Source organism: Bradyrhizobium sp. BRP20, from assembly GCF_020194215.1.
GTDB lineage: Bacteria > Pseudomonadota > Alphaproteobacteria > Rhizobiales > Xanthobacteraceae > Bradyrhizobium > Bradyrhizobium yuanmingense.
Genome location: NZ_JADYVY010000006.1, coordinates 340545 through 429050 on the forward strand (window position 1 = coordinate 340545; position 88506 = coordinate 429050).

The 88506-nt window shown below is 65.0% G+C and carries 85 protein-coding genes, 1 tRNA gene and 1 pseudogene (1 of these 87 cut by a window edge); 37 read left to right on the forward strand and 50 right to left on the reverse strand.

Features of this window, described 5'->3' with window-relative positions; genetic code table 11:
• Positions 1 to 929, reverse strand: the 5' portion of a protein-coding gene (locus I6F33_RS17305; RefSeq protein ID WP_036028214.1) for an aminotransferase class V-fold PLP-dependent enzyme. It extends 250 nt beyond the left edge of the window; only the first 929 of its 1179 coding nucleotides appear in the window; the start codon lies at positions 927 to 929; its stop codon lies off the left edge, out of view.
• 148 nt (positions 930 to 1077) lie between these two features.
• On the opposite strand from I6F33_RS17305, the gene I6F33_RS17310 reads away from it, so the two are divergent.
• Positions 1078 to 1551, forward strand: coding sequence for a VOC family protein (locus I6F33_RS17310; RefSeq protein WP_008547150.1), 474 nt, complete (start codon positions 1078 to 1080; stop codon positions 1549 to 1551).
• Positions 1552 to 1563: 12 nt separating this feature from the next.
• On the opposite strand, the gene I6F33_RS17315 is transcribed toward I6F33_RS17310, so the two are convergent.
• The 6 genes from I6F33_RS17315 to I6F33_RS17340 all read right to left on the reverse strand — a co-directional run bounded on the left by I6F33_RS17315 (position 1564) and on the right by I6F33_RS17340 (position 7350).
• Positions 1564 to 2115 carry a CAP domain-containing protein gene (locus tag I6F33_RS17315; RefSeq protein ID WP_036028219.1) on the reverse strand — a complete coding sequence of 184 codons (552 nt, stop codon included), beginning with the start codon at positions 2113 to 2115 and terminating at the stop codon, positions 1564 to 1566.
• Positions 2116 to 2210: 95 nt separating this feature from the next.
• Positions 2211 to 3305, reverse strand: a complete 1095-nt coding sequence (locus I6F33_RS17320; RefSeq protein ID WP_109145786.1) for a serine/threonine protein kinase — start codon at positions 3303 to 3305, stop codon at positions 2211 to 2213.
• A 7-nt stretch (positions 3306 to 3312) separates the two neighbouring features.
• The gene (gene trmFO / locus I6F33_RS17325) at positions 3313 to 4740 is read right to left on the reverse strand and encodes a methylenetetrahydrofolate--tRNA-(uracil(54)-C(5))-methyltransferase (FADH(2)-oxidizing) TrmFO (protein WP_225143464.1); all 1428 of its coding nucleotides are present in this window, start codon (positions 4738 to 4740) and stop codon (positions 3313 to 3315) included.
• Positions 4741 to 4865: 125 nt separating this feature from the next.
• Positions 4866 to 5018 (reverse strand): DUF1127 domain-containing protein, encoded by a 153-nt coding sequence (locus I6F33_RS17330; RefSeq protein ID WP_007590701.1) that lies wholly within the window; start codon positions 5016 to 5018, stop codon positions 4866 to 4868.
• Positions 5019 to 5497: 479 nt separating this feature from the next.
• Positions 5498 to 6322: a lytic murein transglycosylase gene (locus tag I6F33_RS17335; protein ID WP_036012731.1), complete on the reverse strand. Its 825-nt coding sequence runs from the start codon at positions 6320 to 6322 to the stop codon at positions 5498 to 5500.
• Positions 6323 to 6441: 119 nt separating this feature from the next.
• Positions 6442 to 7350: a DUF2189 domain-containing protein gene (locus tag I6F33_RS17340; RefSeq protein WP_225112474.1), complete on the reverse strand. Its 909-nt coding sequence runs from the start codon at positions 7348 to 7350 to the stop codon at positions 6442 to 6444.
• Positions 7351 to 7689: 339 nt separating this feature from the next.
• Here I6F33_RS17340 and I6F33_RS17345 point away from each other — a divergent pair, with 339 nt between their 5' ends.
• Positions 7690 to 8088: a DUF3597 domain-containing protein gene (locus I6F33_RS17345; RefSeq protein WP_225143465.1), complete on the forward strand. Its 399-nt coding sequence runs from the start codon at positions 7690 to 7692 to the stop codon at positions 8086 to 8088.
• Between the two features lie 54 nt (positions 8089 to 8142).
• Here the strand turns inward: I6F33_RS17345 and I6F33_RS17350 are convergent, their stop codons facing one another.
• The gene (locus I6F33_RS17350) at positions 8143 to 8418 is read right to left on the reverse strand and encodes a GNAT family N-acetyltransferase (protein WP_036044205.1); all 276 of its coding nucleotides are present in this window, start codon (positions 8416 to 8418) and stop codon (positions 8143 to 8145) included.
• 276 nt (positions 8419 to 8694) lie between these two features.
• Here I6F33_RS17350 and I6F33_RS17355 point away from each other — a divergent pair, with 276 nt between their 5' ends.
• Complete coding sequence (locus I6F33_RS17355) at positions 8695 to 9135, forward strand: SPW repeat protein (protein WP_346657207.1); 441 nt, start codon at positions 8695 to 8697, stop codon at positions 9133 to 9135.
• A 48-nt stretch (positions 9136 to 9183) separates the two neighbouring features.
• Here the strand turns inward: I6F33_RS17355 and I6F33_RS17360 are convergent, their stop codons facing one another.
• Both I6F33_RS17360 and I6F33_RS17365 read right to left on the reverse strand, forming a co-directional pair.
• Positions 9184 to 9459: a GNAT family N-acetyltransferase gene (locus I6F33_RS17360; RefSeq protein WP_036028195.1), complete on the reverse strand. Its 276-nt coding sequence runs from the start codon at positions 9457 to 9459 to the stop codon at positions 9184 to 9186.
• A gap of 83 nt (positions 9460 to 9542) precedes the next feature.
• Entirely contained in the window at positions 9543 to 9902 is a 360-nt protein-coding gene (locus I6F33_RS17365) for a hypothetical protein (RefSeq protein ID WP_109143671.1), read from the reverse strand.
• A gap of 94 nt (positions 9903 to 9996) precedes the next feature.
• Between I6F33_RS17365 and I6F33_RS17370 the strand changes: the two genes are divergently transcribed.
• The 6 genes from I6F33_RS17370 (at position 9997) to I6F33_RS17395 (ending at position 16479) form a co-directional block, all read left to right on the forward strand.
• Positions 9997 to 10491 (forward strand): hypothetical protein, encoded by a 495-nt coding sequence (locus I6F33_RS17370; RefSeq protein WP_225143467.1) that lies wholly within the window; start codon positions 9997 to 9999, stop codon positions 10489 to 10491.
• Positions 10492 to 10596: 105 nt separating this feature from the next.
• Complete coding sequence (locus tag I6F33_RS17375; RefSeq protein ID WP_036012717.1) at positions 10597 to 12198, forward strand: acyl-CoA synthetase; 1602 nt, start codon at positions 10597 to 10599, stop codon at positions 12196 to 12198.
• A 9-nt stretch (positions 12199 to 12207) separates the two neighbouring features.
• Positions 12208 to 13068: a DUF296 domain-containing protein gene (locus tag I6F33_RS17380; RefSeq protein WP_225143469.1), complete on the forward strand. Its 861-nt coding sequence runs from the start codon at positions 12208 to 12210 to the stop codon at positions 13066 to 13068.
• Positions 13069 to 13164: 96 nt separating this feature from the next.
• On the forward strand, positions 13165 to 13932 hold the full coding sequence (locus I6F33_RS17385; protein WP_225143470.1) for an AAA family ATPase: 768 nt from the start codon (positions 13165 to 13167) through the stop codon (positions 13930 to 13932).
• Between the two features lie 1027 nt (positions 13933 to 14959).
• Positions 14960 to 15523 (forward strand): SRPBCC family protein, encoded by a 564-nt coding sequence (locus I6F33_RS17390; protein ID WP_225143472.1) that lies wholly within the window; start codon positions 14960 to 14962, stop codon positions 15521 to 15523.
• Between the two features lie 2 nt (positions 15524 to 15525).
• Complete coding sequence (locus I6F33_RS17395) at positions 15526 to 16479, forward strand: cytochrome D1 domain-containing protein (RefSeq protein ID WP_109143677.1); 954 nt, start codon at positions 15526 to 15528, stop codon at positions 16477 to 16479.
• A 63-nt stretch (positions 16480 to 16542) separates the two neighbouring features.
• Here I6F33_RS17395 and I6F33_RS17400 read toward each other — a convergent pair whose 3' ends face one another.
• Both I6F33_RS17400 and I6F33_RS17405 read right to left on the reverse strand, forming a co-directional pair.
• Positions 16543 to 17358, reverse strand: coding sequence for a DUF3313 domain-containing protein (locus tag I6F33_RS17400; protein ID WP_346657208.1), 816 nt, complete (start codon positions 17356 to 17358; stop codon positions 16543 to 16545).
• A gap of 29 nt (positions 17359 to 17387) precedes the next feature.
• Entirely contained in the window at positions 17388 to 18494 is a 1107-nt protein-coding gene (locus I6F33_RS17405; protein ID WP_225143477.1) for an acetylhydrolase, read from the reverse strand.
• A gap of 105 nt (positions 18495 to 18599) precedes the next feature.
• On the opposite strand from I6F33_RS17405, the gene I6F33_RS17410 reads away from it, so the two are divergent.
• Positions 18600 to 19244 carry a TetR/AcrR family transcriptional regulator gene (locus I6F33_RS17410; RefSeq protein WP_036028176.1) on the forward strand — a complete coding sequence of 215 codons (645 nt, stop codon included), beginning with the start codon at positions 18600 to 18602 and terminating at the stop codon, positions 19242 to 19244.
• 53 nt (positions 19245 to 19297) lie between these two features.
• Here the strand turns inward: I6F33_RS17410 and I6F33_RS17415 are convergent, their stop codons facing one another.
• Together I6F33_RS17415 and I6F33_RS17420 are read right to left on the reverse strand one after the other, a co-directional pair.
• Positions 19298 to 19945: an HAD-IA family hydrolase gene (locus I6F33_RS17415; RefSeq protein ID WP_036012680.1), complete on the reverse strand. Its 648-nt coding sequence runs from the start codon at positions 19943 to 19945 to the stop codon at positions 19298 to 19300.
• Positions 19946 to 20107: 162 nt separating this feature from the next.
• Complete coding sequence (locus I6F33_RS17420; RefSeq protein WP_225143479.1) at positions 20108 to 20377, reverse strand: hypothetical protein; 270 nt, start codon at positions 20375 to 20377, stop codon at positions 20108 to 20110.
• Between the two features lie 127 nt (positions 20378 to 20504).
• On the opposite strand from I6F33_RS17420, the gene I6F33_RS17425 reads away from it, so the two are divergent.
• Complete coding sequence (locus I6F33_RS17425; RefSeq protein ID WP_036028168.1) at positions 20505 to 21041, forward strand: RNA 2'-phosphotransferase; 537 nt, start codon at positions 20505 to 20507, stop codon at positions 21039 to 21041.
• Between the two features lies 1 nt (position 21042).
• On the opposite strand, the gene I6F33_RS17430 is transcribed toward I6F33_RS17425, so the two are convergent.
• From I6F33_RS17430 to I6F33_RS17450, 5 genes are all read right to left on the reverse strand, one after another.
• Entirely contained in the window at positions 21043 to 21612 is a 570-nt protein-coding gene (locus I6F33_RS17430) for a DinB family protein (protein ID WP_225143481.1), read from the reverse strand.
• An 82-nt stretch (positions 21613 to 21694) separates the two neighbouring features.
• Positions 21695 to 24676 carry an excinuclease ABC subunit UvrA gene (gene uvrA, locus I6F33_RS17435; RefSeq protein ID WP_225143483.1) on the reverse strand — a complete coding sequence of 994 codons (2982 nt, stop codon included), beginning with the start codon at positions 24674 to 24676 and terminating at the stop codon, positions 21695 to 21697.
• A gap of 277 nt (positions 24677 to 24953) precedes the next feature.
• Positions 24954 to 25709, reverse strand: a complete 756-nt coding sequence (locus I6F33_RS17440) for an outer membrane protein (protein ID WP_225143524.1) — start codon at positions 25707 to 25709, stop codon at positions 24954 to 24956.
• A gap of 219 nt (positions 25710 to 25928) precedes the next feature.
• Positions 25929 to 26618, reverse strand: a complete 690-nt coding sequence (locus tag I6F33_RS17445; RefSeq protein ID WP_057029259.1) for an outer membrane protein — start codon at positions 26616 to 26618, stop codon at positions 25929 to 25931.
• 238 nt (positions 26619 to 26856) lie between these two features.
• The gene (locus tag I6F33_RS17450) at positions 26857 to 27639 is read right to left on the reverse strand and encodes an outer membrane protein (protein WP_225143485.1); all 783 of its coding nucleotides are present in this window, start codon (positions 27637 to 27639) and stop codon (positions 26857 to 26859) included.
• A 448-nt stretch (positions 27640 to 28087) separates the two neighbouring features.
• Here I6F33_RS17450 and I6F33_RS17455 point away from each other — a divergent pair, with 448 nt between their 5' ends.
• The gene (locus I6F33_RS17455; RefSeq protein ID WP_025036423.1) at positions 28088 to 28582 is read left to right on the forward strand and encodes a single-stranded DNA-binding protein; all 495 of its coding nucleotides are present in this window, start codon (positions 28088 to 28090) and stop codon (positions 28580 to 28582) included.
• A gap of 17 nt (positions 28583 to 28599) precedes the next feature.
• Here I6F33_RS17455 and I6F33_RS17460 read toward each other — a convergent pair whose 3' ends face one another.
• Positions 28600 to 28929, reverse strand: a complete 330-nt coding sequence (locus I6F33_RS17460) for a low molecular weight protein tyrosine phosphatase family protein (RefSeq protein ID WP_036028161.1) — start codon at positions 28927 to 28929, stop codon at positions 28600 to 28602.
• 163 nt (positions 28930 to 29092) lie between these two features.
• Between I6F33_RS17460 and I6F33_RS17465 the strand changes: the two genes are divergently transcribed.
• Both I6F33_RS17465 and gyrA read left to right on the forward strand, forming a co-directional pair.
• Positions 29093 to 29491 (forward strand): DUF2306 domain-containing protein, encoded by a 399-nt coding sequence (locus tag I6F33_RS17465; protein WP_225133670.1) that lies wholly within the window; start codon positions 29093 to 29095, stop codon positions 29489 to 29491.
• Positions 29492 to 29660: 169 nt separating this feature from the next.
• Positions 29661 to 32393, forward strand: a complete 2733-nt coding sequence (gene gyrA / locus I6F33_RS17470; protein WP_225143486.1) for a DNA gyrase subunit A — start codon at positions 29661 to 29663, stop codon at positions 32391 to 32393.
• 180 nt (positions 32394 to 32573) lie between these two features.
• Here gyrA and I6F33_RS17475 read toward each other — a convergent pair whose 3' ends face one another.
• Positions 32574 to 32831 carry a hypothetical protein gene (locus tag I6F33_RS17475; protein ID WP_036012649.1) on the reverse strand — a complete coding sequence of 86 codons (258 nt, stop codon included), beginning with the start codon at positions 32829 to 32831 and terminating at the stop codon, positions 32574 to 32576.
• Positions 32832 to 33098: 267 nt separating this feature from the next.
• Between I6F33_RS17475 and coaD the strand changes: the two genes are divergently transcribed.
• The 5 genes from coaD to queA all read left to right on the forward strand — a co-directional run bounded on the left by coaD (position 33099) and on the right by queA (position 36309).
• On the forward strand, positions 33099 to 33593 hold the full coding sequence (coaD, locus tag I6F33_RS17480; protein ID WP_036012646.1) for a pantetheine-phosphate adenylyltransferase: 495 nt from the start codon (positions 33099 to 33101) through the stop codon (positions 33591 to 33593).
• Between the two features lie 39 nt (positions 33594 to 33632).
• Positions 33633 to 34196, forward strand: a complete 564-nt coding sequence (locus I6F33_RS17485; RefSeq protein WP_036012644.1) for a peptidylprolyl isomerase — start codon at positions 33633 to 33635, stop codon at positions 34194 to 34196.
• 8 nt (positions 34197 to 34204) lie between these two features.
• A complete protein-coding gene (locus tag I6F33_RS17490; protein ID WP_225112461.1) occupies positions 34205 to 34630 on the forward strand; it encodes a hypothetical protein in 426 nt (141 codons plus the stop codon).
• Positions 34627 to 35091: a peptidylprolyl isomerase gene (locus tag I6F33_RS17495; RefSeq protein WP_225112460.1), complete on the forward strand. Its 465-nt coding sequence runs from the start codon at positions 34627 to 34629 to the stop codon at positions 35089 to 35091. The genes I6F33_RS17490 and I6F33_RS17495 overlap by 4 nt, the downstream gene beginning before the upstream one ends.
• A gap of 144 nt (positions 35092 to 35235) precedes the next feature.
• Complete coding sequence (gene queA / locus I6F33_RS17500) at positions 35236 to 36309, forward strand: tRNA preQ1(34) S-adenosylmethionine ribosyltransferase-isomerase QueA (RefSeq protein WP_225143488.1); 1074 nt, start codon at positions 35236 to 35238, stop codon at positions 36307 to 36309.
• A 121-nt stretch (positions 36310 to 36430) separates the two neighbouring features.
• On the opposite strand, the gene I6F33_RS17505 is transcribed toward queA, so the two are convergent.
• The 4 genes from I6F33_RS17505 to I6F33_RS17520 form a co-directional block, all read right to left on the reverse strand.
• A complete protein-coding gene (locus I6F33_RS17505; RefSeq protein WP_225112459.1) occupies positions 36431 to 37456 on the reverse strand; it encodes an aspartate-semialdehyde dehydrogenase in 1026 nt (341 codons plus the stop codon).
• Positions 37457 to 37714: 258 nt separating this feature from the next.
• Positions 37715 to 38317 carry a PepSY domain-containing protein gene (locus tag I6F33_RS17510; RefSeq protein ID WP_225112458.1) on the reverse strand — a complete coding sequence of 201 codons (603 nt, stop codon included), beginning with the start codon at positions 38315 to 38317 and terminating at the stop codon, positions 37715 to 37717.
• Between the two features lie 253 nt (positions 38318 to 38570).
• Positions 38571 to 39317 (reverse strand): TetR/AcrR family transcriptional regulator, encoded by a 747-nt coding sequence (locus I6F33_RS17515; RefSeq protein ID WP_036012628.1) that lies wholly within the window; start codon positions 39315 to 39317, stop codon positions 38571 to 38573.
• A 135-nt stretch (positions 39318 to 39452) separates the two neighbouring features.
• The gene (locus I6F33_RS17520; protein WP_225112457.1) at positions 39453 to 40637 is read right to left on the reverse strand and encodes a patatin-like phospholipase family protein; all 1185 of its coding nucleotides are present in this window, start codon (positions 40635 to 40637) and stop codon (positions 39453 to 39455) included.
• A gap of 216 nt (positions 40638 to 40853) precedes the next feature.
• Between I6F33_RS17520 and tgt the strand changes: the two genes are divergently transcribed.
• Complete coding sequence (tgt, locus tag I6F33_RS17525) at positions 40854 to 41999, forward strand: tRNA guanosine(34) transglycosylase Tgt (protein WP_036012616.1); 1146 nt, start codon at positions 40854 to 40856, stop codon at positions 41997 to 41999.
• A gap of 15 nt (positions 42000 to 42014) precedes the next feature.
• On the opposite strand, the gene I6F33_RS17530 is transcribed toward tgt, so the two are convergent.
• Positions 42015 to 42233: a hypothetical protein gene (locus I6F33_RS17530; protein WP_036012613.1), complete on the reverse strand. Its 219-nt coding sequence runs from the start codon at positions 42231 to 42233 to the stop codon at positions 42015 to 42017.
• A gap of 222 nt (positions 42234 to 42455) precedes the next feature.
• Here I6F33_RS17530 and cysK point away from each other — a divergent pair, with 222 nt between their 5' ends.
• Entirely contained in the window at positions 42456 to 43433 is a 978-nt protein-coding gene (gene cysK, locus I6F33_RS17535) for a cysteine synthase A (protein WP_225143490.1), read from the forward strand.
• 3 nt (positions 43434 to 43436) lie between these two features.
• The gene (locus I6F33_RS17540) at positions 43437 to 43676 is read left to right on the forward strand and encodes a BrnA antitoxin family protein (protein ID WP_036012607.1); all 240 of its coding nucleotides are present in this window, start codon (positions 43437 to 43439) and stop codon (positions 43674 to 43676) included.
• A gap of 191 nt (positions 43677 to 43867) precedes the next feature.
• Here the strand turns inward: I6F33_RS17540 and I6F33_RS17545 are convergent, their stop codons facing one another.
• Entirely contained in the window at positions 43868 to 45301 is a 1434-nt protein-coding gene (locus I6F33_RS17545) for a caspase family protein (protein WP_225143492.1), read from the reverse strand.
• 201 nt (positions 45302 to 45502) lie between these two features.
• Positions 45503 to 46378 (reverse strand): DMT family transporter, encoded by an 876-nt coding sequence (locus I6F33_RS17550; RefSeq protein WP_225143527.1) that lies wholly within the window; start codon positions 46376 to 46378, stop codon positions 45503 to 45505.
• Between the two features lie 153 nt (positions 46379 to 46531).
• Between I6F33_RS17550 and I6F33_RS17555 the strand changes: the two genes are divergently transcribed.
• Positions 46532 to 46930 (forward strand): RidA family protein, encoded by a 399-nt coding sequence (locus tag I6F33_RS17555; protein ID WP_225143494.1) that lies wholly within the window; start codon positions 46532 to 46534, stop codon positions 46928 to 46930.
• A 51-nt stretch (positions 46931 to 46981) separates the two neighbouring features.
• Here I6F33_RS17555 and I6F33_RS17560 read toward each other — a convergent pair whose 3' ends face one another.
• The 3 genes from I6F33_RS17560 to I6F33_RS17570 all read right to left on the reverse strand — a co-directional run bounded on the left by I6F33_RS17560 (position 46982) and on the right by I6F33_RS17570 (position 48650).
• Positions 46982 to 47527, reverse strand: coding sequence for a hypothetical protein (locus I6F33_RS17560; protein WP_225143496.1), 546 nt, complete (start codon positions 47525 to 47527; stop codon positions 46982 to 46984).
• A complete protein-coding gene (locus I6F33_RS17565; protein WP_036012597.1) occupies positions 47472 to 47822 on the reverse strand; it encodes a hypothetical protein in 351 nt (116 codons plus the stop codon). The genes I6F33_RS17560 and I6F33_RS17565 overlap by 56 nt, the downstream gene beginning before the upstream one ends.
• Positions 47823 to 48062: 240 nt before the next feature.
• Positions 48063 to 48650 carry a formyltransferase family protein gene (locus I6F33_RS17570; RefSeq protein WP_036012580.1) on the reverse strand — a complete coding sequence of 196 codons (588 nt, stop codon included), beginning with the start codon at positions 48648 to 48650 and terminating at the stop codon, positions 48063 to 48065.
• A gap of 637 nt (positions 48651 to 49287) precedes the next feature.
• On the opposite strand from I6F33_RS17570, the gene I6F33_RS17575 reads away from it, so the two are divergent.
• Positions 49288 to 49503 (forward strand): hypothetical protein, encoded by a 216-nt coding sequence (locus I6F33_RS17575; RefSeq protein WP_036012594.1) that lies wholly within the window; start codon positions 49288 to 49290, stop codon positions 49501 to 49503.
• Between the two features lie 590 nt (positions 49504 to 50093).
• Here the strand turns inward: I6F33_RS17575 and I6F33_RS17580 are convergent.
• Together I6F33_RS17580 and I6F33_RS17585 are read right to left on the reverse strand one after the other, a co-directional pair.
• Positions 50094 to 50396 carry a hypothetical protein gene (locus tag I6F33_RS17580; protein WP_027575377.1) on the reverse strand — a complete coding sequence of 101 codons (303 nt, stop codon included), beginning with the start codon at positions 50394 to 50396 and terminating at the stop codon, positions 50094 to 50096.
• 102 nt (positions 50397 to 50498) lie between these two features.
• Entirely contained in the window at positions 50499 to 50726 is a 228-nt protein-coding gene (locus I6F33_RS17585) for a hypothetical protein (RefSeq protein WP_057029249.1), read from the reverse strand.
• Positions 50727 to 50946: 220 nt separating this feature from the next.
• Here I6F33_RS17585 and I6F33_RS17590 point away from each other — a divergent pair, with 220 nt between their 5' ends.
• Both I6F33_RS17590 and I6F33_RS17595 read left to right on the forward strand, forming a co-directional pair.
• A complete protein-coding gene (locus I6F33_RS17590) occupies positions 50947 to 52032 on the forward strand; it encodes an AI-2E family transporter (RefSeq protein ID WP_036012571.1) in 1086 nt (361 codons plus the stop codon).
• Between the two features lie 134 nt (positions 52033 to 52166).
• Entirely contained in the window at positions 52167 to 52559 is a 393-nt protein-coding gene (locus tag I6F33_RS17595; RefSeq protein ID WP_157286040.1) for an NUDIX hydrolase, read from the forward strand.
• Between the two features lie 4 nt (positions 52560 to 52563).
• Here I6F33_RS17595 and I6F33_RS17600 read toward each other — a convergent pair whose 3' ends face one another.
• Positions 52564 to 52848: a hypothetical protein gene (locus tag I6F33_RS17600; protein WP_036028134.1), complete on the reverse strand. Its 285-nt coding sequence runs from the start codon at positions 52846 to 52848 to the stop codon at positions 52564 to 52566.
• Positions 52849 to 53348: 500 nt separating this feature from the next.
• Between I6F33_RS17600 and I6F33_RS17605 the strand changes: the two genes are divergently transcribed.
• Complete coding sequence (locus I6F33_RS17605; RefSeq protein ID WP_225125346.1) at positions 53349 to 56447, forward strand: DEAD/DEAH box helicase; 3099 nt, start codon at positions 53349 to 53351, stop codon at positions 56445 to 56447.
• A 1271-nt stretch (positions 56448 to 57718) separates the two neighbouring features.
• Positions 57719 to 58390 (forward strand): hypothetical protein, encoded by a 672-nt coding sequence (locus I6F33_RS17610; RefSeq protein WP_225143498.1) that lies wholly within the window; start codon positions 57719 to 57721, stop codon positions 58388 to 58390.
• Positions 58391 to 58403: 13 nt separating this feature from the next.
• Here the strand turns inward: I6F33_RS17610 and I6F33_RS17615 are convergent, their stop codons facing one another.
• From I6F33_RS17615 to I6F33_RS17645, 7 genes are all read right to left on the reverse strand, one after another.
• Positions 58404 to 58574 (reverse strand): hypothetical protein, encoded by a 171-nt coding sequence (locus I6F33_RS17615; protein WP_193374992.1) that lies wholly within the window; start codon positions 58572 to 58574, stop codon positions 58404 to 58406.
• 324 nt (positions 58575 to 58898) lie between these two features.
• Entirely contained in the window at positions 58899 to 59057 is a 159-nt protein-coding gene (locus I6F33_RS17620) for a hypothetical protein (RefSeq protein WP_164936882.1), read from the reverse strand.
• Between the two features lie 1852 nt (positions 59058 to 60909).
• Positions 60910 to 61122 carry a hypothetical protein gene (locus tag I6F33_RS17625; protein WP_036028129.1) on the reverse strand — a complete coding sequence of 71 codons (213 nt, stop codon included), beginning with the start codon at positions 61120 to 61122 and terminating at the stop codon, positions 60910 to 60912.
• Between the two features lie 95 nt (positions 61123 to 61217).
• Entirely contained in the window at positions 61218 to 61565 is a 348-nt protein-coding gene (locus tag I6F33_RS17630; protein ID WP_036012559.1) for a response regulator, read from the reverse strand.
• Between the two features lie 1190 nt (positions 61566 to 62755).
• Positions 62756 to 62831: transfer RNA gene (locus I6F33_RS17635), tRNA-Lys, on the reverse strand.
• 315 nt (positions 62832 to 63146) lie between these two features.
• Positions 63147 to 65810, reverse strand: coding sequence for a glycosyltransferase (locus tag I6F33_RS17640; protein WP_109143693.1), 2664 nt, complete (start codon positions 65808 to 65810; stop codon positions 63147 to 63149).
• Positions 65811 to 66041: 231 nt separating this feature from the next.
• Positions 66042 to 66629 (reverse strand): hypothetical protein, encoded by a 588-nt coding sequence (locus I6F33_RS17645; RefSeq protein WP_036012549.1) that lies wholly within the window; start codon positions 66627 to 66629, stop codon positions 66042 to 66044.
• Between the two features lie 328 nt (positions 66630 to 66957).
• On the opposite strand from I6F33_RS17645, the gene I6F33_RS17650 reads away from it, so the two are divergent.
• Positions 66958 to 68517: a beta-(1-6) glucans synthase gene (locus tag I6F33_RS17650; RefSeq protein WP_225139965.1), complete on the forward strand. Its 1560-nt coding sequence runs from the start codon at positions 66958 to 66960 to the stop codon at positions 68515 to 68517.
• On the opposite strand, the gene I6F33_RS17655 is transcribed toward I6F33_RS17650, so the two are convergent.
• Positions 68477 to 68857 (reverse strand): hypothetical protein, encoded by a 381-nt coding sequence (locus I6F33_RS17655; protein WP_036012544.1) that lies wholly within the window; start codon positions 68855 to 68857, stop codon positions 68477 to 68479. The genes I6F33_RS17650 and I6F33_RS17655 overlap by 41 nt on opposite strands.
• Positions 68858 to 68998: 141 nt before the next feature.
• On the opposite strand from I6F33_RS17655, the gene I6F33_RS17660 reads away from it, so the two are divergent.
• Complete coding sequence (locus I6F33_RS17660) at positions 68999 to 69145, forward strand: hypothetical protein (protein WP_156447140.1); 147 nt, start codon at positions 68999 to 69001, stop codon at positions 69143 to 69145.
• A gap of 33 nt (positions 69146 to 69178) precedes the next feature.
• On the opposite strand, the gene I6F33_RS17665 is transcribed toward I6F33_RS17660, so the two are convergent.
• From I6F33_RS17665 to I6F33_RS17675, 3 genes are all read right to left on the reverse strand, one after another.
• On the reverse strand, positions 69179 to 69334 hold the full coding sequence (locus I6F33_RS17665; protein WP_157786023.1) for a hypothetical protein: 156 nt from the start codon (positions 69332 to 69334) through the stop codon (positions 69179 to 69181).
• 117 nt (positions 69335 to 69451) lie between these two features.
• Positions 69452 to 69892 carry an MgtC/SapB family protein gene (locus I6F33_RS17670; protein WP_036012541.1) on the reverse strand — a complete coding sequence of 147 codons (441 nt, stop codon included), beginning with the start codon at positions 69890 to 69892 and terminating at the stop codon, positions 69452 to 69454.
• 133 nt (positions 69893 to 70025) lie between these two features.
• Entirely contained in the window at positions 70026 to 71381 is a 1356-nt protein-coding gene (locus tag I6F33_RS17675) for a hypothetical protein (protein WP_225143500.1), read from the reverse strand.
• A gap of 174 nt (positions 71382 to 71555) precedes the next feature.
• On the opposite strand from I6F33_RS17675, the gene glmU reads away from it, so the two are divergent.
• A complete protein-coding gene (gene glmU / locus I6F33_RS17680) occupies positions 71556 to 72911 on the forward strand; it encodes a bifunctional UDP-N-acetylglucosamine diphosphorylase/glucosamine-1-phosphate N-acetyltransferase GlmU (RefSeq protein WP_225143502.1) in 1356 nt (451 codons plus the stop codon).
• 6 nt (positions 72912 to 72917) lie between these two features.
• On the opposite strand, the gene I6F33_RS17685 is transcribed toward glmU, so the two are convergent.
• Positions 72918 to 73136, reverse strand: a complete 219-nt coding sequence (locus I6F33_RS17685; RefSeq protein WP_036012532.1) for a hypothetical protein — start codon at positions 73134 to 73136, stop codon at positions 72918 to 72920.
• A 221-nt stretch (positions 73137 to 73357) separates the two neighbouring features.
• Here I6F33_RS17685 and glmS point away from each other — a divergent pair, with 221 nt between their 5' ends.
• The 3 genes from glmS to I6F33_RS17700 all read left to right on the forward strand — a co-directional run bounded on the left by glmS (position 73358) and on the right by I6F33_RS17700 (position 76999).
• Positions 73358 to 75184, forward strand: coding sequence for a glutamine--fructose-6-phosphate transaminase (isomerizing) (gene glmS, locus I6F33_RS17690; RefSeq protein WP_036039717.1), 1827 nt, complete (start codon positions 73358 to 73360; stop codon positions 75182 to 75184).
• Between the two features lie 83 nt (positions 75185 to 75267).
• Positions 75268 to 76038 (forward strand): DUF502 domain-containing protein, encoded by a 771-nt coding sequence (locus tag I6F33_RS17695; RefSeq protein ID WP_036012517.1) that lies wholly within the window; start codon positions 75268 to 75270, stop codon positions 76036 to 76038.
• 103 nt (positions 76039 to 76141) lie between these two features.
• Positions 76142 to 76999, forward strand: coding sequence for an NAD(P)-dependent oxidoreductase (locus tag I6F33_RS17700; RefSeq protein ID WP_225139961.1), 858 nt, complete (start codon positions 76142 to 76144; stop codon positions 76997 to 76999).
• A 160-nt stretch (positions 77000 to 77159) separates the two neighbouring features.
• Here I6F33_RS17700 and recG read toward each other — a convergent pair whose 3' ends face one another.
• A complete protein-coding gene (gene recG / locus I6F33_RS17705) occupies positions 77160 to 79268 on the reverse strand; it encodes an ATP-dependent DNA helicase RecG (RefSeq protein ID WP_225143503.1) in 2109 nt (702 codons plus the stop codon).
• Between the two features lie 253 nt (positions 79269 to 79521).
• On the opposite strand from recG, the gene I6F33_RS17710 reads away from it, so the two are divergent.
• Complete coding sequence (locus tag I6F33_RS17710; protein ID WP_036028114.1) at positions 79522 to 79812, forward strand: succinate dehydrogenase assembly factor 2; 291 nt, start codon at positions 79522 to 79524, stop codon at positions 79810 to 79812.
• Entirely contained in the window at positions 79809 to 83327 is a 3519-nt protein-coding gene (mfd, locus tag I6F33_RS17715) for a transcription-repair coupling factor (RefSeq protein WP_225143505.1), read from the forward strand. The genes I6F33_RS17710 and mfd overlap by 4 nt, the downstream gene beginning before the upstream one ends.
• A gap of 132 nt (positions 83328 to 83459) precedes the next feature.
• Here mfd and I6F33_RS17720 read toward each other — a convergent pair whose 3' ends face one another.
• The 3 genes from I6F33_RS17720 to I6F33_RS17730 form a co-directional block, all read right to left on the reverse strand.
• Complete coding sequence (locus I6F33_RS17720; RefSeq protein WP_109143700.1) at positions 83460 to 84683, reverse strand: hypothetical protein; 1224 nt, start codon at positions 84681 to 84683, stop codon at positions 83460 to 83462.
• Between the two features lie 87 nt (positions 84684 to 84770).
• The gene (locus tag I6F33_RS17725) at positions 84771 to 86273 is read right to left on the reverse strand and encodes a class I adenylate-forming enzyme family protein (protein ID WP_225143507.1); all 1503 of its coding nucleotides are present in this window, start codon (positions 86271 to 86273) and stop codon (positions 84771 to 84773) included.
• A gap of 4 nt (positions 86274 to 86277) precedes the next feature.
• Complete coding sequence (locus I6F33_RS17730; protein WP_225143529.1) at positions 86278 to 88122, reverse strand: extracellular solute-binding protein; 1845 nt, start codon at positions 88120 to 88122, stop codon at positions 86278 to 86280.
• A 258-nt stretch (positions 88123 to 88380) separates the two neighbouring features.
• On the opposite strand from I6F33_RS17730, the pseudogene I6F33_RS17735 reads away from it, so the two are divergent.
• Positions 88381 to 88506 (forward strand): annotated as a pseudogene (locus tag I6F33_RS17735) (invasion associated locus B family protein); the annotation flags it as partial.

Sequence of the window (88506 nt, forward strand, 5' to 3'; positions counted from 1 at the left end):
GTGATGCCGCGAATGGAAGCGAGGCCGCTGCGAAGGCGGCCCGCGAGCAGCCGGCAGCGCTCCTCGATGGCATCCATGCCGATGTCGAGCGCATAATCGACGGCAGCGCCGAGCCCAAGCCGGGCGGCGTAATTATTCTCCCATGTCTCGAAGCGGCGGGCATCGTCGCGGAGCCGATATTCATCGCGCGAGACCCAGGGCGCTGCAAAATGGTCGATCATCGGTGGCTCGAGCTGCTGCAGGAGCGCCCCGCGCACATAGAGAAAGCCGGTACCACGCGGTCCCCGCAGGAATTTGCGTCCCGTGGCCGACAGCATGTCGCAGCCGATGGCCTCGACGTCGACCTCCATCTGGCCGACCGCCTGGCAGGCATCGAGCAGATAGGGGATGCCGTGTGCTCGCGCAATTCTGCCGATGGCCGCTGCGGGATTGGTCAGCCCGCCATTGGTCGGAACCCAGGTGATGGCGATCAGCTTCACGCGTTCGTCGATCATACGTTCGAGTGCGCCGACATCGAACTCGCCCGTCGCATCGCTCGGCACCACATCGATGACCGCGCCTGTGCGTTTGGCGGCCTGAAGAAACGCAACATAGTTGGCGGCGTACTCCGCTTCGGCCGTCAGGATCCGGTCGCCCTCTCGAAATGAAAGCGAATAGAACGCCATCTGCCAGGCAACCGTCGCGTTCTCCACCAGGGCGATTTCATCCGGCGATGCGTTCAGGAGCCGGGCCACTGAGCCGTAAACGGCTTCGAGCCGATCTGACGCGCGATCGGCTGCGGCATAGCCGCCGATCTCGCTCTCGAGATCGATATGTCCTTTCATCGCCGCGACGACGGGCGCGGGCATGAGAGCCGCACCGGCATTGTGGAGATACGCGAGCCGGGAGGCAGCAGGCGTGTCGGCACGTATCTGGTTGATGTCGATCACGTCAGAGCCTCCATCTTCAGGTTCCTCGTAGACACAATGACGCACGCGAGCAAGCTCGGGCAAACGACTGTTCCAGCTGGAGCATGCAGATCGGGATGCCTATGCTGATCGGAAGCGCAATCTGGCACGGAATCACAGGGAATACCCAATGGCAAAGAACACGATCTGCCTCTGGTACGACAAGGATGCTGAAGCCGCGGCCCGCTTCTATGCCGAGACGTTTCCCGACAGCGCGGTGAGTGCGGTCCATCGCGCGCCCAGCGACTATCCGTCCGGCAAGGCAGGCGATGTCCTGACCGTCGAGTTCACGGTAGCCGGCGTTGCCTGTCTCGGTCTCAATGGCGGACCCGTCTTCAAGCACAACGAGGCCTTCTCGTTCCAGATCGCCACCGACGATCAGGCGGAGACCGATCGCTACTGGAACGCCATCGTCGGCAATGGCGGGCAGGAGAGTGCGTGCGGCTGGTGCAAGGACAGATGGGGAGTCTCCTGGCAGATCACGCCGCGGGTGCTGACCGAGGCGCTGGCCGCCGGTGGCACGGAGGCCAAGCGCGCCTTCGATGCGATGATGGGGATGACGAAGATCGACGTCGCCGCGATCGAAGCCGCGCGCCGCGGCTGAGACGGTCGCGCCTCAGATGCAGAGGCCGAGCAGCTTTACGTGACAGTTGCCGGACTTCGGCTTGCTCGCGGGCGGTACCTCGCGCTTCACCGCGACGACGGGCTCCTTGTCCTTTTTCTTGCCTTTGCCCTTCTCGTAGTCGCCGGCGATGACCATGGCCCAATAGGTGCGCTTGCCACTCGCATTCTTGGCGCTGGCAATGCCGACGCGGGAGGCATTGTGCAGCAACAGGTTCTTGCGGTGCCCGGAGGAGTCGATCCACTGGCCCAGCGTCTTGTCGAAACTGTCGTAGCCGTAGGCGATGTTCTCTGCGGCGCGGCCCGCGCCGGCCGGTGCGACGCGGCGATTGAATGGGCCGAGTGTGTCGTGGCTGAGGTCGTCCTTCGCCGCCATCGCGCGGGCCTGATCCATGGCGATGCGATCGAGGGTGGCGTCGCGCACGACGCGGGCCTCACCATGCTTGAGACGGAAGCTGGAGATCAGCTCCGCCGGTGAGTCGGCCAGCGCAGGCGCCCCTGCCAGCAGCACAAGGCCGGCGATCGTTCCGCCAACCATACGATGCATCATCGTCCCCCGAGCGCCCATGATCTCTGCCAACCCTTCCTGATCCAAGCGCTTCTCGATCGCCATTGTGGAGGCTTCAAGGCGCAGATTCCGCGCTAGCTCGTCGGGAGCTTCGCCTCGAAATTGAAGCGGTCGCGCAGGTTCTTGCGCTGCTCCAGGATATCCTTGAGGAAGGCGCGATCCTGCTCGTTCTTCATCATCGGCTCGATCAGGTCGAGCTGGTTCATGGCGACCAGTTGCAGGACCTCGATGCGTGGCTTGCCGCTGGCGTTGCGTGGCAGGGCGTGCACGACCTGGATGTGCTCGGGCGGCTTCGGTCCCTTGGAGGCGGCAAGCTCGCTGCGGAGCTGGCCCTCGAGCGCGGCCTGATCGGCTTCGACGAAGGCGTAAAGCCCGACACCGGAGCGACGGTCGGCAAAGGCGACGATGGCGGCGTCGCGCACGGCGGGATTCCGGCGGATCAGCTCGGCCAGCACCGGCGCGTCGTTGACGAGCCGGCGGCCGCCGCCCTCGCGATCGGTGAAGTTGAACAGGCCGCGGGTGATGGCGCGATAGACCTTCTTGCCGGTGGCGAGCCACAGGCTCGCGGCGAACGACTTCCTCGCCAGGATCTTTCGCTCTCGCGGCGTCAGCGCCTCGGGCGCGTAGGAGCGCTTGTGCTTGAGCAGATGCCGGAGGTCCTCATAGGCGAGGATGCGATAGAGCCGGCCGCGGCGCTTGAAGCACGCGGCGAGCTGGAAGTCGGTGACATAGGCGCGGCCGTCGCGGCCGACAAGCCAGTTCTGCTCCTTGGCGAGATCGTTGTGGCAGATGCCGGCGCGGCGCAGCCGACGCAGTGCGGCCTTGGCGGAGCGGAAATAGGCGACATCGCCATGGGGCTTTGCCAGGTGCAGCGCGACGCCGTCGACGAAGCCGCGCACCAGAGCGCGGCGCCCGGCCCAGAGCAGCTCGGGGCCGACGTCGAGGCCTTTGGCCCGCACCAGGGCCTGCTTCTCGCGGGCGAACAGGTGGCGTGCCAGCAGAAACGACCACCATGGCACCTCGTCGAGCCGGCGCAGCACCGCGTCGATCTCGCCGCTTTCGCTGCGGAAACGGCCGCGCTCGACGGTCGAGAACACGTCGCGCTTGAGCATCACGCCTTCGGTCCAGCGCGCCGACAGCTCTGCCGCGTCGTCTTTGGGCAAGCTCATTGCAAACTCACGCGGCGGCGGCAATGCGCAGGTGATCGGCGATCCAGCGATCGAGATCGGCGAGCGCCCGTGCGCTCAGCGCCTGCTTCTTGGCCACCGTCTTCTCGTTGCCGCGCAGCCGCGTGCCGTCGGGCTTCTTCGTTGGCACGCTCGTGAGCGGTGGAAACAGGCCGAAATTGATGTTCATCGGCTGGAACGAGCGCGTGCCCGGCTCGATGGTCTCGATATGGCCGCCGGTGATGTGACCGAGCAGCGATCCCAGTGCGGTCGTAGCCGGCGGGCTGACAAGCGTCTCGCCGCGCGCTTCCGCGGCTGCATAGAGACCCGCGATCAAGCCGACGCTGGCGGATTCCACATAGCCTTCGCAGCCCGTCATCTGGCCGGCGAAGCGCAGCCGCGTCTGTGCGCGCAGCCGCAGCTGGCCGTCGAGCAGCTTCGGCGAGTTCAGGAAGGTGTTGCGATGCAGGCCGCCGAGGCGGGCGAATTCGGCGTTCTCCAACCCCGGAATGGTGCGGAAGATGCGCTGCTGCTCGCCATACTTCAGCTTGGTCTGGAAGCCGACGATGTTGTAGAGCGTGCCGAGCTTGTTGTCCTGGCGCAGTTGCACGATCGCGTACGGTTTCGTGGTGGGATCGTGCGGGTTGGTGAGGCCGACCGGCTTCATGGGACCATGGCGCAGCGTCTCGGGGCCACGTTCAGCCATCACCTCGATCGGCAGGCAGCCGTCGAAATAGGGCGTGTTGGTCTCCCATTCCTTGAACTCGGTCTTCTCGCCGGCGATCAGCGCGGCGACGAAGCCCTCATACTGCTCCTTGGTCATGGGGCAGTTGATGTAGTCGGCACCGTTGCCGCCGGGGCCGACCTTGTCGTAGCGCGATTGGAACCAGGCCACCGACATGTCGATGGATTCGCGGTGCACGATCGGCGCGATGGCGTCGAAGAAGGCGAGGGCGTTCTCGTCGGTCAGCTCGCGGATGGCGTCGGCCAGCGGCGCGGAGGTGAGGGGGCCGGTGGCGACGATGACGTTGCTCCACGCGGCCGGCGGCAGGCCCGCGATCTCGCCGCGCGCGATCTCGATCAGGGGATGATCGTTCAGCGCCTTGGTGACGGCCGCCGAGAAGCCGTCGCGATCGACCGCGAGTGCGCCGCCGGCGGGCACCTGGTTGGCGTCGGCCGCGCGCATGATCAGCGAGCCGAGGCGGCGCATCTCCGCATGCAGCAGGCCGACGGCGTTGTTGGCGGCATCATCCGAGCGGAACGAGTTGGAGCAGACGAGCTCGGCAAGTCCGTCGGTGCGGTGCGCCTCGGTCATGCGGGTCGGCCGCATCTCGTGCAGCACCACGGGCACGCCGGATTTCGCAATCTGCCAGGCAGCTTCCGAACCGGCGAGGCCGGCACCGATCACGTGGACGAGGTTGGATTGGGGTCCTGTCATGGGCGGACAGGTAGCGCTTTTCGGCGGAGAGTGGAATCGCCGAGATCGAGTTTTCTGCCACCAGATGCGACAACGCCCGCACGAGGCGGGCGCTATCGGTCCGTTCTAGTGAAGGGCTGAAGATATCAGCCCTGATACTGACCGGCGGCAACGCGCGGGATGTCCGAGCGATCGAGGCCGATATCGGCCAATTCGCGATCGCTGAGCTGGGACAGCTCGGCAACATTGCGCTGATAGTCCCGGAAGGCCTGGATCATGCGGATGAGCGAGAGCAGCATTGGTAGTCTCCTGTAGTTCGATTCAGCCTTTGCTTGAGGCCTCATCGTTGAAATGAATATAGATGAGAGTGGTGCAGTGCGAAAGTTCCGATGTTGCGATGCAGCTAAGCGCTATGCGCATGGCGTACGTAACGGATGATTAACCGGAAGGCGCTCCCGCCCAGAGCTTGGCCAAGGTCGTCCGGTGCCGGCGATAAGTGCCCGTGAAATAACGGGTTTATGTCAAAGATTGATCTGGGTCATCGCGGAAATAGGTTGCCTATAAGCGGCCAGCAAGTTCAACCCAGCAGCTTATAGACTCAAGTCATGGCTGCCTGATTCGCATAGGACGCGACGCTATTATATGAATATGGATTCACTTTAAGATCCATTGAAGACCGAAAATGCGCCCATGAGCGATGCGCTGGCGCCGCTACAGGCTAGGCCCGCTTGCCAGGGTTCGGCAGCGGCGATTCGGCGCGCTTCGGCTGGGCTGAGATCTAAGGGGCGCGTGCGAGCTGTGCGGCAAAATAGGCCACGGTCTTGGAGTAGACCTCGCTCTTGTTCCACTGCTTGAGCACCTCAAAGTTCGGGCTGCCCGGCTGCCAGTCCTTGCCCTTCTGCCAGCCATAGCCGACCAGATAATTGGCCGTGGAGGCGAGCACGTCGGGCACGTTATGCAGAAGATCGCGCTTGCCGTTGCCGTCGAAGTCGATGGCATATTTCATCCAGGATGACGGCATGAACTGGGTCTGGCCGAGCTCGCCGGCCCAGGCGCCTTTCATGTCGGCAGGCGCAAGATCGCCGCGCTGGACGATGCGCAACGCATCCAACAGCTCGGCGCGAAACTGCTCGGAGCGACGGCAATCGTAAGCGAGCGTTGCAAGCGAGCGGATCGTTGCAAACTTGCCGGTGTTGACGCCGAAATCGGTCTCCAGGCCCCAGATCGCGACCAGGACTTCGCCCGGCACGCCGTAAGCCTGCTCGATGCGCGACAGCACCGAGCCGTATTGCTTCATCCTGTTGGAGCCGCGCTCCAAGCGTGGCGGCACCATGCGGCCGGAGAACTCCTCGAAGCTCTGGGTGAAGACCTTTTGCGAGCGGTCGCGGTTGAGCACGCTCTGATCCAGTGTGACGCCGGCAAGCCCGGCAGTGATGGTCTGCTGCGAGATGCCCTTCGCCGCAGCGTCGGTTTTGAAATCAGCCAGCCAAGCGTCGAAATTGCCCGAGTCGCAGGCAACCGCGGCGGGCGCTGGCTGGACTGAGAGAAGGGACGCGGAGACGGCCAAGGCTGCGAGAGCAAGACGAGAAATCGTCGGAGTCATCAGATGAAATGGATTTCCGTGAATTGACCTGACCGGCAGCATAATCTCGGCTGTAACCGCGGCCAAAGCAAGGCGCGCGGCCCTGTCCGAACCGGCCAGGGCCGCACGTCACGAGATTGTCAGACGTCAGTCCGATTCCGCCACGGGAAAAGGTTGGCCGGGAAGTCGGCGGCCGGCTTGCGCGCCCGATGCGGCGGAGGGGGGACCGGACGTGCGCCCGGATCGGACGCGATCACCTTGCGGTAAAGGTGCCACGTGGCGTGCCCGAGCAGCGGGACCACAACGGCGAGGCCGAGGAAGGCCGGGATCGTGCCAAGCGCGAGCAGCACCGCCACGATCAGGCCCCAGGCCGCCATCGGCACCGGGTTTTTCGCGACCACGCGCAGCGAGGTGCTCATCGCCTCGAACGCACCGGCATGGCGGTCCAGCATCAAGGGGAACGACACGGCACTGAGACAGAGCGCGGCGAGCGCGAACAGGAATCCGGTGCCGCAGCCAACCACGATCAGCCACCAGCCTTGCTGTGTCGTCAGCACGCGCATCATGAAGTCCGAGAATCCGGTGACGCCCTCGTAGCCGAACGCCGCGATATAGATCGCCTGCGCGGTCGCCACCCAGGTGACGAACAGGGCGAGCAGCAACGTACCGAGGCCGAGCATCGCGCCGAATGACGGCGATCGCAGCACCTCCATGGCATCCCAGGCGCTGGCCGGTTCATAGCGCTCGCGCCGGCTGGAAAGCTCGTAGAGCCCGAGCGCAGCGAAGGGCCCGATCAGCGCGAAGCCCGCGGCGAGCGGAAACAGCAGCGGCAGCACCGAATAGCCCATCACCACACGGGCGAGCACGAGGCCGAGCACCGGGTAGATCACGCAGAGGATGATGGCGTGGCTCGGAACGGCCTTGAAATCCTCCCAGCCGCGCCTGAGCGCGTCGTGCAGATCGGACAATTGTATGGTTCGGATCACCGGTCCAGCCTCATCCGTGGGCTGGGCCATCGTGGGGACATTGCCCTGGTAGAGTGTGGCCATGGTCGCTAGCTCCCTTGCCAAGCGGCTGCATCCGGCGCCGGCAAACGGCGCAAGCGGCCGCCCATTCTCTTGAAATCCCACGATCCCGACCAGACGCGAATTCCGGATGGCATCGCGAGCTGAACGGCAAGCATACTCCCAAGTCCGAGTCCTGTCCCTCACGCTTGGGTGAAATTTCGATGCCGCGACGCAATCAATGCGGCGTCATTCTGTCGTCATTTCGCCGCAGATAAGCTGATGCTGCTGTCCGTTCGCGCAACTTCGCGGGCGCGGCGCACCAACTTCGTCTATAAGTGCCACGCAAGGCCCTTCCAACGGATTCCTTTTCGGGGAGCAGACATGAGCATTTTCGGGAAAATCATCAGCGCGATCTTCGGCGGCCAGCCGGCCTCCGCTGCGCTGGCCGGTGGCGCCGCTTCGCCGGGCGCCCCCGCAGGGTCGGCAAGTCCTTCGGCGCCGGCCGCCGCACCCATGGCTGCGGTCGACGTGGCGGCGATCGTCGACAAGGCGGCCGCCGCGCACAAGGGCGAGAAGCTGGAATGGCGTACCTCCATCGTCGACCTCATGAAGGCGCTCGACATCGATTCCAGCCTCGCTGCGCGCAAGGATCTCGCCAAGGAGCTGGGCTACAGCGGCGACATGAACGACTCGGCGAGCATGAACGTCTGGCTGCACAAGCAGGTGATGTCCAAGCTCGCCGCTAATGGCGGCAAGCTGCCGCCGGAGATCAAGCACTGACCGGACCTGGGGTAGTGCCTCAGGGGCCCGCGATCGCCGCGGGCCCTTTTGCATTCAGGCGACCAGATCCGCATCCTCCGGATGCCGATCGAGATAGTCGACGACGAAGCCGCAGCCGGCGATCACCTTCTTGCCGTCGCGCCGGATCAGGTCGAGCGCGCCCTTGACCAGCTCGGAGCCGATGCCGCGCCCGCGCAACGCGCGCGGCGTCTCGGTGTGGGTGATGATTACGGCCGACGGCGTCAGCCGGTAATTGGCGAAGGCGATGTCGTCGCCGACATCGAGCTCGAAGCGGCTCCTGTCCTTGTTGTCGCGTACCGAAGCCGCCATGCGGGGTCCCTCCGAACTGCAGGTGCCTCCTGATCTAGGAGGCTGACACGGCCCTTGCCAAGGTGAGACCAGGGGGAGATTGCGCAGATGAGATATCTGCAAATGCGCGCCGCCCTGACCGCACTGCGGTATGGCCATGGCGCCCGGCGAGCATGGTCCCGCGACTCCGCAAATAATTCCCGATACCGCTCTTGCAAGCCGGAGTTCGGTTCCCACGTCCTGGAAAGGACATACGCCCGAATGCGGCCGGCAGGGTCGCCAGATATTCGGAGTGTCATGATCGCCAGCCGCAGACGTATGCCTCTTTTGCAGGAGGGTACGATGTCGGATTCTGGTTTCTTGAAGACTCATCGAACGTGGGAAGACTGGTGTGGGATGCTGCTGGGCGCGTTGATCGTGGCCTCGCCGTGGTTCCCGATCCAGGATCAGGCGATCTCCGGTCACCAGACGGCCATCCTGAACACCGTTGCGATCGGTCTCGTCGTATTTGGCATCAGCCAGCTCGAATATGTCGCCTTGCAGCGCTGGCAGGAGGTGATGACGATCCTGGCCGGACTGTGGCTCATGGCCTCGCCATACGTGATCGGCTATTCCGGTGAGGGATTTCTCCGCATCTATCACACGACCCTCGGTGCGGTGGTGGTGCTGCTCGGCATTCTCCAGCTATGGCAGGACTGGGATATGAATGACCAGGACTTGCTCAAGCACGGACAATAGACCGTAAGTACGGCAGGCCCGCCGGCCACGAGCGGCGGGCCTGTGCACTCACCGTGTCACGAGATCCGCATAGTCCGGGTGCTTGTCGATCCACGCCTTCACGAACGGGCATTGCGGGATCAGCTTCAATCCGTCGGCGCGGACCTGGTCGAGCGCGCCTTGCACCAGCTTCGAGCCAATGCCCTTGCCGCCAAGCTCCTTCGGCACGTCGGTGTGCTCGAAGGTGATGACACCGCCGTCGAGCCGGTAGTGCTCGGTCGCAAGATGACCCTCCACGTCGAGCTCATAGCGGTGATGGGCCTTGTTGTTGATGACGTCGCTCATATCATTGCCTTGCAGCTGCCGGCCTCGCGCACGAGATCGTAACGCGCGGTCCGGCCGGGGTTTCCAATCCGAAGCTGTTCCGTTCAATCGGTCGCTTTGGCGAGCCTGGAATCTTCGGCTTGTGGCTGCGGGCGGAGGCAGCCCTGGCAGATGACCAGGGAGCGGCTGACCCTGGCGTCCTGTTCGGCCTCGATGCCATCCTGCGCCTGCCACCGTTCCTTCGAATGGGGCTGAGCGTCGGCTTGCAACCTGTTGCGCTCGGAGCGGCTGGAGGTTCGTGTCGGCTGCGAGGCGGCGCGGGGCCGGTTGGGATCCTCGCCGGCGCCATCCCAGGCATAACGCGCAGGCTTGACGGCGAGATCGGATGCCAGATGCGCTTGCGGAGTCGCGGCACATCCGGCGAGCGCCAGTGACAACAGAAGGAGGGCAGGCGCTTTGACCATGATGCGGCACTCTGTACGCGAGAACTGAGCGAGGTTGCGTCGATCATGTTTAAGATTTCCTGAACGATATCGTTTGTGGTTGCGACCAACACCAATGCGATATCTGATCCGCCTGCTCAGCTTGCTCGTGACCGGCGCGCGTGCCGACGACGCAAAGCCGTTCAATCCGGCCGATTATCCGCCCGGCGTGCAGAAGGCTGTGCGCTTTGCCAATGAGGAATGCGAGAGCCAGCAAGGCGGCGAGGTGACCTTCGCGCATGATACGGTGCGCAGGATCGACCTGACCGGCGATGGTCGTGAGGACTACATCGTCGATTTCCAGGACACCAAATGCGGCGATCGCGAGACGACCTATTGCGGAACCGGCGGTTGCGTTATGAAGATCCTGGTGACGCTGCCGGACGGCAATCTGCGCGAGGTGTTCGACGGCTACGTTCTTCGCTACAAGATCATGGCAGCGCCGGTGAAGCGCGGCGCCACGCGCACCATCCGCTTCGATCTGCATGGCAGTTTCTGCGGCGGCTTTGGTCCGCAAGCCTGCTGGAAGACCAAGGCCATCACGGCGACGCCTTTTGCGTTCAAGCAGTAGGCCAAGTCCGCGGCAGCCGGCCTTGCGGGGGCAACGGCGTTGGCGATAAATGGGCTGCAATGAACGGACGGCTTGCGTGCCGCCCGTCGTCCAAGAGGAAGCCCGATGCAGCCCCTGCGCATGTCCCGCCGCGTCATGAATCTCGCCTATATGCTCACCCAGAATGCGCGGCGGCATGGCGCGCGTCCCGGCTTCGTTTGGGGGGACAAGTCCTGGACCTGGCGCGAGATCGATGCGCAGGTCTCCGCCCTGGCCGCGGCGCTCGCCGCGCGGGGCATTGCCAAGGGCGACCGCATCCTCGTCCATGCCAAGAATGGCGATGAGATGTTTGTCTCGATGTTCGCCGCGTTTCGGCTCGGCGCGGTCTGGGTGCCCACCAATTTCCGTCTGATGCCTGATGAGGTCAGCTATCTCGCGCAGGCCTCCGGCGCCAAGGCGTTCCTGTGCCATGTCGATTTCCCCGAGCACGCCGCGGCGGTGAAGGACGGTGCGCTGGAGTTCACCTGGAGCGTCGACGGCAAGGCCGCGTTCGGCGAGCGCTCGGTGGCCGATGCGATCGCCTCGCACGCGGGCGCCGTTGTGGAGAATGTCGCCGTCGAGCATGACGATCCCTGCTGGTTCTTCTTCACCTCCGGCACCACTGGACGCTCCAAGGCGGCCGTGCTCACCCACGGCCAGATGGGATTCGTCGTTACCAATCATCTCGCCGATCTGACGCCCGGCACGACCGAGCAGGATGCCTCGCTGGTGGTGGCACCGTTGTCGCACGGCGCCGGCGTGCACCAATTGATGCAGACCGCGCGCGGCGCGCGCACCGTGCTGCTGCCGACCGAGAAATTCGACATCAACGAGGCGTTCCGCCTGATCGAGGCGCATCGCGTCAGCAATCTCTTCACCGTGCCGACCATCCTGAAGATGATGGTCGAGCATCCCGCCGCCGGCAAATACGACCATTCCTCGCTGCGCTACGTGATCTATGCGGGCGCGCCGATGTATCGCGAGGACCAGAAGGCGGCGTTGAAGAAGCTCGGCAAGGTGATCGTGCAGTATTTTGGCCTCGGTGAGGTCACCGGCAACATCACCGTGCTGCCGGCGGCGCTGCACGACCCGGAGGACGGCCCGCACGCCAGGATCGGCACCTGCGGCTTCGAGCGCACCGGCATGCAGGTGTCGATTCAGGACGATGAGGGCCGCGAGCTCAAAGCCAACCAGAGCGGTGAGATCTGCGTGATCGGGCCTGCCGTGTTCGCCGGCTATTACGACAACCCCGAAGCCAATGCGAAGGCGTTCCGCAATGGCTGGTTCCGCACCGGCGACCTCGGCCACATGGACGAGGAGGGTTTTGTGTACATCACAGGACGTGCGTCGGACATGTACATCTCCGGCGGCTCCAATATCTATCCGCGCGAGATCGAGGAGAAGATCCTGACCCATCCCGGGATCGGCGAGGTCGCCGTGCTCGGCGTGCCCGACGCGACCTGGGGCGAGGTCGGTGTCGCCGTCTGCGTTGTCCGAGAAGGCGCGAAGGCGGTGACCGAAGCGGAGATGGCGGCGTTCTTGTCGCCGAAAGTGCCGCGCTACAAGATGCCGAAGCGCTTCTTCTTCTGGGACGCGCTGCCGAAATCGGGCTACGGCAAGGTGCCGAAGCGCATGGTGCGCGACGAGCTCGAGGCGCGCGGGCTGCTCGACCTCGACAAGGCGAGCTGAGCGCACCAGATGCGAAGCATCAAGCAGCCGGGCGCGCCGCTTCCCGAACGCATTCAATGGGTGGAGGCGAGGGGACGCGCTTTCTCGTTCACACTTCAGGCCGGTCTGCCGCTGCTGGAGGCCGCGCGGCGCGGCTTTGCCGCGGAGGGCTTCGCCGGCGGCGTGCTGAATTTTCGCCATGGCGCGCTCGGGCCGTTCGCCTATGTCATGCCGGCGCTGTCGAAGACCGGTGAGAATGCGGCGTTCTACAGCGATACGTTCCGGCCCGCCGGCGTGACGCGTTTGAGGCTCGGCAGCATGACGCTCGGCACGCGCGACGGTGCGCCGTTCTTTCATTGCCACGGACTGTGGACGGAGGCTGACGGCAAGACGAGCGGCGGCCACATGATGCCGGACGAGACCGTCGTCGCCGAGCCGTTCGAGGTCGAGGCCTTCGGTCTGAACGGTGCGGTGTTCACGGCCGAGCCTGATGCGGAGACCAACTTCAAGCTGTTCGGACCGGTCGCGGCTGCAAGCACCGGCGTGCGCACGACGAGCCGCGCCTTCGCGCTCCGCCTGCGCCCGAACCAGGATTTTGCCGGCGCACTCGAAGCGTTCTGCCGCACGAACGGCATCGCCCGCGCGAAGATCCATGGCGGCGTCGGATCGACCATCGGCGCGCGCTTCAGCCATGGCGGCGTGACCGAGCCGTTTGCGACGGAGCTGGCGATTACGGCAGGGACAATCGCGCCCGGCGCCTCCGGCGCGCTGGAAGCTGCGCTCGATGTCGCCCTGATCGACTATACCGGCGGCGTTGCGGAGGGGCGTCTGATCCGTGGCGACAATCCGGTACTGATGACGATGGAGCTGGTGCTGGAGGCAGGGGACTAGCTCGCCAGCCGTAAGGGAGTGGGTGCAAGATAGCGCTTTTGCACTCCAAATGTTCCTGTTACGTTCCATCGCGGACGCGAGGAGCGGCGGGAAGTCATGGCACGAAGAGGCAATCGAACGATCAACCTGCCAGCGCCGTATCTGAAGCGGGTATGGCTCGATCCGTCGCAGGTTCGCGACCGCGAGGCCTATCCGTTCTGCTTGCCCATCTTCCCTGACGATTTCGAGCTTAGCTTCGACAGCCCCATCACGATCATCGTTGGAGAGAACGGTACCGGGAAATCGACCATCCTCGAAGGCATCGCAGCGCTCGCCGGCTATGACGATGCCGGCGGCGGCAAGGGCTACAGGCCGGTCGATCATTCCGAAGCGCGCGAGGAGATGGGCGGCCAGCTCTCCAAGGCGCTGCGCGCAAGCTGGCTGCCGAAGATCACCAACGGCTGGTTCTTTCGTGCGGAGAGCTTTTTCTCGGTCGCGCGATATCTGGACAAGGCTGCGCGCGACGCCGGCCAGGTCGGTCCCGATTTCTTGTCGCACTCCCATGGCGAAGGTTTTCTGCGCTTCTTCGAGGAGCGTTGCCAGCGCCAGGGCATCTTCATCTTCGACGAGCCGGAATCGGCGCTGTCGCCGGCGCGCCAGATCGATTTCCTCAAGCTACTGCGGCGCATGGAAGACTCCCGCATCTGCCAGGTCATCATGGCAACGCATTCGCCGATGCTCATGGCCTATCCCAACGCGCGGCTGCTGCGGCTCGGCAAATACGGCCTCGAGCCTGTCACGGTGGAGCAGACCGACCATTACCGGTTGATGCGTGAGTTTTGTGTCGATCCGCGCGGGTTCGTGGAGGCAACGCTGGGGGAGTAAGTGAGGGAATCCCCTAACACCAGCTCTCTCTGTCGTCGTTGCGAGCGCAGCGAAGCAATCCAGAATCTTTCCGCGGCAGCAGTCTGGATTGCTTCGCTGCGCTCGCAATGACGGAGTGTGGAGCAGCAGTGCGCCAACTCCCGTGTCCTGGTCAAGCTGCAACGCGTGAACGTTGCGGCGCGGAGCCGGGACCCAGGAGCCGCAGCATCGCGGATGCATGGGCCCCGGCTCTGCAGCGCACCGCCGAAGGTGCGCTGCGCTGCGTCCGGGGCACGAGAGCTCGAATTTATCTCGCATTGCTACCCGCATACGCGCGGCTTCACATCCTCGCGGCAGAGTCCGCCCGAGCTTTGCTGCATTCGTCACCCTCGAAAGTGCCGAGGGCGCAGGGAAGGCCGGGTGCCGGCCGGGCACCCACGGTCCACTGTGCGAAGCGTGTGCTTGAAAAAGCTGCACAGCGGCATACAGGTGAAGCCAAACATCCGGCCTTCCCTGCGCAGTGGGTTGACGGCTTATGTCGTGCTCTCCCCGGGGAGCGATGCACTATTGCCCCCGTCGCCTTGCGGATGACTGACGGTGCGGGCCCGGTCGGGCCGCAACGTCACCGCAAGCCTTGGCGCACAGACCCCGGGCGCCAGGACCACACGATTTTGCCGTACGCAGACTGCGCCCGTCGTGTGCGCGCCTCGCCTGCTCACGGAGTGATCCGCCCTGCAAACCGCTTGCGCGCGACGCTGCCTGCGTCCACCACCTCCCATCCCGCGTTCGTGACGATCGCGATGCGCCCCTCGGCCCGGGTTGAGGTGGCCGCAACATGCGATAATTCCGAATTCGCGTAAAGCGAATTATTCAGGCTTGGCCAGGTTGACCCCGGTCTGGTGTTTTGCCCGTCGACCAACCCAATCAATGGTGTGCATTGGCTTTGCCACCGCCGTGCCACGAACGGGTCTCCCCATGGCCCAAAAATGCGCTAGCATGACCTCAGCGCGCGTTCCAAGTCGCGCAGATTGAGAAACGAGGAAACGAGATGAGGATGAGAAGCGGACCGGCGATCGCCGGGGTGGCGGCGCTGGCGGTGGCGGGGATGGCTCTGATGACCGCCTTCGAGCCGGTCTGGGCCCATGGGCCGACGCGGCAGAAGGTGCGGGAATCCATCGAGATCAACGCGGCCCCCGCCAAGGTGTGGGCGGTGATCGGCCATTTTCAGGACATGAGCTGGCTTCAGCCGGTCACCAAGACCGAAGGCGAGAAGGGCAACGAGATCGGCGCGACGCGCAAGCTGACCCTGACGGGCGGCGGGACGGTCGAGGAGGAGCTCTACAAATACGAGCCCGACATGCAGAGCTATTCGTACCGGATCACCAAGGTCGACGTGAAGGTGCTGCCTGTGACCAATTATTCCTCGACCCTGACGGTCTCGCCCGCGCCTGATGGCAAGGCCAAGCTGGAATGGGCCGGCGCGTTCTATCGCGGCTATCCCAACAACGACCCGCCGCCGGAGCTGAGCGACGAGGCCGCGATCAAGGCCGTGAGCGGGCTGTACAAGGCCGCGCTCGAGGCGCTCAAGAAGAAGATCGAGAGCGGCAGCTGATCGTGCGGGCGCTGGTTCTGGCGGCGCTCGCCGCCAGCCTTTGTTACGCCGGCTTTGGAAGCGCGCGCGCCGACGAGGCGTTCGTCACCAACCAGCTTAGCGAAGATCTGATGGTGGTGGATCTCGCTGGCGCGCGCGGCGTTGCGACCATCCCAATCGGCGGCAAGCCGGCCGGCGTCGCCGTCAGCGCCGACGGGCGCTTTGCCTATGTCACGAGCCCGGATGCCAAGGCGGTGACGGTGGTCGACGCTGCCACGCGGCAGGTCGCCGGCCGCGTCGAGGTCGGCGGCGGGCCGCTCGGCATTGCCGTGGCGCCCGATGGCAAGACGGTCTATGTCGCCGATTGGTACGCGGCCGCGGTGCGGGTGATCGATACGGCCTCGCGCAGCGTTGTCGCCAGCATCGCGGTCGGCGCCTCGCCGTCGGGTCTTGCGGTGACGCCCGACGGCAAGCTGCTGCTCTCGGCGGACCGCGACGACGACAGCGTCTCGGTGGTGGAAACGGCAACGCGCCAACGCAAGGCCGTGATCAAGGTCGGCACCCGCCCGTTCGGCGTCACCATCGATGCCGAGGGCAAGCGCGCCTACACCGCCAATGTCGGCTCCGACGATGTCTCCGTGATCGATATCGCGGAAGGCCGCGAGATCGGCCGCGTGCCGGTCGGCATGCGCCCATATGCGGTGGCGCTGACGCTAGGCCGAGGCTTCGTCACCGACCAATATGGCGGCACCGTCAGCGTGTTCGACCTGGCGAGCCTCAAGCCGGTCAAGCGCATCCATGTCGGCGACTATCCCGAAGGCATTGCGGCGACTGCCGACGGCAAGCGCGTCATTGTCGCCTGCTGGGAAAGCAACACGCTAAGCATCATCGATGCGGCCGAGCTCAAGGTGATCGGCGAGATCAAGACCGGCGACGGCCCAAGGGCGTTCGGGGCGTTCCTGCGCAGGACGGAGTAGTTCGTCACAACCCGAGGCCGCTTGCTCCGGCCGGCCGAATTCAAGCGGCCATTCCGCCAGAGCTCAATTGACGTTCTGCGCTTCCAAGATCGTGTTCTCCGGCGCGCCTCGGTCGGTCCAGTCCGGCGGCAGCCCGATTCTTTCTCCGGCCAGGCCTGCCAATCCTGGCGCCCGGCCGAATGTTTCGCAGATCGCTTCCTTGGGCGCACCACCGAGAGAGGCGCTCAATCTGTCGACGGAAGGCGGCGCGGGGACCTTCCCGAACGGGCTCTCCGCGGCAACGAGAAACCTCCCGAAATCGCTTCCGAAAGCCTCGGCCAGATCATAGGCGTCGCCATCGCTCGATACACGCGGAGCGCTGGTGAAGGAGTTCGCTCCGCGCGCCCAGATCATGGCCGCTTGCTGATTGCCGCTGCGGTCGCGGGCCTCGGCCTCGACGGACAGGCTCCCCAGTCCGATCGGAAGGCGCGGCACCGGAATGGGCACGCCGGGAGAGACGATGGACGGCACGACGCTCGCGACCTTGGAGACGCCGGCTGCCGCCGCATCGGTCGGCGCAATCTGTGTGATGACGGCGCGAACATTCAAGTCCGCAGCCTCCGTGGGAGCTACGATCCGGAAGCGCTCGCTGAGCGCAAGACACATCGCTCTGTTGATTGCGTTCTTGATCAGCCTGCGCTGCTGCGGCGTGAACGGCTGGCTGGCTGCGGTCGCCGTGAACGCGGTCGGCTCGATGCGAGCGGTCTTCGCGGCGAGAACATCAGCCTTGCTGATCCGGAGCTGCGACTTGGTCAAGAGACCATCGGACGGCGTGAGATCGTCGTAGGAGGCCAGCGACCCCGCTCGTTCCAGCGGAGCCGCCGCGCAACCGGCGGCCATCGAGCTCAAGACCGCAACTGCGAGCCACCTCATGGCGAGGGAACGAGACCGGTCGCCACTCCCTGGGCCACGCGCCGGGACTGCGCGACGGGCAGGGGAGAAGGTGCGGCGCCCGGCGCCGAGGCGAGCATGGGCTGCCAGGTCACGTTCCAGCGCGCCAGCGTGGCACCGTTGCCATCGAAAACCAGGTCGAGAAAGGCCAGGGTGAGCTCGGCCGTCGCGAGCTTCACCTTCGGGTTGAGCGCCGGACCACCGGTGAACGAGCGATCGGTGAAGATGCTGTGCGAGCCGCCTTCGAACACGGCAAGCAGCTTGCGCGGTGTGGCAATGGCGTTGAAGACCTCCAGCCGGTCGGCAGCGGGTGAGTAATATCCGGGGATCTGGATGACGTCCTTCGTCGCCGTCACGTGCAGGGTTGGAACGGTGATCCTGCTCAACACCGAGGCAAGATCGGGTTCGCCATAGAATGGAGGGGCCGAAATGACGATGGCGGCGGCAAAGCGCGGGTCGCGCGCCTCGACCCACTTGCCGTCGCGCATCACGCGGGCGCCAACCGCAACAAGCGCCGTGTTCGCCCCATAGGAATGCCCCGCCGCCATGATGCGCCGGCGGTCTAGGTGGGCACCATGGGGACTCGACAGCATGCGATCCAGGGCAAAGCGCAGATCCAGGGCTCGCGCCAGCGCCTCGCTCTCGTGAGCGGCACGCTGCAGGCGGTCCACGACGGCGAGGGGATTGCCCGCCCAGAGCGAGGAATCGCTGCCCGCATGCTGAACATGCAGGCTGGCGACGCCGCGGGCCGACCAATATCGCCCCAGATAGCTGTAGCCCCGGCGAGAGCCGCCGAGCCCATGGGAGAACACGATGAGCGGCACGCGCGATCCCGGCGCAACATCCGCCGGCCAGTGCAGGCGCGCCGGAACGGGCCGCGAACGCGCCGGATCGACCCAGTCGAAGTCGACGACCGCGGGGGGCGCGGACTGCGCCCGGGCTGGAGGCGCGGCGAGCGTGGCCGTGACGGCGACCGCCAGCAGCGCGGCACCGAACCGCCGTCGGGTCAGGCTTGTCGCTCCGCTCGCACCGTCCGCGCCATTCGCGTGCGCGGATCGCACATGCTGAGAGGAAGTGTCGCTCAACCCGTTCACCATCAAGGCACCTTGTATGAAGTCGCACCGAGTGTAATCGACGTATTGCACTTAGTGTAATTTTGCAAACTGGTCGATTTCATGGCAAAACAGGTCATGAAAAGTTCATCCCGGAAGGAGGAAGGCCTGCGCGAGCGGAAGCGGCGCGAAACGCTGCATCGTATCGCCGAGCAGGGCCTTAAACTGTTTCTGACCAGGGGCTATGATGCCACCACGCTCGACGCGATCGCGGAGGCGGCGGGGATCTCGCGGCGGACGTTCTTCTACTACTTCAAGTCCAAGGAAGAGATCCTCCTGGCGTGGCAGGATGGTGGTTTCAGCGAGACCTTGCGTGCCGCCGTGCTCGAGCAAACGACCAAGCAGTCGCCGCTCGATGCCGCAAGGAACGGCCTGCTGGAGCTGACAGCCCGCTTCCCGGTCGATTACAAGCAAACAAAAGTGATCGAGCGCCTGATGTCCGCGAACGAGTCGCTTCGCATCCGGCAGCAGGCGAAATACGTCGAGAAGGAAGCTGCTGTGTTCGCGGCGCTGTCCCAGATGTGGCCGCAGCCGCATCGGCAGGCTGCGCTGCGCGTGGTCGCCATGATGTCGGTCGGAGCCTTGCGGCTTGCGATGGACAGTTGGAATCGCGACCAGGGCAAGCGGCCCTTGGCCGTCTACGTGAAAGAGGCTTTTGCGTGCCTGAACCGGGAGATCGGAGCGGGAGCCTCGCGCAAGGCTGCCGGTCGATCCGGCGAGTGAGTGAGGGCCGGCCCGGGCTCTCGATGGAAAAGCAATACGGCCGCGCGGTGGTGTTAAGCCCGCATCGGAGCTGTGACGCCGATCAGCGCCGGCGCGATGTCACGGATGTGCTCGAACACATGGTCGGGCCGAAGCGCCGTTAGCGCCGCCGGTGCCGCATAGCCCCAGCACACCGCGCCGCAGGCGATCCCGACCGCCCGCGCCGCGTCGATGTCGCGGACCTCGTCGCCGATCGAGATCACCCTGCTAGGCGCGACGCCGGCGCGGCGGATGACCCGGCGGAATTTCGCGGCCTTGCCGAACAGCGACGCTGCGCAGTCGAAATGCGAGAACAGCGCTGCGGCGTCCCCGAGCTTCTCGCGCGCATTGGCCTCGCTGTCGGACGTCACCAGCGCCAGCTGCACGCCGTTCTCGGCCAGCGTTCGCAGCATCGTCTCGACGTCTGCGAACAGCGAAATCTCGGAAGCCGCCTCCGCCTTCAGACGCCGCGCATGCCGCGCGATCGCCGGCAGCTTCCACATGGGCACTTCGAGCTTGGCGAGGATCTCGCGCGACGAGGCGTGGCGCAGCTCCTCGACATCCTCGTCCTTTACGCGGCGAAAGCCGAAGCGGTCCGCGACGTCGTTGATGGTGCGCAGGAACCACGGGAAGCTGTCGGCGAGGGTACCGTCGAGATCGAATATGGCGAGGGAATAGGGCATGAGGCCGGATTTTGAGCTCGCTGACAAGCGTGAGGTCGCCTGCTAATATTCGTGGAGTTCGAGGACAGCCATGCGACACGAGCGGATCGAAATCAACCCTGCGATCGGCCGTTACGTCGTGATCGACGAGGTTCGATTCCGATCTCGACCCCTGTAGCTCCCTCACCGCAACTTACGAACATCGACATTGATGTCGAGCTCGATCTTCGCCACGCAGGTCTGGGTGCTCCTATGCGAGCCGCCTTCATGCCGGCGGCCATCCCGCGCCCGGGCGCCACTGACATTGGCCAGCTTCAGGCAGCGCCATTGCGGCAGCGGCCTGCTGCTTTCGCCTGCAAACTGCCAGGCCAGCACGGCTTCGTCACCGGACTTGTCGGCGCCGATGATATTCGGACAGAGCTCGCGACGGCGACCCTCGTAGACGCAAGTCACCTGTTGCTCGGCGAGGATCGCGTTCCGAAATAGCGTATAGGTTCGACTGGCTCATTGCTCCCTCCAGATCGATCATCTGGCCTTGCCAACTACTTGAGTGTAGTGATGCGGGACTGGAAGGGTAACCATGCCGATCAATGACACCCAGCTCAGCAAATTTCTGAGCCTGGTCCTGCGCCACCAGCCGGAAACGATCGGGTTGGTGCTGGATTCGCACGGGTGGGCCAGCATCGACGACCTGATCGCCAAGGCAAATGCCGCCGGCACAAAGTTTGGCCGCGACGATCTGCTGCGCGTCGTCGCAGAGAGCGACAAGAAGCGTTTCTCGCTATCCCCTGGAACTGATCGCATTCGCGCCGCGCAAGGACATTCCGTCTCGGTTGAACTTGGCTTGGCGCCGCAGGAGCCGCCGTCGATCCTGTATCATGGCACGGCGACACGGTTTGTCGAGGCGATCCTGTCCGAGGGCCTGAAGCCGCAGGCGCGCCAGCAGGTGCATCTGTCCTCCGACGAGGCAACTGCGCAGCGTGTCGGTCAGCGCCACGGCAAGCCGCACATCTTCAAGGTCGATGCCGGCAGCATGCATGCCAAGGGATTCAAGTTTTTTCGCGCAGAGAACGGTGTGTGGCTGACCGACCATGTGCCGCCGGAGTTCCTGGCGTAGCTTACGTCCTGGATTTCCAAACGGTCTCCTCGGTCCAGCCGAGTTCGGCGAATTCGGCGGCTCGCAGCGGCGCTTCGCCTTCCGCGAAGAACTCGTCGAGCTGCGGGGGCGCGACATCCGTTTCGCACAGCATGGCATGCGCCTGTCCGCGATGATGAATTTGATGCTGGAAGAGATGCATGAGCAGCCGGTCGCAGCGCTCGGTTTGAACGCTCGTATCGCGGTTGATCCGGACGAAGGCGTCGAGCCGTTCAGTTGTCAGCGCATCGCAGATCGCAATCAGGCGGTTGTCCATTGCGGCCTGGGCAGCTTTGAGCTCGGCTAACGAGGGGTACGGCACCTCGTTCTTCCAGGCTGCCGGTCCGAGCCAGCCCCCTTCAAGCGCATCGATGTAGAAGAAGTCGATGATGTAGATGTGGTTCAGCGTACGCTGCAGGCTTGGAAAGAAGCCGGTGCGGGGGGCTTCGAATTCAGACTGGGATAGCGCAGCGCAGGCGGCGAGCAGGCGATGGTTCGCCCAAGCGTTGTTGTGGGCGAAGGCGCGGTAGGTTTGTACGAGTCCAGCGGACATGTCGGTTCTTTCCCGATCGAATAGTGGCTGATTACGCTCCGCTAATCCGCCCTACAGCCCTGTGGCTTCGATGCAGCGCAATCTACTCCGCCGCCTCGCTCGCCGCACGCCTCCGCTTCGGCTTCCGCGCCTTCTCCAGCACCGGGGCCAGGAATTTCCCCGTATAGCTCCGCGGCGCTTTCGCAATGTCTTCCGGGGGGCCCCAGGCGACGATCTCGCCGCCGCCGTCGCCGCCTTCGGGCCCCAAGTCGATAACCCAGTCGGCGGTCTTGATGACTTCGAGATTGTGCTCGATGACGACCACCGTGTTGCCTTGCGCGACCAGCTCGTGCAGCACCTCCAGCAGCTTCTTGACGTCGTGGAAGTGCAGGCCGGTGGTCGGCTCGTCCAGGATGTAGAGCGTGCGGCCGGTGGCGCGTTTTGACAATTCCTTTGCCAGCTTGACGCGCTGGGCTTCGCCGCCCGAGAGCGTCGTGGCCTGCTGGCCGACATGGATGTAGTCGAGGCCGACGCGGTGCAATGTCTGGAACGTCTCGCGCACGCGCGGCACCGCCTTGAAGAACTCGGCAGCTTCCTCGACAGTCATGTCGAGCACGTCGGCGATGCTCTTGCCCTTGAACAGCACCTCCAGCGTCTCGCGGTTGTAGCGCTTGCCCTTGCAGACGTCGCAGGTGACGTAGACGTCGGGCAGGAAGTGCATCTCGATCTTGATGACGCCGTCGCCCTGGCAGGCCTCGCAGCGGCCGCCCTTGACGTTGAAGGAGAAGCGGCCGGGCTCGTAGCCGCGCGCCTTCGCTTCTGGCAGGCCGGCGAACCATTCGCGGATCGGCGTGAACGCGCCGGTATAGGTCGCCGGATTCGAGCGCGGGGTGCGGCCGATCGGCGACTGGTCGATGTCGATGATCTTGTCGATGTGCTCGAGACCCTCGATGCGGTCGTGCGGCGCGGCGCCCTCGCTGGCGTTGTTGAGCTTGCGGGCGATGGCACGGTAGAGCGTGTCGATCAGCAGCGTCGACTTGCCGCCGCCGGAGACGCCGGTCACGCAGGTGAACAGGCCGAGCGGAATCTCCGCCGTGACGTTCTTGAGGTTATTGCCGCGCGCATTCACCACCTTGATGGTGCGGCGGTGATTCGGCGGACGCCGCTCCGGCACCTCGACCTCGAGCTCGCCGGTCAGGTACTTGCCGGTCAGCGATTTCGGGTTGCGCATGATCTCGGCGGGCGTGCCTTCGGCGACGATGTTGCCGCCATGCATGCCGGCGCCTGGGCCGATGTCGAGCACGTAGTCGGCAAGGCGGATGGCGTCCTCGTCATGCTCGACCACGACCACGGTGTTGCCGAGGTCGCGCAGCCGCTTCAGCGTATCGAGCAGGCGGGCGTTGTCGCGCTGGTGCAGGCCGATCGAAGGCTCGTCCAGCACGTAGAGCACGCCTGTGAGCCCCGAGCCGATCTGCGAGGCGAGGCGGATGCGCTGGCTCTCGCCGCCGGACAGCGTGCCGGAGGAGCGGGACAGCGTCAGATAATTGAGGCCGACGTCGAGCAGGAAGGTGAGGCGCTCGCGGATCTCCTTCAGGATGCGGCCCGCGATCTCGTTCTGCTGCGCGTTCAGCGCCTCCGGCACGGTCTCGAACCATGCGCCGGCGCCTTTCACGGACAGCTCCGAGATTTCGCCGATATGCTTGCCGCCGACCTTGACGCAGAGCGCCTCGGGCTTGAGCCGAAAGCCCTTGCAGCCCTCGCAGGGGACGTCGTGAAAATATTTCGCCAGCTCCTCGCGGGCCCACTCGCTCTCGGTCTCGCGGTAGCGGCGGTTGATGTTGGTGATGACGCCTTCGAACGGCTTCTTGGTGTCGTAGGAGCGCACCCCGTCCTCGTAGGAGAACTTGATCTCGTCCTCGCCCGAGCCGTAGAGAATCGCGTTTTGCGTCTTCTTCGGCAGATCCTTCCACTTGGTGTCGAGCGTGAACTTGTAGTGCTTGCCGAGCGCGGTCAGCGTCTGCACGTAATAGGGCGACGACGACTTGGCCCAGGGCGCGATCGCGCCCTTGCGCAGCGTCAGATCCTTCTCGGGGATGACGAGGTCTTCGTCGACATGCTGCTCGACGCCGAGGCCGCCGCAGGCGGGGCAGGCGCCGTAGGGATTGTTGAAGGAGAACAGGCGCGGCTCGATCTCGGGGATGGTGAAGCCGGAGACCGGGCAGGCGAACTTTTCCGAGAACAGGATGCGCTCGGGCCCGCTCTTGTCGTGGATTTTTGCGGTCTTCTTCTTTTCCTCCGCAGGCGCAGCCGCCGCGGGCGCATCGGCGAACTCGACGACGGCAAGGCCTTCGGCGAGCTTCAGCGCGGTCTCAAAGCTCTCGGCGAGGCGCTGGCCGATATCGGCACGCACCACGATGCGATCGACCACCACGTCGATGTCGTGCGGGAATTTCTTGTCGAGGCTAGGGGCTTCCGCCAGCTCATGGAAGGTGCCGTCGATCTTGACGCGCTGAAAGCCCTTCTTGAGCCATTCGGCGAGCTCCTTCCTGTACTCGCCCTTGCGGCCGCGCACGACGGGGGCGAGCAGATAGAGGCGGGTGCCCTCGGGCAACGCCAGCACGCGGTCGACCATCTGCGAGACGGTCTGGCTCTCGATCGGCAGGCCCGTGGCCGGCGAATAGGGCACGCCGACGCGGGCCCAGAGCAGGCGCATGTAGTCGTAGATCTCGGTGACGGTGCCGACGGTCGAGCGCGGGTTCTTCGACGTCGTCTTCTGCTCGATCGAGATCGCCGGCGACAGGCCGTCGATCTGGTCGACGTCGGGCTTCTGCATCATCTCCAGGAACTGGCGGGCATAGGCCGACAGCGATTCGACGTAGCGGCGCTGGCCCTCGGCATAGATGGTGTCGAAGGCGAGCGAGGATTTGCCGGAGCCGGATAGCCCGGTGAACACCACCAGCTTGTCGCGGGGAATCTCGACGTCGATATTCTTGAGGTTGTGCTCGCGCGCGCCGCGGATCGAAATTGCGCGCAGGCTGGAGCCCGCGTTCTGTTGTTGGCGCTTCGCCTTGATCACTTCATCCATCCGAGTTGCCCTCAAGGAAGCCCAAAGGTGCGCGATCGCGCCAACAAAAAAGGCGCGCTGCGCCCGGAACCGGGATCGGCGCCGATGGGTATGGCAGCGAACGTAGGAAGAACGGCGGCGGATTTCCAGTGGGACTTGCGAATCGTCAACGGATTGTTGGCGTGCTGGCGGGATCTGGCAGCAGGAACGCGCGGAACCGCTCGCGGAGCACCCAGCCAAAACAAAAAGGCCGGCGCGAGGCCGGCCTTTCGTGACGATGTGACCTCGGCAGGGAAGTTCAGTACTTCGCGACCACCGGGCCACCGAAGGTGTAGTTGAGTCGAACGGTAGCCATGTCCACGTCCTGCTTGATGCTGTCGGTGCGAGTGGTCACGCCGAGGAAGGTGAAGGTCTCGTTGTGCCTGCCCATGAACAGGTGGTTGTATTCGACAGCGAGCGACCAGTTCGGGGCGAAGCCGAATTCTATGCCGGTGCCGACGGTACCGCCCCAGCGCGTTTCGTTCGCGGTGTCGAGCGTAACGCCGCCAAAACTGCCAGTGTACTTGTTGTGAGTGACGGCAGCGCCGCCCTTCACGTACCAAAGCACGTTGTTCCAGGCATAGCCGACCTGGCCAGTGAAGAGGCCGATGGCGTCGATCCTGGTCTCGTTCACCAGCGGCGCGAGCGCGGCAGGCGAGCTGATGTTCGAACCCTTCAGGTCAGCCCAGTCGCCCTGGGCTTCGAGACCGAACACCCAGTTGGCGGACTGCCAGCGATAACCGATCTGGCCGCCGACGAGTGCGCCGGTCGCATTGTGACAACCTTCGGCCACCGCCGGAGCGACCACGAAGGGGCCGACACTGGTGAGATCCCAACAGTTGCGGCTCCAGCCACCGCCGGCGTTGGCGCCGAGGTAGAAACCGCTCCAGTTGTACACCGCGATCGGTGCCACCGGAGCCTTGGTGTAGGGGCGGGCCGCCAAATCGGCCGCCGAGGCCGGTGCCAACGCGCTGAGTGCGAACAAGCTGGCCGAAGCCAGCAAAAGCTTCTTCATATCCATTCCCCACTTCCATTTCTCATTCCGGTCTTCCGGAGAGCGGAAGAGCAGCGGACTTATGACCCAAGCAACGTCATTGCTTTTACACCATTTAAGCCAAAGGTTGTGTCGCCCAGCGGCCACACCCCTTCGAAAACGTGAGCAAACGGGCGGCCGCAACAAACAAAAAGGCCGGCGCGAGGCCGGCCTTTCGTGACGATGTGACGTCGGTCGTGATCAGTACTTCGCGACGACCGGGCCGCCGAAGTGATAGTTCACGCCGACCTGCACGGTGTGGAAGTTGAGCGTGCCGGTGGGCACGGCGCCCGAGAAGTAGGTCTCGCCGCCGAGGCTGCGATAGAGGTACTCGCCCTTGACCGACCAGTTCGGAGCGAAGAACGCCTCGACGCCAGCACCGACGGTCCAACCCGAGTGGAACTTGCTCTCGGAGATGGTCGCGCCGAGCGCGGTGAAGCTGAGCTTGTTGTCGATCCAAGCGTAACCACCGGTGCCGTAGAGCAGCACGTTGTTGACGGCCCAGCCGATGCGGCCACGCACGGTGCCCATCGCGTCGGTCTTCGAGCTTGCCGTCGCCGCAACCACGCCGACGCCCGGAACGAAAACGGCGCCAGTGGCCGAAGCGCTGACATCAGCCCACGCGCCGTCAGCCTCAATGCCGAACACGACGTTGCCGGTCTGCCAGTTGTAACCGGCGGTGCCGCCGACGAAGCCACCCTGCATCTTCGGGTCGCCCGACGAGGCTTCCCAGGCGCCGCCGCCGACGATACCGAGATAGAAGCCGGTCCAGTTGTAGACCGAGGCCACAGGCGCGGGGGCCTTGGTGTAGGGGCGGGCTGCCAGATCAGCAGCCGAAGCGGGGGCCGCAAGGGCGAATACACAGGCCGAAGCCAACAAAACCTTCTTCATTTTCAACTTAATCCCAGTCCCAGTTTCTGTTGTTGCCTTCCGTGGCGGAAGGGCAGCGGACTCAAACGGCCCAACTGACGCCGTCTTTACACCACCAAAGCCGCAAGTTGTGTCTCCGAAAAGCCACAACAGCGGAAAAGGTGATGGTTGCTGACTTATTTACATCCAGCCGTCGTGCTGCAAAAAAAAGGGCCGGCGCTGGGGCCGGCCCTTCGTTTCGCTCACGATAGGTGGGATATCAGTACCTCGCGACCAACGGGCCGCCGAAGCGATAATTCAGGCGGACTAGACCCATGTCGACGTCCTGACTGATGCGATCGCTCCCGAAGGCAACGCCCGCAGGCGTCGTGAAGGCGATCGTACGGTCGCCGAGGAAGATGTGGTTGTACTCGACGCCGAGCGTCCAGTTCGGAGCAAATCCGAATTCCAGGCCGGCGCCAACGGTGCCGCCCCAGCGGGTCTCGCGAGCCGACGCCAGCAGCGTGCCGGCGCCAGGCGTGCTAGGCGCGGCATAGACGTCGTACTTGTCCCCGACTACGGCGGCGCCGCCCTTCACATAGAGCAGCACGTTGTTCCAGGCATAACCGACCTGGCCCGTGATCAGGCCAAAAGCATCGATGTGAGAGCGGTTACGATCACCGGTGACCAAAGCGCTTCCAGGGAAGAGGAGGCTGACGTTGTCCCCCGAGAAGTCAGCCCAGTTGCCCTGGCCCTCGAGGCCGAACACCCAATTGGCCGACTGCCAGCGGTAGCCGATCTGACCACCGACCGTGCCGCCGGTCGCATCGTGACAGCCTTCAGCCACCAGAACGCCCGTGACCGGGGTCACGAAGTCCCAGCACTTGCGGCTCGTGCCGCCGCCGCCGTTGACGCCGATGTAGAAGCCGCTCCAGTCGTAAACCGCGGCGACCGCCGGGGCCGGAGCCTTGGTGTAGGGACGCGCAGCCATATCCGCCGCGCTTGCCGGAGCCGACAGCCCCAATGCCATTGCACTGATTACGCCGAAAAGAATCTTATTCATTGCAGTCTCCCCAAGTTTCGTCCGCTTCATGAAAGTCCCCGAAGCGGCTGATCAGACGCGACACCCATATGAATCAATTCCAAGGCAAAGGTAGCCTAAGGAAAGGGCAGAGTCCGTCTCCGGAATGCCACACTCGCGGATTGATTGAATGGGTTCCAACTTGATGAATGTTAAATGGTTTTTGCCATACTCGGGAACCCAAAAAGGTTCCATTCGAGGGCTGTCCTTTTTTGTGGCATGAGAGGACATGCGGGAAATTTCCGCTCGCTCGTGCCGAAGAACAAATCTGGAACAAACGTGCGCGCGATGCTATATGTGGGGATAACCTTGGGGGTGGCAGGCTGATCGGTGCCCGCAAGCGTATAGGGTCGCCCTAGCGGGCGCAGAGGAACGCGGGCAGCGGATTCGCCCTTTTGAAATTCAGTGGCATTCGGAGTGGAGAGCGGCGATGGCGGGAAGCGTCAACAAGGTCATTCTGGTTGGAAATCTCGGCAAGGATCCCGAAATCCGCCGCACCCAGGACGGGCGGCCGATCGCGAATTTGAGCATCGCGACCTCGGAGACCTGGCGCGACAAGAACACCGGCGAGCGCAAGGAGAAGACCGAGTGGCATCGCGTCGTGATCTTCTCTGAGCCGCTTTGCAAGATCGTCGAACAGTATCTGAAGAAGGGCGCAAAGGTTTACATCGAAGGCGCGCTCCAGACCCGCAAGTACACCGACCAGAGCGGCGTCGAGAAATACTCGACCGAGGTCGTGCTGCAGGGCTTCAACTCAACGCTGACGATGCTGGACGGCCGCGGTGGCGGCGGCGGAGGTGGCAGCTTCGGCGACGAGCCGGGCGGCGACTTCGGCTCCTCCGGACCCGTCAGCAGCGCGCCGCGCCGTCCCGTTGCCGCCGGCGGCGGCCGCAACAGCGACATGGACGACGATATCCCGTTCTAGGACTTGGGAAGAGGCGGCTAGTCTCGGCGCAGATAACGGCCAACTCGGTTTTCAAGGATCCGCACCAGGACAGGATCCATGAATTCATAGTCGTCCGGAATGTCGAGACAGATGACCCGCTTGTTGTTCAAGCTGGACCGGAATTTCCGGTTCAGCTTGGTCCGGTGGGTCTTTTCCATGACGAAGATGACGTCGGCCCATTCAATCTGCTCGGCGGACAGCAAGACGTCCGCGCCGTTCGAAATGCCGGCCGAGTCGGTCTCGATCCCGGGCCAGGTCGAAAACACCTGCTCGGCGGTAGGGCTGCGGAGGCGATTGGCGCTGCAGACGAAAAGGACGTTGGTCACTTTGCCGCTCTCGGAGACGATCGGTCAGGTATCGGCGGGATGATTGGTTAGTGCTTTTCGGGCGGGCTTCCGAGAGTTCCTGCTACATAAATACAGTTCTTTGGTCGACGGCTTTTCCGGCCTAAGCTTATGTGCGCCTCCGCCGGACACGAGGAAGCCCTGCATGAGCCTTGCGCCGCTGCTTGAGGCCGCGCCGGTGGTCCCGCTGCATGCCTTTGCCGCAATGGCCGCCCTTGTGCTTGGCCTCTTCCAGTTCTCCGCCCCCAAGGGCACGCTGCCGCACCGGACTATCGGCTGGATCTGGGTGGTCCTGATGGTGTTCGTGGCCGCCTCGTCGTTCTGGATCCACGAGATCCGTCTGGTCGGGCCGTTCAGCCCGATCCATTTCTTGTCGATCTTCACCCTGGCGGTGCTGCCGCTGGCGGTATGGCGTGCGCGCACCCATCGCGTCGCCGACCACCGGCGGATGATGATCTTCATCTTCTTCGGCGCCCTGGTGGTGGCGGGACTGTTCACGCTGGTGCCTGGGCGCATCATGCACCGGGTGACTTTCGGGGCGTGAGAGCCGGTTCCGCCCAGTCCGTTCCGGCCCCGTCCGCGGCCGTGGCGCGAAGGGCGTAAGTCTCTGGAAAAACAGTGGGAAAAAGCGCTTCCCCAGAGCTCGGCAAGGGTGGTTATCAGGGGTGTGATGCGCTATATGATTCCCAGACAAACCCTCACCGGATTCCCCCTTGGCTGACGACGATAACAAGCCCGGCGACCAGCCGGCGCACCCCTCGGACATTCGCCCCGTCTCCATCCTCGACGAGATGAAGAAGTCCTACCTCGATTACGCCATGAGCGTGATCGTGTCGCGCGCGCTGCCCGATGCGCGCGACGGCCTGAAGCCGGTGCATCGGCGCATCCTGTTCTCGATGAACGAGCAGGGCTTCACGCCCGACAAGAAGCACAAGAAGTCCGCCGGTATCGTCGGTGACGTCATGGGTAAATACCACCCTCATGGCGACCAGGCGATCTACGACGCGCTGGTGCGCATGGCGCAGGACTTCTCGATGCGCGAGTTGCTGGTGGACGGGCAGGGCAATTTCGGCTCGGTCGACGGCGACCCGGCGGCGGCCATGCGCTACACCGAGTCCCGCCTGACCAAGATCGCGCTGAAGCTGCTCGAGGACATCGACAGCGACACCGTCGACTTCCAGGACAATTACGACGGTTCCGAGAAGGAGCCGGTGGTCCTGCCGGCGCGGTTCCCGAACCTGCTGGTCAACGGCGCGGGCGGCATTGCCGTCGGCATGGCGACCAACATCCCGCCGCACAATCTCGGCGAGGTGATCGACGCCTGTATCGCGCTGATCGACAATCCCTCGCTGACCATCGACGAGCTCATCAACATCATTCCCGGCCCGGATTTCCCGACTGGCGGCATCATCCTTGGACGCCAGGGCATCCGCAGCGCCTACCATCTCGGCCGCGGCTCCATCGTGATGCGCGGCAAGGTCACGTTCGAGACCATTCGCAAGGATCGAGAGGCGATCGTCATCACCGAGATTCCGTATCAGGTGAACAAGGCGACGATGGTCGAGCGCATCGCCGAGCTCTACAAGGAAAAGAAGATCGAGGGCATCTCCGACCTGCGCGACGAGTCCGACCGCGAGGGCTATCGCGTCGTCATCGAGCTCAAGCGCGACGCCGTGCCCGACGTGGTACTGAACCAGCTCTACAAGTTCACCCCGCTGCAGACGAGCTTCGGCGTCAACGCGGTTGCGCTCGATTCCGGGCGTCCGCAGACGATGAACTTGAAGGATATGTTGACGATCTTCGTCGGCTTCCGCGAGCAGGTCGTTACCCGGCGCACCAAGTACAAGCTGCGCAAGGCGCGTGAGCGCGCCCATGAGCAGGTCGGCCTCGCCATCGCGGTCGCCAACATCGACGAGATCATCAAGGTGATCCGCACCTCGCCGACACCGGCGGCGGCCCGTGACACCCTGATGACGCGCGATTGGCCCGCGCGCGACGTCGAGGACATCATCACGCTGATCGATGACCCGCGTCACCGGATCAACGAGGACGGCACGATCCGCCTCTCGCTGGAGCAGGCGAGGGCGATCCTCGAATTGCGTCTCGCACGTCTCACCGCGCTCGGCCGCGACGAGATTGGCGGCGAGCTGTCGAAGCTCGCCGGGGAGATCGGCGACTATCTCGCGATCCTGCGCTCACGCGCGCGCATCCTGGACATCATCAAGACCGAGCTTGCCGAGGTAAAGGCCGAGTTCGCAACGCCGCGCCGCACCGTGATCATGGAGCAGGAGGGCGAGGTCGAGGACGAGGACCTGATCCAGCGCGAAGACATGGTCGTCACCGTCTCGCATGCGGGCTACGTCAAGCGCGTTCCGCTGTCGGCCTATCGGGCGCAGCGCCGCGGCGGCAAGGGCCGCTCCGGCATGCAGACCCGCGACGAGGATTTCGTCAGCCGGCTCTTCGTCGCCTCGACCCATACTCCGGTGCTGTTCTTCTCCTCGCGCGGCCAGGTCTACAAGGAAAAGGTCTGGCGGCTGCCGATGGCCGCGCCGAACGCGCGCGGCAAGGCCATGATCAACATCCTGCCGCTGGAGCAGGGCGAGCGCATCACCACCATCATGCCGCTGCCGGAGGATGAATCGACCTGGGGCCAGCTCGACGTGATGTTCGCGACCACGGGCGGCAACGTCCGGCGCAACAAGCTGTCCGACTTCGTCGACGTCCGCCGCTCCGGCATCATCGCCATGAAGCTCGACGACAACGAGGCGATCGTCGACGTGCAGATCTGCACCGAGCGCGACGACGTGCTGCTGACCGCTGCCGGCGGCCAGTGCATCCGCTTCCCCGTCACCGATGTGCGCGTATTCACCGGGCGCACCTCGATGGGCGTGCGCGGTATTGCGCTCGGCGAAGGCGACAAGGTGATTTCGCTGGCGATCCTGCGCCACGTCGACACCACCTCGGACGAGCGCTCGGCCTATTTGAAGATGCGCCGCGCGGTCGCGGGCGAAGCCGCCGCAGACGAGGCGCCGGCCGATGCCGAGGCCGAGGAGACCTCGGGCAGCTTCCAGCTCCCGCAGGAGCGCTATGTCGAGATGTCGGCGCAGGAGCAGGTCGTGCTGACCGTCTCCGTCAACGGCTACGGCAAGCGGACCTCGTCCTACGAGTACCGCACCACCGGCCGCGGCGGCAAAGGCATCGTCGCTATGAGCGTCAACCACCGCAACGGCAATCTCGTCGCCTCGTTCCCGGTGGAGGAGGCGGATCAAATCATGCTGGTCACCGACAAGGGCCAGCTGATCCGCTGCCCGGTCGAAGGCATCCGCATCGCCGGCCGCTCGACGCAAGGCGTGATCGTGTTCGACACCGCCGAGGACGAGCACGTGGTGTCAGTCGAGCACATCACGGAAGAGGCCGAGAACGGGAATGGAGCGAACGGGGAATAGAGGCTGGCGAATCGGGACTCATCCACCCGCCGTTCCTCGCAGCCGATAGTGCCCCCTGAACGAGATCGCGCCCGTCGGGCCATTCCGACGGGCGCGAGCGTCGCGTAGTCTGCGACGAGATGTCACAAAAATTCCTGGGGTCTTGAGGGACCCGCCCGACGCGAACCTGAACAGATCCGATTACGGCGTGCGGTTGGCGGTCACGAGGCGGGCCTCGCGGACGTTGGCCTTGGTGCCGGCGCTACGCAGGCAGGACGCTTCGAAGTTCGGCCAGGCCTGCTGCGAGCAGTCACGGCCGATGCTGCGGATGTCGAGCCGGTCGCTCTTGGCCAGCGGCTGCGGCACGCTGGCTTCGACCTTCGGGGCAAAGCCGGGCAGGAGGGTGAGGGCCGCGGCAACACACGCAGACAGAGCGATCGCTGAAATGGTCTTGATCATGACAGTCCCCTGTGATGCGGCCGCCTACGCCCAGTACGCGGCCCGTCATTCGTTGGCCGGATTAGTAACCATGGCCAGTTTCCGGACGTCTTCGCCGATGTGGGAAATGGTTTCGTTCGCGCTCCGTTTTGTTTCGTGGCCGCCCGAGGACGAAACAAACCGGCTGCCGCTGACGCCCAACGGGACATTTTCGGAGGGGCTGGACCGGAAACGGGCTAGGAACCTGCCCGGCTTGCCGGCCCGGGCGGGGCGCGGTAGGACGGGGCCATGCCGCGCATCGCCTTCTACCCAGGTTCCTTCGACCCCATCACCAACGGCCATCTGGACGTGGTCCGGCACAGCGTTTCCTTGTGCGACAGGCTCGTGGTCGCGATCGGGGTGCATCCCGGCAAGAAGCCGCTGTTCTCGACCGAGGAGCGCCTCAAGATGCTCGAGGAGGTCTGCGGTCCGATTGCGGCGCAGGCCGGCTGCGTGCTGGAGGCGACGACGTTCGACGATCTGTCGGTGACCGCGGCGCGCAAGCACGGCGCGACCATCATGATCCGGGGCCTGCGCGACGGCACCGACCTCGATTACGAGATGCAGCTCGCCGGCATGAACGAGGCCATGGCGCCGGAGGTGCATACGGTCTTCCTGCCGGCCTCTCCCATGGTCCGCCCGATCACCGCCACTTTGGTGCGCCAGATCGCCGGCATGGGCGGGGACGTCTCGGCCTTCGTCCCGCCGCAGGTCGCGGCACAGCTCAAGGCCAAATTCGCCTGAAAACGGCGCGCTTCCTCTTCTCTCTGATCCGGAGTTGTCATGATCCGAATTCTCGCAGTTCTTGCCGCGCTTCTGTTCGCGGCGCCGGCGGTGGCGCAGCAATTGCCGGCAAATCTCGACAAGGCCAACGCCATCGTCATCGACAGCACCAAGGGCCGCATCGTCATCAAGCTCAGGACCGACATCGCGCCCCAGCATGCCGAACGCATCAAGCAGCTGGCGCGCGAAGGCTTCTACAACAACGTGCCGTTCCACCGCGTCATGGACGGCTTCATGGCGCAGACCGGCGACGGCCAGAACGGCAACGGCACCGGCGGCTCGAAATACCCGAACCTGAAGCAGGAATTCTCCAAGGTGCATTTTGCCCGCGGCATCGTCGGCATGGCCCGGCGCGGCGACAGCGTCGACAGCGCCAACTCGCAGTTCTTCATCATGTTCGCCGACGGCGGCAGCCTCGACGGCCAGTACACCGTGATCGGCGAGGTGGTGCAGGGCATGGACGTCGTCGACAAGCTGAAGAAGGCGCCCCCCGGCTCGCCCGGCGGCTCCGTCACCGATCCCGACAAGATGGTGAAGGTGCAGGTCGCCTCAGACATCAAATAGGCGCGGCCATGGCGCGCCGCGGTGGCAGGCTCCTGCTGGTTGCCGCGGTGCTGTTGCTCGCCACCTCCCTTGCGGCCGTGGAGGCCGCCCAGGTCGACACGATCCAGGACATCTTCCGGCACCTGCGCACCTGCTGGAGACCGCCGTCGCCGGCGAGGGCCCGCCCACTCGACATCACCGTCCTGGTGAGCTTTAACCGGGCCGGAAACATTCTGGGCCATCCGAGGATTACCTATGAATCCGCGGAGGCCTCTGACAACGACCGGCTGCAATACCGGATCGCGGTGATGGAGGCGTTGCAACGCTGCACGCCGGTGCCATTTACCGATGCAATGGCCGGCGCCGCCGCGGGACGTCCATTCGCGATCCAGTTCCGCAGCCGCAAGACGTCACCCGACAAGACTTCACCCCCAACGCAAGAGAGACGAGCATGAGCGTCACCGAAAACACCCTGATCCTCGAGACCACGCAGGGCCCCGTCACCATCGAGATGCGCCCCGACCTCGCGCCCGGCCATGTCGCGCGTATCAAGGAGCTGGTCCGTGAGGGCTTCTACGACGGCATCGTATTTCACCGCGTGATCGAGGGCTTCATGGCGCAGACCGGCTGCCCGCACGGCACCGGCACCGGCGGCTCCGGCAAGAAGCTGAGGGCCGAGTTCAACAAGGAGCCGCATGTGCGCGGCACCGCCTCGATGGCCCGCGCCGCCAATCCCGATTCCGGCGACAGCCAGTTCTTCATCTGCTTCGACGACGCCCGCTTCCTCGACAACCAGTACACGGTGTGGGGCAAGGTCACCGAGGGCATGGAGAACGTCGACAAGATCAAGCGCGGCGAGCCGGTGCAGAACCCCGACAAGATCGTCAAGGCGCGGATGGCCGCAGACAAGGAATAGTCACTCGATCCTCATCCTGAGGAGCGCGGAACGCGCGTCTCGAAGGATGAAGGCCCCACTGCTGCAACCCGGCCTTCATGGTTCGAGACGGCGCTAAGCGCCTCCTCACCATGAGGGTCTGGCTGTGTCGTGCCAAGCCTGCTCATGCGCACCGATCTCTTCGATTTCGATCTGCCGCCCGAGCGCATCGCGCTGCGCCCGGCGAGCCCGCGCGATTCCGCGAGGATGCTGGTCGTCGAGAATGGCGCGCTGCGCGATCAGATCATTTCCGACCTGCCGCAATGGCTGAGGCCCGGCGACCAGCTCGTCGTCAACGACACCAAGGTGATTGCGGCGCAATTGAAGGGCCGCCGCATCGGCCGCGACACCGAGCCGAAGATCGAGGCGACGCTGATCAAGCGCCTCGACGGCTCGCGCTGGCAGGCGCTGGTGAAGCCGGCCAAGAAGCTCGCCCCCGGCGACCGCATCCGCTTCGGCAACGAAGGCAAGGTCTGCCTGCTCGGTCATCTCGACGCCGAGGTCGAGGCCAAGGGCACCGAGGGCGAGGTGACGCTGGCGTTCTCGTTCCACGGCCCGGCGCTGGACCAGGCCATCGCCGATCTCGGCAGCCCGCCGCTGCCGCCCTATATCGCCTCCAAGCGCACGCCAGACGATCAGGACCTCGCTGACTACCAGACCATGTTCGCGGCGAATGAAGGCGCAGTTGCAGCGCCGACCGCGGGGCTGCATTTCACGCCCGCGCTGGAGCAGGCGCTGCGCGACCGCTGCGTCGGCCTCAACCGCGTGACGCTGCATGTCGGGGCAGGGACGTTCCTGCCGGTGAAGGTCGACGACACCGAAGCCCACAAGATGCACGCCGAGTGGGGCACGATCTCGGCCGCAACGGCGCAGCGGCTCAACGCCGCGCGGGAGACCGGCGGCCGTATCGTTGCCGTCGGCACCACGTCATTGCGGCTGCTCGAAAGCGCCGCGAGCGAGGACGGCACGATCCGGCCATTCGCCGCCGAGACGTCGATCTTCATCACGCCCGGCTATCGCTTCCGCGCGATCGATATTCTGATGACGAATTTCCACCTTCCGAAGTCGACGCTGTTCATGCTGGTGTCGGCCTTCTCGGGGCTCGCGACGATGAAGCAGGCCTATGCGCACGCGATCACGCAGGGCTATCGCTTCTATTCGTATGGCGATGCGTGTTTGCTGTTTCGAGCGGTCCCGTAGGGTGGATTAGCCGTCAGGCGTAATCCACCGCTTCTGTTTCCGCGGATACGAAAGAGGTGGGTTACGCCCAGCGGCCGCGCTTCGCGCATCCGCTAGGCTAACCCACCCTACGCACCTCCCGTTACGCCATCACCTTCTGCGGCAACAGCTCGGCGATCTGCACGGCGTTCAGCGCCGCGCCCTTGAGCAGCTGGTCGGCTGCCACGAACATCGAGATCGAATGGCCGGTGGGGTCGCTGAGATCCTTGCGGATGCGGCCGACCAGGACGTCGTCCTGGCCCGAGGCGTCGATCGGCATCGGGAAGTAGTTCTTGGCGCGGTCGTCGACCACCTTGACGCCGGGCGCGCGCGCCATGATGGCACGGACCTGGTCCTCGCTGATCGGCTTCTCGCATTCGAAGGTGATGGCTTCGCAATGGGCGCGCAGCACCGGCACGCGCACGCAGGTGACGCCGACGGCGATGCTGTCGTCCTCGAAGATCTTGCGGGTCTCCTTGATGACCTTGGTCTCTTCGTCGTTGTAGCCGGTCTCGGGGTCGATGGCGGTGTTGTGGTTGAACAGGTTGAAGGCGTAGGGGTGTGGCATCACCTTCGGCGTATAGACCTGCCCGTTGAGGTTGGCGCGGGTGGATTCGACGAGCTCCTCCATCGCGGCGGCGCCGGCGCCGCTGGCCGCCTGATAGGTCGAGATGATCACGCGCTTGATGCGGTTCTGCTGGTGGATCGGCCACAGCGGCACCAGCGCGGTGATCGCGGCGCAGTTCGGGTTCGCAATGATGCCCTTGTGGTCGCGGATGCGGCTCGCGTTGATCTCGGGGATCACCAGCGGCACGTTTGGGTCCATGCGGAAGGCCGAGGAATTGTCGACCACGACGGCGCCGGCCTTCACCGCGATCGGTGCATACTTCCTGGAGATGCTGCCGCCGGCGGAGAACAGCGCGATGTCGACGCCGTCGAAGGAGCGCTCGGTCAACTCCTCGATGGCCACGCTCTGCCCGCGGAACGACACCGTCTTGCCGGCCGAGCGGGCGCTCGCCAGTGCCTTGAGCTTGCCGACGCGAAAGCCGCGCTTGTCCATGGTGGCGATGAATTCGGCGCCCACCGCACCGGTGACGCCGACAATCGCGACGACGGGATCGTTACTCACTTTGTCCTCCGTTGCATTGAGAATTTAGACAACAAAAAAGCCCCGGACCATCGAGGGCGGGGCTTGCCGTAGAGCTGATGCGTTTAAGTCGACGACCTACGCGCGCACGCCTCCCCGGGCCCCTTCGGCCGTGGTGGTTTTGGTCGTGCGTTTGGTGGTCGTGAACATGGCGGCGACTTATGCGGGAGAGTCTTGCGGCCGTCAATGGCTTTTCGGCCCGGCCGATGCCGGGGGCAGCCTGCCGCTATTTGGCACCCGCTATTTCCCCTTGGCGCCAGGCGGCTCCAGGGTGACCTCCTTGAGGTCGTCGCCGCTGACGACGACGATCGAGAAGTTCAGCCGGCCGCGCTCGCGGACCAGCCCGCCGCTGATGGCCTTGCCTGCGGCGGCGCGCTCGGCGACGCGTACGGCATCGGAGAGGCGGTGCCTGATCGCACCCAGCGCTGCGAGGTTGCTGCGGTCCTCGCGGTCGAGCTCGGTGAGGGGTAGGGCCGCTTCCCCGCCGACCAGTTCGCCGGTCGCAGCATTTATGGTGTGGCGCCAGATCCGGTCGTTGTGCAGTGTCTTCACGCGGTAGACCGGCACGCCCGAGCCGCCATCGAAGCTCACATCGGCGGTGGTGGCGCCGGCATGGCGGGCTTCGGCAATCGCCATGGCCTGGCTGATCGTGATCGAGGAGCCGCGGAATCGCTCTATTTCGCGGCTGACTGCCTGGCGGTCCGCTTCGGCATCACCATCTGTGTCGCTGTGAAGCGCGGTCGGCGTGCTCGCGGTCACGACAGCATGTGCCGGCGCAGCGATGAGCAACGCGGGCAATGCGATCGCAAGCAGGTGCGAGGTCCATCGTTGGGCAGTCGTCATGCTCGAAACCCTCGGCCAGCGAGTGTGCCGGATGATCGTAAAGAATTCGCGGCCGGCCTTGGGCATCGGCCGGCCGCGGAGCGCCGCGGCAGGCTGTACCCGCCGCGGCGATCGAAGCGGGTCCGGACCTCTTTGGGGCTGGTGAAAAAAGCGGCCCGAACCGACTGTAATGAAACCATACCGTATCGTTTTATTTCGGTCAATGACGCCGCATCGTCGCCGCCTGGGGAAAGCACGCAAGCTCACGGAATTGTCAGCGGGAGGAGCGGCGCCGTGGCGCGAGTTTCGAGGTGTCCTGGACGCGGTCGGCAGGTCCCAGCGCGCCGGCCAGGAACAGCTTGATCGCCGCGCGCATGCGCTTCTCGGCAGCCTTCAGCTCCAGCGCCGTTCCGAACGTCGCCATGCGGTGGGTGTGGCCGACGACGACGTCGAGGAACACCTCGGCTGCGATGGTGGTGTCGTCGACATCGAGCGCGCCTTGCGCGACCAGATGGTCGAAGAAGCGCGCCGTGGTGGCGACGGCCTTGAGCCAGCCTTCCTCCTTGCCGAGCTTGGCGACGTCGGGGAAGTTGATGGCCTGTGCCGTCATCATGCGGCTGAAGGCGACGGCATCCGGGCCGCAGGTGAAGGTCAGCATCTCGCGTCCGATCTCGACCAGCCGCTGCTCGACCGGGATGTTCGAGGCGCTGGAGAGCTGCGTCTCCGCCGCCGCCGACAGCGGCGCAAGCCAGCGCTCGATCTCGCGCCTCAGCACGGCCGCGAACAGGCCGCGCTTGTCGCCATAGCGGGAATAGACGGTGGGCTTGCTGACCCGCGCAGCTTCCGCGACCGCATCGAGCGAGGTCGCATCAAAGCCGCGATCAAGGAACAGGCGGGTGGCGACCTCGATCAGCCGCAGATCGCGCTCGATCGCAGCGGTCTTCGTCGGCCGGCCACCACGCGATTTCGGCACCTCGCGCCGTGGCGCTGCCGGTCTTGTCCTGGTCGCAGTCAATCCCATGCCCAATGATTCCTGCGCGGTCGTGATATCGGTCATTCGCTCTATATCGCGCAGGAGCGGAGGCGTCATCGCGAATCTGGCCGAATTGGCCATATCGTCAACGGTTTCGGTATTGCCTCGTTCCGTCACGAGGGATCACGGCAGCGTCGAGGTCCAGGCCTGGCCGGATGCAGCCTTCTCGTATCCGTACTGGTAGAGCGCCCGCATATAGGTTGTGTCGAACCCTTCCGACGGCGGCGCAGGATAGTCGCGCGCGATGTAGGAGAGATGGAAGCCCAGCCGGTTGCGCTTGGCGAAATCGTAGGTCGAGAAGATGATCGAGCGCGTCTGCGATTGGGTGATCGCCGACAGGCTGCGCGAGGCGACGTCGATGGTGCCGTTGGAGACGAGCTCGAAGTTGCGTTCGATCTTCTTGTTGACGAGGATGTAGATGTCCACCTTCGCATTGCCGGGCAGACGGCCACTCTGGAACAGCAGAGCTTCGGGCAAGGTCAGCACCGGCGCGGTCACGCCGCCATCGACATGCATCTCCTGAAACTTGCGGCCCCCGCCTTCGGCATCGATCATGATGGGCGGAAACACCAGGGGAATGCTGGCGGAGGCCGCCATCACGTCGCGAAACAGCTTGAGCGCCTCGGGCGTTCCGACCGCGGCAATCTTGCCCATGTCCCAGATCGCGGTGCGCTGCGTGTCGAGGTCGGTCGTCACCACGAGCAGCCTGCGGCCCTTGGCGTGCTCGCGCGCGACTTGCGCCATGATCTCGGGCCCGACATAGCGTGCAACGAGCTCGCGCAGCCTGGTGTTGCCAAACAGGCCGGATCCGAACAGCACGCGCATGATGCTGGGATCGTTCAGGAGGCTCTCCGCGATGCCGCTGGTGTAGACCTTCTTCAGCGTGTCGTCATATTGCGGTCCGAGAAACGCGAACGGCGCGATCAGGCCGCCGGTGCTGACGCCCGAGACGACCGAGAAGGTGGGGCGGGTTCGGGCCGCGGTCCAGCCGTTGAGCACGCCGACGCCATAGGCGCCGTCAGCGCCGCCGCCGGACAGCGCCAGATAGGTTCTCGTCGCAGTGCTGTTGTCTTTCTCCAAGCTGAACTTGGTGGCCGGCTCGTCGGCGTAGCGCCGGAGGCCGTCGATATCCAGCACGCGCGAGGCGCTGGCTTCAGCGGCCGTGTAGGGCGTGCGGGGCAGGGCGGTGCAGGCGCCGAGCGCCAGGCTGCAGATCAGGACCACCGATCCGATCAGCCCGACGCCAGTCTGCCTGATCCGGTCACGCGAGGAGACGGATGCGTCGGTCGAACACGAAGGGTACGGCATTGTCGGTGGCTGGCGATCACGCATCTACCGCCGCCGGCAAGTTCGCCGCGGCATCTCGTTCCAGCCCCCAGACAAAAACTACACTGTATCGTTTCGTTTGACAAGGGTGCGGGCACACGATCCTTGTGTGGGTCGTTGTCCAGTCTGATGCACAAACCGGCCCGAAGCGCGGTCGGCGGGTTGATCAGCCTGCTCCGACACGCAATAAGCACCGCCATGAATCCCGACAATGACCTTCCCAATCACTTTGAGTTGCTCGCCACCGACGGGGCCGCGCGCACCGGGCGCCTGACCACCCCGCATGGCGTGGTGCGGACCCCGGCCTTCATGCCGGTCGGCACCGCCGGTGCCATGAAGGGCATGCACTGGCGCGAGGTGCGCGATGCCGGCGCCGACATCGTGCTCGGCAACACCTACCATCTGATGCTGCGTCCAAGCGCCGAGCGGATCGCGGCGCTCGGCGGCCTGCAGACGTTCACAGGCTGGAACGGACCGATGTTGACCGATTCCGGCGGCTTCCAGGTGATGTCGCTGGCGGATTTGCGCAAGGTCAGCGAGCACGCCGTCACGTTCCGCTCGCACATCGACGGCGCCAAGGTCGAGCTGTCGCCGGAGCGGTCGATCGAGGTGCAGCGTTTGCTCGGCTCCGACATCGCCATGCAGATGGATGAATGCGTACGGTTGCCTGCCGAGCGCGCCGACATCGAGCGCGCGATGCAATTGTCGCTGCGCTGGGCGGAGAGAAGCAAGCGCGCCTTCGCGAACGCCCCGGATGGCTACATGCTGTTCGGCATCGTGCAGGGCGGCGACGTGCCCGAGCTGCGCCATGCGAGCGCGCAAGGCCTGGTCGGGATCGGCTTCCATGGCTATGCGATCGGCGGGCTCGCCGTCGGCGAACCGCAGGCGGTCATGCTGGCGATGATCGACGAGACCGCGCCGCTGCTGCCGAAGCAGCGGCCACGCTATCTGATGGGCGTCGGCACGCCCGACGACATCCTCGAGGCGGTGAAGCGCGGCATCGACATGTTCGACTGCGTGATGCCGACCCGCAACGGCCGGCACGGCGTCGCCTTCACGCGCTACGGCCAGGTCAATTTGCGCAACGCGCGCCATGCCGACGATCCACGCCCGCTCGATGAAGAGAGCTCATGGCCGTCGACGCGGAACTGCGCGCGCGCCTATCTGCATCATCTCGTCAAGGCCGGCGAGACGCTGGGCGCGATGCTGCTGTCCGAGATCAATGTCGCGTACTACCAGTCCCTGATGCAGGGCATCAGGGACGCGATCGCGCAAGGAAATTTCGAGGAGTTCTATCAGCGTACGCGCGCGGACTGGGCGAGGGGCGATATCGCCCCGCGATAGCTCAACAGTCCAAACTCAGTTGCACACGAGCCGCCGCTTCACGGCATGCTTGGTCACGAAGCCGTAGCCGCAATTGTCGCAAGTCCAGAGGTAGCTGATGATGTGGTCCGAGACGTAGGCAGATGCTTCAGCGGCGACCATGGAGTCGGCGCAGACGGGACAGGTCGGCAACTCGCTGCAACGCGGATCACGCCTTAGCACTACGGTCGACATCACTTCAGCAACCGCTGACATCGTGGTGACCTCCCTGCTTTGAGACCTAAGTCTAACATAAGCAGAATCAGTTGACGAGGTCGCAACACAAATGCGTTGGTTTTCTGCTAATTAAAGCTCACGCGATTTTGCGATGCAGCGTATTTAACATGTGCTGCATAGCCGCTTGCGTGTCGCCGCAAGCTGTCCGTAACTGCGCAGGGCCGCGACAGACGTGCAGATCGTCGCCACAGGGAGTTCATCATGGACGTATCGTCCAACACGGGTGCAGCGCACCAACCCGGCCGTGGCCGGATCTATGACTCGATCGTCGATGCCTTCGGCAACACGCCCATCGTGCGCTTGCGCCGGCTGCCCGGCATGCACGACGTGAACGCGACCATTTTGGCAAAACTTGAATATTTCAATCCTGCCGCGAGCGTGAAGGACCGCATCGGCGCGGCCATGATCATCGCGATGGAGAAGGCGGGCATCGTCAAGCCGGACACCGTGCTGATCGAGCCGACCTCCGGCAATACCGGCATTGCGCTCGCCTTCGTCGCGGCCTCCCGCGGCTACCGGCTCAAGCTGGTGATGCCGGAATCGATGTCGATCGAGCGACGCAAGATGCTGGCCTTTCTCGGCGCGGAGCTGGTGCTGACGCCGGCGGCGCAGGGCATGAAGGGCGCCATCGCGGCCGCCGAGGAGCTCTTGAAGACGACGCCGAATTCAGTGATGCCGCAGCAGTTCAAGAACCTCGCCAATCCGGAGGTGCACCGCCGCACCACCGCGGAGGAGATCTGGAACGACACCGGCGGCAGCATCGACTTCTTCGTGGCCGGCGTCGGCACCGGCGGCACGATCACCGGCGTCGGCCAGGTACTCAAGCCGCGCAAGCCGGGCTTGCGTGTGGTCGCGGTCGAGCCGGAGGAGAGCCCGGTGCTCTCGGGGGGACAGCATACTCCGCACAAGATCCAAGGCATTGGTGCCGGCTTCGTCCCTGACATCCTCGACCGCTCCGTGATCGATGAGATCGTGAAGATCAACTCGACCGCGGCGATCGAGACCTCGCGCGCGCTGGCGCGGCATGAGGGCATTCCGGGCGGCATCTCCTCGGGCGCCGCGATCGCCGCCGCACTCGAGATCGGCAAGCGGCCGGAAGCTTCCGGAAAGACCATCCTGGCGATCGTGCCGTCCTTCTCCGAGCGGTATCTTTCGACGGCTCTGTTTGAGGGAATCTAGGACATGGCGGATCAACCGAGACGGCCGCGCACGCTGGGCGATGCCAGGACCGAGGCCGAGGCGGCGTTCAAGAAGGTGACGGCCAAGGTCGCCACGGCGCCGCCCAAGCAAAACGCCGTGCCCGGCATCAAGGAGCAGGTCACGCTGCGCATCGACCAGGACGTGCTGGAGTTCTTCCAGGAGGGCGGTCCCGGCTGGCAGGATCGCATCAACGAGGCGCTGCGCAAGGTGGCGGGGAAGTAGACTTCGCGGATGGGCTGTAGCTTCTCATCCTGAGGAGCTTGCGAAGCAAGCGTCTCGAAGGATGAAGGCCCCGCTGGTCGAGGCGCGCCTTCATGGTTCGAGACGGCGCTTCGCGCCTCCTCACCATGAGGATCACAAACGAAAAAGCCCGGCGCGAGCCGGGCTTCTGTCGTCTGGGATCCGTCTCGCTCTCAGCGGCGGAACATGCCGCCCATCATGCCGCCGACGACGCCACCGACGAAGGCCGCACCGGCAGCATCGCCGGGATTGCTGCGTGGCTGGGGAGCCGGTGCCGGCGCGCTGCTCTGAGCCGGGGCGGTGGCGGCGCGCCGAGCCGGCTTCTGGCTGCCGTCGCTCGCCGTTGCCGGGGCAGCCACGATTTCCGAGAGCAGGGCCTTGTGCTGGTTCTTGTTGAGATAACCCGACGAGGGATAGCCGCGCGCAGTCTGCCAGCGCTTGAGCACGGACCGCGTTTCGTCGTTGAAGACGCCGGTTTGGTTGGTGTCGAAGCCGAGCGCCGTGAGTCGACGCTGCACGTCGCGGCGCTTATTCTTGTCGAGACCGATTTGGTCCTCGGTCACTTGGGTAGCCTCATCCGTGAAGGTGGCGGGATCGACGCCGGCATTGAGCGTGCGGGTCGCGGTCGAGGGGCCGCTCTTGATCGCCGCTAGCCGCGCCAGCGCCAGCGCCTTGAACTGGCCGTTCGGGTAAGCGGTGAGGTAGGCATTGAGCTCCTCGGCCTTGTGGGACTCCTTAACCGAGCGCCAGTATTCGAGCTCGACACCGTCCGAGCTTCCGGTCGCCGCCGGCACAATGCCGGTCGCGGTCGGGGCCGCAGCGGCGACCTGGGTGGTCGGCGCCTGATTGAGATAGACGGAGCCGGTCAGGTTGGTGTGGCCCCAGGGCAGCTGGCCCTTGCGGGTCTCTTCATTGACCTGAGCGCGCACCGACGTCATGGCCTGCTGGATCTCGACGCCGGGCTTGGTGATGTTGTCAATCAACGCCCGCGTGAACGGGCTGTTGTTGCCTTCCTGGCCGTCGAGTGCGGTCTGGCCCGGGCCGGTGGCGAACGCGATCAGCGTGCCTTCGCCGGACTTCATCTCGGCGAGGCCGCTCTGGACGTTGACGCTGCGGGTCGCCGAATTCGACTTGATCTTCGCGGCGAACGGATTGTCCCGGCAGGCGTCGAGGAAGACGAGCTTGACCTTGGCATCGCCCATGGTCTGCTCGAGCGTCAGGTCGATGTTGATGGCGGCACCCAGCTTGACGTCCATCTCCGACTTGATGTCGGCATCGACGGGCAGCAGGTAATTGGTGCCGCTGACGGCGATGCCGTGGCCGGCATAATAGAACAGCGCGATATCGGAGCCTTGCGCCTTGCGGCCGAAATCAAGCAGCTTCTCGGTCATCTGGTCGCGGCTGAGATTGGAGCCTTCGATCACCTCGAAGCCGACATTGCGCAGCGTGGCCGCCATCGCCTTGGCGTCGATCGGCGGGTTCGGCAATTGCGCGACGTTCTTGTAGGAGCCGTTGCCGACGACGAAGGCGACGCGGCGGTCAGCCTTGGCGGCACTGATCGACAGCGCCATGCACATCAGCGAAGCGAGGAGGGTGAGATAGCGCATTCTGAAATCCCCAGAATCGAATTGCAGGCAGCAACAAATCGGCCACGAACCTACACGAAGTGCCCGACTTCGCGCCACCAAAACGGCAGTCCGTTGCGTTCAACCCGCTGCTGTGTGGCCGAATGTGCACGATGGAGTGTCGCTCCAACGTGATCCAAATCACACGGCCACTTGGTTTTGTCGCGCGAGACGGCGCGAGGTTCACCTGGCCCGGGCGGGAACCGACGAAGCGGGCTTCAAATTGAGTAAATTGCCGAACAGGATCAGCGCGGCGCCGAGCACGGTCCAGGCGTCGAGCCGCTCGGAATACAACAGCCAACCGGCAGTTGCAGTCAGTGGAACCCGCAGGAAGTCCATCGGAACCACGACCGTCGCGTCAGCGTAGCGCATCGCACTGGCCAGGCAATAATGTGAGAACGTGCCGCAGACGGCGATCACGCCGACCCAGCCCCAGACATAGAGCGACGGCCACGTCCAGACCAACAGCGTCGGAATGAAGCCCGCAACCGACTGCACCACCAGCATCCAGAACAGGATCGAGAGCGCACTCTCGGTGCGGGTCAGCGATTTGACCAGCGCCATCGCGACGCCAAATCCCATGGCGGCGCCAAGCGCGATGAGCTGCCCCGGATTGATCTCCCCGGTCGAGGGGCGGACAATGACGATAACGCCGACGAGGCCGAGCACGATGGCGGCGATCTTCCATGGCGTCATCCGCTCGGACAGGAAGCTCGCCGCGAGGACGGCCGTCCAGATCGGCATGGTGAACTCGATTGCGACCACCTGGCCGATCGGGATCAGTGTCAGTGCGAAGAACCAGCCGAGTTGGGCAACATAGTGCACCAAATTGCGGCCGACATGCTGCGGCAACCGCGATGTCTTGAGCACCTTCCAGCCGCCGGCGCGGTAGATGATCGGTGAGAGCAAGACGAAGCCGGCCAGCGACCTCATTTCCATGATCTGAAAAACATTCAGCTCGCGCGTGGTCTCGCGCCCGGCCACTGCCATGATCAGCATCAGCGACAGCCAGCCGGCCATCCACAGTGCAGCCATCATTTTCGACGGTGTGGCGCTCATCTGCGGCGGATACGGAAAGGGATGGACAGAGGAGGGGCGGCCGGTATCGGCGACATTGCCGCCGTTTGCAACGGCCAAATCTGCGGATGCAGCGATGCTGGGCGGCATGCTAAGGCATCAGCGAACAACGACAAAGATCGGGAGACATTGCCCATGCGCATCTTGCAGCCGGCCGAGTGGAAAAAACCGCGCGGCTTTTCCCACGGCGTCGTGACCGAGGGGCCGGGCCGATGGGTGGTACTCGCCGGCCAAACCGGGGGCGACGAGGCCGGCAGTTACGATCCCGACGTGGCAGCCCAGGTCGCGACGGCGCTGAAGCGGATCGTCAAGCTGCTGGGCGAGGCCGGTGCCGGCCCCGAGCACATCGTCCGCCTGACCTGGTACCTGACCAGCCGCGCCGAGTACGAAGCGGCAGGTGCCGGCATTGGCGCGGCCTGGAAGGAAACGCTCGGCCGCAATTTTCCGCCCTCGACGCTGCTCTATATCGGAGGCCTCGTGGACGAGCGTGCCAAGGTCGAGATCGAGGTCACGGCGTTCGTGCCCGGCCCATAAAAAAATCGATCCGGCGCGGGCGCCGGATCGATTGTCGCGTGAGCTAGCGTCTTATTTCGACATCGAGATGTGCGCGCCGCGGAACTGACTGTCCGCGCGCATCGTGACGTTCTGCTTGTTGCCGGACGTCTTGAGAGAGATGTTGGCGTTGAAGCCCGCGGTGGAGGCCACCAGCTCGTAGCTTCCGCCGCTGCCGCGGCCCTGTAGCGAACCGGAGATGTTGCGGCTGGTCTCGGACCAACTGCCTGCAATGGCGCCGCCTTCGGCCTTCACGTTGGCGCCGAGGTTGAATTTGTAGGCATCGCTGGCGCAGGTCAGCGACATCTCCATGGTCGGTCCGATCGGAGCGTATTTGGCCCGGCAGCGGATCCGCTCGGTCGAGCCGTCATCCAGCGTGACCGTGCCACTACCGCTCCAGCTGCCCGCCAGCGGGGCGAACGGGCCGGACTGGGCACTGCTTTCGGTCGCGGCGATCCCAGCCCCAAACAAAACGGCGGCCGCGATCAGCAGCCGCCGGTTCCGGGCGCGAGCCTCAATTAGTTTATTGGCGCGATGCTTCCCACCGCCCGCTGCACGGTATGCCTGCAGATGCTCCATTCCACTTCCCCGATCCGGCGTTGCCGCTGAGTTGACCGTTGGCATATGCACCATTGATCGAAACTTTCACAAGTCCCCCGCTGCCGATGGTGCCGGAAACGTTAGCGCCGGGCGCGGTGATCTTGCCGCCGGCAACCGTCAGCATCGAGCTTGCGGTCGGCTCGCACGAACCGCTCTTGGTCACGATGGTGACTTGCCAATTGCCGTCATAGGGATTCTGGGCGAAGGCGGGGGCGGCGAGGGTGCCAGCGAGAACTGGGGCGGCACAGAACACCGCAATGCGACCAAAACGCATGAATTCGTCCTTGAATGTGTCTGAGTTGTTGACGCTTATTCGGACGAAATGTGACGGAAATTTGTTGCGATGCCAAAGCGAAAATTGTTCCTTTGGGAACAATGGTTTATTTGCGCTTTTGGCTCCAATTTCCGAAGCAGAATCAAGGGCGCCGCACGTTAAGGGTAAACGTCAGGACGACTCGGAAAGAGCTTGCTCCAGGAGACTTCGGCTCCGAGGGCAGGCTCAGAGGGTCTTGGCTCAGGAGAGGCTCGGCGCGGAGGTCGCGAACTGCTCGTCCTGGACTTTGGCGGGTAGCGCCTTGTGGACCTTGGCGTAATCGATCACGTCGGCCAGCAGCTTGAGCCCGAGCGGCGCCAGCGCGCGCTCCCAAAGCTCTCGTGCGGTCTCGCCCTTCTTGACGAAGCACCAGTCCTGGGCGGCGATCGCGCCGGCATCCATGCGGTCGGCGAGATGGTAGATCGTGCCGCCAGCGATGGGGTCGCCTTCCTTGATGGTCCATTCCACCGCGGCCTTGCCGCGGTGGCGCGGCAGCAGCGAGGGATGATAGCCGATCCCGCCGAGCCTGGCGGCGGCGAGCGCATCCTTGCCGATCCTGGCATGGCTGTGCGCGGTGATGATCAGATCGGTGTCCGGGGCGATCTCGGAGGCCACCACCAGCTTAGGATTGGCTTGCACCTGCACCTCGATGCCCGCCGCCTTGGCCGCCGCGGCGAGGCGGTCGTCGGCGTCCGCCACCACGACCCGGACGACCGAGACGCTGTGCTCCCGGAGCATGTTCAGGGTGGTCACGCCAAAATGGCGGGAGCCGACGAGGGTAATTCGCATGGGTGTCCGATCCGTCTCGCAACTGCGTCATCCCCCGATAACACGTCCGCATGCCCTGTCACCACCCGCGCAGCGTTTGCGTGGGTTATCAACAATGCGCCGGGTGCCGCTTGCGCGAACGCCGGGATTGCGCCGTCGAGCCGTCCGGCGCCTTCCAAGCGGGCATGACATCGGCTTGGGAGCGAAGGCAATGCGCAGCGTCGGGTTTTTCGCTGTCGCGACACTGCTGGCGGCCACTTCGGCCCAAGCTGGCGGGCCTTCCCGGCGGTCCCGACCGGCGTTGCGCCATCAGGTGGCGCCGATCTCGGACGCCTACCGTTGCCTGGGGCCCTGCGTCGTCGATGAGAGCCTGTAGCGGTTCCTGTGTTTCGTTTTTAACAGAGATGCCTCGGATTGGCTGATAAGGGTGCGCCAACCGGGGCTGGCGACATTTTCAACCCGCATCCGTTTTCGACCCCGGCTTTTGGCCGCCGGCGGCCTTTCATGCCCACGACTGACGAAATCATCGAACGGTAACACGATCTCAACCAGCTTGGCGTATCGACGAATCCGTCGCGGATTTGTATTGCGTACCGCGACACCGAAATCGTCCGCCGGCGTGGGCGCGCCGCCGGGCCTTTTCGCCGGGACAGATCTCATGCCGAACGCGATCGAGCAGATCGTCGACGCCTATGTGCGTCTGAAGAACCGCCGTGGACTGGACGAGCTGATGATGCACAGGCAGCGGCTCGCGGTCGATCTGAAGAGCCGGTCCGGCTATGATTTCAGCCTGCCGATCGGTCAGATCGACGAGGAGATCGCGATCATCGAGGCGGGGCTCAGCCGGCTCAAGTCGGATAAGTCCACGATCTAGACGTCGGCATCGTGCGCGATGCCTGGCGTTGACGCATTGTCGCAGTCCGAGCCCGGTTCATGCGGGGTTCAGGCCAGCCATGCGTCAATTGCCATGTCGTTTCGTGGGACGCGAATCCTCTTGTCCCGTGTTTTGAAGGAATCGTCATGATCGAACTTGCGCTGGCCGGCCTGCTTGCGCTTGCAACCGTGCCTGCGGCGCCGACAGCGCCCATGGTGGAGCAGGTTCAGTTCAGGGGCGGTCCGGGCGGGCAATGTCCACACGGCTACGATTACAACCACTCGAACGGCCGCTGCTATCCCAACGACCGTCACGCGCCGGGTGTCTACACCGGGGGCCACGGCTCGGGGTATGGGCGCCGTGGTGGCCTGTGCCCGCACGGTTACGACTATAATTACTCGACAGGCGAGTGCTACCCGAATCGTGCGCACGCGCCCGGCGCTTACGGTCGCCCTCAATATTACGGACGACGCGGCGGGCTCTGTCCGGACGGCTATGATTACAATTACTCGCAGGGACAGTGCTACCCGCACGGGGCACGTGCGCCGGGCATGTATGGGCGGTAGTCATCGCCGTGCTGAGGCGGGCGCTCAGTCGCGTCGGCCGCCGTCGATCACCGTGAACAGCGGCCGCGCCGGGGTGGGTTCGACCAGCAGCTCCTCTACCAGTGCGGTTGCGGCATCGACATATTTTCGGGTCGGCTTGTCGAGAGGGCGCTTGGCCTCGTCGTCGAGCGCGACTTTTGCGGCCTCGACCAGCTTGCGCATGCGCGCGGCATGGTCGTCGCCCGCGGTCAATGTCGCGCGCGCCAGCGAGCGCAGCACGAACAGCTCGCCCTCGAGGCGAAGCAGACGGTCGTTGAGCCTGGTCAGGACGGCGTTGAGGTCGGCCATGGCGTTCGAAGCGGAGGATCCGTCCTGATCTAGCCGCGATCGGTGAACGGAGTGCAAACGGCGCCGGCGCAATTCGGCGGATCCGGCGTCACTGCAGGCGGCTTACCATTCGACGCCGGCCCAGCGCCGCCCGAACACCGGCGGCCTCGTCTTCACGGCCTGCCAGCCGAAGAAGTGGTGCTTGCCGGACCAGGCATGCACGATGCCGCTGCAGATGCCGCATTTGAAGCTGCCGCTGTGAGCCTCGCTGTGCTCCTCTCTGGTCGCGGTGTAGTTCATGCCGCAACCGGTGCAGGTGAATTCTTCGATCGTCCAGATGCTGTTGGCCATGTCCCAGAATGCGTTTCGGTGACTACGAAGAATGGTAGTCACCAGCATTTGCAGCGGCGTAAACCGGCGCGGGGAAATCCGGTTAACCCGCGTTAGCCAAGCCGGGTTGGGACGGGCGATGCGGTATCCGGCAGCCGGTCGTCTTGACGCCAGATGCGTTGCTGGCAATAACGGCTGAGCCCGCAAGCGCGGAAGTTGCGTTCATGCCGCAAGGAAAGCTGTGCCCGTGAAAAGCCTCCGTCAGTTGCTGACGGGCGAGGACGTCATCCAGCTCGTGATCCGCCTCGGCCTGCTCGCCCTGCTGATCATCTGGACCTTCCTGATCATCCGCCCATTCGTGCCAATCCTGGCCTGGAGCGGCGTGCTGGCGGTCGCGTTCTATCCGGCATTCAGCTGGGTCGCCAAGATCCTGGGCGGCCGACCCAAAACCGCAGCAATAATCCTGACCCTGATCACGCTGGGTATCGTCATCGGCCCGGCGACCTGGCTCGGCATCAGCGCGGTGGACGGCGTGCGTGAGCTGGCGCACCAGCTCGGCACCGGCGACCTCGTGCTCCAATCGGCTCCGGAGCAGCTTAAGTCCTGGCCGCTGGTCGGCCCCTGGCTCTACGAGCTCTGGGATCAGGCCTACAACAACGTTCGGACGGCGGTGCGCGAGGTGGCGCCGTATCTTCAGCCGCTGGCCGGCCCGCTGCTCTCGCTCGCGGGCGACGCCGGCCTTGGCACGCTCCAGTTTCTCGTCTCCGTGTTCGTGGCCGGCTTCCTGTTTCCGCATGGGCCGCGCCTGGTCGCGGCCGGCCGCAACTTCCTGTTTCGCATCGTGCCGGAGCAAAGCGAGCATTTCCTCTCGCTCGCCGGTGCGACCATCCGCGCCGTGGCGCAGGGCGTCATTGGCGTGGCGATCGTCCAGGCGCTGCTCGCCGGAATCGGCTTCAAGCTCGCCTCGGTGCCGAGCGCGGGCCTTCTTGCCTTCATCGTGCTGCTGCTCTCGATCGTGCAGATCGGTGCTTTCCTGGTGCTGCTGCCAGTGATCATCTGGATCTGGACCGCTAAGGACGTCACCACCGCGCTGCTGCTCACCGTGTTCTTCGTCCTGGTCGGCTTCATCGACACCATGCTGAAGCCGCTGGTCATGGGCCGTGGCCTGACCACCCCGACCATCGTGATCTTCGTCGGCGTGATCGGCGGTACGCTGGCCCACGGCATCGTCGGACTGTTCATCGGACCGATCATCCTGTCGGTGGCCTGGGAAATGATGATGGCCTGGATCAGGACCGAGGACCGGGCGGAGACGGGGAAGGGGTGATCTCGCGCCCGCCAGCGCGGTGTCAGCCGCCCATGCCGGTTAGCTCGTGGCTTGTGATCAAGGCGCGTCGCTAACTTGTCTGTTTGACTAGACAAGTTACCATTGGGTCGATTCTGTTTTCGACAACGGCAGCAATGGCAAAGTCTTCCAAGCTGGTTGCCGCCAGGCGCGGCAAGGTATTGTTGGTCAGACGCCGGTCGGACGGCCTGTGGATGTTTCCGGGCGGCCGCAAGCGTGCGCGCGAGTCGGAGAAGGACTGCCTGCGGCGGGAGATCAAGGAGGAATTGCCCAAGCTGAAGCTCGGCAGGATCAGCCTCTGGAAGGAAGTGAAGGCGAGGAACAAGCGCTCCGGCCGCAAGATGAGCGACGCGATCTTCATCGCCAAGTCCGCCAAGGGCAGGCTGGCGATCGGCGACAAGAAGGAGATCGACCGCGCCGCCTGGCACAAGCCCCGCGGCATCCGCCTGACGGCGACCTCGCGCTACATCCGCGACCGCCTGTTTCCGCGCAAGCGGCGGCGAAGCTGAGCCGCTAGTCCTCCCGCGCCGCCGATCGCGTCCTGCCAGCAAACCTCCTCGATTGCGCCACCTCCGGCTCGGGTGCGGCGAGCTTCGCGGCCTGGAGCTCCCGCATCTCCTTGCGGGCCTGGCGCGCACTGCGCATCGCCCGCTTGATGAAGGGATGCTGCGAGTCCTCGGCGAAGAACAGCACGACTTCGCAGCTCGGACATTGCCTGGAATAGCCGTCCTGCAACCGGCCGGCGCGATCGCGAAACACGTTCTTGCACCGCGTGCACTGAACCTGGACCGAACTCATGCGCGGATGACAATCACTTTGAAATGGATCGTCAGCTGATCCGAAATGTCTGAAGAAAGCTTGAATGCCGGCCTGGCCCGATGCCGCCAGACATCGCCGAGCCAACTAGGCGTGTGAACCAGTTCACAAGCGCGCGGCGAAACCGCTGCTATGAAGACGTCATTGCTTAACCGATTCATTTCGAACGAAACGCCCCAGCGTTGCTCCAAGCGCTGGGGCTTTTTCGTGCCTCCATTCTCACAGCCAAGAGCAGATCGAAAGGGATCGCGCCGCCGCCTCGAACGTTACCGAGGAGGGGTGCGTTCGCAGGGCAAATCCCATATGCATGGCGCCGAGCTGCCGATTCGAGGGGCAAGGCGGCTCGCATTCAGTTTGCGGCGGTTCAAAAGCAGAAACGGGTCCAAGTGAGGCTTTCCACGAAGGCAAGGGTGGCCAAGAAGCCGCCGAAGAAGAGCAAAGGATCGCAGCGCGCCACGATCTCGTCTTCGTCGCCTCTCGGCATGATGGCCCTTCATCTGCTTGGACAATGGAAGCAGTCCGGACGCAGCGGCATCGTGTTTCTCGCCGAGAGCGAGAACAGGGCGGAGCGGCTCGGCAGCGTCATTCACGCGCTCGACCCCGCCTGCGAGGTGCTGGTGTTTCCGCGCTTGAATACCTTGCCGTTCGATCAACTGGAGCCCTCGCACGAGCTCGCGGGGCGCAGAGCCTCCGTGCTGAGGCGCCTTGCGAAGTCCAAGAAGCCGGTGTTTCTGGTATCGACGGCTGAAGCGGTGATGGAGCGGATGCCGCCGCCGGCCAGCCTGTCGCGCCTGAGCCTGAGCTTGAAGGTGGGCGGCACGTTCTCCGAGCAGGAGCTGGAGTCCCGCCTGCAATCCCTCGGTTACGATCTTGACGATGAGCCGGATTATCCGGGCGGGGCGCTGTTCCACGGCCAGACCTTCGAGATATTCCCGGCGGGCGCGCTGGGGCCGTTCCGGATCGAGCATTCGCAGCACACGATCAAACGGATCGTGGCCTTCGACCCGCATGAGCACAGGATCATCTTCGAGACCAGGGAGCTGCTCGTCGATCCCATGTCGGAGCGGCTCGGCCTTGCCGGCAAAGGCGGTAAGCGCGCCAGCCTGTTCGATTATTGCGTGGGCGCCAGATGGATCGCCGATGCCGGCGTGCCGTCGCATGCCGACGGATGGCTCGATACGATCGAGGAGGCCGCGCCCCGCAGCGAGCGGGAGCGCGAATATCTCGGGCGCAGCGATTGGAAGCGGCTCTCCAAGGGCATCAAGGTGCTGCCGCGGACGGCACCGTTCCAGGCCATCCCGGAATTTTCGAAGCTGACATCCTCCCGGAAGGCGTTGCGTGGCTTCGTCGAGGAGACGCGCCGGGCCGGGTCGCGGCTGATCCTCGTTGCCGCGCACGAGGACGATCTGCGCGTGATGGAGCGGATGAGCGGCGTCAAGGCGGAGCGCTGCGAAGACTGGGAGGAGGCGGCCCGCGGGCGGGGCGGTGAGATGGCGCTGCTCGCCGATCTCGATGCCGGTTTCGTCGTGCCGGCGAAGAAGCCTCTGGTCGTGGTGACGGCGTCCGACGTGCTCGGCAGCCGCGCGCATCATCCGCAGCCGATGGCGCGCGCCTGGAGCGCGGCCTTCGACCATGCCGATGCGCCGGAGCAGGGCACGGTGGTCGTTCATCTCCAGCGCGGCCTTGCCGTGCTCGACGGCCTGCAGACCGTCAACACCGGCGGGGGCGCGATGCGCGAGATGATCCGCCTGAAGTTCGCCGGCGACAATGCGGTGCTGGTGCCGCCGCCCGATCTCGCCTTGATGTGGCCTTACGCCGCCGAGCTCGGCAGGCTTTCGCTCGATAAGGCGGACGGCAGCACGTGGTGGGCGCGCCGCAGCGAGGCCGAGCGCGAGATCCAGATCGCCGGCAAGGCGCTCGCCAAGCACATCAGCCAGCGCCGGCGGCGGCGCGGCGAAAAGCTGGTGCCGCCGGGATCGGCCTACGAGAAGTTCGTCGCGCGTTTTCCTTACTTCACGACGATCGACCAGGCCCAGGCGATCCGGGACGTGCTGGATGATCTCGCATCCGGCCATCCGATGGATCGGGTGATCTGCGGCGATGTCGGCTTCGGCAAGACCGAGGTCGCGCTGCGCGCCGCAGCCGCGGTGGTGCTGTCAGGCAAGCAGGTGGCGGTCGCGGTGCCGACGACGGTGCTGGCCCGCCAGCACGTCGCGACGTTCCAGAAGCGATTTGCCCCGTTCGGCATCGAGGTCGGCAACCTCTCGCGCGCGACCTCCGGCGCGGCGCTGCGGGAGACCAGGGAGGGCCTGCGCAGCGGCCGGACCAAGGTCGTGATCGGCACGCAGGCGCTCACCGGCAAGGACGTCAGGTTCGACGATCTCGGCCTCGTCATCGTCGACGAGGAGCAGCATTTTGGCGCGGCGGAAAAGGCAAAGCTCGCAGGGCTCGCCAAGAACGTCCACGTGCTGATGATGAGCGCGACGCCGATCCCGCGCACGCTGGCCGCCGGCCTCGCCGGCTTCCGCGATCTCAGCGTGATCGCCTCGCCCCCGGTGCACCGGCTTCCGGTCGCGACCCGGATCGCGCCGCTGTCGGATGCGGCGATCGCCTCGGCGCTGCTGCGCGAGCAGCGCCGCCACGGCCAAAGCTTCCTGATCTGCCCGCGCATCCAGGATCTCGATCCCATGCTGGCGCGGGTGCGGGCCGTGGCGCCGGACCTGCGCATCGTCTGCCTGCACGGCAGGCTGGCCGCGGACGAAATCGACGACCGCATGATGAGCTTCGTCGAAGGCCATGCCGACGTCCTGCTCGCGACCAACATCGTCGAGAGCGGTCTCGACATTCCCCGCGCCAACACCATCGTGGTGTGCTGGCCGGAAAAATTCGGCCTCGCTCAACTGCACCAGCTGCGCGGACGCGTCGGCCGCGGCGGCATCCGCGCCTTCGCGCATCTGCTCACCGAGACGGAGTCCGGACAATCCGAGAAGCGCCTCGCCGTGCTCGAGGAGTTCAGCCGGCCGGGCGCGGGCTTTGCCATCAGCGAGCGCGACCTGGATCTGCGCGGCGCGGGCGATTTGTTCTCGGAACAGCAATCCGGCCACGTCCAGGTGTTCGGGCCGGTGCTCTACAGCCACCTGCTGAAAATGGCCTCGGAGAAGAGCGACGAGCAGCTGTGGGTGCCCGACCTCAACCTGCCGGTCGGGGACATGCTGCCCGAGAGCTATGTGCAGTCCGAGCCGGTGCGGCTCGAGCTCTATGCCCGCGCCGCACGATGCAACGACGAGGACGATCTCGACGACCTCGAGGAGGAAACCTCCCGCCGCTTCGGACCCTTGCCAAAGCTCGCGCGCGACTTCTTCGCCGCGGCCAAGCTCAGGATCGAATGCAAGCGACGCGGCATCATCCGCCTCGACGTCGGGCCTGAAGCTGCGGCCGCGACGTTCCTGCCCGGACGCCTGCGCAAGTCGCGAGGCAAGTCACTGCAACGCGACGGCGACCGCGTCGTCTATCACAGCCCGATGCGCGATGCGCCGTTTGAGCGGGTGGAGGAGCTGTTCGAGCTGCTGGACGAGGGGTAGGGGCTTGCGCGTTCGTCAGCGCTCGCAACTGCGAATTCGTAGCGGAAACCCTGCTCCACCATTATAGTTAATTTGGGCGTGGCGAAGGAGATCGTCCGATGTCACATGCCATTCGTCCAGTGATTGCCACGATTGTCGCAGGCTCATGTCTGTTGGCCCTGGTGCAAGCGGGCGGCGCAAATGCCGGCTCCGCCGGAGCGGGCATGGGAACGGGGCAGGGTAGCGCTGGCGGCTCGGCGCCTTCTGGAATGGGGACGAGTGCGGGCAATGCAGGTCCCTCAGCACCCCCAGGGATGGGGACGAAGGACATCGCGCCCGGCGGAGATCTGGGCACCAACAGCGAAGCGACCAATCCGAACGTCCAGCCCGCCACGCCTGCGAGGTCGCGGGCGGCAGCTCAGGCCGCGAGAAATGCCGGGGCTGGTCGCGCTCAAAATGGCCTGCCGATCGGCGCAATTGGCAGCGGCACGAGCAATGAAGATCAAAAGGCCGCTGGTTCGGCGTTCTCCCAAAGCAGATTCCGACCGGCAACACAGGCTCAAGGAAACGCCAGTGTTGGTTCAAATAGTCTGTCAGGGAGAGGCTCGAGCCTTTCGGACCAGATCAGTCGGCCGCGAGCCGCACGAGCTGGAGACAAGGTGCTGGATGCCAAGGCCCGGGTCGAGCGACGAACGACTGTGTCGCCCAAACGCGTTACGAGCCCGATAGGACCGGGTTTGTAATCTGCGAGTGACGGGGGAACAGGTCGACTCGGTGCATCGCGCTCTCCAAAGCACATGTGACGCTCGCGTTTGAGCGGACGCACGAGCTGTTCGAGCTGCTGGACGAGGGGTAAATCGGAAAGTGCGAAAACAACCCCATGCACAGTAGCTATGTGCTTGTGCGATAAGGCGTTCTGCATTCGGCGCGTCCATCGCGGCCGAGGTGGCCCAAGCAAGCGTGGTCCACGACCCGGATCAGGCCTATCGTGCCGAGTCCGTGCCGGAGGCGCCGTCACTTGGCCGTTGATTTGTCGGGCAAAACAGTGGCATTATGCCAACTTCGGAAAATCCGTTGCTGGCATGGCTGTTGCCGAATGCACGGCGAGGAGCTTGCGCCGGATCCGTAATCGGCCGGGGTTGCCGGGCCGTCCGCCGGCCGCGCCGCTAACGCGGAATTAATCCAGAAAGCCGACAATTTTAGGCAGTTGTGTATGGGTGCTGCGTAAGCGGATCGTCGCGAGGCGTTCCAGGGGCGGCTTCCTGTTGCTCGCTCCATGGGGGTCAGTGCAAATGACCACGTCCTTCGAAACGCCAAGCTTCGCCGAAGAGCTCGACGCCGTCGCCCTTGCAGACGCTGCAGGCGCGCAGGAACCCGCAGGCCCGGAAGCTGAAACGCCGCCAATCACGCCCCGCCGCAAGACGATCCTGCCGCTGGCGGTGTGTGCCCTCGCCATTAACGGCGCGGCGGCCATATATACGTCGCCCTCCCGCATGCCGTCACTGAATGTTGCCAGCCTGGCTGAACTGCTGCCGCGACAGGAAGCGTCGGCGCCGAAACCGGATCCGGTCGTCACCGCCCTGAAGGAGATCCAGTCGGCCCAGCAGCAGCACACGGCTTCGCTGCAGGAGAACAACCAGACCCTGCAGCAGAATGCAGCCTTGCTGCAGCAGGATTCACTCTTGCTGCTGTCGCTGCGGCAGAGCATCACGGACGAGCGGGTCGACGTGAAGAAGATCTCCTCGCAGCTCACCACGCTGATCGCCAAGGTCGACTCGCTGCAGAACGTGATGATGTCGGACGTGACATCGTCCGTTCGCAGAGCGAATGCGCGCTACGGACTGTCCGCCGCGATGCGCAAGCGGCTGGTGCGTGAGCCCAAGCCCCTGGGGCCTCTAGGGCCGGTGTCGATCGGAGGGGCTCCGCTGACCGCGCCGGCTGCGGTGGCGGCGCCGGAGAGCTGAGGACGCGTTCTGGCTAGGCCGCTTCCTCCTCGAACGAGGTATAGACCCGGCCTGTGGGATCAACGACCTGAACGTCCCAGCATCCGTCCTCGACCAGCTCCCTGGCCTTTTTGAGGGCCGCGGCGAGTGACGCCCGCTTGAGGCTGACGACGCCCGCCGTGTCGAAACCGTTGATTTCAAACATACCGTTCCTCCGGTTTTGGGGAATCCTACACGTTTCCGGCGCGATGTCAGCGGGTTTGTCAAAGTTTCAGTTGCTGGGCCTTGGCCTCCAACCGTATTCCTGATGGGAAATCGTGGCGGTGATGTCGGCCTCTTTGTCTGCCGAGAGGCGCCAGGCCGCCACTCCGAAGCACAACGTCAGGACCAGGGCCGTCGCAAGCAGAAGCATCGAGACGAAATGGCTCACGCGCGTCACCAGCGGTTGGAAGCTCCGAGAGAGCGAACACGGGTTGCCGATTCGGAAAATACAGACGGGCTGACCTAAAGCCCTGGTTTCCACATCAAGTCACACAGGACCAAAGGCGCTCACGATCCCGATCGTGATCGGGACCAGCGCGACGATCGTCCATAAGGCGGGCGAGCTGGAAGACAGACCGGCGAAAAAGATCAAAAGACCGAAGCCCACAAGGGCCGCCGAGATGGCATAGGCGAGTGCTTTTTCCATCGTTCGATCCACGAGGAAACGGGATGGATTGCGCCTGTAGGACTCAGTGCCGATCGAAACGTTCCCATGCTGATCTGGATTGGCAGTGCATCAGCATCTCCGCAGCTCCGCTCAGCATGTCGACCACCACTGCGGCTTCGAAGCCTGGAGCCACAAAATCACTGGGCCATGTCTGCGCGGATCGGGCACCGGATCCGCGGCGTGCTTCTAAGGCCGAGACGGGTCGGTCCCGGCCTTCCGCTCAACCATCGCCATTTCCACTTGGTCAGCAAGGACCGTGAGGTGGCTTGCGAGCCTGTCGAACACTTAGCGCTTGGCTGGATCGGTAGCCAAGTCGCGGATCAGGGCGCGTTCGGCCGCATCTTTGCAAGTTTCTCGATCTGCGCCAGATAGTCCTTCATTGGCAATTGGCTTCGTTCTGCGCAAACAAAACGTACAAGCAATGTGCGAAAGCGAGCAGAAGCGATTGCCGATTTTTCCTAGTCTTCGGTGGCTTTGGCCTTCCCCAAAGGTCCAAGCACCTCCAGCGGCCCCGGCCTCACACCCCAAAAGCCCCCCACGGTCGGGGCCGTCATTGGCGCTAGGCGCGATTTGCGATCGTGGCCGTGGCGCCTGCCTCTGAGCGTTCGCGGATGGAGGAGCCGAGTCGCATCGCACGAACTGCGACAACGGCGCAGCACTCTTCAAAGGAACTGACTCCATGCCTCTGCATTCCTCGATTGCATGATTTTCCCACTTTTCGGTCGGCTCGTTGACGGAGGGGGTACATGGGCACTTTCGATCACACCGCTGTTCTGAAGCAGCGTTTCGATGAGCTTGCTTCTGGGCTTTCCGCATTGGAAGATCTGCGCTCGCGCGTAGTCGCAGCCGAGCAAATGCAAGAGAGGCATAGTCACGCGGGCAAGCCGCCCCCGACAATTCGCAAGGGTGGCAACCCTAAATCGCGATCAGCAGAAACCGATCGGCCAAAGAGGCGCTAGGCGCGGCCCTCGGTTCACGCTTCAGAACAAGGGCCGCCGCTCTGGAACAGCGGCCGTACCGGGTTACGATAGATCCGAGATGAAACTTGCCAGCCCCGGTAACGACATGTTCGTCCTGGAGGGACGTTCCTGCATCAACAAACGTGAATCCAAAGGAACGGCCCCGGGCGTCCCGGGGCTGGCTGCGGACACACCGAGGCCGCCCGACGCACCACTCAGCGTGGCACGCCGGGTGATATCGTCTGCTCAAACATTCGAGCTGGGTGTGTCAAAAGATACCGTCCAGCATTAAATTTTCGAGGTCTAGGCCAGAACCAGCCCCGACGGCAACGCGAACGGCGGCCGGTGAACACGTTCGAATGCGGCGCCCGAGAAAGGAGGCCGCAACCATTGGGGCCTACCGGTTCACGCTGGCGGACCACCATCGTTCGCCGCACGCGACCTCTCCGCGCGTGAGGGCATCAGCAGAAGTAGCAATTGTTCAGCTCGCTCCTTGGTCAGATTGGCCGCCATATCGGTCCCGATCAGTGCTGGGCCCCTGCGTTCTCGATCGTAGACCATCCAACCCTTGCCGCCCATGCGAATGAAAAATCGGCTTTGCGACGGAACCTCGTCAGTCAATGAAGCATGCTCCCGATTTGCCCAGCACCTCTCAGGAAGCGGCATTCTTCTTTGTAGCTTCATTCGCATATGTGAATCCTTTCGGGAAAAAGTGGCAACTGGCCGAGTTTTCGTTCACAGTTGAGTGCACTGTCACCGTAGATTGTCAGATCCGGCGGGCGGGCTGCTTGGAACGCCTCGCTTGACTTCACGACCGTGGTCACGCGCCAGCGGTTGTTGAGTTCATGGGGAAGCCAATGATGCGGTGCGCATCAACCGGCGAAGCTCCGGCCTTCCTGCGTCAGCTCGAAGCTCTCGCCATTTGCGCAGAGCAAACCCGCCTCGACCATTTGCTTGGCCAATGACAGGCTGCACACCGGCTGCGAGCCGCCCGGATGATACAGCTGCGCGCCCCGCGCGATCAGGTGCCCATACAGCAGAGCGAGCCGCAGCGGCCTGACCATCCCGGGCGAGACATTTGGCATTCCTGCCAAAGCGTGCGGAAGGCCCTTCGTTCCTGTGTGGAGTCGAACGACTGACAATTGTCAGTCTGCGGAGCATTGACCGCGGCTGGCTGCAGCTAATCGCCCGCGAGCGACTGCATCGCTTCCAAGAGGCGTTCAAGCCCGAACGGCTTCTGGAGCATGATGCTGCCGGACACCGGACGCGGAGCGGCGTGCGTGTAGCCGGTGGCGTAGATCACAGGCATGCGCGGATTGGATTGCCTGCACTGGATGGCGACATCCCAGCCCGTCAGCGAGCCCGCCAACCTGATGTCGGTGAACAAGAGATCGGGTGTGGCTTCGGCACAGAGCTCGAGCGCGCGCTCGCCGCTATCAGCTTCCATCACCTCGTGCCCGTGAGTCTCCAGGATGTCGACCACCACGTCCCGGATCAGGTCTTCGTCTTCGGCTACAAGAACCCGCAAGTCTCCCTCCAGTCGCGCTCTTCGTCCACGACATGAGGACCCATGCGCAGAAAACATAGTGCCGGCTGGTCGGCGCCGCCTCCGCCAACTCGGCCGACGAGCCAGCGAGACTCAAGCTGGAACGGGTGACCTTTGTTCCTGCCCACCTGCTGAGCCGGACGGCATTTCGATTTTTGCTACTTGATTTTATTGGTGAGCGCGCTGGGGCTCGAACCCAGGGCCGGGAGCCTGGATCGGGCAATGAACCAAGAGCATGCGAGGCGACTATTTCACCGACATGGAGCAGGACGACAGCGACGCTGAGGACGATGATCCGGAGGAGGCGAAGCAGCAGCCTCCGGAAATGTGCCCGTGCGCTTGATTCTGCTCATGCCATAGCGGTTGTCTCACGAGTCTCGAAATCGAACGCTGCCGGGCTCGAAATACATGTCCCGGCAGCGTGTCATTCTCAAACTGAGCGCTGAAATCCCAGTTGGCTTCGACTGTGCAACGGACATGCCACAGGCTTGTGACAGGAGCCCGCCGGTTCGCGCTGGCGGGCCTTTGATAGCTTAATAGTAATGGCGCCTTGGGCGGTGATAATAGTCGCCATAACCGTAATATCCCTGCCGGCCCTGCTGAAACTGTGGCGGCACCGTGCCGTTGGGGTAGCACCGACCGTCTCGAATATCGACGTCGGCGCCGTGGCCGCATCGGACGGGATGTCTACCGTAGCCTCCACCGTAACCTCCGCCGCCGCGATGATAGTACTGCCGCGCAGCCTGTTCTTGAGGAGGGAGGGCTCCGTTCGGATAACACATGCCGTCTCGGGCGCTCAGGTCCCAACCGTGGCCGCATGGAGGCGGGTGTCTTGGCACACCATACTGGACCTGCTGGATGGGTGGCTGAACCAGCCCCGGCACGGGCGGGCCCATAAGTAATGCTGCGGCGAGCACGGAAACGATCATCTGAGAATCTCCATGGGGCGCAGCGTGCCTCAGCACGTATGAACCCGCTGTGAATGGCACGGCTCACGTTGGCGGCTTCTTCGCAAAGCCTAGGGTTAGCACCATAACCACTGCCAAGAGAACCCAGCCGACAATATCGATGGCGGTCATGGCTGCACCCGGCGAGTGTGCACACTGTGTGCAGGCCCCAAAAATCCCCTCAACTCGAAGGGCTGAATTTTGGCTCTAGGTGCTTGATTAGCTTGGTGAGCGCGCTGGGGCTCGAACCCAGGACCCCGTGATTAAAAGTCACGTGCTCTACCGGCTGAGCTACGCGCTCCCATGGCCGCTGATGGCTCGAAGAGATCGCCATCGTGTTCGGACATTCGAGAGGCATGTCTTGCCGCTTCGCCTAGAGATCGCGTCGCGGGGAAAACCGGCTGTTTCCGGATCATGCCTTCGGCCCGCGCTGTGTAGGGGGAGTGGCTGCGGAGGTCAATAGTGCGGGTGGTTGCCGAAGATCGCGGCAGGAGCGGGGATTTGCCTGGGCTATCCGTCGCTTAGGCCAAAATTCTCACCTCGATTGGCGGCCGGTCATCCACGCCGGAGACCACGTGATTCCAGGCACGAGGCCGAAGACCGGCGTGGAGCAGGATCAGTTCGTCTCCCGCCGGACCTCGCTCGGCACCGGCTGCGGCGTGCCGGTCGGGTGGGGCAGCGCGACCGGGCGCAGGCCGATCAGCTCGGCGGTGCGGATCGCGCTGTCGCGCCAGAACTGGAACGAGTTGATGCGGCTGAGCTCGAGGATGGCGATGGCGACGGCGGCGAGGAACGGCAGGCTCTGCAGCACCAAGACGCCGGCGAAGATGTAGATCTCGGTGATCTGCTTGTAGCTGTTGGTGGCGATCAGCACGCCGGCGCCGACCAGGAGCAGGGTGCCGATCACGGCTTCCCAGAACGCCTGGAACTCGATCGACATGCGGGACAGGCCGCCTTTGGAGGTGCGGGCGAAGGCGATGTGCTCGGTGATCAGGCCCTGCGCCACCGCGCGCGACACCGTCCATTGCACGCTCATCGCCGCGATCATGGCGCCCAGCATCTGGCCGGGCTTGATGGCGACGCGGGCGCGGTACATCGACAGGAAGTGCACCAGCGAGACGATGAAGGCGCCGACAATCGGCAGCGTCAGGATCTTGTCGGGAATGGCGATGTCGGCGAAGGCGACGATCGGCACCCAGATGAGGTTGAGCAGCGCCACGACCACGCCGAGGCTTTCGGCGCCCAGCCAGTTCAGCCAGCCGAGGCCATATTCGCGCTTCTGGTCGGGCGTCAGCCGGCTTGCGCCGGGCAGGAAGCGGCGCCAGTGCTTCTTGACGATCTGCAGGCCGCCATAGGCCCAGCGGTGCCGCTGCTTCTTGAAGGCCTCGTAGGTGTCCGGCAGCAGGCCTGCGCCGTAGCGGGTATTCGTGTAGTGGGTGGTCCAGCCGAGCTCTTGGATGGCAAGGCCGAGATCTGAGTCCTCGCAGATCGTGTCGCTCGACCAACCACCGGCCATGTCCATCGCGGCGCGGCGGATCAGGCACATCGTGCCGTGCACTATGATGGCGTTGGCCTCGTTGCGCTGGACCATGCCGATGTCGAAGAAGCCGGCATATTCGCCGTTCATGATGTAGTGCATGATCGACAGATCGCCGTCGCGGTGCTCCTGCGGCGCCTGCACGAGGCCGACGCGCGGGTCCGCAAAAGCAGGCACGAGGTCCTTCAGCCAATCGGGCTCGACGACATAGTCGGCATCGAGGATGCCGATGATCTCGGCATCCGCCGCGGTGCGGTCCATCGCAATCCGCAGCGCGCCGGCTTTGAAGCCCTGCACCTTCTCGGCGTTGATGAACTTGAAGCGTTCACCGAGCGCGCGGCAATGGTCCTGGATCGGCTGCCAGAAGGCGGGATCCGGCGTGTTGTTGATGATGACCACGCATTCGTAGTTCGGGTAGTTCAGCCGCGACAGCGCATCCAGCGTCTGCTTCAGCATCTCGACGGGCTCGAAATAAGCGGGGATATGGATCGAGACCTTGGGGCAGTAATCCTCGGGCACGTTCTCGACCGGCTTGTTCTTGGCGATCAGGCGCTGCGGCGGCCGGCCGAAGGCAACCGCGGCGATCTCGTCGATGCGCGCCATCGCGATGAGGACCAGCGGAACAAGGAGGATCATGCCGAGCGTCAGCGCGAAAGCGGAGCCGAACAGGAAGTAGTGGCCGTTCCAATAGGCGAACACGGTCGCGGCCCAGGCGCCGACGCCGTTGGCGGTCGCCGACAGCAGGAAGGCTTGCCTCGCGGTCGCCTTCTCGATCCGCAGGATCGGTAACGACAGCAGCACGCCGACCAGCAGCGCGATGCCCATCAGCTTCCAATAGTCGGGGTTCTCGACCGGGCCGGTCCAGGCGAATTTCGGCTCGCCGCTGGCATTGAGGACGCCCCAATACGGACCGACGCCGCCTTCGAAGAATTTCCAGGGCCGATCGAGGGCTTCGACGATGTTGTAGTCCATGCCGAGCGCTTCGGCGCGGGTGACGAAGTTGCGCAAGGTCAGCGCCTGCTGGAACGGACCTGGATCTGCGTTGCGCAAATTATAGCCTGCGCTCGGCCAGCCGAACTCGGCGATCACGATGCGCTTGCCCGGGAACTGATTGCGCAGGAGGTCGTAGCGGTCCACGGCCTGGTCGACGGCCTGATCCGAACGGAAGTTTTCCCAATAGGGCAGCACGTGCGCGGCGATGAAGTCGACGCTGGAGGCGAGGTCCGGAAAATCGCGCCAGATGTTCCAGATCTCGCCCGTCGTCACGGGAACACGGACCGCGCTCTTGACCTTCTTGATCTTGCTGATGAGGTCCTCGACCTTCATCTCGCCGCGGTAGATCACCTCGTTGCCGACCACGATGCCGATCACGTTGCTGTTCTTGCGGGCGAGCTCGATGGCGGCCTTGATCTCCCGCTCGTTGCGATCCTCGTCCTTGTCGATCCACGCGCCGACCGTGACCTTGAGGCCGAACTCGGCCGCGATCGGCGGCACCAGCTCGCTGCCTTCCGTCGCGGTGTAGGACCGGATCGCTCGCGTGAGGGTCGAGAGCTTCTTCAAGTCCGCGCGAATCTTGTCGGGGTCGACCTTGAGGTCGACGACATGGCCCGGTTCGAACGGCGTATAGGACAGGCTCGGCACCAGGCCCTTGAAGTCCGGCGCAGGTTCCCTGTCGCGCAGGACTCCCCAACTGCCTGCGTGGAGCGCAGACACGAGCAACAGAACGGCGGCGACAACGCGCATCGCGGCTAAACCAATAGGGGCTGAGGTGGCAGGGAAGCGGATCCGACCCCGAGATCCGACCAAGTCCGCGGCAAAGGGAGCATATCTCTGCCGCGCGGTTTCACAACTGTCATGGCCTCATGTCCTTATGAGGGCATGGCCTTTTCGAACGACGCGCGGCAGTGCCAACCGTCTCTATGGCCGGTCGTTCCTGAACGGCAGCTGAAACGACCGGAGCGATTTTGGCTTGGGCTATTTCGCCGGCGTCGGGGACGGGCTTGCCGCAGGCGAGGGGCTCGCGGCCGGCTGCGGCTGCGCATTGGCGGCCGGCGCTGCCGGCTGAGCGGCCGCGGCCGCCGCCTGCTGCGGCTGGGCGGCCGGGTTGATCCAGCACGCGTGCACGCGGCTATCCAGAGTTTCGGCCACCTTGGGGTCGATCTGGCCGCCGAAACGGGTCAGGCAGCGGAACGCGGCCTGGATGTGGCCGCCGGGACAGCCGAAGCGGTCGTAGAGGTCGAGATGACGGAATGCGGTATCGAGGTCGTCCCGCCACATCAGCCGCACCACGCGCCGGCCGAGCCAGACGCATTCGGGATTGCCGGCCGGGCCGTTGATGACCTGGGCGGCTTCTGCGAACTCGTCGGTGCGGCGCTGATTCTGGGCGGCGTCCTTGGCGGCGTCGGCGGGCTGGGCGGCCGCCTTGCCCTGTTCGGGGCCCGGCGGACCGCTCTGGGCGGAAGCGCCGCCAGCACCGGTCAGAACGAGCAGGCAGGAGACGGCCAAGGTGGCGGCGAACTGCCGCAGGACCGCATTTCGTGACTCGAACACCCGTTGCCGCATGAATTCCCCAATGTATCCGCTGGCCGTCCGCGTCAGGAGCCCCGCGGACGCGCTAGCTGATGGCGTCCAAATGGGTCTCCAATGCGGCGGAAAAGTCTTTCGGAGTCCATGACCTGTATTTCGAATTTTGTCCAGCAAAGTCACGATCCTAGATCCCGGTGAACCGGCGCAGGTAAATTCCTTGGGGGCGCAAGGGATCCACCGGGACGTGCCCCCTTGGCAGACGGCGTGCGAGAAGGTAATCGACGGCCCTTCGCGGAGGACGGAACCGATTTCTCTTCGTACGCCACTGGCGCTTCTGCTCGTCTCACTGGGTGCGATCGCTGCCGTGTGGTGGTGGCTTGCCACGCCGATCACGCTCGCGCGCGCCCCGATCGATCCCGCCGACAAGGTTCAATGCGTCTCCTACGCGCCGTTCCGCGGCGAGCAGTCGCCGCTGGACGCATGGACCCATATCGATGCCGACCAGATCGAACAGGACCTGCGCCAGCTCAAGGAGATCACCGACTGCGTCCGCACCTATTCGCTGGAGAACGGGCTCGACCAGGTGCCGGCGATCGCCGCCAAGGTCGGCGGGATGAAGGTGCTGCAGGGCATCTGGCTCTCGAGCAACCGCACCAAGAACTACGAGCAGGCCGGGCTCGCCATTCGCCTCATCAAGCAATTCCCTGACGTCATCACCTCCGTCATCGTCGGCAACGAGGTGCTGCTGCGCGGTGAGATGACGACGGCGGACCTCGTCGCTCTCATCCGCCTGGTGAAGACCCAGGTCGGCGTGCCCGTGACCTATGCCGATGTGTGGGAATATTGGCTGAAGAACCGCGAGGTGTATGACGCCGTCGACTTCGTCACGATTCATATCCTGCCCTATTGGGAGGATTTCCCGATCAGGGCGAAGTTCGCTGCCGCCCATGTCGAACAGATCCGCGAGCGCATGGCGGTGGCGTTTCCCGGTAAGGAGATCCTGATCGGCGAAACCGGCTGGCCGAGCGCGGGCCGCATGCGCGACGGCGCACTGCCCTCGCGCACCAATCAGGCGCGCGTCGTCTCGGAAATCCTCGGCCTTGCGAAGGCGCAGAAGTTCCGCGTCAATCTCATCGAGTCCTACGACCAGCCCTGGAAGCGCAGGCTGGAAGGCACCGTCGGCGGCTATTGGGGCCTCTACGACTCGGTGCGCAGGAGCCTGAAATATCCGCCGGGACAGCCGATCAGCAATTTCCCGTACTGGAAATGGTACATGGGCGCCGGCATGGGGCTTTCCGTGCTGGTGTTCGCTGTCGCGCTGATCACGCTGCGCCGCCGGCCGTGGACACCGCGTTTCCCGGCCTGGCTCGGCGTCGGCATCTCGGCGACGACCGCCGGAATCCTGCTCGGGATCGGCGCCGACAAGATGTACTACGAGAGCTACGGAATCGGCGGCTGGCTGCTCTGGGGCGCGTTGCTGCTGGCCGGCATTCTGTCGCCGATCTTCTGCGCGCAGGCGATGGTGATCGGCCGCAGCCTGCCGACCTTCCTCGACCTGCTCGGCCCGCGCGAGGGCCGGAAATGGTCGAAGCTCACCGCGGTGCTCGGCCTGACGCTGGCGGTGACCGCGGTGATCGCTTCCGCGACCGCGCTCGGCTTCGTGTTCGATCCGCGTTACAAGGATTTTCCTTACGCCGCGCTGACGATGGCTGTGGTGCCGTTTGCGCTTCTGATGCTGAACCGGCCGCAGATCGGCCAGCGTCCGATCGCCGAAGCGGTGTTCGCGGGGGTGCTGGCGCTGTCCGCCGTGTACGTGCTGTTCAACGAAGGTCGCGACAATTGGCAGTCGCTATGGACCTGCGCGATCTATCTGTTGTTCGCGCTCACGCTGTGGCGGGCGCGGGCCGAGCAAAGCCAAGAATAAGCAGGCCGATCGCAAGGCCCGACAGCACGACATTGTAGAGCACGATGCCGAGGCCGGCGGCGATGAGGCCGACGGTCAGCAGCACGATCGACGGCCGCATCAGGTTCAGCGTCGCAACCACCAGCGCCACGATGCCGAACACCGAATTCTTGAACAGCACGGTCGAGACCGAGCGCGACTTGCAGACCAGGGTCTGAAGCCCGGCGTCGCAGGCGAGCGCTACTTGCGAAAACTCGATCGCGAGATAGCGCACGTAGAGCGCGCAGCCGACGGTGACGAATCCGACCACGAGCAGGAACTGCACCTGGTAGGGCGTGAGGCGGAAGGGCTTCTTTGTCATGGCCGCAATATGGTCGGGAAGGCGCGGCCAGGCAACAGGGCAGGCGAGGTTTCTGTTGATCCGCCCGGGCACTCTCCAGGAACACGCGAGCCTCCCGCTGGTTCTCAACATTGTGTTGCCAACACCGCCTAGGAGTGAGGCATGGACAAGCCGACGCAGGAGCAGCTGAGCGAGCTCAAGAGGCTGAGCAAGGAGGCGCGGGTCGAGGATTGGTCGGACATCGTCCAGTCCAAGGACGAGGCGGAGATGCGCATCCGCGATCTGAAGGAGAAGGCGCGCATGGAATAGGTCATCGCCTGCGCCAAGGGCGATCAAGGACGATCAGCTGCGACCTTGCGTGTTCCGGCTCTGCTCCGCCAGCCGGCGCTCGTATTTTTCCGCCAAGGCGAGCAGTCGCTTCCTGATGTGGGGATCGGCCAGCTCGGCCAGTTCGCGGATCAACGCGAGTTGCTCACGCAGAAAGTTCGCGTCCGTCATCTCCGCTCCGAATCAAGTCCGGTGCGGAGTGTGCCGTGTCAGGTTGGTCTCGTTCGTATCATTTGGTACTTGGGCGGAGGCATGAAGCCGCTCACCGGCCATGTGCGACTACCAGACTTACTTCAACCCCAGGCGACGTTCGAGCCAGCTGAGCGCGAACAGCACGAATAACGTGACTGCGATGGCGGCGCCCACCAGCAGCCAGGCGCCCAGCGCGCAGGCGATGCCAAGACCGGCAGCGATCCAGACAGTCGCCGCCGTAGTGAGGCCATGAACCGTCTTGGCCTTGACGTCGTGCAGGATGACGCCCGCACCGATGAAGCCGACGCCGCTCAGCACGCCGGTAACAATGCCTTGGACCACCCTCGAGACTGCATCCGGGTGGTCGCGCAAATTCTGAAACTCGATCACGGAAATCGAGATCAGCGCAGAGCCCAAGGCCACCAGCGCCAGGGTGCGCATGCCCACCGGCTTGTCGTTCATGTCGCGGTCGATGCCGATCACGAGGCCCGTAGCCGCCGCGACGAGTAGCCTCAGCACATCATCCAGTTCGTTCATCAAGACCCGCGTTTCTGGAGGGGCGACGCTTCGCGCACGTCGGACATGGACCTGCGAACTTGCTGCCAAGCGCGGCCGAGGTCCAAGCGTCCGTTGGTCGCATGCTGGCTGCGTGCGCGCCGGGACCGAGGCGTCATTGTCGCCTGAAGAACGACGACAGCGTCGATCCCGCGGACGACGCTGCCGCCTCCGGTTTCGCCGGTGCTGGCGCCGGCTGCGCGGCGGGAGCGGGGGCGGGCTCGTCGCGCTTGGTGCGTTTTGAGGAGTAGCTGCGGCGGCGTTGCGGCTTTTCAGGCTTCGCGCTCGACACAGGCGCCGTTTCGGCTGGAGGGCCAGCGTCCTGGCTCGTCTCCGAACCCTTGTCCGGGACTCTGTCCTGAGTCTTCTCTTGCGTCTTGTCTTGTACCTTGTCCGGACCGCCACGCATCGACAGGCGCTGGCCATCGAACACGGTGGTCTCGCAGTGACGATTGCTCTCGGCGAGACCCGCGCAGAATTTTGCGGCGGCGGCGGCATTGACCAGGGGGCCGGCGCCCAGGCGGAGCTGCATGCCGAGGCCGGTGTTGCCTTCCTTGATCATGATGATCGGCCGCAGCGCTGCGATCTCCGGGTTGGACTTGGTCACGCCGCGCCAGAGCGCGCGCAGGCCGTCGATCGAGTTGGCGCCGCCGAGATCGATCGCAAAGCGCGTCTGCTGAACGGCGATGGCAGGGGATTCGCTCTCGGCTGGCTCTGGCGGCTTGGTTGCTGCCGCCACGATTTCGGCTGCGGCGGGCGCCGGCTCGGCCTTCTGCTCGGCTGTCTCAGGTTGAATCAGTTTCGACGCGGCCGGATCAGGTGGCGCCATGAGCGACTTGGCGGGCACCAGCGGAATGGTCGGCAGCGCCGAAGTCATGGCCGGATTCTGTTGCACGAGCGAGGCGGCGGCCCCGGTCTGCGGCGGCGGGCTCGGCGGCTCCTTCAACGTTTCCTTCTGAGCATCCTTGGCGGCTTCGCTGCGCGGCTTCTCGCTCGTCGCCGTCGGCGTCGAAGCAACCGGCGCGACATTGGGAGCCGCGGGTGCTGCGTCCTGCGGCTTCGCGCCCGGCGGCGGCGCGGCCGCTTGCTTGGCAATGGCGCCGGTGACGGAATCGAGCCCTTGCTCCAGCACGGTGACGCGCGAATACAGCCGGTCGCGGTCGCTGTTCAGCGTCTCGATCGCGGCGGCGAGCCGGCGCGCTTCGTTCTGGCTCTCCTTGGTCAGCAGCTGCAGCCGGTCGGCCTGGCGCACGAGATCGGCGGACGCAACCTGGTCGCGCCGCCAGCCGAGCTGGGCCTGGTTGGCCATCACGGCAATGACGACGGCGCCGACGGCCGCCACGCCCCACGAGCCCAGCCGCCACATCAAGCGCCGGTCGAAGGCGCTTTCCTCGGCCAAAAGTCCGGAGAACAGCCCGCCGGTCTCCTTGGTGGAGAAAGCGTCCGCCAGTGGGTCGGAATCCTTTGCCATGAATGTTAAGCGCCCAGCCCCGTCCGGCTTCCCCGAATCAATCAGGGAACATTAACAGGAAAAGCGCGCCGCACTTGAATTCCGGGCGTTTGCGGGGGTAGCAAGGCGATAGCTTCCGAGGGCGTTGCCGCCCGTCCGCGCCAATTTGATTCGGCCATAGCTGTCAGGATTTCGATGACCGCCCGTTCCAGCCTCACGATCGTGCTCGCCGCCGGCGAAGGCACGCGCATGCGATCGAGCCTGCCGAAGGTGCTGCATCCGGTCGCGCACCGGAGTCTGCTCGCGCATGTGCTCGCCGCCGCACCCAAGGGAACCGGCACCTCGCTCGCGGTGGTGATCGGCCCCGATCATCAGGCGGTCGCCGACGAAGCCAAGCGCATCCGTCCCGACGCGCTGACCTTCGTGCAGGCCGAGCGGCTCGGCACCGCGCATGCGGTACTGGCGGCGCGCGAGGCGATCGCGAGCGGCGCCGACGATGTCCTCATCGCGTTCGGCGACACGCCGCTGATCTCGGCCGAGACCTTTGCGCGGCTGCGTGCGCCGCTCGCCCGCGGCGCAGCCATTGCCGCGCTCGGCTTTCGCGCCGCCGACCCGACCGGCTACGGCCGCTTCATCGTCGAGGGCGACCGCCTGGTTGCGATCCGCGAGCAGGCCGACGCCAGCGCGGACGAGCGCAAGATCGATTTGTGCAATGCCGGCGTGATGGCGATCGACGGCCGCCGTGCGCTCGACATTCTCGGGCACATCGGCAATGCCAATTCCAAGGGCGAATATTATCTGACGGATGCGGTCGAAATCGTCCGCAGGCAGGGATGGGAGTCGGTGGTGATCGAAACCAGCGAAGACGAGGTGCGCGGCATCAACACCAAGGCGCAGCTCGCCGAGGCCGAAGCCGTAATGCAGGCGCGTTTGCGCAAGGCGGCGATGGAGGCCGGCGTCACGCTGATCGCGCCGGAGACGGTGTATCTGTCCACTGACACCGTGTTCGGCAAGGACGTGACGATCGAGCCGTTCGTGGTGATCGGCCCCGGCGTGTCGATCGCGGACGGCGCGGTGATCCACTCGTTCTCGCACATCGTCGAGACGACGCTCGGCAAGAAGGTCTCGATCGGACCCTATGCGCGGCTGCGTCCCGGCACCTCGCTCGGCGACGGCGCGCGCATCGGCAATTTCGTGGAGACCAAGGCGGCGACGCTGGAGGCCGGCGTCAAGGTCAACCATCTCTCCTATATCGGCGACGCCACCGTCGGCGCCAATTCCAACATCGGCGCCGGCACCATCACCTGCAACTACGATGGCTTCAAGAAGCACAAGACGGTGATCGGAAAGGGCGCCTTCGTCGGCACCAACTCCTCGCTGGTCGCCCCGGTGACGATCGGCAATGGTGCCTATATCGGCTCGGGCTCGGTGATCACGAAGGACGTACCCGACGACGCGATGGCGCTGGAGCGGAGCCCGCAGACCATCCGGGAAGGCGGCGCGGCGCGCTATCGCGAGATGAAGACCGGCGGCAAGAAGCCGGAGACGTGAGCGGCGCTATTCTTCGTCGGCGAATTCGGAGAAGATCGCGCGGGTCAGGCGCCAGCCGCGCGGCTTGGCGCGCTTCACCGGCTCGCCTTCGGGATGCTTGATGAAGAGGGGCTTGTTCTCTTTGCCGCGCAGCGGCGGCGGCCAATGCGCAAGGTGCGTGCCCGTGGTCTCGCTGGCGCGCAGATACATTGACGACAGACCCTTGCGGTCGGATGAGCCTTTCATGGCCTGGTTCTCCTGACCGGAATCGTTGGCCAAATGTATTGACAATGAGTTAAGTAGCGCGGTTTAAGGCCGGCCAATTCGACGCAGACGACGCAGCGGTCGCGGGCCCGTGCTGTCTCAATCAGCAATAATTATTGAGTATCTGGTTCCCTGCGATTTTCGCTAAAAACCGGGCGTGTCGTTTAGGCGATTTTTCGACGATTTGGGGGATAGTGATCCGCATGTGCGGGATTGTCGGCATTCTCGGGCGCGAGCCGGTTGCAGAGCAATTGGTGGATTCGCTCAAACGCCTCGAATATCGCGGCTACGATTCCGCGGGCGTGGCCACGCTCGAAGGCAAGCACCTGGAGCGCCGCCGCGCCGAGGGAAAGCTGAAGAATCTGGAGAAGCGGCTGGAGGCCGAGCCGCTCAAGGGTACCACCGGCATCGGTCACACGCGCTGGGCCACCCACGGCAAGCCGACCGTCAACAACGCCCACCCGCACGCGACCGAGCGCGTCGCCGTGGTCCACAACGGCATCATCGAGAATTTCCGCGAGCTGCGCGAGGAGCTCGAAAAGAAGGGCACGGTGTTCCACACCGAGACCGACACCGAGATCGTGCTGCATCTCGTCGACGATTTGCTCACGCGCGGCAATAAGCCCGTGGAAGCGGTGAAGCTGACGCTGGCGCGCCTGCGCGGCGCCTTCGCGCTCGGCTTCATCTTCGCCGGCGACAACGACCTCATGATCGGCGCCCGCAACGGCCCGCCGCTGGCGATCGGCTACGGCGACGGCGAGATGTATCTCGGCTCGGACGCCATCGCGCTCGGCCCGTTCACCGACACGATCAGCTATCTCGAGGACGGCGACTGGGCGGTGCTGACCCGCAAGAGCGCCGCGATCTTCGACAAGGACGGCCATGCCGTCCAGCGCGACAAGATCAGGCACGCCGCCTCGACCTCGCTGGTCGACAAGGCCAATTACCGTCACTTCATGGCCAAGGAGATCCATGAGCAGCCCGAGGTGGTCGGCCACACGCTGGCGCGCTACGTCGATATGGCGACCGAGCGCGTCGCGCTACCGGTCAAGCTGCCGTTCGATTTCAAGAACATCCAGCGCATCAACATCACCGCTTGCGGCACAGCGAGCTATGCCGGGTTCGTCGCCAAATACTGGTTCGAGCGCTTTGCGCGCCTGCCGGTCGAGGTCGACGTCGCCTCCGAATTCCGCTACCGCGAGGCCCCCTTGCGCAAGGGCGACCTCGCCATCTTCATCTCGCAGTCGGGCGAGACCGCCGACACGCTGGCGGCGCTGCGCTATGCCAAGGCCGAGGGCGTGCACACGATCGCGGTCGTCAACGTGCCGACCTCGACGATCGCGCGCGAGAGCGAGACGGTGCTGCAGACGCTGGCGGGACCCGAGATCGGCGTCGCCTCGACCAAGGCGTTCACCTGCCAGCTCATGGTGCTGGCAAACCTTGCGATCGCGGCCGGCAAGGCGCGCGGCGAATTGTCGGACGAGGACGAGACCAAGCTGGTCCACGGGCTCGTCGAGGTTCCGCGCCTGATGGCCGATGCGCTCACGAGCGAGCTCCAGATCGAGAAGCTGGCGCACCGGATCGCCAAGTCGCGCGACGTGCTCTATCTCGGCCGCGGCACCAGCTTCCCGCTGGCGCTCGAAGGCGCGCTCAAGCTGAAGGAGATCTCCTACATCCACGCCGAGGGCTATGCCGCCGGCGAGCTCAAGCACGGCCCCATCGCGCTGATCGACGAGACCATGCCGGTCGTCGTCATCGCACCCCACGACCGCGTGTTCGAGAAGACCGTCTCCAACATGCAGGAGGTCGCCGCGCGCGGCGGCAACATCATTCTGATGACCGATGCCAAGGGCGCGGCGGAGGCGACGGTCGAGTCCCTCGTCACCATCGTCATGCCCGATATGGCAGCAGCCTTCACGCCGATGGTCTATGCTGTCCCGGTGCAGCTGCTCGCCTATCACACGGCCGTCGTGATGGGGACCGACGTCGACCAGCCGCGCAACCTCGCAAAATCGGTGACCGTGGAATAGGCAATCTGGATATCGATCGGCCGCTCTCTTCCAAAACCTGCTAGAAGACCCTAGCTTGTGGTAGCGACCGACCTGGAACCCGAATGACCCCCCGCGACGACGCGCCTGCGCCTCTTGATCCCGTTCCGGAACCGCATACCGGCCTGATGGGCCGTTTCCGCAATTATTTCCTGACCGGCCTCGTGGTGACGGGGCCGATCGCGATCACCCTCTATCTGGTCTGGTGGTTCGTTACCTGGGTCGACGGCGTGGTGCGGCCGTTCGTGCCGCTGGCCTACCGGCCGGAAACCTATCTTCCCTACGTCATTCCCGGCTGGGGACTGATTGTCGCATTCTTCACGCTGACGCTGGTCGGCTTCCTCGCGGCCAATCTGATCGGCCGCACGCTGGTCGATGTCGGCGAGACCTTTCTCGGCCGGATCCCGGCGGTGCGCGCGATCTATCGCGGCCTGAAGCAGGTGTTCGAGACGCTGTTCTCGGGCAAGGGCTCGAGCTTCCGGAAAGTGGGCCTGGTCGAGTTTCCTTCGCCGGGCATGTGGTCGATCGTGCTGATCTCGCAGTCGCCGAACGAGGACATCTCGCGCAGCCTGCCGGGGCAGGAGGAGCACGTGTCGGTGTTCCTGCCGTGCTCGCCGAACCCGACCACGGGCTTCTTCTTCTATGTCCCCAAAAGCAAGATCATCGAGGTCGATCTCACCGCCGAGGACGCCGCGACGCTGATCATGTCGGCCGGCGTGGTGCAGCCGGGCTCGTCGCCCGATCCGAAGAAGGCGGCCGCGCTTGCGGGCATGGCGAATGCTGCGCGGATTGCCAATGCCTCCACGCTCCGGCCCGAGCCTGCGAAGGCGGAGTAGGGCCATTCCGCCGCGGGATGGTCGCGTTCACGCGGGCGCATTCGTCCTCTGTTAGTCTCAGGTCGACCGAACCTGCCGCTCGGAATTCGACCTGGAGTGCACGATGTCCAAAACCATTGCGATCCTCGCCCCCGGCGCCATGGGCAGCGCCGTGGCCCGGCGCCTCAGCGAGAACGGTGCGCGCGTGCTGACGTCGCTCAAGGGGCGGAGCGAGGCGACGCGCAAACGCGCCGCGGACGCCGGAATGGTCGGCGCCGAGGACGATGCGATCGCGGACGCCGACATCATCCTCTCGATCGTGCCGCCGGGCGAAGCCGTCGCGCTGGCCGAACGGCTGGCCGCGCTGATCGTCAGGCGCGAGAAGAAGCCGGTCGTGGTCGATTGCAACGCCGTCAATGTCGATACCGTGCAAAGAATTGAGGAGATCATCGGGTCGGCGCAGGCGCCGTTCGTCGATGCCGGCATCATCGGCTTTCCGCCGCAGCCAGGTGGCAAGAGCCCGGCCTTCTACATGTCGGGCGAGCATGCCAAGGACGTTGCCGTGCTTGGGGATCTCGGCCTCGACGTGCGGATCGTCGAAGGCCCGGTCGGCGCGGCCTCGGCGTTGAAAATGTCCTATGCCGGCATCGTCAAGGGCCTCGCCGGCATCGGATCGGCGATGGTGATCGCAGCCACGAAGGCGGGCGCGGCCGATGCACTGCGCGACGAGCTCGCGCTGAGCCAGCCCGCCATCTTGGCGCGGCTCGAAGTCGCGCTGCCCGACATGATCCCGAAGGCCTATCGCTGGGTCGCCGAGATGCGGGAGATTTCAGGATTCCTCGGGCCCGATCATCCGGCCAGCCAGATCTACGAGGGCTTTGCGCGGTGGTTCGAGCATCTGGCGGAGGATGCGAAGGGGGAGGCTGTGGATGCGGGATTGATGAAGACCTTCGCGGCGAGCATCGCGCGGAAGAAGGCCTGATCGCGCGCATTCTCGCTCTCTCAACACGTCATTGCGAGCGCAGCGAAGCAATCCAGGCTGCCTCCGCGGGAAGATTCTGGATTGCTTCGCTGCGCTCGCAATGACGTGGAGGTTCCGGTGCCTTTGCGTCTGTCACGAATCTTGCGGCACTGCCTCAAAGTTAGCCCGCTCCGATCAGCGGAATCGCCTCGTCGCGCTCATAGAGATACAGCAGGCACCGCAGCGCTTCGCCGCGTTCGCCCTTCAGCTTCGGATCCTCCTTGAGGATTCGCAGCGCCTCGTCTCTTGCCTGGGCGATCAACTGGCCATGCACCTCCGGGCGCGCGATGCGGTAGCCGGGCAGGCCGCTCTGGCGCACGCCCAGCACGTCGCCTTCGCCGCGCAGCTTCAGGTCTTCCTCGGCGATGCGGAAGCCGTCGGTGGTCTCGCGGATCACTTTCAGCCGCGCCTTCGACATCTCGCCGAGCGGCTCGCCATAGAGCAGGATGCAGGTCGATGCTTCGGAGCCGCGCCCGATGCGGCCGCGGAGCTGGTGGAGCTGGGCAAGACCGAAACGCTCGGCGTTCTCGATCACCATGATGGTGGCGGCCGGAACGTCGACGCCGACCTCGACCACGGTGGTCGCGACCAGCAGGCCGATGTCGTGCGCGGCGAACTGGGCCATGACGCGGTCCTTCTCGGTGCCCTTCATCTGGCCGTGGACGAGGCCGACGCGATCGCCGAAGCGCTTTTGCAGGGTCTCGAAACGCTTGGTGGCGTTGGTGAGATGCTCGGTGCCCTCAGCCTCGGACTCCTCGACCAGCGGGCAGATCCAGTAGACCAGCTTGCCGGCTTCGAGCGCACGGCCGACGCCTTCCATGACCTCGCCGATGCGGCTCATCGGCACGGCGCGGGTATCGATGGGCTGGCGGCCGGCCGGCTTTTCGCGCAGCTCGGAGATGTCCATATCGCCGAAATAGGTCAGCACCAGCGTGCGCGGGATCGGCGTTGCGCTCAGCACCAGCACGTCGACAGCCTCGCCCTTGGACGTCAGCGCGAGGCGCTCGCGCACGCCGAAACGGTGCTGCTCGTCGACGATGGCGAGCGCGAGATCCCTGAACACGACATCGTCCTGGATCAGCGCATGGGTGCCGACGAGCAGGTCGATCCCGCCCTCGGCGAGCTCAGTGATGATCTCGCGCCGCTCCTTGCCCTTCTCGCGGCCGGTGAGGATCGCGACCCGCAATCCCGCGCGCTCGGCGAGCGGAGCGATGGTCTTGATGTGCTGGCGCGCCAGGATCTCGGTCGGGGCCATCAACGCGGCCTGCTTGCCGACCTCGGCGACCGCGGCGGCCGCGAGCAGCGCCACCACGGTCTTGCCGGAGCCGACGTCACCTTGCAGCAGGCGCAGCATGCGCAGCGGCTGCTTGAGGTCTTCGGCAATCGCCGCCGCAGCGTTGCGCTGTGACGGTGTGAGCGCGTAAGGAAGGGCACCGATGATCTTGTTGCGCAGATGCCCGTCGCCGGCATTGCGCACGCCCGCAGGACGGCGCAGCTGCGCGCGGATCAGGGCGAGCGCGAGCTGGCCGGCCAAGAGCTCGTCGAAGGCGAGGCGCGACCAGAACGGCCGGTCGGGCAAGATGTCGGTCAGCTCGACCGGCTGGTGCACGCGATTGAGCGCCTCCGCGATCGGCGGGAAGTCACATCGGCGCAGCACCTCCGGGCTGATCCATTCCGGCAGCGCGGGAAGCTTTTGCAGCGCCTGCGCGATCGCGCGGCGGAGCGAGCCGAGCGCGAGCCCTTCCGTCAGCGGATAGACCGGGTCGATCCCTGACAGCTTCGAGATCGCCTCCTCGTCGAGCACGCGATCGGGATGCACGATCTGCGGGATGCCGTCGTACATTTGCAGCGTGCCGGAGACGAAGCGCTTCTCGCCGACCGGCAAGAGCTTCTCGACAAAGCCCGGCTTGGCGCGGAAGAAGGTCAGCACCACGTCGCCGGTATCGTCGCTGGCGTAGACCAGATACGGCGCGCGCGAATTGCGCGGCGGCGGCGGGCGGTGACGATCGACGGTGACCTCCAGCGTCACCATGGTTCCAACGGCCGCGTCGCGGATCTTCGGCCGGGCCCGGCGGTCGATCACCTGGCTCGGCAGATGCAAGAGCAGATCGACCAGCCGCGGCGTCTCGCTGCGGCTGAGCAGGTACTGCAACAGCTTGTCCTGCTTCGGACCGACGCCGGACAGGCTGGTCACGGGAGCAAACAGCGGATTGAGCAGGCTGGGGCGCATTCGGGGAATCTAAGATCGTTCCTCGCCGTCATGCCCGGCTTTATGCCGGGCATCCACGGCTTTTTTTCCGCGCGACGTGGATGGCCGGGACATAGGCGAGCGGAAGCGACGCCGTCCTTCAGACGGCTATGCCCGGCCATGACGGATTGGAGGGACGACCTCCCGCAACAAAGGGCTGACACCGGGGGTCCGAGTGGCTATATCACCCCCGCCCGGCACGTCCGGGCTTTCTGCGTTTGACTGGATTTGAGACATGACGGGAACGACACGATCGAGCAGCGGGCTGGATGACCGCCGCAAGCGGCTTCTGTTCCGCTGCTGGCACCGCGGCACGCGCGAGATGGACCTGATCCTCGGCCGCTTCGCGGATGCCGAGATCGGCAATCTGTCTGACGACGAGCTGAGCCAGCTCGAGACCTTGCTCGAGGTCAACGATCCCGATCTCTATGCCGCCATCACAGGTGACAAGGTGCTGCCGGCCGACGTCACCGGCGCGCTGTTTGCCCGCATCAAGGCGTTCCCGATCGCGGACGGCAACGCATGAAGCAGGGAATGAAATCTCCGGCCGAGCTGCTCGCGCCCGGCCGCGCGCTGACGCTCGCCAATGTCGCGGAAGGTGCCGAAGGCCTCGTCGTCTCCGATCTCGCGCGCGCCATCGCGGCGCGGCCGAAAAAGCCGGCGGTCAGCCTTGCGGTCGTCTGCCGCGACGGCGGGCGCATGCAGTCGCTCGAACGCGCACTTAGGTTCTTCGCGCCCGATCTGCCGGTGCTGACCTTCCCGGCCTGGGACTGCCAACCCTATGACCGCGTCTCGCCGCATGGCGGCGTTCTCGCCCAGCGCCTGACCACTCTGGCGCGGCTGGCCTCGCTCACCGGCAGCGACAAGCCGCTGATCGTGCTGACCACGGTGAACGCGGTGGTGCAGCGCGTGCCCGCGCGCGAGCTGGTCGCGGCGCAGGCGCTGTCGGTCGCGCCGGGCAATGTCGTGCCGATGGACACGGTCGTCGCCTGGCTCGAGCACAACGGCTACAACCGCTCCTCCACCGTGCGCGAGCCCGGCGAATACGCCGTGCGCGGCGGCATTTTGGATCTGTTTCCGGCGGGCCTCGAGCAGCCGGTGCGGTTCGACTTCTTCGGGGACAGCCTGGAATCGATCCGCTCCTTCGACGCGGAGACCCAGCGCACGCTGCTCGACATGCGCTCGCTCGACCTCGTGCCGGTCTCCGAGTTCCAGCTCGTCACCGACACCATCCGAAGATTCCGCATGGGCTATGTCGCCGAATTCGGCGCGCCCGAGCGCGACGATGCGCTGTACGAGGCTGTTAGCGAGGGCCGCCGCCATCCCGGCATGGAGCACTGGCTGCCGCTGTTCCAGGACCGGATGGACACGCTGTTCGATTATCTGCAAGGCGCGGCAATCGCGATCGAGCCGCAGGCCGAGGACGCCGTGCGCGAGCGCTTCAAGCAGATCCTCGACTATTACGAGGCCCGGCGCGATGCGATGGAGCATCCCGGCGGCGGCGCGATCTACAAGCCGCTGCCGCCCGACCGGCTGTACCTGACCGAGGAGGAATGGACCAAGCGCCTCGGCGCGATCCCGCTGGCGCGGCTGACGCCGTTCTCGGTGCCGACCGACGGCACCGGCGTAGTCGATGCAGGTGCGCGCAAGGGCCGCGATTTCGCGCCGGAGCGCAACGACAGCAATGTCAACGTGTTCGAGTCCGTGGTCAGCCACGTCATGGCGCTGCAGGCGCAGCGCAAGAAGGTCGTGATCGCGCTGTGGACGGAGGGCTCGCGCGACCGCATGACCTCGATGCTGCGCGACCACAAGCTCGCCCACACCACCAGCGTCAATTCGTGGCGGACGGTGCAGGCGACGCCGCGCAACGAGACCATGCTCGCCGTGCTCGGCCTCGAGAGCGGCTTCGAGACTGACGAGATCGCCGTCATCAGCGAGCAGGACATCCTCGGCGATCGCCTGGTGCGGCCGCGCAAGGCCAGTCGCAAGCTCGACAATTTCATCTCGGAGGTGACGAGCCTCACCGCCGGCGACATCGTCGTCCACGTCGATCACGGCATCGGCCGGTTCATCGGCCTGCAGACGCTGGACGTCGCCGGCGCGCCGCATGACTGCCTCGAGCTGCATTATGCCGCCGAGACCAAGCTGTTCCTGCCGGTCGAGAACATCGAGCTCTTATCGCGTTACGGCTCTGATCAAACCACGGTCGAGCTCGACCGCCTTGGTGGCTCGGGCTGGCAGACCCGAAAGGCAAAACTGAAGAACCGCATCCGCGAGATCGCGGGCGAGCTGATCAAGATCGCGGCCGAACGCATGCTGCACGAAGCGCCGAAGCTGCCGGTGCAGCAGGGCGTCTACGACGAGTTCTGCGCACGCTTCCCCTATGACGAGACCGAGGACCAGCTGGGCGCGATCGAGTCCACGCTGAAGGATCTCGAAAAGGGCCGCCCGATGGATCGCCTGATCTGCGGCGACGTCGGCTTCGGCAAGACCGAGGTGGCGCTGCGCGCCGCCTTCGCCGTGGCGCTCGACGGCAAGCAGGTCGCGGTCGTGGTGCCGACCACGCTGCTGGCGCGTCAGCACTACCGGACCTTCAGCGAGCGCTTCAAAGGCTTCCCGGTCAATGTCGCGCAGGCCTCGCGCCTGATCCCGACCAAGCAGCTCAACGAGGTCAAGAAGGGTATCGCCGACGGCTCGGTCGACATCGTCGTCGGCACCCACGCGTTGCTCGGCAAGGCGATCAAATTCCGCGACCTTGGCCTGCTCATCGTCGACGAGGAGCAGCATTTCGGCGTCAGCCACAAGGAGCGGTTGAAGGCGCTGCGCGCCGAGGTGCACGTGCTGACGCTGTCGGCGACCCCGATCCCGCGCACGCTCCAATTGGCACTGACCGGCGTCCGCGAGCTCTCGATCATCGCATCGCCCCCGGTCGACCGTCTCGCGGTGCGAACCTTCGTCGCCCCGCACGATCCCCTGATGATCCGCGAAGCGCTCCTGCGCGAGCGCTATCGTGGCGGCCAGGCGTTCTACGTGGTGCCGCGCATCGACGATCTCGCCGAGGTCAAGGACTTCCTCGACAAGAACGTGCCCGAGATGAAGGTCGCGGTCGCGCACGGCCAGATGCCGCCGGCCGTGATCGAGGACATCATGACCGCGTTCTACGACGGCAAGTTCGACGTTCTGTTGTCGACCACCATAGTCGAGTCCGGCCTCGACATCCCCAACGCCAACACGTTGATCGTCCATCGCGCCGACATGTTCGGCCTTGCCCAGCTCTACCAGCTGCGCGGCCGCGTCGGCCGCTCCAAGCTGCGGGCCTATGCGCTGTTCACGCTGCCGGGGCAGCAGAAGATCACCGCGCAGGCCGAGCGCCGGCTCACCGTGCTGCAGTCGCTGGAGACGCTGGGCGCCGGCTTCCAGCTCGCCTCCCACGACCTCGACATCCGCGGCGCCGGCAATTTGCTCGGCGAGGAGCAGTCCGGCCACATCAAAGAGGTCGGCTTCGAGCTCTATCAGTCGATGCTGGAGGAGGCGATCGTCAACCTCAAGGCCGGCGTCTCCGAGCCCGCCGCCGATCGCTGGTCGCCCCAGATCACCATCGGCATGCCCGTGCTGATTCCGGAGGACTATGTCAGCGACCTCTCGGTGCGGCTGTCGCTGTACCGGCGCCTGGCCGATCTCGACACCGAGGAGGAGATCGAGAATTTCGGCGCCGAGATGCGCGACCGCTTCGGCGTGCTGCCGGACGAGGTACGCTATCTGTTCAAGGTCGCCGCGATCAAGGCGTTCTGCCGCAGGGCCAATGTCGAGAAGATCGACGCCGGCCCGAAGGGTGCCGTCATCGTCTTCCGCGACAATTCCTTCGCCTATCCGGATCGCCTCGTGAGCTTTATCCGCAGCTACGGCCAGGCCGCCAAGGTGCGCCCCGACATGAAGGTGGTGTTCCTGCAGGACTGGGAAACGCCGGAGGAGCGGCTCGCGGGCACGACGGAGATCATGCGGCAGCTGGCGCAGCTCGCCGAGAGCAAGAAGGCGGCGTAGAGGCACCGGCCTCACCGCGTCATTGCGAGGAGCCCTTGCGACGAAGCAATCCAGAGTCTTTCCGCGGAGGGATTCTGGATTGCTTCGCTGCGCTCGCAATGACGGTGGTTATTGCGACAGCCCGCGAGAAAGCTACGACGCGGCCCTTGATGCATCGGCCGACAGTCGCGCCAGCAAGGACCTTGCCGTATCCGACGGCGACAGCGAGTCCACGCTGACCACGGGATCGCTGCGCATCTCGTGCTTGCCGTTGGAGGTGTGCCGCATCACCGCCGACAGGCGGCGCGCGATCATATGCGCGGTGCGGAAGTCGGTCTCGGCGAACACGACGATGACCGAGCCGTCCTTCTGCGCGGCGCCAAAATCCATCTGCCGCATCAGGCGGCTGAGGATGCGGGCGGCGTCGAGCTGGGCGCGGGGATTGTTGGGATCGAAGGCGAAGCGGGCGACCGAGAGGCCGCCGCCGCGGGCGAGCGTCTGCTCGACCGCCTTGGCGAAATCGCGGGCGAAGGCTTCCACCGTGAGCAGGCCGCTGCGCGGATCGAGCCAGCCGCCGGCATCGATCGAGCGCAGCGTGCGGCTCAGCTGCGCTTCCATGGCGTGCTGGCGGATCAAGGGCAGTGCGTTGGCGGCGATCCTCGGCGGCTCGCCGGTGATCAGCTCGAGATTGGGAAGGTCGTAGCTCTGGGTGAGCTGGTGGGCGGTGACGACCACGGGCAGGCTGCGGAAGCGGGTGTCCTCGGCGAGCACGGTCAGAAACGCATCGGTCACGCGCGCGGTAAAACCTTCGGCGAGCACGACGCCGTCGAGATCGCGGGTGTTGAGGTGTTTCGCGGCAGCCTCGATCGAGAGCGCACCGACCACGCCGACGCGTTCGCCGAACGCGACGGAGAGCGCAGGGTAAGCCGCGCCGCGGCCGATCAGGAGCACGGTGGCATCGCGTGCGGGATCGCCCTGCGGCAGCGCGATTTTCACTTCGGGCAGCCGGCGCAGAACCGTTGCGTGTAATGTCCGCACGCGCAGCGCCGCCCGGAGCCGCGCGATCAGCCGGTCGGGATTGCCGCCGCGCGAGGAGAAGGGCAGGGCGTTGTGCGGCAGCGTGCCCGCCGCATCCAGGGCCACGAAGGGCAGGTAAGGCGATTGAGCGGTGATCGTCTTTGCGAGCCGCGTCACATGCGGCTCGTGTCCGGCATGGACCGCAGCGAGAACCGCGGCCGGCTGCACCTCTTCGACCGCGCGCGGCGCGCTGGTCCAGTCGGTGTCGACGACGGGAAAGAGCCGGGCCTCGTCCAGCGCCGCCACGAAGGCGGGGCGTTCGGCATCGGACACAAACAGGATCGGGCCCGCCTGGGACATGTAAAAACTCTGATCGCGCAACAATTTGCCGCCGCAATCTAGTTTGGCCGCCTTAATGCTGCGTCAACGCAGGCGCTGAAACCGCGCCTAGACCGGCCCGGAGCGGTCGCGAAAAGCCTCGACCATCAGGGGGTTAAGCCCGAGCTCGCTGAGCGCCTCGCGGGCGCGGGCATTGTCCTGGGCGCGCCCGGCGAGCCGGTGGCCGGAGAGGCGGTCGGGCAGCGCCGTGAGCAGCGCGCCCTGGCCGAGCCGGCGCGCCCATTCCTGCAGGTCGTTTGAGAGGAAGCGATAGCCGCCGACCGCCATGATGCCGGAGGGCGGCGCTGTGATGCAGATCGCGCCGCTCGGGCGATCGAGCCGCGCGGCATAGCCGGTGTCGACATAGTCGCGCGGCGGCTGCGCCGTCAGCGTCTCGCCGACCGGCTGCGGCGGGGCGTAGGCCGCGATCGGCACCATCGCGCCGCGCAGGCCAAGCGTGCCCTTCGGCGTCAGCAGGATCTCGCCGGCGATGGAGGAGCCGGACTGCTCGCGCGGAGCGCCGTGCGGCCCCGGCATCACCGGCACCGGCATGCCGTCCTCGCCGCGGCGGGCGCCGAACAATCCGGCCTCGCCGAACAGGTAGACGTCGGTCAGCGGCGCATGCGGCGCAATCCAGGCATCGCTCGCCGCGACCTGCTCGGGCGCGCGCCACAGGCCGATGACGTTGCGCAAAGTCGGCATCCGCGCCGCGAGGTCGGCATCGCCGAGCCGCAGCGCGAGCTGCGCCGGCGCGATCAGCACCTCGCATTCGTGCTCGTTGATCTGCTGCTCCAGCACATCGTTCTCGAACGGATGATGCAGCGCCATCGTGCCGCCCGAGAGCAGCCACACCGCGAGCGAGGAGGCGAGCCCTGCGAACGACATCGGCGTGAACGCCGCCATCACGGTCGCGCCCTGCTTGATGTCGGCTTCGAGCGACATCGCAAGGCCGCCCGCGATCAGGCTGAAATGCGACCGCGGCACCGGACGGAAGCCCTCCGCCGTGACGTCGAAGGAGATCATGGCCGCCTTGCGGCCGTCCTGGATCACGGCGCGCGTGGTGCCGGGCGGGCGTGCCAGGACGTCGTCGAGCGAAGCCATGCCTTCGGGCAGGTCGCTTCCGAAGCCGTAGACGTGCCGGATCGAGAACGCCTCGGCCGCGGCGTGCATGGCGAGATCAGCATAGCTGACGCCGTCGACCGTGCTCATGGTAACGATGGCGCGCGCGGCGGTGCGGTTGAGCGCTGCGGTCAGTTCCGCATGGCGCCAGAGCAGCGGCAGCACGGCGACAACGAGGCCGGCGCGATGGGCCGCGAGCACGGTCAGCACGAACTCGACAGTATTCGGCAGCTGGATCGCGATGACGGAATTGGCGGGCAGGCCGGATTCGACGAAATGCGCCGACAGCGCCTCGATGGCGATATCGGCCTCGGTATAGGTCATCCGCCGCGGCCGGTGCCCGGTGATGCGTGCCTTGTTGAGCGGATCGAGCAGGGCGGTCGCGTGGGGCTGCCGCATCAGCGTGCGCTGAAACAATGTGTCGAGCGTCGGCGATATTGCTGGCTGGTTCACGGCGTCACTTCGCTTGATGAGCTTGCGGCTGCCCCTTCGACCACCAGGTCTCCGGCAAATAGCCCGAGAGCGAGGTGGTCTTGGGCCGTTCTATCCGATTCCAGCGCGCGATCCATTGCTCCGATACGTTAAAGAGCGGGATTGTGTAGAAGCCCGCGATCAGAGCGCGGTCGAGCGCGCGCACCGCCGCAACGAAATCCGTATGTTCACGGGCCTCGAGCAGGGCGGCGATCATGGCATCGACGGCGGGATCCCTGGCGCCCATGTAGTTGCGGGTGCCCGGATTGTCCGCGGCCGCACTGCCCCAATAGAAGTACTGCTCGTTGCCGGGCGACAGCGACTGGTCCCAGCGGTTCTGGATCATGTCGAACTCGTAGGCGAGCCGGCGCTGGTCGAATTGCACGGGATCGACCGAGCGCACGCTGGCCTCGATGCCGGCGCGTCTGAGGTCGCGCTGGAAGGCGAGCGCGATGCGCTCCTGGTCGCGCGTCGTGACCATGATCTCGAAGGTGAAGGGGCTCTTGGTCGCGCGATTGCGCAGCACGGTGCCGTCGAGATCGTAGCCGGCCTGCGACAGCAGCTTCAGCGCGGCGCGCAGCGTGGTGCGGTCGCGGCCTGATCCGTCAGTGACCGGCAGGCGGTAGCTGCCGTCCAGGATGTCGGGCGGCATCCGTGTGGCGAACGGTTTGAGCAGCTCGCGCTCGCGCGCATCCGCAGGCCTGCCATGGGCCGACAGTTCCGAGCCGGCGAAATAGCCGGCCACGCGCGAATAGAGCCCGAAGAAATAGCTGCGGTTCACCAGCTCGAAATCGAGCAGCAGCGTCAGGGCCTGCCGCACACGGATGTCGGCGAAGACAGGACGGCGGGTGTTGAACACCAGGAATTCGGACGGCTGCGGCAGGCCGGGCTTGACGGTGTCGCGGATCACCTCGCCGCTTTTGGCTGCCGGAAAGTCATAGCCGTCGTGCCAGCGCAGCGGCTCGTGCTCGACGCGGAAATCGTAGAGGCCGCGCTTGAACGCCTCGAACTGCCCGTTGGCCTCGCGAAAATAGTCGAGCCGGATCTCGTCGAAATTGTAGAGCCCGCGATTGATGGCGAGGTCGCGGCCCCAATAATCGGGATTGCGCGCAAGCGTCACGCTGGCGCCGGGCTTCACCGCCGTGACGCGATAGGGGCCTGAGCCAATCGGCGCCGTCAGCGTCGTTTCCTCGAAGGTCGCGACGTCGATGGCGTGCTTCGGCAGGATCGGCATCAGGCCGAGAATTAGCGGCAGCTCGCGGTCGTTGGCGCCTGTCAAGTCGAATCGGACGGTGAGGGGATCGGGCGCTTCGGCCTTGGCGACCTTGCCGTAGTATTGCCGGTGATTGGGGCGGCCGCGGTCGCGCAGCAACTGCCAGGAGAACAGCACGTCCTCGGCCGTGACCGGCTTGCCGTCGGAGAAGCGGGCGCGAGGATCGAGACGGAAGGTGACGAAGCTTCGCTCGTCATTGGTTTCGACGGTCCTGGCGAGCAGGCCGTAAAGCGTGAACGGCTCGTCCTGCCCGCGCGCCAGCAGGCTCTCGACCACGTAGTTGCGGACCGGCTGCACCGCCAATCCCCTCACGATGAAGGGATTGAGGCTGTCGAAGGTGCCGAGAATGCCCCAGGTCAGACGGCCGCCCTTGGGGGCATCGGGGTCGGCGTAGGGCATGTGGCTGAAGCCGGCGGGCATCGCCGGCTTGCCGTGCATGGCGATCGCATGGGCCTCCTCGGCCGCGGCGGTGCCCGCCGACAGCATGCCGGCAAGCGCAAGGGCAAGCGTATAGAGGCGGAGGCCGGGGCCCTCGAAGAGGCGCTGGAACATGAACATCGGCACAAGGTGATTCGAGGACCGTCGGGCGAATCTTATCACAGGGAATTTGATGGGGCTTTCGCGCCAGACCGGCCAAAGACGCTTGTCGGCATTGATCTTTTCGTCGGCCACGTTAAGAAGGCACCCAATCGCGCAAGAGCGTCGAGACCGTCACTTATCCGCCTCAATTGACGGGGAGAGAGCCGCGCCCAAGGCGGCCAGGTTCGGCGCTTCGGAGCGGTTCGGGCACTTCCCGTTCAGAAAGGGTTTTCCGCAATGAATTTCCGTTACTTGGCCGCGTCCGTCCGGCCGCGCGGGCGACTTCTCGCCCTGTTGACGGCGACGGCGTTGGCCGTTCCGTTTGCCGCCGAGGCCCAGACCCCTGCGCCGGCCCCCGGCGCC

Excerpts from the sequence above, each read along its gene's own strand:
- I6F33_RS17605 (WP_225125346.1), top strand. The coding sequence starts at position 53,349 with ATGATGGCCCTTCATCTGCTTGGACAATGGAAGCAGTCCGGACGCAGC.
- I6F33_RS17375 (WP_036012717.1), top strand. The coding sequence starts at position 10,597 with ATGCAGCCCCTGCGCATGTCCCGCCGCGTCATGAATCTCGCCTATATG.
- I6F33_RS17595 (WP_157286040.1), top strand. The coding sequence starts at position 52,167 with ATGGCAAAGTCTTCCAAGCTGGTTGCCGCCAGGCGCGGCAAGGTATTG.
- I6F33_RS17530 (WP_036012613.1), bottom strand. The coding sequence starts at position 42,233 with ATGTCAGCGGTTGCTGAAGTGATGTCGACCGTAGTGCTAAGGCGTGAT.
- I6F33_RS17450 (WP_225143485.1), bottom strand. The coding sequence starts at position 27,639 with ATGAATAAGATTCTTTTCGGCGTAATCAGTGCAATGGCATTGGGGCTG.
- I6F33_RS17610 (WP_225143498.1), top strand. The coding sequence starts at position 57,719 with ATGACCACGTCCTTCGAAACGCCAAGCTTCGCCGAAGAGCTCGACGCC.
- I6F33_RS17615 (WP_193374992.1), bottom strand. The coding sequence starts at position 58,574 with ATGTTTGAAATCAACGGTTTCGACACGGCGGGCGTCGTCAGCCTCAAG.
- I6F33_RS17380 (WP_225143469.1), top strand. The coding sequence starts at position 12,208 with ATGCGAAGCATCAAGCAGCCGGGCGCGCCGCTTCCCGAACGCATTCAA.
- trmFO (WP_225143464.1), bottom strand. The coding sequence starts at position 4,740 with ATGACAGGACCCCAATCCAACCTCGTCCACGTGATCGGTGCCGGCCTC.
- I6F33_RS17465 (WP_225133670.1), top strand. The coding sequence starts at position 29,093 with ATGAGCCTTGCGCCGCTGCTTGAGGCCGCGCCGGTGGTCCCGCTGCAT.
- I6F33_RS17340 (WP_225112474.1), bottom strand. The coding sequence starts at position 7,350 with ATGGCCACACTCTACCAGGGCAATGTCCCCACGATGGCCCAGCCCACG.
- I6F33_RS17555 (WP_225143494.1), top strand. The coding sequence starts at position 46,532 with ATGCGCATCTTGCAGCCGGCCGAGTGGAAAAAACCGCGCGGCTTTTCC.
- coaD (WP_036012646.1), top strand. The coding sequence starts at position 33,099 with ATGCCGCGCATCGCCTTCTACCCAGGTTCCTTCGACCCCATCACCAAC.
- glmU (WP_225143502.1), top strand. The coding sequence starts at position 71,556 with ATGACCGCCCGTTCCAGCCTCACGATCGTGCTCGCCGCCGGCGAAGGC.
- I6F33_RS17445 (WP_057029259.1), bottom strand. The coding sequence starts at position 26,618 with ATGAAGAAGGTTTTGTTGGCTTCGGCCTGTGTATTCGCCCTTGCGGCC.
- I6F33_RS17585 (WP_057029249.1), bottom strand. The coding sequence starts at position 50,726 with ATGGCCAACAGCATCTGGACGATCGAAGAATTCACCTGCACCGGTTGC.
- I6F33_RS17390 (WP_225143472.1), top strand. The coding sequence starts at position 14,960 with ATGAGGATGAGAAGCGGACCGGCGATCGCCGGGGTGGCGGCGCTGGCG.
- I6F33_RS17475 (WP_036012649.1), bottom strand. The coding sequence starts at position 32,831 with ATGATCAAGACCATTTCAGCGATCGCTCTGTCTGCGTGTGTTGCCGCG.
- I6F33_RS17575 (WP_036012594.1), top strand. The coding sequence starts at position 49,288 with ATGCCGAACGCGATCGAGCAGATCGTCGACGCCTATGTGCGTCTGAAG.
- I6F33_RS17370 (WP_225143467.1), top strand. The coding sequence starts at position 9,997 with ATGCGATATCTGATCCGCCTGCTCAGCTTGCTCGTGACCGGCGCGCGT.
- I6F33_RS17720 (WP_109143700.1), bottom strand. The coding sequence starts at position 84,683 with ATGTCCCAGGCGGGCCCGATCCTGTTTGTGTCCGATGCCGAACGCCCC.
- I6F33_RS17660 (WP_156447140.1), top strand. The coding sequence starts at position 68,999 with ATGGACAAGCCGACGCAGGAGCAGCTGAGCGAGCTCAAGAGGCTGAGC.
- I6F33_RS17335 (WP_036012731.1), bottom strand. The coding sequence starts at position 6,322 with ATGACTCCGACGATTTCTCGTCTTGCTCTCGCAGCCTTGGCCGTCTCC.
- I6F33_RS17330 (WP_007590701.1), bottom strand. The coding sequence starts at position 5,018 with ATGCTGCTCTCGCTCATCCGCATGATCCAGGCCTTCCGGGACTATCAG.
- I6F33_RS17700 (WP_225139961.1), top strand. The coding sequence starts at position 76,142 with ATGTCCAAAACCATTGCGATCCTCGCCCCCGGCGCCATGGGCAGCGCC.
- I6F33_RS17415 (WP_036012680.1), bottom strand. The coding sequence starts at position 19,945 with ATGCCCTATTCCCTCGCCATATTCGATCTCGACGGTACCCTCGCCGAC.
- I6F33_RS17655 (WP_036012544.1), bottom strand. The coding sequence starts at position 68,857 with ATGACAAAGAAGCCCTTCCGCCTCACGCCCTACCAGGTGCAGTTCCTG.
- I6F33_RS17600 (WP_036028134.1), bottom strand. The coding sequence starts at position 52,848 with ATGAGTTCGGTCCAGGTTCAGTGCACGCGGTGCAAGAACGTGTTTCGC.
- I6F33_RS17550 (WP_225143527.1), bottom strand. The coding sequence starts at position 46,378 with ATGAGCGCCACACCGTCGAAAATGATGGCTGCACTGTGGATGGCCGGC.
- I6F33_RS17520 (WP_225112457.1), bottom strand. The coding sequence starts at position 40,637 with ATGCCGTACCCTTCGTGTTCGACCGACGCATCCGTCTCCTCGCGTGAC.
- I6F33_RS17620 (WP_164936882.1), bottom strand. The coding sequence starts at position 59,057 with ATGGAAAAAGCACTCGCCTATGCCATCTCGGCGGCCCTTGTGGGCTTC.
- queA (WP_225143488.1), top strand. The coding sequence starts at position 35,236 with ATGCGCACCGATCTCTTCGATTTCGATCTGCCGCCCGAGCGCATCGCG.
- tgt (WP_036012616.1), top strand. The coding sequence starts at position 40,854 with ATGAATCCCGACAATGACCTTCCCAATCACTTTGAGTTGCTCGCCACC.
- I6F33_RS17560 (WP_225143496.1), bottom strand. The coding sequence starts at position 47,527 with ATGGAGCATCTGCAGGCATACCGTGCAGCGGGCGGTGGGAAGCATCGC.
- I6F33_RS17640 (WP_109143693.1), bottom strand. The coding sequence starts at position 65,810 with ATGCGCGTTGTCGCCGCCGTTCTGTTGCTCGTGTCTGCGCTCCACGCA.
- I6F33_RS17570 (WP_036012580.1), bottom strand. The coding sequence starts at position 48,650 with ATGCGAATTACCCTCGTCGGCTCCCGCCATTTTGGCGTGACCACCCTG.
- I6F33_RS17490 (WP_225112461.1), top strand. The coding sequence starts at position 34,205 with ATGGCGCGCCGCGGTGGCAGGCTCCTGCTGGTTGCCGCGGTGCTGTTG.
- I6F33_RS17385 (WP_225143470.1), top strand. The coding sequence starts at position 13,165 with ATGGCACGAAGAGGCAATCGAACGATCAACCTGCCAGCGCCGTATCTG.
- I6F33_RS17580 (WP_027575377.1), bottom strand. The coding sequence starts at position 50,396 with ATGGCCGACCTCAACGCCGTCCTGACCAGGCTCAACGACCGTCTGCTT.
- I6F33_RS17365 (WP_109143671.1), bottom strand. The coding sequence starts at position 9,902 with ATGGTCAAAGCGCCTGCCCTCCTTCTGTTGTCACTGGCGCTCGCCGGA.
- I6F33_RS17495 (WP_225112460.1), top strand. The coding sequence starts at position 34,627 with ATGAGCGTCACCGAAAACACCCTGATCCTCGAGACCACGCAGGGCCCC.
- recG (WP_225143503.1), bottom strand. The coding sequence starts at position 79,268 with ATGCGCCCCAGCCTGCTCAATCCGCTGTTTGCTCCCGTGACCAGCCTG.
- I6F33_RS17540 (WP_036012607.1), top strand. The coding sequence starts at position 43,437 with ATGGCGGATCAACCGAGACGGCCGCGCACGCTGGGCGATGCCAGGACC.
- I6F33_RS17400 (WP_346657208.1), bottom strand. The coding sequence starts at position 17,358 with ATGGCCGCCGGTTGCGCGGCGGCTCCGCTGGAACGAGCGGGGTCGCTG.
- I6F33_RS17350 (WP_036044205.1), bottom strand. The coding sequence starts at position 8,418 with ATGGCGGCTTCGGTACGCGACAACAAGGACAGGAGCCGCTTCGAGCTC.
- I6F33_RS17545 (WP_225143492.1), bottom strand. The coding sequence starts at position 45,301 with ATGCGCTATCTCACCCTCCTCGCTTCGCTGATGTGCATGGCGCTGTCG.
- mfd (WP_225143505.1), top strand. The coding sequence starts at position 79,809 with ATGAAGCAGGGAATGAAATCTCCGGCCGAGCTGCTCGCGCCCGGCCGC.
- I6F33_RS17710 (WP_036028114.1), top strand. The coding sequence starts at position 79,522 with ATGACGGGAACGACACGATCGAGCAGCGGGCTGGATGACCGCCGCAAG.
- I6F33_RS17670 (WP_036012541.1), bottom strand. The coding sequence starts at position 69,892 with ATGAACGAACTGGATGATGTGCTGAGGCTACTCGTCGCGGCGGCTACG.
- I6F33_RS17320 (WP_109145786.1), bottom strand. The coding sequence starts at position 3,305 with ATGAGCTTGCCCAAAGACGACGCGGCAGAGCTGTCGGCGCGCTGGACC.
- I6F33_RS17685 (WP_036012532.1), bottom strand. The coding sequence starts at position 73,136 with ATGAAAGGCTCATCCGACCGCAAGGGTCTGTCGTCAATGTATCTGCGC.
- I6F33_RS17410 (WP_036028176.1), top strand. The coding sequence starts at position 18,600 with ATGAAAAGTTCATCCCGGAAGGAGGAAGGCCTGCGCGAGCGGAAGCGG.
- I6F33_RS17675 (WP_225143500.1), bottom strand. The coding sequence starts at position 71,381 with ATGGCAAAGGATTCCGACCCACTGGCGGACGCTTTCTCCACCAAGGAG.
- I6F33_RS17510 (WP_225112458.1), bottom strand. The coding sequence starts at position 38,317 with ATGACGACTGCCCAACGATGGACCTCGCACCTGCTTGCGATCGCATTG.
- I6F33_RS17355 (WP_346657207.1), top strand. The coding sequence starts at position 8,695 with ATGATCGCCAGCCGCAGACGTATGCCTCTTTTGCAGGAGGGTACGATG.
- I6F33_RS17455 (WP_025036423.1), top strand. The coding sequence starts at position 28,088 with ATGGCGGGAAGCGTCAACAAGGTCATTCTGGTTGGAAATCTCGGCAAG.
- I6F33_RS17695 (WP_036012517.1), top strand. The coding sequence starts at position 75,268 with ATGACCCCCCGCGACGACGCGCCTGCGCCTCTTGATCCCGTTCCGGAA.
- I6F33_RS17730 (WP_225143529.1), bottom strand. The coding sequence starts at position 88,122 with ATGTTCATGTTCCAGCGCCTCTTCGAGGGCCCCGGCCTCCGCCTCTAT.
- I6F33_RS17425 (WP_036028168.1), top strand. The coding sequence starts at position 20,505 with ATGCCGATCAATGACACCCAGCTCAGCAAATTTCTGAGCCTGGTCCTG.
- I6F33_RS17565 (WP_036012597.1), bottom strand. The coding sequence starts at position 47,822 with ATGCGTTTTGGTCGCATTGCGGTGTTCTGTGCCGCCCCAGTTCTCGCT.
- I6F33_RS17625 (WP_036028129.1), bottom strand. The coding sequence starts at position 61,122 with ATGCCAAATGTCTCGCCCGGGATGGTCAGGCCGCTGCGGCTCGCTCTG.
- I6F33_RS17315 (WP_036028219.1), bottom strand. The coding sequence starts at position 2,115 with ATGCATCGTATGGTTGGCGGAACGATCGCCGGCCTTGTGCTGCTGGCA.
- I6F33_RS17440 (WP_225143524.1), bottom strand. The coding sequence starts at position 25,709 with ATGAAGAAGCTTTTGCTGGCTTCGGCCAGCTTGTTCGCACTCAGCGCG.
- I6F33_RS17665 (WP_157786023.1), bottom strand. The coding sequence starts at position 69,334 with ATGACGGACGCGAACTTTCTGCGTGAGCAACTCGCGTTGATCCGCGAA.
- I6F33_RS17310 (WP_008547150.1), top strand. The coding sequence starts at position 1,078 with ATGGCAAAGAACACGATCTGCCTCTGGTACGACAAGGATGCTGAAGCC.
- I6F33_RS17345 (WP_225143465.1), top strand. The coding sequence starts at position 7,690 with ATGAGCATTTTCGGGAAAATCATCAGCGCGATCTTCGGCGGCCAGCCG.
- I6F33_RS17360 (WP_036028195.1), bottom strand. The coding sequence starts at position 9,459 with ATGAGCGACGTCATCAACAACAAGGCCCATCACCGCTATGAGCTCGAC.
- I6F33_RS17430 (WP_225143481.1), bottom strand. The coding sequence starts at position 21,612 with ATGTCCGCTGGACTCGTACAAACCTACCGCGCCTTCGCCCACAACAAC.
- I6F33_RS17515 (WP_036012628.1), bottom strand. The coding sequence starts at position 39,317 with ATGGGATTGACTGCGACCAGGACAAGACCGGCAGCGCCACGGCGCGAG.
- cysK (WP_225143490.1), top strand. The coding sequence starts at position 42,456 with ATGGACGTATCGTCCAACACGGGTGCAGCGCACCAACCCGGCCGTGGC.
- glmS (WP_036039717.1), top strand. The coding sequence starts at position 73,358 with ATGTGCGGGATTGTCGGCATTCTCGGGCGCGAGCCGGTTGCAGAGCAA.
- I6F33_RS17645 (WP_036012549.1), bottom strand. The coding sequence starts at position 66,629 with ATGCGGCAACGGGTGTTCGAGTCACGAAATGCGGTCCTGCGGCAGTTC.
- I6F33_RS17485 (WP_036012644.1), top strand. The coding sequence starts at position 33,633 with ATGATCCGAATTCTCGCAGTTCTTGCCGCGCTTCTGTTCGCGGCGCCG.
- uvrA (WP_225143483.1), bottom strand. The coding sequence starts at position 24,676 with ATGGATGAAGTGATCAAGGCGAAGCGCCAACAACAGAACGCGGGCTCC.